Below are 115,343 nucleotides of genomic sequence, written 5' to 3'. Positions count from 1 at the left end.
TGCATTTTGACTTAATCCTTTTGAATCAATTTTAAACTCTGCCACTTCTAGTTTTACATCTGAGGCCTTACCACTTTCAGGGATATTCGCTTGAGTATGTATATATCGAATAGTTCTGCCGGATAAAGCGGCGTATTGAATTTCGTCGGCAGCTAATTTTTCAGTCGTTCCTTCCTTTTTTTCAGACATTAGGTTGGTGATTTCGGCAGTGTATTCCGTTGTCCCTTGCTGATATGCCATATTTCCAATTTTTCTGCTACCCAGCGGGCTGCTACCCCCTTTGGCCTCAACAATTATAATTTCACCTGGTGGCGGCTCTTCCACCTCGTAAACCATATCAAAATCGCCCGGCTTCGAAATTGAGGTTCCAATATCTTTGGGATGAAGCAGCTTAGCATTAGGACGTTTACTCCGGACAAAGTCATCCGCGGCTAACTCACCAATTTTTGCAGACTGTTGGTTAATATTGCCAATTTGAGCATTATATCCCTCTTCGCCAGTTCGAGCGTCCATTGCCTCTTGACGCTCTTTCAAGCATTCATCAATTTTTGCTTTGTTTTTTTCTGTTAGCTCATAATCACTCATATTGAGTTCTGAGTTTTCTTTATACTCTGCTTTATTCAGCACAAGATCTTCAGTGAAGATCGTGCAACCTTCTTCCTCGCCAACTTTCTCTGAGTCAAAAACATGCGCATTTACAAATTCCTCAATCCCAACAACATACTGCACTTCGTGTCTGCTGCCATCTGAATGATTGATATGACGATAAAAAGTAATCTCGTTTCTCTCACAATGAATATGGTCTAAATCGTATTCATATCGAATATTGTTTTTACCTTTGGGTTTTCGGATTTTGACTTGCGAACGAACGCCATCTTCTCCGACAGATGACTCTTTTGCTGCTTCTAAAATCTGATCGCAAACCTCTTGGGGAACGTTGTTTTGCGCCTGATACTCAGCCAGCATTTTCTGCAAGCGTTTTAGCCCTTCTTCACAAAGAAAACCTGTTGGGTCAATCCACTGGATGGGGTTGATTGAATATCGGTAAACATATAAGCCACCTCGTGAAAGGTGGCTTATATACTGAATTTCTATATAAATGATAATTTATCGTGTGATCTTCCCTACTTTTACATCTTCTAGCCAACGCCCTTCAACGAGATAAGGAGGAAGCCAACCGGTTTCAACAGATAAACAGTTACCTTTGTCGTACCACATACAAGCCATGCCAAGCAGAGGGAAAGAGATGAAGGTTTCGATTGAAATCAATTTTTTAGGAGCATCCAAGCGCATTTGATATTGCTCCTGGAACTGCAGGTTCTTAATGAGTACCTCTTCAAAGTCATAATCAATATCGGTTGTCAGGGCGGCAAAGGTTTCTAAAATGCCCATGGCGATTTCTAATGCCCAGTCATCACCCTGAGCAACTGCAGCGTCCATTGCTGCGACTAGCTTATCGGGGTAATCCGATGTGCGGTTGTGGAATGACTGAATCACATCCACCAGCATGTAAGAAAGCTCACCAGCCTTCGTAGAACTTTGTTTCATCAGAGAAATCGGAAAGCTCGCCAATACGTCCATACTTGGCCTGTCACGCACGATCACCGAAGTGAAATAAGCATCAAGCCATCGGTTAGGGTGTAAACACCCCGTTTTTAAAATACCTTCACCTTTCCAGGTTACTTCCGGGTATCCAGGTAATTGAATACTTTGAGGCTCGTCAGGTCTCATGGCGAGCTGATGATAAAATGCACGCATTAATGATGCTTCATATAGACATAGTGTGCCGGTTCTCTCATCATCATTTAATGGAGGTAGCCATGTATACAGGCGAATTTGCTCAGACACATCATCACTCAAATAAACCAAGTTTTCTCTTTTTATCGCAATGCGCCTTTTTCGTTTATCTAAGTTCTCTTTTACTTCTTCTCTGTAAGCATCTATTGCCGCTTGAGTTAGACTAATATGAGCCAATCGCTCAATCTTTTTTAATTCCTTGGCATCAAACATTTCCAAATTCTCCCATGTCTATATCAAATTCTTTCGCTTTAATTTTCGAGACTTTACCATCTGAAGATATTTCTGCTTGTGTATGAATATAACGAATCGGAATATCATCTTTGATAGCGGATTTGATGTGATTTGCAGCAATCTTTTCCGTTGTACCTTGTTCTTGCTTAGACATCTCACCAATAATTGCTGCTGTATATTCAGTTGTCCCTTGCTGATATGCCATATTTCCAATTTTACGACTGCCGAGCGGGCTACTGCCACCCTTAGCCTCGACGATGATGATTTCTTCAGGATCATCTGAGAGGTACACCATATCGAAATCACCTGGTTTCGATCCCGAAGTTGCAAGGTCTTTGGGATGGATCAACTTAGCATTAGGGCGTATATTCCGAACAAAGTCATCCGCGACCAACTCACCAATTTTTGCTGACTGCTGGTTAATTTTAGCAATTTGGGCGTTATGCCCTTCTTCGCCGCTACGCGCATCCATTGCCTTTTGACGTTCTGCTAAACACTCATCAACCTTTTGTTTGCATTCTTCAGAAAGTTTGTATTTCTCATCCTCATCCTTATTATTGAATTCGAATTCTGAGTTATCCTTGTAATCCGCTTTATTCAGCACTAGGTCCTCGGTGAAGATGGTGCAGGTCTTATCGCCACCGACCTTCTCTGAATCAAACACGTGAGCATTAACAAACTCTTCTATCCCGACTACGTACTGCACTTCATGTTTGCTTCCGTCAGAATGATTAATGTGGCGATAAAAAGTAATCTCGTTCTTCTCGCAATCAATATGGTCTAAATCGTATTCATATCGAATATGATTTTTACCTTTGGGTTTTCGGATTTTGACTTGCGAGCGAACGCCATCTTCTCCGACGGATGACTCTTTTGCTGCTTCTAAAATCTGATCGCAAACCTCTTGGGGGACATCGCTTTGCGCCTGATACTCTGCCAACATTTGACCCAAGCGTTTTAGCCCTTCTTCACATAGGAAACCTGTTGGGTCAATCCATTGAATTGGGTTGACTGCATATTGGTAATGGTTAATGCCACCAGCAATAGATATCGGATCTTGTTGGATAAAGCGTCCTAGCTTAGGATCGTAATACCGAGCGAGGTTGTAATGTAAGTTGGTTTCTTGATCGAAGTACTGTCCTTGAAAACGCAGTGGATTTGCTACATTTTCAATATGTACATGAGCAAAGCCGTTAGCATCGTAGCTGGCACTCCATACAACATTCCCTTCGCAATCGATTAGTCGCTCTGGTTTACCAACTTGATCGCACTGGTACCAATAAATAACGTCATTTTCTAGCAGTGCCACTGGCGTGTAAGTTTCGGGTTGATATAGGTACCAACGGAAAGCACCTGAAGAGCGTTCACCAATTAAACGTTCACCTTCCCACAGGAACTCCTTAACGCCTTTTTGTGTAATTTTTTTCGTTCTGCGCCCTAATGCATCATATTCATATTGACTGATACCATCGTCGGTGTGAACTTCAATGAGCTGATTTAACGCATCAAATACGCGAGTCTGAACGTGTCCTTGCCCCTCACGTTTTGTCTGGTTTCCTTGCGCGTCATATTTGAACCGTACATCATCGTGTACTTCAATACGATCAGCGAATACCTCTGAAGTTGGCAAAGTAGGATTGCCAAAACTATCGTATTCAAATTTAGTCACATCTCCGGAAGCATTGACTCGTTTAAGTTGCCCTAAGGTATCGTACTGATAGTGCGTTGCTCCTGCCGTATTATCAATGATTGATGAAATACGGTTTTGTGCGTTGTAAACGTACTTTTTCTCTCTATCTGGCCAATGCTGTTCAACCAAACGACCAACACCATCATAAATGATGCGCTCATTAAAATATGCCGTTTCAATTTGGGAAACGCGTCCCATTTCATCGTAATGAAATTTGATTTGAGGTAAATCTAGGTTTCCAAACCGAATCGCTGAAAAACGCCCATATCGATCGTAAGAGAAGTTCAGTTCCGTATTATCTGGCAGTACCTGAGATACGCGTTGGCCAACTCTGTTAAACTCCTGCGCTATCTCAAACTGGCCTTGAATGCGCTTTGTTAAATGCCCAAATGAAGAGTATTGGTATTGCAATGTTTGATGGCGATTGGATGCTAAAGTAAGTCGCCCACCAAGCGTATAATTGAAGTGGTTCTCTACAATACTGCTACCATTTCCTGCTTTGACGTGCATGAGATAACCCGCAGCGTCATAGCGATACAGCACCGTTCTATCGGCGACTTGCTTACGATGGAGCCGCCCCATATGATCATAATCAAATTGGCTTTGTAGATTATCAAACCCAATAGTTCCTGATAGCTGGCCTTCATCGTCATACAGGAATTCGAACTCTAAGCCGTCACTCCGAACTAATTTAGTCAGGTTACGTTGTTGATCGTATTCGTAAGAAATATGGCTGCCATCGGGAAAGATGACTGCTTCTTGTTGCGCGAGTGCTCCCCATTGATACGAGGTAATGCCTGCTGGCGTCCGAATCTGAGCAACACGACTGTGCTCATCGTAAGAATATTCTTCGCTATAACCGACTTTGTCTTCGTCGTTAAAATAACGAACTGATGTACGCCTGCCAAATTGATCATAAGCGAGTTGAGCAATACACCCATCGGGATAAGCAACGCCATTCACTAAATCTTCTTCATTGTAGCTGTAACGAAGTAATGTACCGTCTATTTCATTCGCGATAAGTCTTTGTTGTTCATCCCACCACCATTGACTTTTCTTACCATCTTCAGACTCTTTTTTGACGACTTGCCCGTGTTTATCGTAATCATATTCCGTGACACAGCCAAACTGGTCGGTATCCCAAACTCTTTGACCGAGGCTATTGTAGTAAGCCTTCTCGATATCCCCATCTGGCGAAACCGTTTTAACTAACTTACCTAAGCCGTCATAGCCATATTGAATTTCTTTGCCAGAGGAATGAAACTTAGAAACCAATTGACCATGCTGATTATATTGATAATTGACCGTTGACTGATCAGGATAGATAGCTTGTGCTTTTCTTCCTAATTCATCATATTGCCATCGCCAAGTTTTACCTGTGGGGCTTATTTTCTCGAGTAAGTTACCCTGCTCGTCATGCAAGAAAGACCATTGATGATCTAACGAGTCAGAATAAGAAGAGTGATTTCCCTGATAATGGAAGCGATAGTCATAAATTCCTGCGTCCCCAACGTTCCTGATGCATTTCGCGTTAGCACCTTCGCCATCCCATTCAAAATAATGAGTAAAGCCAGTTGGTCGTACACGCTTGACAATTAAATGGCCGCGGTATTGATACTGTTCCTTTAAGCCTAAATGATTAGTTGCACTGACCAAATCATCGTGCTCATCATAGGTATAAGTTGTCAGAACTTTTTGGGACTTTGCATTAAGCAGTTCTACAAGGCGGCCTTGCTTATCATATTGACATTCAAGAACCGGACGCTTGTTATATGCGATCTCGATCAATCGATGGTTTCGAGAATACTGCAATTGAAACGTTGAAAACGTGCCATTTCTAACTTGTTTAACAAGCCAGCGATCATCTTTTTGCTCAAACCGATATTGATGCCCATTAGCGAGCGTTACAATCCGAGTTGTTGAGCTCAGGAAATAACAGCTCGCACCAGCGTATATTTGATAACTTGTTGCTCCAATATCTACTGGCTCAAATTCTGTGATATCGGCCTTATCGTCAACAAACTCCCAAGCGATAACATTGTCTTTCTCGTTCGTCTTTTCGCGTAATTCAAACTGAAATGCATGTCGCCAACCAAAGCCCATTCCATGATTTACATCCGACTGCGAAGAGCGGTAAGTACGCTGCCAAGTAGTACCTTGTTGTAGCTCGATATCATAGAGTTCGAGAATTTCTTCACCCGTCACAAGTGATACAGGATCACCGGCTTTCTCATGTTTTTCGCTGCTTTGTTGCTGAGGCTTGGCGGATGCGGCACTTCTGCCACTCTTTTTATTCGACTTCCCCTTTCCCTTCGATGGTTTTGCATTGACGGTATTTTGAGTCGGTGGAGGCGTAACCGCCGACGAGAGTGCGTAGTTTTCGCCGGTAGGTACAATTCGAGCGACATGCAAGTCACCGTTCACCAAAGCATTGGCAAACGTTGAATTATAGTGTTGGGAAGTAAGCTCACCGTCAGGTATGTTTGGCTTGAATTGACCAATCGCATAGAACAAATCCTCGACATAGCGAAGGTCAAGCTCACCAAAGCTCTCAAGAAACTCTATTGCCTCTTGTTTGGTCACGAATGTTTTAGGTTCGCCGCTAGTAAGTAACTGACCAGAGAAGTGATAACTTTCGCCAAAGCGATTCGTGATAGGAATGACGAATTGAGGGATCATAGCCGTAACGTGTTTGTCCTTTTCTTACCTTGCCGCATCATTTAATGCTCGTTTCGCTCTTTTTATTTGTGAGAGCAAGATGCCTTAATCAAACATCCTCCGATAGAGATTCCTCTGTATGCGTAGACTGAATGTATTGATGGCAATTTTCACGTATGCAACTCTTTGAATTTCTGAGCGCAGCGTACTTTAACGGGACGATGAATCCTGAGTAAATGAACAATAGCGTGAGTGAGACTAATGTCTCATCGTGACGCGATTTTTTTACATGTTTCTTACTTAACTATGATTTTCTGCCCAGTTACGTAAATTCACTCAATAAGTTGCATCAAGTATCACCACTGCGACTCAACGCTTCATATTTGAGACAAAACAGCAACAAAAAAACCGCCTATTACGGCGGTTTTGCTTAAAGAATACTGATTAAAGGTTTGGACCTGTCGATGGTCTGTGTGGTTGGTTATTCCGCAGTTGCTGCATCCCTTGAAACATTCGCATAAACCACACCAAGATGGCTAATGCAGCAAACACCATCCCTACCCAAGGAATAAAGTAAGCGATGGTTTCAAGCAAAGTACTATGCAACCAATAATCACTCACGCCAACGAGTACACCGTTAGAAGTCGCGACGGTGACGATCAACACAACAAAAAACGTCAGGTAGAGAAAGAAGGTGCGAATTAAACCGTAGTAATGAGAAATCACTACGTCGCTGTCTTCTCCCTTATCTAATCGGTAACCCGCATAGATAATTGCGATAACGCCTGAGATCAGAAACGTAAACGGGGTCAGACAGCTCAGGATGTACGCAACCCAAATCCCGTTATGAGGTTTGTTCATTCGCTTTCGCTCCTTTTACTTCCGTTTGTGCCGTATCTGTTTCACCCATCGCTTCTTTGGACTTCACTTCCTCATACCAAAGATCGTGATGCTCTTTCGCCCATGTCTCGTCAACTTCACCAGTCACCATGCCTTCTAGCGCACCTTCCATACCGAATAGACCAATATAGATGTGGAAGATAAAGCCACAGATTAGAATCAGCGCCGAAATCGCATGAACTAAGTTAGAAAGCTCCATGTCACGGCGAGTTTGGCCAAAGATAGGAAAGTCCAGAACTAAGCCACTCACTGCCGCGATAGCACCAAAGAAGATTAACAACCAATAGATTGCCTTCTCACCACCGTTTGAGAAACCAGCTGACGGATGTGTGCCTTTGTATTTACCAACCATGCCGCCCATTTTCATAAACCAACGAACATCTGTCATGTTTGGAATCGACTTGCGCCACCATTTAAAGAGCACGAGCATCAGTAAAATGAAGAACAATGGTCCCATGTAATTGTGGTACTGCTTCGCCAACATGACGATAAAGCCCCAGAACTCAGTAGGAACGTACGGTTTTAAGAAGTGCTTACCGTAAACCAGCATCAAACCACTGAATGCCAGCGTTAAGAATGTAAACGCCATACTCCAGTGAAGCGCGCGGTCTAAACGAGACCAACGCTTCATTTTTTTACCAGTACGCGGCTTGCTAAGCATCAAAGGACCAACGAATACGTAAGCCATGATTACCATTGCAATACTGCCGAAAATCGCGACAGCACCCGCTGGAGACATCCATTTCTCTTTTAGAATGTACCAAGTCTCACCAGGTTTACTGATCAATACGCCATGTTCTGGCGATTGAGACGTGGTGTAGCCTTCTTGCCCCTCTCTGACTTCGCGCCAATAGTCTGCCCCGGCGAGTTGCGTGATCTCCTGTTGAATAACTTTAGAAGATTGTTCCTCTGCTGAAGCAGGCATTGCGAAAGTCAGCAGCAATGCTGTCATCATTGACAGCATTGCTAAAGATGCACGTTTAAGCGTGTTTAACATGTGCCTCTCCTTACTTAGCTTTTCGTCGCATCGTAAGAAAGATCGTTTCCGTCTGTCCAACCTGCGTTTTTCGCGCCGCGTTCTACCACACGTTGACGGAAAATGTCAGATACTTTCTCTGCGTCACCCGCAAGCAGCGCTTTAGTTGAACAAAGCGATGCACACATCGGTAACTTGCCTTCTGCGATACGGTTCGCACCGTATTTTTGACGTTCTTCCTCAGAGCCAGGCTCTGTTTCTGGGCCGCCCGCGCAGAAAGTACATTTATCCATTTTGCCACGTTCACCAAACGCTTCTTGTTTAGGAAATTGAGGTGCGCCAAACGGACAAGCAAACAAACAGTAACCACAACCGATACACAGATCTTTATTGTGAAGAACGATGCCGTCTTCGGTATGTTCGAAACAGTCTGCTGGACAAACTGCCATACAAGGTGCATCGGTACAGTGCATACAAGCAACAGAGATAGAGTTTTCACCAGCTTCACCGTCGTTTAGTGTTACCACGCGGCGACGTTGAATGCCCCATTCAAGCGCATCGTCGTTTTCGTTCTTACATGCAGTAACACAGCCGTTACACTCGATACAGCGTTTGGTGTCACATAGAAATTTCATTCGTGCCATTGTCAGACTCCTTACGCTTTACGAATGTTACATAGGGTTACTTTGGTTTCCTGCATCAAGGTAACCGGGTCGTAACCGTAAGTGGTTGCCGTGTTAGCCGATTCGCCAACAACGTAAGGTTGTGTACCTTCTGGGTATTTAGGGCGTAGGTCTTCACCTTCGAACTTACCGCCAAAGTGGAACGGAATGAACGCCAAACCAGGTTTCACACGACGTGTTACCATCGCTTTCACCTTGATTCGTCCTTTCTCTGCACCTTCAACCCAAACATCATCACCATCTCTAAAGCCAAGATCGTTCGCGTCTTTCGGGTTCACTTCAACAAACATTTCTTGTTGAAGCTCGGCAAGCCAAGGGTTTGAACGCGTCTCTTCACCACCACCTTCGTATTCAACCAGACGGCCAGAAGTCAGAACGATTGGGTACTCGCCCGATTTGTCTTGCTCTTGAATGGATTTATACAACGTAGGAACACGGAAGATTGCATCTTTGTCTTCCCAAGTTGGGTAATCCGTTACAAGGTCACGACGTGGTGTGTAAAGTGGTTCACGATGCAGTGGCACACGGTCTGGGAACGTCCAAACAATCGCACGCGCTTTCGCGTTACCAAATGGAATACAACCGTGCTTGATCGCGACACGCTGAATACCGCCAGAAAGGTCAGTCTTCCAGTTTTTACCCTCTGCTGCCACTTTCTCTTCAGCAGTTAAGTCGTCCCACCAACCAAGTTGTTTCAACAACTTGTCAGTGAACTCTGGGTAACCGTCTTTGATTTCACAGCCTTTCGAATAACTGTCTTCTGCAAGAAGGCTCTTGCCTTCAAATTCCACACCAAAGCGCGTACGGAAGTTACCGCCACCTTCTGCAACCGTCTTAGACGTATCGTACAGAATGTGTGTACCTGGGTGTTTCATTTCTGGTGTGCCCCAACATGGCCAAGGTAGACCGTAGGTTTCACCGTTGACAGGGCCACCTTCCGCTTCCAATGTGGTTTTGTGGAACGTATGCCAGTTTTGTTGGTGCGCTTTCAAACGCTCTGGGCTTTGGCCTGTGTACCCAATCGTCCACATGCCTTTGTTGAATTCACGCGTTAGGTCTTCAATCACCGGCTGGTTGTTTTCAACACGGATGTTTTTGAACAGAAGATCGGAATAGCCCAGTTTCTTCGAAAGCAGGTACATGATTTCGTGGTCTGGTTTTGATTCAAACAAAGGTTCAATCACCTGATCACGCCATTGTAGAGAACGGTTAGATGCGGTAACGCTGCCGTGTGTTTCAAACTGTGTTGTTGCAGGAAGCAGGTAAACGCCGTCGGTACGGTCGTTCATTACCGCAGCAACCGTTGGGTATGGGTCCACAATCACCATCATGTCCAACTTCTGCATCGCTTTTTTCATCTCAACACCACGTGTTTGAGAGTTCACTGCGTGTCCCCAGTAGAACATTGCACGGATGTTTTCGCGTTGACGAATGTTGTCTTTGTTTTCCAGTACACCATCAACCCAACGAGATACAGGAATACCTGCACTGTGCATTGGTTTCTGACCGCTGTAAGCGTTGTCATCGAAACGACCTTTGATCCATTCGTAATCGATTTCCCACACTTTTGACCAATGACGCCAAGCGCCTTCAGAAAGGCCGTAGTAGCCAGGTAGCGTGTCAGAAAGTACGCCAAGGTCGGTTGCGCCTTGTACGTTATCGTGACCACGGAAGATGTTTGCACCGCCGCCTGATTTACCAATGTTACCAAGCGCTAGCTCAAGCACACAGTAAGCACGTGTGTTGTTGTTACCAGTAGTATGCTGAGTACCACCCATACACCAAACAATGCAGCCTGGGCGATTTTCAGAAAGCAGTTTTGCTGTTTGGTAAACGTCTTCTTCGCTTACGCCTGTTACGCGCTCAACTTCTGCTGGCGTCCATTTCGCCACTTCAGCACGGATCTCATCCATACCGAATACACGTTGACGGATGAACTCTTTATCTTCCCATTGGTTTTCGAAGATGTGCCACAACACACCCCAAATGAATGCTACGTCAGAACCAGGACGAAGTGATACATAGTGATCCGATTTTGCTGCCGTACGTGTACGACGAGGATCCGCTACGACGATCTTACAGTTGTTCTTCTCTTTCGCGATCAGAATGTGCTGCATCGCTACTGGGTGTGCTTCAGCTGGATTTGAACCAATGAATAGCATCGACTTACAGTTGTGCATGTCATTGAAAGAGTTGGTCATCGCACCGTACCCCCAAGTGTTCGCTACACCCGCCACGGTTGTTGAGTGACAAATACGCGCTTGGTGGTCAACGTTGTTCGTACCCCAAAGTGATGCCATTTTGCGGAACAAGTACGCTTGTTCGTTGCTGTGCTTTGCGCTTCCCAAGAAGTAAACCGAATCAGGGCCGGACTCTTTACGGATGTCCATCACCTTGTTACCGATTTCTTCGATCGCTTGATTCCAACAAAGCTTTTTCCACTTCCCGTTTTCAAGCTTCATTGGGTATTTTAGACGACGCTCACCGTGACCATGTTCACGCAGTGCTGCGCCTTTTGCACAGTGACCACCGGCGTTAAATGGGTGGTCGAATGCAGGCTCTTGACCCGTCCAAACACCATTTTGAACTTCTGCGTAAATACCACAACCCACTGAGCAGTGAGAACAGATAGTACGTTTTATTTCTGTTTTCGCTTCTGGATCGACTGATTTTGCTTGCGCTTTTTTCATCATTCCCGGTGCGAATAGACTAGCACCAACCACTGCGCCACCAGCGGCAAGCGAAGTGTTTTTCATGAATGCACGACGAGATACGCCAAGCTGATTCGTTTCTTTGCTCACACTGTCGGAGCGTTTGACAAGTTTCATCCGTTATCTCCTAAAGTGTGTCGTAGTAATCGCGAATGTGTTGAGTTTCACGATACCCTTTCTTCTTCACGTCATTTTCAGAAGGCTCAACCGTTTCTGAAGCAACGGCCACTTTCGTGGTTCCCGCAACAACAGCACCGGCAACGGCAGCGGTTGTGAAGCCTTTTAGGAGATCCCTACGGCTTGTGTTTATTTCTTTATTATCTTTCATCATTGCTTCCTTACCTTACGGTAGATCTTTGGAGACTCATGCCTCTCTATCGATATGACCAAGTACTGCTCGATTACTCGTAATCAGTGACGTTTTTCACATCAATTTTTAATTTGTTCTTACTGCTTTTGGTGTTCACGCTAAAGCGCACTTGCTCTAACGTTAAAAACGCATCGCAAAGCTGTGCAGCTGGCTTGTAGAAGTTCACGCTTTCTGCGCTCTCTAGTTGGCGCGTAAAAGATTGGAACCAAGGGGCGATGTGTTTGTTAAACACCGCTTGTTGAAGTTCTTCCTCTTCACCTGTCAGCATTGCCATCACTTCGCACAGTGCAGAAATATGGTCTTCAGGCTCTTTCACGTTCTCTTCTCGTTCGATGCCTAAAAGATCCAAATCGCGACGAATTTCCGCTAACGGTTTTTCCATCATCGAGCCAGTGCGATGCCAAGATCCGAATGGCACAACTTCACCACGTCCAATGCCAATAAACAGATCTTGATATTCTTCTTCTAACGCTTCTCGCTGCGTTTCGTTCGCGGCTTGTTGCAGTGCGAGCCAAGCTTTTTGCATCGCGCTCTCAGACGGTTCAATTTCTAGCGACTTCAGGAACGCCAGCATTTCATCACTAGGCGCACTACGAAAAAGTGCAGATAGTACGAGATAAATGTCTGTTCTCAGTGTTTGTTCTTGTTGTGTGTCCACTGCGAGCTCCTAGTATTTCAGTTGTTTCATTGGGTCTTCTGCCATCGACTCAAACATGTCGATCACACGGCAGTCTTCACACATCGCGATACGATTGATCGCCGCTTCATCAGAGAAATGAGAGTGACCGCGTAACTTGTTTTGTAGCATGTCGATCATCGATTGCGGAGCAAAAGGCTTGTGACAACGAATGCACTCGGCTGCCTTTTCTTCATGAATCACAACCGCTTTCTGGCGTTCTTCTTTCACCCAGTTCATACGAGGAGTAAGCGTCAGCACTTTCTCTGGACACGCTTTCTCGCACAGCCCACATTGAATGCAGTCTTGCTCGACGAATTTAAGCGACGGAGATCGACCGTCCGTATGCAATGCACGTGTTGGACACACCGCCACACAGCTCATACACAACGTACAACCTTTACTTTCACAAGAGACTGTGCCGTAAGGTGCGTTCGCTGGAAGTTCAACAATGTTCTCAACTGGAATACGTGATGCGGACAACGCATCCAACGCCGTAAATAGACGCTGACGTTTGTTGCCTTGCAAGTCTCCTAATGCCAAATCAAAAGACTCGGTACAAAGTGTCGGAGCACCTTCACGTAGTGACTCTAGATACAGAATGTCGATGGTTTCTTTGGCGATACCAAGCTGACCGAGCAGCTCTTGAGCAATACCTACTTCGCTATTAAGCACACGAATAATGGTTTGAGGCATAAAACGTGAAGCCGCAAACAGCACCTGAGTAGCACCATTCACAAGCGCGGCGAACCAAGTATCAATACCAACCGAAGGCAGTTCTTCCACCACAATTGGAATCACATTATCTGGCAGTGCTTTTAGTGCCATCACGTTGTAGCTCTCGTGGCGAGAACTGCAAATCAATACGATAGGATCTAAACCACCCGCTTGCTCATAGTTGGCGAGCGTACGTTCAATAAACTTTTGCGTATCTTCAGGGTTTGGCAGTGCGTAATGAATCGCTTCTGTCGGACACGCTGTAGCACAAGTACCCACGCCTTGACATAGGTATGGGTTGATCTCGATGCGATGGCCCGTTTTGTCGCTGCCTTCACTCGATAGTGCCCCTGCCGGACAAGCATCCACACACCGTTCGCAACCTTTTACGCCACGAGAGCTGTGTGCACATAAATCGGTATCTAAACGGAAGAATTTCGGTTTATCGAACGTCCCCATTAAGGTTGGAATCTCTTCCAACGCTTCAGCCAGTTTCGGATAGCCACGACCTACTGGGTAGTAGCCCGGTACTGGGACTTCTTCCGACATGCAGCTGTTAAGGCAAAGATCGAGTACGATATCGAAACAATCGCTATTGATCGCGACCTTGGCAAGATTGTTGGTCGAACCATGATTTTCAATCAGAACTTCAAACGTACCTAAGAACCCTGAAACCTGAACCGAATTGGCGTAATAAAGCTCGGGATTTGTGCCCTTTTCGCCATCGGTAGAAAGCAGCGTTAGGCTGTTCATTTGCGACAATTGCGCTGCCGCACTTTCGATGATTGCTGTTGGGCCCACAATCAAAGTATTACCGCCGCTTTCATAGCTTACGGTTGGTGGAATAAGATTGGTCAACTCTACGGTATTTTCGAAAGCGTACAGCCTCGCTTTACCGTTATTGGAAGTTGCTTGTTCTAATAATTGTTTCAGCATTGCTCAATTCCATTTATGAACATGGATAGTCTTTTCCATCTCTTAGTGTAGTTAGCGCCGGAGATTCTGCTGATTAACTTATCAATGGGCATTCTTATTCCGCCTTCTACAGGCGATGAATACTACGCAGTGCGTCCGTACTAACTTCAACCAGATTGGTATTGATCAACAAATAGCAAGTGTCATGCCAACAAAATATCAACTAAAAATCAATAGGTTATCAATTTTACTGACAAATAGTAGGGATAAAAAAACCGGTTGAGACATTTTGTCTCAGCCGGTTCATTGAGTGTTTAGTCAAAATGTACCTATTCTTTGTGTGGTATATTTTGTCTCACCTCGTTAGGCTGTGATTCTTCAGCAAAAGTATCACTTTCACTAGGCACTGTATTTATATACGGTTCATTTTCATCTTGAGTAATTTGGGCATTTTTGTCGGTGTTTGACTCTGCGTCTTCAACTACCTCAGATGCGATATCGTTAGCGTTAATCTCAGACCCTTGCGCAGTTTCAGCATCTGGTTCGTCTTCCACTTTGTCTTTAACCCAATCACGCAGCGTCTCAGCGACGTCTTGAGAAAGTGACTTTAAGTTACTGTAATCATCATCGTAATCGTCTAGGCCGTCACGCACGTTAAATTCTTCGGACAAGAACATTTTGCGCAGCGCAGCTTTCTTGACACTTTCTGAAGCTTCAGAAACCAGCAGTTGCGCCACAGACATTTCTTCAGTCTTTTCAGTCCCTACACTCGCGGTAATGTCTGGAGCCTGACTATCCTCATTGACGTTCAAAGCATTTGAGCTTTCGTCAGCGTTTGAAAGCGCTGTGACACTATCTTCGGATTGCGCCATCTCTGCTATCGGCGTGATCTCTTCAGCATGTTGGGAAGATTCTTCTAGTTTACGTTTCGACCAACGGCTTAAAAAACTAGTTGCCATTTGCTCTGCCTGCTCCTTTGCGTTTCTTGCGTCTTACTTCTAACAACTCACCGTGACGACCAATAAAGGCTTCCATCCAAGCCTGAACGGCTAACGGCATATCGTTAGATAGTACAAGGTTATCACCATCCATATATTGCGCCGCAACAGATTGTGAAGCCGTCAGTAACTGTATCGCTGGTTTTTCACCAGACTCGACGTTATCCATCACTAAAAAGAGTTTAGGTTGCTGAGAGCTTAAGTTAAAGCGGTAGTCTGTACGTTCATCTTTATGTAATTGCAACGGACAAACATCTGGAGTCTCTTCCGTCGGATTCAGCGCAAATCCTGTCAACTGCCATTGCGTTGTCACCCAAATCCCTGTACTGATCTCATGCTCAACAAGCTCTACGCCGATTGGCCATGTATCCTCAGTCTTTTCGTAATTTTTTTCGAAATCTTTCTTATCCGACATAACTCACCCAGTCTTTCTATTTTTGGTCTGAAAACACACAGGATATTTTGCCCCCGTTTTCGACCATTTTTATTGTCTTCGAAGCAATAAACGCGCCAAGCTGATATAACTTAGTCTATATACTCCCTCAGGCTATAAGTACCAAACTAGACGAAACTCAAATGTACTGATGTGTCATTACTGCGAACTCGCAGTTTTAATGCATTGTTGACATAAAACCTCGCAATTTCTGTGGGAACCGCTATTTTGGAATGAGATTTGCTAGCCACTTAAAAAGCTAAAATGCGTAGCAACCTAACGCTCTTAATCACTAGGACACGACTGTGCTGAAACCAAATATTATTAAAACCAGTGAAAATCCCCTGCAAACCATTGAAGTCGATGTGTACGACGAGTACGGCGAAAAGCTCACGAAGCAAATCGCTTGCGAGCGTCCTCTTACGGTCATGCTGAACTGGAAAGAAGTGGTCACGCTCATGACGCTAGGTTCGCGTCCAGAAGCACTAGTACTCGGTTATTTAAAAAACCAAAGCTTCCTGTCCGATCCAGCCGCGATCGAATCCGTTATTATTGACTGGGAAACGCATTCCGCAGCGGTGATTACTAAAGAAAACACTGAGCACTTAGAAGGCGCCCTGAAAAAGAAAACCGTCACCTCAGGTTGTGGTCAAGGCACTATGTATGGCAACGTGATGAAGCAGCTTGAAAATTATCAAGTGCCTCAAGTTCCTCTTAAGCAGTCAGAGATTTATTCTGCGCTGGAAGCGTTAACTCATTACAACGACACCTACAAAAAAGCGGGCGCAGTACACGGCTGTGCGGTTTGCAAAGGTAATGAAGTGTTGTCATTTGTGGAAGATGTCGGCCGTCACAACGCAGTGGATACACTTGCAGGTGAGATGTGGCTCAAAGAAGAAACAGGTGAAGATAAAATTTTCTACACAACTGGTCGCCTTACATCAGAGATGGTGATTAAAGTGGCTCAAATGGGCATTCCTGTTCTGCTTTCTCGCTCTGGCGTTACTCAAATGGGGTTAGATCTAGCGAAGCAATTTGGTATTACGACCATTGCGCGTGCGAAAGGTTTGCGCTTCCAAGTGTTTACAGGAGCCGACAAGGTTGAATTTGATGTAAAAGGCAACCAATAACACCTTTTCAGTGTAAACTAAAACCAATAATGCGGATTCACAGAGGATGTGGACTATGAATAATGACCAATTGTGGAATTTTCTGCTTACGCCCAGCGGTATCATGCTTTCTATGATTATTACCTTTGGCGTGGTCGGGCTCTATGCGTATATAACCGGTCAGTTTAAGGATTAAGGCCAAATATCAAAAAAGCCTCGCTAAATAGCGAGGCTTTTGCTTTTTAAACGCTTTGCGAGTAATTACGCGTCAACGCCACGAGATTTTAGGAACTCAGAGTAAGTGCCTTTAAAGTCTGTGATTTTACCATCGCGGATTTCGATAATACGCGTTGCTAACGAGTCTACGAATACACGGTCGTGAGAGACGAAGAACAACGTGCCTTTGTATTGCTCAAGCGCGGTGTTCAAAGATTCAATTGATTCCATGTCCATGTGGTTGGTTGGTTCGTCCATTAGCAGCATGTTTGGCTTGTGCATCATTAGCTTACCAAGCAGCATACGACCTTGCTCACCACCAGACAGTACTTTTACTGACTTCTTAATGTCATCTTGACCAAACAGCATACGACCAAGGAAACCACGAACGACTTGCTCATCATCACCTTCTTGACGCCATTGACCCATCCAATCCGTTAGATTCATATCTTCTGCAAAGTCATGCGCGTGGTCTTGCGCGTAGTAACCGATGTTTGCATTTTCAGACCATTTGAACTCACCAGCACGCGGTTCAAGTACACCAGCAAGCGTGTTTAGAAGTGTTGTTTTACCCACACCATTTTCACCGATGATCGCAACGCGCTCTCCCACTTCAAAAATTGCATTGAAGTCTGAGAACAAGTCCTCTTCAAAACCTTGGCTCAGGTTTTCTACAATCAGAGCGTTACGGAACAGCTCTTTAGACTGTTCAAAACGAATGAATGGGTTTTGACGACTAGACGCTTTCACTTCGTCCAATTTGATCTTGTCGATTTGCTTCGCACGAGATGTCGCTTGTTTTGCTTTCGATGCGTTTGCAGAGAAACGCGCAACGAAAGTTTGTAGCTCAGCGATTTGTGCTTTCTTCTTAGCGTTGTCGTTTAGTAGACGTTCGCGAGCTTGAGAAGCCGCCGTCATGTACTCGTCGTAGTTACCTGGGTAAACACGTAGTTCACCGTAGTCCAAGTCAGCCATGTGTGTACATACTGAGTTTAGGAAGTGACGGTCGTGCGAAATGATGATCATTGTGCAGTTACGCGCGTTTAGCGTGTCTTCCAACCAACGGATTGTGTCCATGTCCAAGTTGTTGGTAGGTTCGTCAAGAAGCATCACATCTGGGTCTGCGAATAGAACCTGCGCTAGAAGCACACGGAGTTTCCAACCTGGTGCTACTTCACTCATTAGACCGAAGTGTTGCTCCATTGGGATACCTACAGCAAGAAGAAGCTCGCCCGCTTTGGCTTCTGCCATGTAGCCGTCCATTTCAGCAAACTGAACTTCTAAGTCAGCCACTTTCATGCCGTCTTCTTCGCTCATTTCAGCAAGTGAGTAGATGCGGTCACGCTCTTTCTTCACTTCCCATAGCTCTTTATGACCCATGATAACGGTATCGATTACAGTAAATTCTTCGTAAGCGAACTGGTCCTGGTTCAGTTTTGCAACGCGCTCGTTTGGATCGTAGCTTACGTTACCACTGGTTTGCTCAAGCTCGCCGCTGAGGATCTTCATAAAGGTTGATTTACCACAACCGTTAGCTCCAATTAAGCCATAGCGATTGCCTTCGCCGAACTTAACTGAAATGTTTTCGAATAGCGGCTTAGCGCCGAATTGTTGAGTAATATTCGCTGTGGAGATCAAAACCTTTACCTTAGCAATTGGGGTGTATTTAGAAAAACCGGGCAACGGTACTTGTTCATGCTACATACTGCAAGTGTTGTTTTTATTAATTCATCGCTAGTGAAACCATCGCAGTGCTTCTTCAAAGCAAAAAGCTCAAGCACAAATGCGTCATTGAATACAAAAAAGAGCCAGTATTATAACTGGCTCTTTCTTCCGTAATGCTTACAACAAGTGACTAAGCGATATTCGTCACCTCTAGGATCAGTTCGGCTTTTTTAGGTAAATAAATACTGAATTTACTGCCTTTTCCCCATTCAGACTCTGCTTTTAACTCACCACCCGTTTGGCTGAGAATACTTTGGGAGACCGATAGCCCTAACCCTGTGCCTTCTCGTTTCGTTGTGTAAAATGGCGAGAAGATTCGACTCAAGTTTTCTGGTTTAATACCGCAGCCCTCATCGATAACATGAATCGCAGCTCCTTTCACTTCGCCCTCTTCAATCCAGTCTTCACTGACTACTGTTAAAGTTCCTTTACCGCTCATTGCGTGAATGGCGTTCATTTGCAAATTAACTAAGATTTGTAGCAAGTGGTGACGGTTTATCTCAACGGACGTATGCGCTTGTAGGTCAGTCACAAACTCAACGTCGCGTTTCTTGGTGCCAGTTTTAACCAAGGTGATGCTTTCATCAATGATAGGATTGACATGTTGCCAAGTGATTTCATCTTGAACACCGCCTTGGCGACTGTATTGCAATAAACTGCGTGTGATATTGCGGATACGATCAATTTGCGCGTGAATCGCATCAATCTCTTCTTGTACTCGACTTGCATCGTCACCCAATTCAAAATGGATCAATTCTACGTTGCCAAGAATCACGGCGGTTGGGTTATTAATTTCGTGAGCAATCCCCGCGGTGAGTTCTCCCAGTGCTGCAAGTTTTTCATGAACAACGAGTTTGTCGCGGGTTTGGTTGAGCAATTGAATATGCAGTTCAAGATCTTGGGTTTTTTCTCTCAGGCTTGCCGTACGCTCTTGAACTTTGCATTCAAGTTGAGCTGCGGAGTTTTTCAGTTCAATTTTGCGCTCTTCTAGCGCGTCTAACATATCATCAAACTGTCTGGCTAACTGCGCAAGTTCATGATCGGCATCTAATCCTAACGGGCCAATCCGTTTTTCTTTACCTTGTTGGACCTGCTTCACCACTTTATGAATGCGTTCGATCGGTCGAAACAGATCATAAGAACCGCGATATACCATCACGCCGGAAACCAGCAATAACATAACCGTAATCAAGCTGATTTCGGCAATGTTCGTCATGTAGGCTTTAACGAATGGCCACATGAGGTAACCCGTATAAAGCATACCAATAACATTGTCGTATTGGTCTTTGATTGGTTGATACGCCGTAATATACCAAGCGTCATACACATAAGCGCGATCAACCCACTGTTCACCCTTCGAAAGTACTTGGTTATACACTTCTGCGCTCACGCGAGTGCCTATGGCGCGCCCTAGCCTATGATCGCTGTCTAAAGGAACGTTGGTGCTCACACGCAAATCATCGAGAAATACCGTCAACGTACCCACAGGGCGAAGGCGGTCATTATCACTTAAGTATATGAGATCGCGGATTTGATCCACCAGCACTGTACTATTGTTAAGGAGCAAACCACCATCCAGAAAGCCGATCAAATCGTTCGCTTGGCTGTATACCGGAATCACGGTCCGACTGACTAACCCACGCACCTCCCTGTCACCATCAGCAAGAATAGGCACTTCTGCTCGTTTGGCGAGTTCAGGATCGAGGCGTTCGAGTTCTTCTTTATTGAGCACATCAAAAAACGATTCGCGCTTGGTGAGATCCATAAAGCGGAATTTGTTTTCCATGGAATTAACGCGTTGGAAAGAGAGAAAATCTAAAGCATATCTTTTCTTCTGCTCTGTGACCCACTTTTGCAGGTCACCTTGTGGCGTTCCTTGATTAATACGAATACGGAAATCGTACGAATCGGCAAACGCCCGCACGTAATTGGCTTGCTTTTGCTGTAACAACGTTACACTGTTATTTGCAACACCAAGACGTTCCGAGACATCAAGCAGCGCATTTTGCCACGTGTAATGAATAGACCAATAAATGGTAATGCCGATCAGAGCTAACAATGTTAGGAAAATCGGCGCAGAGGTTAAGAATAACAAGCGATAACGCACCATGGTTTTAAAACGGTGCGTCCATTTTGACAATCCTTTGTGCTGTGGGCCGTTAGTCGGCATATTCCTCACCCTCAGAATCCCATTCTTTGTACTTACGTTCTAAGGTCTTGCGAGCTACGCCCAAGTCACGAGCAGCAGCAGACTTATTACCTTCATGCAAGTTAACGACTTGTTTAATATGTGCTTTCTCGACTTCTTTTAACGTCCAGCTGTTTGGATAGCCTTCGCCAGTAAATTCTTTGCCTTCTCTAAAGGTTGGTAACTCAGCAGAGTGAGAAACAGTAATCGATACATTAGGCAGTGAATGCCCGCCATTCAGCTCTCGCCAATAGTGTGCAGGTGGTTTGCCAAGCAAGATACAACGCTCAATCAAGTTTTTCAGCTCACGAATGTTTCCCGGCCAATCGTACTCACTCATGGCTTCCATATCCTCGTGAGCCCATTTGGGCGCAGGCATACCGAGCTCGCGCGTCAGCATGTTGCTGAAAAATGGCACCAACTCAAATAAGTCGGTTTTGCGCTCTCGCAGCGGACACACTTCAATTTTCAGAACGTTTAAACGGTAATAGAGGTCACTGCGGAAATTACCTTGATTGACCTCTTCTTGCAGGTTTCGGTTGGTTGCCGCTACGATACGGACATCAATACTGATCTCTCTTTCTGAACCGACAGGGCGAATCGTACGCTGCTCTAACACACGTAATAATGATGCCTGCATTGCAAGTGGCATCTCCCCGATTTCGTCAAGAAATAAGGTGCCACCGTTCGCAACACGGAACAAACCTTCACGCGATTTTTTTGCACCGGTAAACGCGCCCGATGTATGACCAAACAACTCACTTTCTAAAAGCTCTGGTGCAATCGCACCGCAGTTGATTGGCACAAACGGGCCCGTTCTCCCACTCGCCTGGTGGATACCTCGTGCAACTAGCTCTTTACCCGTACCCGACTCACCTTCCACCAAAACAGAAGCACGTGATGGTGCAAATTGGTTAATAAGTTGCTTAAGCAGACGCGTTTTTTCTGAGCCGCCGATGATCTCTGAGGTATTGTGACGTTGGTAATCGCGTGTCATGGCGTACTGCATGCGTTCGTTCAAACGGCGATCCATACAGCGACTGACCGCTTTTAACATCTGCTCAAGGTTGAATGGTTTGAGGATAAAGTCGGAAGCACCGAGCTGTAGCGCTCGAATGGCAATTTCTAAATCCGCATAACCCGTCATAAAAATCACATCGGCACGTTTGTCATCATCTTCAAACGCTTCTTCCCACTCAATTCCAGAACGCCCTGGCAGATTAATATCCAGTAAGATCAGATCATAATGTCGAGAATTACGCAGTTGTTCTGCTTCTTCGATGCTACCAGCTGTATCGACATGTGAAAAAAGCTTACCCAATGCCTTTTTCAAGATGGCTTGCATGCCTAATTCATCATCGACGACCAGTACGGAAAAGGCGCTATATTGTTGGTTTGTACTAAGATGGGATTGAGTAGACATATTTACCCCAGATGGATTTCGATGGGACAGAGTGTACCAAGTTTAAACAGAGATACCCTACAAAAAGTGCGACATTTTGTACCAACGCAAACTTTTATGCAAATAACCCCATGATTTAGTGCATAAACCAAGCACTTTAAGCTTGTAAAAGGTTGGCATCTTGTTTGCTATAAGGTGGATACGGAGCGCATTTAAGTGATCTCAGGATGTTGATGTTTGCTTATTCCAACACCCTAAGACAACTTGCGTATTACGCTAATCGCTCTCGTCCAAAAAGGCTTCTCCCTAAAACCTGGAGAGATTCCAAAGAATCATTGGAAAGGAACACATAAAAATGAAAAAAATTGCGCTAACTCTGGCTGCAACGTCTATCACGCTTGTAAGTTACTCTGCGTTTTCTGCTCAAGACGGAGAACATGTTCGCCTTGCAACCACAACCAGTACTTACCATTCAGGTTTACTTGATTACCTGCTTCCACAATTTGAAAAAGACACGGGCTACAAAGTCGATGTTATTGCTGCAGGTACGGGTAAAGCCTTAAAAATGGGCGAAAACGGTGACGTAGATTTGGTGATGACACATGCACCAAAAGCTGAAGGCGCATTTGTTGAGAAAGGCTACGGCGTTTTACCTCGCAAGCTAATGTACAACGACTTTGTGATTGTAGGCCCGAAAGCTGACCCAGCAACAATCAAAAATGACGAAGGCGTGTTAGATGTATTCAAAGAGATCGCAAACAAAAACGCAACGTTCATCTCTCGCGGCGATGATTCTGGTACGCACAAAAAAGAAATGGGCTTCTGGGCTCAAACTAAAATCGAACCGAACTTTGGTGGCTACCGTAGCGTAGGTCAAGGTATGGGCCCAACTCTAAACATGGCGTCTGAAATGCAAGGCTACACCATGACGGATCGCGGCACATGGCTGGCTTACCAAAACAAATTGGATCTAGAAATTCTGTTCCAAGGCGATGAAAAACTGTTTAACCCGTACCAAGTTATTCTTGTTAACCCTGAGCGTTACCCAACGATTAACTACCAAGGTGCGAAGGCATTCAGTGATTGGTTGGTAAACCCTCGTGGACAGGAACTTATCAATGGTTTCCGCCTAAACGGTAAACAACTGTTTGTTGCGAATGCTGAGAGCAAATAACGCAATATGAATCTTGCTGATACAACACTGGAAGCGCTTCGCTTACTGGTGAATTTTGATGCAGACCTATGGGAGATCGTTGCGGTCTCCTTTAGTGTTTCTATCACGGCAATATCACTAGTGGTATTGCCGGCTATTTTGATGTCCTTTGTACTGGCGTATACCGACTTTCGCGGTAAATGGTTTTTGTTGTCGATCGTAAATACGCTGCAAGCGGTCCCTACCGTGGTGATTGGCCTGTTGCTGTACATGTTGCTGTCGCGTGCTGGCCCTTGGGGAGACTGGCAAATGCTGTTCACTCAGAAGGCAATGATCTTCGGCCAAATGGTGATCTGCTTCCCTGTTTTGGTATCGATGATGCATGGTGCATTACAATCTAGCGACCGTCGTGCAGTGGAAACTGCCATCACGCTGGGCGTCTCCATTCCGCGCTTGGCAGCTACGATGATTTGGGAAACCCGCTTTCCTCTACTTGCGGCTATCATTGCAGGGTTTTCACGTATCGTGACCGAGGTGGGCTGCTCAATGATGGTTGGTGGGAACATTATGGGCGTGACGCGAAATATTCCCACGGCTATCGCAATGGAAAGCAGTAAAGGTGCTTTTGCGCAAGGAGTTGCATTAGGAATTGTATTACTATCTTTAGCGTTGGCTCTAAACTTCTTCTTGTCAAGCATGAGAGGCAAAGGCTACCTCAGAACATAGAACATGAAGCAAACAAACGACTCACCATTAACCCCATGTCGAGGCGAATTATGACTATAAAAATCAACGCCGAACAGTTATCCATGCGCTTTAAAGAGCGTGTGCTTTTCCACATCCCTGAGTTAGCCATCGGCCCAAATGATGCCATTTATCTCAAGGGTGACAATGGTGTGGGCAAAACTACCCTACTCAAAATCCTTGCTGGCTTGCTCAAACCCTCTACTGGCGATGTTGTTGCGCCAAAAGATACGTGGCTGAAAAGACTGACGTGTCGCAATGGTCGTGTCGATGTGATTTATCTCCATCAATCCCCTTACCTTTTTGACGGCACTGTATATGAAAACGTAGTCTATGGAGTGAAATATCAACAAGACACGCAAAAAGATAAGCGAGCTCAAGTTATTCACGCGCTGCGCATGGTAGGTTTAGAAACCTTAGCGGACGAACATATTTCCGTGTTGTCCGGCGGTGAAAAACAGCGCGTTGCCATGGCAAGGGCTTGGATTTTAAAACCGTCGATTTTATTGATGGATGAGCCAAGTGCGTCTTTAGACCAAGAGTCCATTGAGCGATTGGTGGTGATGGCGAAAGATCTTTTGGATCGAGGTTCCAGTATCGTGGTGACAAGCCATCAAACCAACGCACTGACCGACTTATGTAAAAAACAGTGGTGGATTAAAGACAAGACTTTGATAGAGTCTCCTCTGTTGTATGTCATACCAAAAGAAACATCCCAAGAGAATGCATATGCTTCAACCAACACAAACTAGTTGGGTCATTTTGGCTGGTGGCCAAGCCAGCCGTATGGGTGGAAAAGATAAAGGTCTGATTGAATTAAATCAGAAGCCACTCATCGAACACGTTATTAAACGTTTATCTCCACAAACACCACGCATTTTAATTAATGCCAATCGAAACCAAGATGCGTACAGCAAATTTGGTTTCGTATTTAGTGATCAATTCAAAGATTTCCCTGGACCTATGGGCGGTATTCACGCGGGTTTGATGCATGCTGAAACTGACTGGGTCGGATTTGTACCTTGCGATAGCCCTCAAATTAACACCGACCTTGTCGAGCGTTTCTGCCAGGCCGTCAAAGAAGACAGTGATATTTTAGTCGCGCATGATGGTGACCATCAGCAACCTGTTTTCACGCTCTACCACAAACGCGTACTGCCAAAACTCACCGCATTTTTAGAACGTGGCGACCGCAAAATCATTCTGCTCTACAAAGAGTGCAACACCAGTTACGTTGACTTTAGCGACTCACCAAACTGTTTCGTCAACTTGAACACTCCGGAAGAACTGGCGCAATTTGGACAATTAGAATCATGAAACACACGCTAAACATTCCTATTCTTGGTTTTGCAGCTTATTCAGGCACAGGCAAAACCACGCTACTTGAAGCCCTATTGCCAAAGCTGACTGAAGCAGGTTTACGCATTGGCATGCTAAAACATGCACACCACAACTTCGATGTCGATAAGCCGGGTAAAGACAGCTACCGTTTACGCAAAGCTGGCGCGTCTCAAATGCTGATTGCTTCTCGCAACCGTTATGCGTTAATGACAGAAACGCCAGAGGCCGAAGCAAAGTTTGAATACCTATTAACACGTTTTGATGAAGACAAGCTCGATGTAGTTTTGGTCGAAGGCTGTAAAAACATCGCGTTTCCTAAAATTGAATTGCACCGTGAAGAAGTGGGTAAACCTTGGCTTTACCCTCACGATGACAACATCATTGCTATCGCTTCCGACAGTGCGGAGTTAGATTCTGAGCTCCCTCAAATGAACATCAATGATTTAGATGCCATCGCTCAATTTGTTCTTCAATACGTTCAAGATGCAAAAGCACCAAAATCTAAAGAGAAAGACGCCGCATGTTGCGACACTCTTTCTCCGGCTTTCCTTTCTGTGGTTCAAGGCCAAGAAAAAATCCTTTCTTTGGTGAACACGGTTTCGGAAATAGAAGCATGCAAGATTGAAAACGCTTACGGGCGCGTTCTCGCGGAACATATCATTTCACCAGTAAACGTGCCGCAATACACCAACTCCGCTATGGACGGTTACGCCATCCGCAGTGATGATGTTGACCGTGATAGCTACCAAGTGGTTGCTGAAGTGATGGCGGGCCATGCTTACGATCAGCCTCTTCAAGTTGGTCAAGCGGTGAAAATCATGACTGGCGCACCAACACCACGTAACGGCGATACAGTGGTCATGCGTGAGCAAGCCTCTCAAGAAGGTGACAAGGTCACCTTTGACGGTGCGAATATCAAAGCAGGCCAAAACGTTCGTCAAGCAGGTGAAGATCTCACTATCGGCAGTGACGTCTTTACCGCAGGCACTCGCCTAGCCTCTCCAGAAATGGGCATGATCGCTTCGCTTGGTTTTGGTGAAGCGAATGTGTTCCGCAAATTGAAAGTTGCCGTGTTCTCCACCGGTGACGAAGTACAAGCGCCGGGAACAGAGCAAAAAGCGAATTCTATCTACGATTCCAACCGTTTTACCATCATGGGCATGCTTGAAAAGCTCGGCTGCGAGATCTTGGACTTCGGTATTCTGGAAGACAACGAACAGTTAATGATTGAAGCATTGGAAAACGCATCGGCGCAAGCGGACGTGGTTATGACTTCTGGTGGCGTATCTGTTGGTGATGCGGATTACATCAAACTTGCCTTGGATAAACTTGGTCAAATAGATTTTTGGCGAATCAACATGCGTCCGGGACGTCCATTAGCGTTTGGTCAAATCAACAACAAGCCGTTCTTTGGTCTGCCGGGCAACCCTGTTGCCGTGATGGTTTCATTCATCAACTTTGTCGAGCCTGCACTGCGTAAGATGCAAGGCGAACAAGGCTGGAAGCCTCTGAAAGTGAATGCCATCGCGACTGAAAACCTTCGCTCTCGACAAGGTCGTACCGAGTTTAGCCGTGGCGTCTATGAACTGGATGCAACTGGCCGTTTAACCGTTCGTACAACAGGCAAGCAAGGATCTGGTATTTTGCGTTCAATGAGTGAGGCGAACTGTTTGATCGAAATCTCCCCAGCTATTGATACAGTTAAAGCGGGAGAAAGCGTGACAATTATCCCACTTCAAGGCAGAATCTAGCTCAAACTAGAAATTCAAAGGTCAGCGAGTCTGGCCTTTTTGTTTAATACCGAAACCTTTTCAGAGAGACAGCTATGGCTCGCACCATTCTTTACACTTACAAAGACCAAGACAAAGAACTGACGTTCTCATACCAGCAACACCGCAACATTCAAGAAGCAGTTGCAGAAGCCGAAGGTATCGATATCACTGAGTTCCTAAAGATGGAGCAACAAATCGAAGCAGTGTCTGACACTAAAGCAGTGCGAAACTACCGCGACAACTACTTCAGAAAATTAGGCTTTAGCAAAATCACCCTAGCTCAAAAAGAAAACCTGGGTGTAGGCAAAAAGAACAAATAAGCTTAGCTGCAAACAGAAAACTCACGATTCGTCGTGAGTTTTTTATGCATGCTACTTTTGTTCATGATCTATACCCGAGCATACCGAAATTACTTAGGTATATAAGTAAAAGCCCCGTTTAACCTTGAAAGTCTAAACGGGGCTTTAAATTTCTTCTTACTTTATATCGAGTAAGGTTTAAGTCATTACTTGATGTTTAAGAACGCAGCGCCGCGTACACCACCTGAATCACCGTGTTTTGCTTTGATGATCTTAGGACACTTAGCCACAGACAATAAGTGTTTAGGGATGCGTTTTGGCATCTCTTCGTAAATCAATTCGAAGTTAGATAAGCCACCACCAAGTACAACGGTGTGTGGGTCTGTTGCAGTAAACAGGTTTGCAAAGCAGATCGCTAGCAGCTCCATAAAGCGCTCGACGTGCTCTACTGCTTTCTCCTCACCCTCTGCGTGCGCTTTAATAATGTCGATCGCTTTCTTCTCTTCGCCGTAGTAATGCGCGTAAAGAAGCTCGAAACCACGACCAGATAGGTAACTATCTAAACAGCCTTTGTTGCCACAGCCACAACCCAGTAATGGTGCGTTTTCGCCTAGGTGGAACCATGCGTCGATAGGAAGACGTGTGTGACCCACCTCACCCGCTACGTGGTTGCGGCCAGAGAATACTTTGCCTTCGTAGATAAAGCCGCCACCAAAACCAGTACCAAGGATCAAACCTAGTACAGATGGTTCATCTTGAAGATCTTCGTCCCAGGCTTCAGAAAGCGCGAAACAGTTTGCATCGTTTTCAATTTTTACGCTGCGACCGATTTTAGCTTCTAGATCAGCACGAAGTGGTTTGCCTTTTGCCGCAGGAACGTTAACTGTTAGTACCGTTGCATCATCGGCGTCTTCCATACCTGGTAGGCCAAGACCAATCGTACCTTCACAGCCAAACTCTGTATCGTATTTATTCACCAATTCCGCAATGGTATCAACCAGCAGCTCGTAGTTGTCTGTTGGTGTAGGTACACGTTCCGTCGCTACACGCTCAAGCTTCTCGTTAAATGCACCAAATTCAATTTTAGTGCCACCGACATCAAAGCCGTAATACATGTATTTCTCTCCTAAAAAATGCTTCAAACGACTCTCAAAAATGGCTAGAGTCAAAAGTATAAACTGATGGCATTATCCATATCTGTACGCCTGCAAACCGTGACCGAATGCAGATTTATCCCCTCACCGAAGCCAGTTGAACAACATACCATCAACAAAAGCTCATTCCTTAGAGTCAGCTCTCGGTTTTCATCCACTCTTTGAAACGTTTCAAGTGTGGCTGGTTAGGGTCGCTTTTGACTCGAGTCTTGCTCAGCATGTAAGTTTCTCTGAAGGCTTCAAACCACAATTGAAGGCATTCCGCAGCTTTAGGCTCACCAGCTTGTTTTAAAACTAATGTCGCGACTTCGGCGGTTGAAAGATGCTGATCATTCTCGGAGCGGCGCATGATGTATTCAGACAGAGATTCCGGCTCAATGGAAAGCACAGGCAAAGATTTAAGAAAATCAGAACGACGGAATATCTTTCGTGCCTCACGCCAGCTACCATCAATAAAGATCAGCAACAATTTTTTGTTCTCGACATCTTCTTTTACCAATCGCCCTGGCTCTAGATCTTCAATTAAACGAGAGGGATCATCCACATAGTCTGCAGGAAATACAATCACCGGTTGATAACTGTCATCCTGTAGTAGCGCTAGCATCTCTTCAGACGGTTCTGTTCGGTTCCATTGATACACGTAAGTCTCTTGAATCGTATCAGCGATTAGACGACCGGTATTACTTGGCTTAAACACTTCGTTTTCAGAAACAATCAACATACATGCAATATTGGCCTTGATGTTTGGCTGAAGGTCGCACAAACAGTGTTGCTCAGAAACCTGGCAATATTGGCAACGAACCACTTTACATCCACGCGCGTTGAAAGGCTTGGTTGAGATAGATTGTCGGTACTGATATAAACGGTGGAAAGCGTGAATTCTCATGGTAAGTAATGCCAAGTAAAAAGTAGAGCGCGATTCTACTGATATTATGGTTTCGCCTCAAGATAAGCCCATCAGCAGTGTGTTGAAATAATTTCACACTTATCTCGGTCATAGATAAAGAAATAAATAAGGGAATGACAGTGACAGAAACGACATTTCAAGAACCCTCATGGCTCAGATTAGGCTTTTTCCTTGGCGTATTATTGCTTTGTGCCATTTGGGAGAACAAATTGCCTAGAAAAACACTGACCGCTTCGCGCAGGTTTCGCTGGGTCAATAACTTGTCATTGGTTGCTTTTAACAGCCTAGTTATTGCTTTAATCATGCCTATCGCCGCCTTTCAAGCTGCGGTCATAGCTCAGGAGCAACAATGGGGGCTGCTGAATATTCTGTCCCTCCCCGATTGGTTAAACATTTTCCTAACCGTCATTTTGCTTGATTTCGTCATTTACGCTCAGCATGTTGTCTTTCATCATGTAAAACCGCTGTGGAAGATTCACCGAATGCATCACGCCGATCTCGACATAGACGTCACTACAGGCGCACGCTTTCATCCCTTCGAAATAATCATTTCAATGGGAGTAAAAATTGCAGCCGTGTTTATCTTAGGTGTTTCACCTATCGGAATTGTGGTATTTGAAATTGTGCTTAATGCGAGCGCGATGTTTAATCACAGTAATGCAAAACTGGCTTTATCTATGGACCAAAAACTGCGAAACGTCATCGTTACACCAGACATGCATCGCGTGCACCATTCAGTGATAGTAAAAGAGACCCACTCAAACTTTGGTTTTTTCCTTTCAGTTTGGGACCGCTTTTTTGGGACATACCGAGCTCAGCCTAAGTTGGGTCATGAAGATGTTGTTATTGGTGTGCCGGAAATTAGAGACGAAGAAGAGCAAAGATTAGATAAGCTGTTAACGCAGCCCTTTCGCTACAATAAAGAGAAGAAGTAATGGTTGAAAAAATATTGTTGGATGAAGTATGTCAACAAAACGAATAGACCAAGCCTAAACCCCAGTTAAACACTACTTCATCCTCATGATGTGTAAGAACAGATTAGTTTTCTGCTAGCTGACGCTTTTTGTTTAGCTGAGTAATACCAACAAATAAACCAACAACACCAAGCACTGCACATGCCAAAGCATTGGTGTTCATTACTTGCTGTACCTCTATTGAGCTGTATAGAAAAGCAAGGCTGAAGAAAGTGGTGGCAAAGCTCAAACCTGTCAGTACGCTGAAACCAGCAAAACTGGCCAAGTCTTTAAAATCGTTCATAACGAGTCCCTGTTTACAATCCTTAATCGAGTGTTGTGAAAATAATAATTAACGAAATATTTGGCGCGATTGACTATGTTTTCGCGCATTCCATAACCAGATAGATACCCCAAATGAGAACCCTAAAAACAGTGTCTTCATTTGTAGGGCGACGTTGTTATCTAATATTTCTAATGTATAGTGAGCGTGGGAACTAAAGATAACATTGGTTATAAGAGTCAATAACATAACGACTATGCCAGAGCGGCGATGCTTGACCAATAGATACGCTGCTAATAAGTCCAATAGTCCCAAAGCGCTCCAATACATATTCAACCAGCGTGGCGCAAAATCGTAAGGTAAAAAGCCACCAACAATGTTGTCATAAAGATGAACCACTCCGCCAACTGTCATAAAAAGGCATAAGAGAAACAAGACGAATTTATCCATTACCGTTTCCTTATCTGAATGAATGAGCAAAGCATATAGAAGTCACTTAAACATTTGTAATCTCATCGCCATTTTTGAGATCGACAGTGCCATTATCAACACGATGAGAACAGTAACGGCTACTCTACCTTCTTTATTTGCTTCTAGTAGAAGCATAGTGTTTGCTTTGTCATTGTCCCAAATCCGCCAATGCAACGACAGAATCCTCCTTTAAATCACGCCTTGGTTTAGCAACTCTCGTACCTTTTCCAGCCCGTGCTGAAACACAGTATGTGCATTCGCGGGAAGGCCGCTCTCGACATCGTGCCAGAAGAACGCGAAATCATGTCCACCATCGTCTTGCGTATGAAACAGCCATGAATTAGCGAGATCAGCACACTCACACAAAACAAAATGCCATGCTTGATTTTGAAAACCACTGTCCCATGAGCATAAATATCGTGCGGAACGAACATGTGTGATACCAGACTCCTCAGCGAGCTCCCGCTTGGCTGCTATGATGTAACTTTCATCAAACACTTCAACAGTGCCCTTGACGAGCTGAACACCCGCCAACGGATGTTTAAAAAGTAGGATCTCTTGATTTTGATTACGTAGAACGACGGGGCAAACTTTATCGATCACAAAACCACTCCTTCTTATGGCTTTAGCTTTCTCTGGATATAAAGAAATCGCATGAAGCTGCATGATTCATTCCTTTGAATTCTGGCGACATTCTAGTCAACGAGTCCCTCGAACAAAGCATTAACATCACGTTGTGATAACTAAACCCTTTAGAAATGAACGAGATGAGATGTAACTCACTTTTGCAATGCAAATAGGAGCCATTAAATGAGTAGCCGTAATAAAAAAGCAGAACCGAGGTTCTGCTTTTAGTCGGTGGAAACATCTCATTTACTTGGTCTGATGAAGCTCATACTTGTGCAGCATTGCCTGCTGGTGCCCAGCAATTTCCGCCACTTGCTCAGAACTCTCAACCATAGACTCAAGCTGCAGCTTTGTGCGTTCGCCAAGATCAGAAATATGTGTGATGGATTGAGATACATCTGCCGTCGCTCGTTCTTGTTCTTCTGTAGCAACTGAGATTTGCTCAACACGTTCTTGAATGTACTTAACCGCGAGGTTGATATCAGAGAATGTCGATTTCACTTCATTGCTGGACTTTAGCGCGTGGGTCATTTCTTCTCTTGAATCATTGACTGCTTGGCGCGAACGCTCTGCGGCAGTAATAAGCTCGCTCATCATTTCTCGGATGTTCGTAGTTTGTTGAGAGGTATCACTTGCAAGTTTGCGAACTTCATCAGCGACAACAGCAAATCCACGCCCTTGCTCACCAGCACGGGCAGCCTCTATTGCCGCGTTGAGAGCAAGCAAGTTGGTGTTGTCCGCGATCCCACTGATCATATCCACCATTTCACGAATCTGTTTAACACGCTGGTCTAGCTCTAACATTGACTGTTCATTTACATCCAAAGAGCTTTCTAATGACTCCAAACGTTCGCGGTTTTGTTCCACGACTTGAACCCCTTTTTCAGTGTGTTGGGTTGCAAGGAGCGAGTCCTGTGAAGATGCATTTGTCACCATTGCTATTTCACGAATAGAGGCTTCAAGCTCCGTTATGGTCGTGATCATACTCGACAACGCTTCATTTTGTGTTGCCAACCCATCACTTGTTTGTTCGGCTGCACTGTGACTTACTTCTGCCGTCTGATAAAGCGTTTCACAATTGCGCGTCACCGTTAGAATGGAGTCATGTGTGGAATCGATTACTTGATTCAACTTTCGTGCTACTTCTTTCAGCTCATAGGGGCCGACTTCTTCTGCCTTGTCACGAAAATCATGTTCGGTAAGTGCTGAAAGACGCGTTAGTACATTCCTTAACCCTCGGTTTGTCCATGACTTTAGGCTAAACCAAGTAACCAGAATAATAAAAGAAATCACACACGCCGCAAACACGAGCACAACGCTAACCGATTCAATGGTCTCGTTGACCACCCGCTCCTTTTCATCGATCAACTGACCAGCGGTTTGGGAGATTTGATCAAGTAACCGCATGGTTTCATCCGCAAGCATCGAAGCCTGTTTAAACTCTGAACGTTGCAATTCCCCTTGTTCTAGTTTGGCGAGGATCAAACGCAGCACGCCCTTTTCACTAAAGCCTTGTTTCACCATCTCATATGGTGCGGTTAAGCTTGCATATTCACTTACTTCAGGATGGAAAGATTGGAAGTCTTCATAGGCGAGTTTAATACCTGCTATGCGATTTCGCATTTCTCGGTATTCTTTTTCGGCTTTGTTTAATTCTGAGTGCATCATCATGACTAAGAACGTACTTTCCATTGAGCTTGCAGAAGCAATGAAACGGTTAGCGGCATCGCTCGACTCAGGATTATCAGCACTAAGGAACGAACTGATTCGATTCATTTCCGGACCGATAGAGCTAAGCCCATAGCGAAAACCACCAACAGCGGCATCAATATCCATTTGAATTTGTATCACCGAAGATTGCTTCAACAAAATGGACTGCGTGATGTTATGTAAACGCGCTAGTTTGGTGTCTAACTCCTCCGAAAGTTGCTGAGCTACACCAGACGCTTCCACAACCAAAGTCGTGCTTTGAGTTGCAAGAGAGTCGATTTGCTCTTTTATGAGAGGCAACTCTTTCGGCTCAGTAATCTGCATACCATGGTTGAGTAGCTTAACCATCTCCAATACATTCCTGGTTAACTTTGCGTTTGCCATCGCGATTGGTAACGCTTTTTGCGACAAGTCTTCAAATTGTTCCCCTACCTGTTCCATTCCTTTGAAACTTGAGACAGAAAGGGCTATAACAAGAGCAATGATAGTTAAAAATGTTGCACTGACAGCCTGAATCAGTGAAAGTGATGTGCGTGAGCGTTTTCGCTTTGCCATAATCAATTTTTATTCTTTCTTAAGGTTGAATCGGTTCTGCAGTGATTCCGTCACATTTGTGAGACAAAACCGTGATTTGCAGCCCATACTATGGATTGGTTATGACACTAATATTTCAGTTGTGAGTCATAGAGATGACAGGTGGTGATTTGCGTCGAGTATATTTTCCTTTGATAATCAGTGTGCTACTAAGCGCCTGCTCTTCTGGGCCTGAGCCTAGTGAGCAAGCACAGGTGACAACACCTACAAATCAGCTATTGTCGGACAACCCTGACTTGTTCGACTTTTACTCAGAGTGGCACGGCACGCCTTATCGCTTAGGCGGGACACAGAAATCTGGAATTGATTGCTCAGCATTTGTACAAAAAGCGTTTGTTGAGGCTTATCAGCTCTCGTTACCAAGGACAACGAAGCAGCAATCAAAGCAAGGTGTGGAGTTAAGTTGGACGGATGCCAAGCAAGGGGATCTAGTGTTTTTTAAAACAAGACGTACAACTTATCATGTCGGAATTTACTTGGGTAACAAGCAGTTCATGCATGCATCGACGTCTAGAGGTGTGATTATTTCAAGAATCGACAACCCATACTGGGCATCTAAGTTTTGGCAAATAAGAAGAGTTACAATGTAACTCCTCTCACTCTTTAACCGGACATTGCTGTAAGTTAAAACAATATCAGTCGTAAGTCGCAACAGCATTATCGAACAGATTTTTGACCAGAGCGATGTATTCATCAAGGAACGTGATCTGTTCATTGGTCGCTTTTTTATGCCATACCCCAGCCAATATCTCACCAAGATCTTCAACAACTGCATCAGCCTCTTTCAACAATTTGAAGCGTACGCTCGAGTGAAGTTCTGGATTTTGCTCAAAAATCGCCATGATGTTTGAAGCCACCATATCGGTGACAACATCTTCGATGCTTTCGGATCCAGTGTCGCCAATTTCGGTCGTAAAAATATCTAGATTTAGAGATAAGTGCTCGATAAGAGCGAGATATCCATCGGTTTCTAAAACCACTGTTTTTCTCCGTTTATTGCAAGCCTTCGAAGCTGAAAGCAGAATAGTTTCAATAGTAAGACATGCCGAGAAAATTTCATTAACTTATTTCATATTAACAAACATTCACGAACCAACTGGATGATTTTCAAACAATTGAGCTTTGCTTCACTGAATTCGGATACTGGGTTTCTTCAAACCTTTTTATATTTCAGTCATTTTCATGCAAACAGGTTTGGTTACGACCATTTTCTTTTGCACGATACAGCGCAGCATCGGCACTCTTTAACCATTGAGTGTGAGTTTCAAAATAAGGCTTATACTCGCAAACACCAATACTTATCGTGTAATTAATCAAAAAATCTTCCACTTTCACGATCTCTTGCTCAATTCTTTTGCGCAAACGCTCTGCGAAATAGCAAGCTTGCTCCTGGTTTGTGTGAGGAAGTAGTACCGTAAACTCTTCACCACCAAAACGACCGCAGATGTCACTGCTCCTTGCTGTTTTTCTCAACAAGGCAGAGGTTCGACGAATGACTTCGTCCCCTGTCGGGTGACCATAAGTATCATTCACCTTCTTAAAGTGGTCGATATCGAATATTACTAATGAGCATGGTCCGTCGATAACTTTTAAGTGAGCAAACTCATCTTTCAATGATTGCTCCCAATAAGCGCGATTAAATAAACCTGTTAAACCATCTTTGCGACTGATTTCCGACAAATGTTGATTTGTTTCTTTCAAATGAATGCGATTTCTCGCAGTTTCAGAAACATCATTGACTTGAATAGCAATGTGGCTGACCTCTCCTGAAAGCCCAATTAACGGCGTGATCACGATATCTTGATACATAAAATCACTGCTGTTTGAAACCGGAGAAAAATTGTTGAACTTAAAAAGATACGGTCGGTTTTCCCAGCTAGAAAAAGAACGAGTTTCCAGATCGGCGGCAGCTTTTATCTTGGTTTCTAGCCAAGTTCTTGGCAGCTCTTCAAAATGCTCAAATAAACATTCACCAAGAATTTCTTGTGATAGAATGCCACTGTATGACTGCATAAAACTGTTCCACACACACACTTTATACTCTTGATCCAAAACAATAAGCCCTGAATCCATCGTATCGAGAATTTGTGTGACCCAATGAAAGTCTGCTATGTCCAGCGTGATATCGGACATTAGATTAGCTCCATGATTTCATAGATTATTTCTACGGATGGCTTATCAATTAAAAACAGTACCTCGCACTCGAAATCGAGCGCTTCTGCCATGTAGGTGTATTCGATAGTAAAGAGCTCACCCAACTCGCCTTGCTCTTCACAATAAGGTGTTAAGGTATCCACAATGCCTGGCTGACGAAGTGAGAACTGCTTGTCGAGTTGATCGCCCAATGATGTGAGAAATGACGAAACCAGTAGGTTAGAGATATTCAAGATGATTTCATTATGAGGCGTAAACTCAAGGAGGTAACCTAATTTTTCCCCAATCTGATTGATATCCCTACCACGTAAGCACACCAGTGCCTCTCCGTGAATACCACCACCGACAAACCTCTGCGCTACCGCAACGGAACTGTCACGCCCAACCACATCAACCAGTGTCATATGAAGCTCGCCGTAGGACAACGGTCCAACATGAGGAACAGGAAGTTGTATGAACTCATGTAAATGGTCGGCCATAATCGCAGCCCCTTTACCAAGGGCAATGTTCGCAATTTCACGGAATTTGGCTAGTAAGGAAAGCTCTTCGCAACCCTGGTTTTTAGAATCAACCGAATGACTAGGTTTGAACGCATAATGCAGTCCTAATTGTTCGTATAGTGGGAGCACCTGCTCTTCTGTCAGAGGCTTAGCGATAAAAGCTTGAGCACCAAGATCGAGACAGCGCTGTTTTGCCTCTTGTTGAACATCTCCAGAAATAATGACGATGTTGGTCGGGTACTGACTAACAGGTAATGATTCGAGGACCTCAAAACCATCCATTATGGGCATCGTTAAATCGAGAAACAAAATATCGATATTTTGCTCAGCAAGAATATTAAGCGCCTCATAACCATCTTGCGCTTCAATAAGATGCAATGATGTATCTTGTACGATAGAACGCGCAATAAGCTTTCTTGCAACAGCTGAGTCATCACATATCAGTATTTTCATGCCACCAATGGAACTAACGTCAAAAAAATCATAATACCTGTTGTAAACGTTCATCTCCATATGCTAAGCCAACAAATCAGAGGCTTATAAGCGATTTGATTCACATTTATACAAATTGACTACACTAAGAGGAAGGTTTCTTTACTAAGTATGCTCAACATAGCGCCAACTCCCTGCTATTTATCCTAAACTATTGGTGGTCAAATAGATTCGCGAGGTTTTGTATGTGGCAAGCAATATCGCAACAGCTTTCTGATACTTTATTGTTCGATTACCAGATCACGGAAAAAGTAAGGCTGTCTGGTGGGGATATCAGTGAAAGCTACATGATCAATGATGGCGAGCAACGTTATTTTGCGAAAATTAACGATCGCGAGTTTTTGTCTAAATTTGAGGTAGAGGCTGAAAGCCTGCATCTTTTGCGTGAAACATCAACCCTATTTGTACCTGAGGTGGTATTGGTTGGTAAAACCAAAAATGCCTCATTCCTAATTCTTAACTACCTTCCAACGAAACCATTAGAAGATGGTCCCAACAGCTTTAAATTTGGGCAGCAATTAGCTCACCTACACCAGTGGGGCGAGCAAAAAGAGTTTGGTTTTGATACCGACAACTATCTCGGTTCGACTCTACAGCCCAACAAATGGCACAAGAAATGGTGTGTATTCTTTGCTGAGCAACGCATAGGTTGGCAATTACAGCTCCTTAAAGAAAAAGGCGTCACCTTGGTTGATATCGATGACTTTATCGACGTCGTAAAACAGCGGCTAGCAAACCATGCTCCGAAACCTTCTTTGTTGCATGGCGATTTATGGAATGGAAATGCGGCACTCACTGCATTCGGTCCTATCTGTTACGATCCTGCGTGCTATTGGGGGGACAGGGAGTGTGATATTGCGATGACAGAGCTTTTTGGTGGATTTCAACCAGAATTTTATCAAGGCTACGAATCGGTTATGCCACTTTCTTCAAGCTATGAGGAACGTAAAGATATCTATAACCTTTACCATGTTCTCAACCATTGTAATTTGTTTGGCGGCCATTACTTGGAACAGGCTCAACTGGTTATTAATAAAATCATTTCTTATTAATTTGGAAGCCACTGCATATTTCAAGATGTAAAATCTCGAGGCACATCACTACAGAAAATCACCCTAAGCTCAAGGTTGAGTTTGGGGTCAAGTTTTGTACTTATTTCGACTCAATTAGCAACAACTCTGCCTAATATCAAAGGAGACTTAACTTTGGATTGTGCCTATTTTCCTTGTAGGCAAAGTAAGTAAAGGGCTGTACTTCATTGATGAATAGTGTGTTTAAAAGCCCTGCGAGATTAGGAGTTGTTGTATGAAAAATTATACCGAAAGGTATGTAAAGTGCCCGCATTGCGGACACTCTATCGGCATTACATTAGATGCAAGTAATGGTGACCAAGAGTTTTATGATGATTGCCCAGCTTGTTGCCACGCTATCCACCTAAATATGCGAGTGGATGAGTTACAAGATAAGGTCGAACTATTTATCGATGACAATTACGAATAACAGCTCGAGCATGTGAACATCAGAAATATAAAAACGCTTAAATGAAAAAGGAGCACTAGGCTCCTTTTTCTCATTCTAAAGCTGTTTTGCTGCAAGAACGCGCTCAACAGTATCAACAATTGCTTGAGTCTGAGGATCAAACTCAATATTAACACGCTCCCCTACTTGTCTCACTCCGAAAAGCGTTCGCTGCAAGGTTTCTGGAATTAGGTGTACCGAAAAACGACACGCTTCAACTTCACCAATAGTTAGCGAGCAGCCATCTAAACCAATGTAACCTTTCGCTAATACATATTTCATTGATTCTTGCGGCAGTTGGAACCAAATCGTGCGGTTATTGGGCGTATCGATGATATCGACAATATCTGCCGTTAAACTAATATGACCAGACATACTATGCCCGCCTATTTCGTCACCAAACTTAGCCGCGCGCTCAATGTTTACGCTATCCCCTTCCACCAGCCGACCTAAATTAGTAAGAGCCAATGTCGCTTGCATTAAATCAAAACTGATAAGGTTGCCTTCGATCTTAGTCACAGTTAGACAACATCCGTTGTGTGCAACGGATGCACCAATTTCTAACCCTTTACAAAGTTCATCGCTTAACTCGACAACGTGCGTTTGAAAGCGTTCTTTTTTATCAATTTTAACGACCTTCGCCGTACCCTGAACTATTCCTGTAAACATTTCTTTTTACCTATTGATTTAATACCAACTGTAGTCGAAGACTAAGCCCTAAACACTGCGCTACAGGTCGGAAATAAAGACCGCAGACGATAAAGCCATGGCTTAATGAACACTGGTTTGTTCTCATGCATGCTTCAACATTACCATGATTCGCTGCTGTTCTCAGTAAAAGCGTATCCTTAGCGTGGAGAGCGTCCAGTCAGTGTTATCGACTATTAGCTACCTAGCTATGGAATATAAACATACAATTGTTTATCATTTGCGCGGAGTTTCTCCGAGGCATTTTTTCACCTTATCGTGACTAAAATCAACCATCAGATCCGTTCACCACATCTTTTGCCCTCGAGTACTCTCATTCTTTCAACTTATTGTTCCGCTCTGGAGTATTTTTCGTGCATCGCTATAAAGAAGAAGCATCAAGTCTTATCAAATTGGCGACCCCGGTATTGATCGCATCTGTCGCTCAAACTGGTATGGGGTTTGTTGATACCGTAATGGCTGGCGGCGTTAGCGCCACCGACATGGCTGCGGTTTCTGTCGCTTCAAGTATTTGGCTACCATCCATTTTGTTTGGGGTGGGTTTATTAATGGCATTGGTCCCTGTTGTCGCACAGTTAAATGGCTCTGGTCGTCGAGTGAAAATACCGTTTGAAATTCAGCAAGGCGTCGTTTTGGCATTGCTGATCAGTGTGCCGATAATTGCAGTCCTGCTTCAAACCCAGTTTATTCTCGGACTGATGGATGTTGAAGCACTGATGGCTGAAAAAACGGTGGGATACATTCATGCCGTTATATTAGCAGTACCCGCTTTTTTACTTTTCCAAACGCTTAGAAGCTTTACGGATGGTATGTCATTGACGAAACCGGCAATGGTTATTGGCTTTATCGGTTTGCTGCTCAACATTCCTCTAAACTGGATTTTCGTGTACGGCAAGTTTGGTGCACCTGAATTAGGCGGTGTTGGCTGTGGTGTAGCAACCACGATTGTTTACTGGGTCATGTTTGCCATGCTATTGCTGTATGTGATGACATCAGAGCGATTGAAAAGCATCAACCTATTTGGAGAATGGCATCGCCCACAATGGAAAGCGCAAGTTCGTCTATTCAAGCTCGGCTTTCCTGTTGCAGCAGCGCTGTTTTTTGAAGTGACATTGTTTGCTGTTGTTGCACTGCTCGTTTCACCACTGGGTCCTATCATTGTGGCAGCGCATCAAGTCGCGATTAACTTCTCCTCGTTGGTATTTATGCTACCAATGAGTATTGGTGCAGCAGTAAGCATTCGTGTCGGCCATCGACTTGGTGAAGAAAACGTAGATGGCGCGCGCGTAGCGTCACGAGTCGGCATTATGGTTGGTCTAGCATTGTCCGTTCTCACAGCGATTTTAACCGTCTTGTCTCGTGAGTGGATCGCCGAGCTTTATACTAGCAACCCAGAGGTAATCACTCTAGCGATGCACCTGCTCGTGTTTGCCGCTGTTTATCAATGTACGGATGCGGTTCAAGTGATCGCAGCTGGTGCATTACGCGGCTATAAAGACATGCGAGCCATCTTCAACCGTACTTTTATTGCTTATTGGATTCTTGGGCTGCCAATTGGTTACGTCCTTGGCCGTACAGACTGGATTGTCGAGCCAATGGGAGCACAAGGCTTCTGGCTTGGTTTTATCATCGGCCTATCTTCTGCGGCCTTTATGTTAGGCGTCAGAATGCGTTGGATGCATCGCCAAGAGCCAGAAGTGCAATTGAACTTTTCAGTTCAATAAAAAGTAAAAAAAGCCAGCATCCGCTGGCTTTTTTGATCGAATAATCACACGGTTGAGTATACTTATAACAAGATTGCGAAGTGGTTGATTTTGCTCTCTAGACAACGGATACGAAGTTATAAAAAAGGATATTTGTGCGGTCTATTTTATTGTTCTTAATCTTGATTCTTAATGGTTGTGATAACTGGTTCAATCCAGAGAACGCCATGTTTGATAAGTATCATCAACGTGTAGCCAATGTATTGGACGTTCCTGCTATTCCAATAGAATTACAGTCTACGGTAACGATTCCTGCGAAACGCGTTTTGTTCGAGCCATTGCCAAGGCTATCTATTGGCCTGCTAGAGAGCTATCAATTACGACAATGCGGACTCTTTAATTTACTTGCCGAGAAAAACTCACAACTTGGAAAGGTGCAGGATGCCTTTCATGATTTTGATTATCAAACTGCCCTTTTAAGAATCATAAATCGATGTTTATCCGAATTTCCACTTAGCGATGAAGAACGCGCGACATTGACAGAGCTTTACTCAACCAAGTGGCAACATCTAGACATTCATCTCGACAACTTACTACTCGTAAGTGATGCCATGCAAAAGCAACTAACAGCCTCTGATTGGCTATCTCAAAATACGACGAATGATATTGCACGCATTAACGATGTCTATCGTATTTTCAGCGAAATGTATGATTTACCCCACCGCGCGGTCTCACGTCTACCCGATGTGGAAGTTACTCAATATCAAGAAGAGTTAGAGAAATCTCGTTTACTCGGACGACTTTACTACTCGATGGTAAACACATCCCTTTGGTTAAAAGCAACAACTCAGCTACTTGAGCAGAACCAGAGCAACGTATTGTGCGGGCCGAACAGAGACACCACCCAGTTCCGCTACTTAAGAAATGTCTTTCAATCCATTTACGTTGAAGAAGTGCAACCTTATTTGGCTTATTTAGACAGTACCTATCAACAACTTAATGATGGTGCCACTTTGGTGGAGAACCGTATGCAACTCCATGGTCACCAGTACGGCATCATTGAGGCACATAGGACATTTAGGCAAGAAACCCTAAACCACGTTCAGTTTTGGCAGGGTCTCTTCAAACGATGTGGCGTAACCGTTGGCAACTAGTAAGTGCAGAGCGTTCTATTCCTTCAACCTTTCACGCAAGAATCGAGCAAAACGTGGTTTACCAGTATGTGTAAAACCGTTATATCTAAATGTAATGGTTGAACCAATTTTCGGAGGCTGGCGACGCACTTCATCGGTAAATCCGCTACCGATGTAAAACTCAATGCCATTTGGTAAGCGAACTAACATTGCTCCCATCATACCTAATAAGCGCCCTGTTCCTGGCTTATAACCCACAACTAACGCTTCATCATCTGCGTATCGTTTAAGTTTAAGCAAATCACTACCGCGTCCAGCCTGATAGCGGCTTGATACCTTCCGCAACATCACCCCTTCACCGTCGGATATTGAAATTTTATCCAACTGTGTAAACAGATGAGCTTCATTTTGAATGGCTCGGTGCTCGACATATTTGATATGAGGCTGGTCGACTTCAAGCACTAAATCTTTGATGTTGTAATAACGCTTCCGATAATCACCAGCGGAATATGGCATATCAAAGATCATAAAGTCGATGTGTCGCCAAGCAGACTCTACAGGAGTTTTATCTAATACCGTTTGCTGAACAAGATGGAAGTTACCTCTCCCAGCCCAAAGTTCACCGTCCAACGGATAATCAGGCAAAGGTCCTGTAAACCAATCTGGGGCGTAGATTCGATTACCATTTCTCGTCACGAGATGTTGCCCAGTCCAATAAGCGCGAACACCATCAAGTTTTTCGCTATACCAATATTCAGACACATCAATGCCATCCTGATAGCTTTGTGCAAGAGAAACTGGTGGTGCGAAAGACGTATCCGCTTGAGGCTGTGAAGACGCTGCCATAACAGCCAGCGCAATTAATGTCATTTTTAATGGCATAAGAAGACCTTGTACAAAAAATCGCCTTTATTGAAACGTAAGTCCTCTCGATGACCTATTTATTACTAGTTATTCTTCGACTCATAACAATCAACATTAGTAATAATTTGCAAAGATAATCATAAACTTTAGACAGGTTTTGCATTTAGTCGTTACACATTATTCTCGTATGGCGGATGGTTCGTCAATCGAGTTGGAATCTAATCATGACGTGCCTCCCCCGGTCTAACGACTTCTTTCGGCTCAAAACCTCTTATAAGCAAACCATTTCTCTGTGCGTTTTTGATTCTCAATTTGAGAATCAGTCCTTTCTCAAATTGAACAATATAATTAACAATATTTAACTGTTTGATTTTTCATTAATTTCAAATTGGCACGTTACCTGCTCTATATCCAATTAGAAAAACAAACGGAGACAGAGTCATGGAATTACGCAAACTAGAAATCAATCAAGACAAGTTAGCCATTGAGTTTTTTGGTGACTTAGACGCAAGTGGCTGTCGACAAGCACAACATCACATTGATGAAGTAATTCACAACAATCATCACAAAGAAGTCGAAATTAACCTACAGCACGTCCAATTTCTTGATTCTTCAGGGATTGGTGCCATTGTTTACTTATATAAGCGTCTAGTTGAACGTGAAAGAAGCATGAGTATTGAAAACGTATCAGGCCAACCTTTAGAAATCATGAGCTTGCTTCGTATCAACCATGCCATTCCCGTTAACTCAAAAGGACACTAAAAATACCGGTTTAAACGGAGGTTGGCATGGTAAATCTTTTACGACGATATGCAGTAAGCGGTCTTGTTGTCGGCATGTTTGGTTGTTCGTCGTTTGACTACCCAGAACACGGGAAAGGTGGCTTGGCGGAAAGCTATCAAGATATCTCGATCGAGAATTATCAGTTTTCCCCAGTAATGCCTGACGAGCCTTTAGGTCCAGAACATGGGTTAAGGTTTGATTGGCAATTGACCAAGTTACATCTAGACGCACTAATCCAAGAGGGCGCGCGCTGGTGTTTTCCTGCGGCAGTTGTTCAGGCCCTTGAAAAACAAAATAGAATTGCGCGCGAGTTAGAAGGTGGGCTTTTACTCGACGCTGCCAACGACCTTGTGATTCAGCGTCGACGCTTAAACCAGCTCGAACAACAACTCGACTACGTACTGAGCCAAACAACTTGCACACCGCCCGATGATATTGAAGCACTACGTAGCGACCTAAACATAGTCTCGGATATCTATGCACTACTTAATATCGACAACCAGTTTGCTGTCGATTCAGCAGAAATCAACCCGAAGTACATGGGACATTTGGCAGAAGCAGCCTACATTTTACGTGACCACCCCAACCTATCTCTTGTAGTAACGGGGCATGCGGATGCAACTGGAACACCCGATTACAACCAGAAACTTGCTCAAGCGCGTGCGGAACAAGTAAAGCGTTACCTAACCGTATTTGGTATCACTTCAGAGAGAGTCACTACCAAATCTGTCGGAGATAACCTGCCACTCTATGAAGGTGAAACATCCGCCGTGCGTTTAACTAATCGTCGAGTAAGCATCGAGGTTATTAGCCCTAATTCAGATAGCGATACCTCAATAAACCGCAACCCAACGGCAGGAGGCGCGCTATGAACACGATGAAACCATTTATCCTCTTAATGTTGTTGTGCCTGGTCGCGTGGGTACCTTCTTCCATAGCGGATGAGAGCAATACTGTTAAGGTCGGTGATTTAATACAGATTAACTTACCTGGAGAGGCGTCGTTAAACCAAGGGTTTCAGGTTGATCGTCGTGGACGAATTAATTTACCAGAAGTCGGCCCTGTATTAGTGGCCGGCTACAATGAACAACAACTCCAAGACGTGATTATCGACAGGCTAAAGACCGTGTATCGTGACGTTAACAACGCTCGAGTTTTTATTAAACAGCAACAGTTGTTAGTGTCCGTTCAAGGCTACGTGGTCAAACCCGGTGAATATACCTTACCTTCTGGGTCCAACATTCAAATGTTTGTGTACGAAGCTGGAGGCCTGCGCGCAGGGGCTCAGCTTGATAAAATGATCGTGAAACGTGGAAATAAAAACATTGAATTTGACTACAAACGCTTCCTTGATACGGGGGACAATAGCCAGCTGCCAAAACTAGAATCACTGGATGTCTTATTTGTCCCCGCTTCCCCACTCGTAGGGAATATTGAGCAAGAGTTTGATGCAGCAAAACTCGCGAATTCAGGTGACAGCGCAGATTCCGCTCGTGCAATCAAAGTCTTTGGTGAAGTCAACGCACCTGGCTCGTTCTCATACAAGCCAAACACCACGCTAGTTGATGTCGTAATGCGAGCTGGCGGCGTGACACGATATGCCAGTGTTGAGCAAATTCGCGTGATAACAAACAATAACCCAACCATGTTTAACCTGAAAAAGTACCTTGATACTGGAGACCAAAGCCTACTGCCGGAGATCCTGCCAGGTGCCACCATCTTTGTCCCAAAACAGGAAGAAGAAATCAAAGCAGGTGCAAATGTGGTTTACGTGATGGGTGAAGTCGCCCATCCTGGGGCATACGAAGGCAAGCAAGGCGCTAGCTTCATGGATATCCTCGCCAACGCTGGCGGGCCCACTCGCTACGCAGAATCTCGCCAAATTCGCGTTATAAAAGCCGATGGCAAAGTCATCAAATTCGATCTTACCGCGCATACAGAAGGACTATCTTCAGCCAGACCACCAAATGTTGGACCAGGAGATGCGATTTTCGTGCCGGAGAAAACCGATTTCAATGAGAAGTCTTGGTTAAAAGTAGCACCTAGTAGAGCGGTCGCAGTGATGGGAGAAGTTGTTCGCCCTGGACGCATCGAGTGGTCAGACGAAATGGATTTGATTGATCTGCTTGCACACGTTGGTGGCCCAACTCGACGAGCTGATACCACCAAAATTGAAGTCGCCAATAACGGTCAAATGACACAATTTGACTTAGACCAATACATTCTGGATGGCTCACCAACATCAAGCCTACCTCGAGTTTCCGCTGGTACAGTCGTAAGGGTACATGCATTGCCTGACGACCCATCCGATAATAAATCGCAATGGGTAAGCCAAAGCTCTGACGCATCGATATACGTTTTCGGGCAAATCAATGCACCTGGGCGCTATCGTTTCACTGAAGATATGCATTTTCTGGATATTTTGTCTGCCGCCGATGGACCGACAATGGATGCAGATATTCACAACATCCGTGTCACACACCGAGGCCTAGGTTATGCCAAAGTGAGTAAATTGAATTTATCGATGTACTTTGAAACAGGTGATGAATCAATTCTGCCCCACGTTCGTCCTGGTGATACCATTTACATTCCAGAAAAAAACAAAAACTGGTTAGATCGTTCAAAAGAGTCCACGGTACGCGTATTAGGTGAAGTAAGAGACCCAGGGCGATACGTATTCAATGACAACATGACTGTGCTTGATCTGTTAGCGGAAGCAGGAGGACCAACTGACAATGCCTACCTTGAAAAGATCAGTGTGGTCAATATGTCTTGCTGCCAGGGCCAAGCCCGAACATTTGATTTGGTGAACTTTAGTAAAACAGCCAACATTTATGAGCTGCCAGTCATTCGCGCAGGCGACACGATTTACATTCCCCATAAAGACGAGAGCTTTGTTGAAAAAGCGAGGGCCGGATTAAGAGATATTTTACAAATCACCACAACCATCGTGTTAATAGGAGCGTTGTAATGACTATTCCTGCAACTCACGCTGAGATTGAGCAAATTTATCTTCAGAGTGAACAGAAGGGCCACAAAACGATTTGTGTTGTGGGTTGTAAATCTGAAGATGGTGTCACTTCCGTGGCTTCATCTCTTGCAGAGCGCTTGGTTTTAGCAGGCCACAATACTTTGTATGTAGACCTTAACTTATTCAAACCCGCTTATCACACTGTTCACGAATTTGATGATGACGAGAAGGTTGGCCATTTGATCACACGAGAGAATACACACCAAACTTTAGTCGGCCTCCCTGCTCCATCTCTCGCCAGCACTCAGTTAGCGTACCGAGACCCAACAATGCTGAAACGAAACATTGCACAATGGTTAACGCAGTACGAGCGCGTCGTGATAGATACATCACCACTTCTCAGTGTCAACCGAAGCAATATAGCGCCTCAAGTGATTGCTGGCGTATGTGATGCTACTTTGTTAGTAGCGCATTATGGTTCTACGACTGCAATCCAGCTCGAGCAAGCCAAAAAGCTACTCGATGCTAGCGATGCGAACTTGATTGGTTCTGTCTTGAACATGAAGCATACACCAAGCCTGAAAGATGAGTTAATCCGCCAAGTTTCCAAGCTGCGTTTCTTACCAAAAAAGTGGAAAGAAAAACTGTCTCAGCAAATTAAAAAAAGCGAACTGTTTATGTTATAGGGAGCGCTATTATGACGATAAATAATACATTGACTATCGAGCAAGAATTAGTGGATGAGCATATTCTTCAGCAAATGATCAAAGATACGTGCGCCGAAATCATCCCTACCTTGATTGATCACTATGTCGAAGAGTCACGCGATCGCATGGAGAAAATAGAGCAAGCATTAAGCACAAAAGACCTTCAAACATTAGAGTTCGAGGTTCACACACTGGGCAGTTCTGCTCTCGCTTTAGGCAATCGAACGCTTTCAAGACAAGCAAGAATGATTGAGAAGTACTGTGTCGAAGGAAAAGTACCAAAAGCATTGGAGCTTTGTGAAACACTTCCGCAACTCGCCAATGAATCGTTTGATGCGTTAGAAAAGCGAAAAGCTCAAGGGTTTGAGTAGTATCAGTGTCTTACTCCCTAGCGAAGCATCGCGTTTGATAAAGCGCGATGCCGACATCATCTCAGAAATTTAGGCTCCAAATTCAATCACCCTCGCCAAGCCACACACCTTGAAATTATTTGGGCATAACTTAATCAATTAAAAAGTATGGATTTTTCGCAAATTTCCTACCTTGTGCTAATACTTAAATAACGCTTTTCTCAAATTGAGAATTTTCAGCACTAGAGAGCTATAAACCACTCATAATGCCAAATAGTAGTGCTGACAAAAATCATAAAAAATGAAACAAACTACGTTGGGATGGGACTATGAGACCAAGGGTGTTACTGGTAGAGGACTCTACTTCACTAGCCATACTTTATAAGCAGTATGTGAAAGACGAACCTTATGACATTTTTCATGTCGAGACAGGTCGCGAAGCGATTCAATTTATTGAAAGAAGCAAACCTCAGCTCATCATTCTCGATTTGAAACTGCCCGACATGTCTGGCGAAGACGTGTTGGATTGGATCAACCAGAATGACATTCCTACGTCCGTTATTATTGCTACGGCACACGGCAGCGTCGACTTAGCCGTTAATCTAATTCAAAAAGGTGCGGAAGATTTCTTAGAAAAGCCCATAAACGCTGATCGCCTAAAAACATCAGTCGCATTGCACCTCAAACGCGCCAAATTGGAAGATTTGGTGGAAAATATTCAGTCCAAGTTTGATCGCCACAACTATCACGGATTCATCGGTTCAAGCCTCCCGATGCAGGCGGTATACAAGACCATTGATGCTGTTGCGCCAACTTCTGCCAGTGTGTTTATTGTGGGAGAAAGCGGCACAGGTAAAGAAGTTTGTGCTGAAGCCGTCCACCGCCAGAGCGACCGTAAAGACAAACCTTTTATTGCAATTAACTGTGGGGCTATTCCACGAGATTTGATGGAAAGTGAGATTTTTGGTCACGTTAAAGGGGCCTTTACTGGAGCAACAACAGATCGAAAAGGTGCGGCGACGCTGGCACATGGTGGTACGCTTTTTCTTGATGAGCTGTGTGAAATGGAACTTGAGATGCAAAAGAAGTTGCTCCGCTTTCTACAAACGGGCACTTACACCCCTCTTGGTGGCACTCGAGAAATGAAAGTGGATGTGAGAATCATTTGTGCCACTAACCGAGATCCATTAACAGAAGTAGAAGAAGGTCGTTTTCGTGAAGACTTATACTACCGTGTGCACGTTATACCTATTGATATGCCCCCATTACGTGAACGAGGAAGTGACATCGTCACGCTTGCCAAGCACTTCTTGACCACTTACGCCAAACAGGACAAAAAGAAATTCTCAACAATCGACAGCGAAGCTCAACATATCATCAAGCATTACGAATGGCCGGGTAATGTAAGGCAACTACAAAACATCATACGTAACATTGTGGTGCTTAATAACGACGAAAAAGTCACGGTGAGCCACCTACCCGCTCAACTTACTAAAAAGTCTAAAGTGACGAAAACAACGACGCCTGCGCATGTTGCTCAAGAGTCAGCAAACATTGCACCAATCACACCACCACCTGGTTATACTGAGGAACCTTCACCTTCTGCGGTCGAACCGTCGATTAACGCAGCGGAGCAGCCTGGTACACCGTCCTCTGCTGCTACCTCACCGTACTTTAACTCTGATGGAACCATTCGCCCTATGTGGCAAGTAGAGCGTGAAGCAATTCAAAACGCAATTGCGTACTGTGATGGCAACGTCCTCAACGCCGCTGTCATGCTGGAGTTAAGCCCATCTACGGTTTACCGAAAAAAACAAGCGTGGGAAGCGGATGAAATTAATCTCGAACAATCTTGATAAACCTGCCATTGGTGAAATTTGGATCTTGCTTGATAGCCGTCTATTCGGTGGCATTGAAAGTCACGTTATCGAGCTAGCTCGGGGATTAATCGCCTTTGGACACAAAGCTCGAGTTGTGCTAACCACTGAGTATTCGCCAGCCGCTCAAATTGTACAGAAGGCAAAAGAAGCCGCGATCCCTGTGAGTTACTTAAACTATTTGTCTGGCGAGCCCAATAAAGCTTTAAAAATTAAACACCTAACAAGCGCCGTCGCCAATCACCAACCCTCAGTGGTTCACTCCCATGGTTATAAAGCGTCGATTTTGTCGCGCTGCGCCAAACTGCTCACCCGTACGTTTCCTCGTTTGATTTCAACTTATCATGCTGGTGAATCGTCCTCAGGGAAGCTATGGCTATACGATTGGCTTGATAGAAGCTCAGGCTGCCTATCTGACCATTGCTTTGCTGTCAGTCCAAGTATTCAGCGCAAAGTTTTTTGTTCTTCAGAACTGCTGAATAACTTTGTTTCGATTCCCAACAGTCAACTCAACTATCAGGAGATCGCTTTTGTCGGCCGATTGAGTCAGGAAAAAGGCGCCGATCAATTTATTGAGGTAGCGAGGCTCTGTCCAACATTACAGTTTAGTGTGTACGGTGATGGCCCAGAAAAAGAGTCGCTTAATCAAACTGCCCCTTCAAATGTGACTTTCTTCGGCCATCAAACCGATATGAAAGGTGTTTGGGAAAATATCAGTGTACTTATCATTTCTTCTCGTTATGAGGGTCTTCCAATGGCGGCGCTTGAAGCCATGTCGAGAGGCATTGCCGTGATGAGCTTACGTGTAGGTCGTCTTCCAGATATTATCCAAACGGGTAAAAATGGTTTTATCGTCGAAGACATTCCCTCTCTTGCTAAATGTCTTCATGACTGGATGTCGATTGGTGAAGCGCAACAATCACTCATTCGCCAAAATGCTCGACAAACCATCATTGATGATTTCTCAGCGCAAAGTGTGATTCCCGTATTGCTACAAAAATATCAAATTGAAACGGATCACTAATCCATATTGGTTCTCAATATGAGAATGATGAGGTCTAAATATAAATATCATATAAGATTCAATCACATAAACTAATGGCATATTTTGGCATCTCTATTGCAGCTCAGCAGTTAACGCAGATTAATGATGAGACAGAGGTGACTTATGACTATGCCAAAACGCATTCTATATGTTCATTATGGTGATAATTGGATTCGCGGCAGTGAAGTGGTGCTTCTGGATCTCATTTCAGGAATCGACCGCAATAAGTTTGAGCCATTCGTATGGTCAAACTGCCAACCATTAATCGATAAGTGCCAATCGCTCGGAATTGAAGCGGAACATTCAGCCTTCAATTTGGTGGGTGGTTGGAGCGCTCCACGCTGGGATATTAGCGGGTGGAATAGCCTTATCAAACAAGGCTCAGCTTTGGTCGAAAAGCACAGCATCGACTTGGTACACGTCAATAGCGGCGGCCCTTGTCAATGGATGTGTTTGGCTGCTCGCATGAATCATATACCACTTGTCACGCAACTTCATTGCCATTATACATTGCGCGATCGCTTCTCTCTCGGACTTCACCTCTCTCCAAAATTGATTTGCGTTAGCAAAGATGTTGGACGCGAAATTCTTCAGGACGGCTACCCACAAAACCAACTTCATGTCGTACACAACGGCGTGTCACTTCAAGGCGTGGATACACCCATCGACATTAAAGATAGCCTCGGAATCCCATCACAGGCCTTTACCTTTCTGTCGGTGGGTTCGCTGATTAAGCGCAAAGGGTTCGACCGCCTTATTCGCGCAATACGCATGCACAACTACCACCACAACAACCCTCACCTTGTTATTGTTGGTGACGGCGAAGAAAGAGAAGCATTGCAACAGCTTGCATCGGATTTTGGTATCCAAGAACGAGTGCACTTTGTCGGAGAACAACACAATGCCGGAGCGTGGATGTGTGGTAATGCAGACGCTTTTATTAGCGGCGCCTATGAAGAGGCCTTTGGTCTCGTGCTCGGGGAAGCGGCTTTAGCTCAACTGCCTATCGTGGCTCCTAAAACAGGAGGCATTCCCGAGTTGTTCGAGCATAATCACTCTGCATTGCTGTACCAGAACAGTGGAATGGCGAGCCTGTTAAACGCGATTCAACAAGTCATGCAAGACGCGGCATTAAGAAACAAGCTGGCGGAAAACGCTTACCTACATGCTAGCCAGCACTTAACGACGACTGCATCTATCAACGCTATTGAACGTATTTACGAAGGTGAACTTAATAACAACGCCATTACACCAATGCCAATGACTCACTGCATGAAGCCTCTTTCACGCTGGTTGAGCATCAATTGAGGAGCCCGGTCATGAAACGTGTATTGATGTTCGACGCCATCCCAATGCAAGGTGGATCCAAAATCGCGAATGCAGAGCTCCTTAAGCAGTGCGATAAGCTGAACGTGATTGGTTATCTACTCACTACAAATCCAGAGCATTGGGCGTCACTGCTTAGTGATACACCGCGTGTGCAAGTTATAAAAATAAAACCATCACCATTTAACTCGACTCATGGACTGACCTACTGGTTGATGAACGCTTACTACTTTCTCCAACTTCTCTACGCGTGCATGAAGCTGCCAAAAATAGATAGCTTTTTGGGCCTATCTTGCCCAAGTAATGATATGCCTTTGTACTTACTACGATTAATTAGCAAAAAGCCTGTGGTACAGATGGTTCATGGCCCTATTGGACGATCGAGATCTGCTGGCTACTGCTTAGTAAAAGCATCGGCAATTTACTACTTGGCAAACACCCGCGAATCAATGGTAGAAGCATTACAGGCCTACCTCAAAACAGAGAAGCCAGCCACCGAACGCTATTGGTGTGGTTTGAATACATCTACATTTGTTAATGGATTATCGAAAGATCGCTGGCCAAAACAAGCGAATCCGATTTCAAGCCGCGTTTTCTGGGCAGCTAGCTTACTAAAATGGAAGAACATCGATCTTTTGCTTGATGCTTTAACACTTGATGAGTCGAAAAAGATCAAATCCACCGTGTGTTACATCAAACCTAACGTGGCAGGTGTGGAATATTCAACACCGGACTTCAACACACAAGGTGTTGAATGGCATGAGTGCCCAAACAACTTAGATGAATTGCGTTCACAGTGTGGTGTGTTTGTTTCCACCAGTCTCAACGAACCTTTTGGGTTATCTATTTTGGAAGCGCTCGCTGCAGGTATGTGTGTCGTCATTCCACATGATGATAGTTATTGGGACCGCGTGTTAACTCACGGCCGAAATTGTATTAAATACACGCCTAACAATGTGGCTTCGTTACACAACGCAATTCGCCTTTTGAATGAATCGCCGTGGATGAAAGTAACGATGGGTATCGAAGCACTCAATGTTTCTCAACTATACACAGCCGAACGTTGTTATTTGCCAATCGCCCAGCACCTTGCTGCCGAAATTGCTACCAACAATGATTGCACACTCAAGACACCGCGAGACATCAAAGGATATGACCATGTCTAAAGCAATGACCAACATGACGCTATTTGCTATCGCCTTATTGATCAATAAAAGCATCAGCCTAATCATGCTGCCTGTATTGCCCCACTTTCTCTCACCAGAACAAATGGGCAAGCTTGAGCTTCTAACAACCTTTGGTGTTGTTACGACCTTGTTTGTCAGTTTCGCTTTGCATGAAGCGCTTTATCGATTCGTCGGCGTTGAAAAGGATAAAAATACGCGCACAAGCCTACTAAACCAGCTGTACTCACTTGCTTTACTCATCGCTGGCGTCGTTGCTCTTAGCTTGCTCACTATCATTTTAATCGCCCCCATTCCCGCGCCTTTTACGCGAGTCGAATTTGCTATTGTTATGTTTGCCATCGTTCTAGAAGGCAGTATTGCAATCGGCACTGCCTGGTTAAGAACACAAGACGACAAAGCAAGAACACTGCTTAACGTCATGGTCACTACCACCATTTTTCAGGTCATTTTTATCGTCGCGGCGCTGTCTGTTCATCCCCATGTTATTTCTGTTTTGTGGGGGGGCTTGTTGGCTGCTATTACTCAATTTGTTTGGCTGCACATCGTTAACAGTTACAATATCACCCTTCCTAAACTGACATTGGCAAAACAATACCTAAACTACTGCCTACCAATGATGATGGCCGGTTTAGTAGCATTTTGTCTCAATGGCGCTGAACGCTGGTTCATTGGTGCCAACACTTCTCTTGCGACGTTAGGGATTTACGCGATAGCGGTAAAATTTGCAGTGGGCATGTGTATTTTAGTGCAGCCATTTGGCATGTGGTGGATGCCACGTCGATTTAACTACTTAGAAGGGCGCAAGAACACTGAAGCAGTGCGCATCACACACTTAGGTATGATTTACATTACAGGTTTGAGTGTAGTGGTCGGCACATTAGCAATGGTGATGATCACCCACTTACTGCCAGAAACCTATCATGAGGCGGTACTATTCAGCTTATTCTTGCTGCCTATCGCTATGTTAAAAGAATGGAGCGAGCTGATTAACATCTCCATTTTGTACAAGCGTCGTACTCGCTGGCTACTGGGTATAAATGTCGTCTCTGCGTGCGTTGCGATTGCTTTGCTGTTTGGCTTATCTTCTCTGGGTATTTATGGTGTGTTCATTGCGCTTTATTACGCACAACTGTGTAAGCTGGGCCTGACTTATGTAGTAGGCCAACAATGTATGACGTTGCCTTTTCACCTAAGTCTGATGGTTTTATTACAGATTATATCCGGTGTGGCACTGTTCCTGCTTCACTCTTCACAATCAATAGGAATCGCCATCGCAATTTGCATTTTGACATGCAGTTTGCTGGCAGGGATAGCCACTCGCTACATGAGTAAAGAGACGCTAAATGCTCTCACTCGATACATAGTGAAAAGGCGTGGACAGGTGAAGAGATACTCGTTATGAATGAAACCAAGGTGAGAACAAAACAGTCCATCGCAGCACTGACGATCACTGTCTGTATCGGCCTGCTTTGGATTGTTATGCCTCATCCCATTTTGATTGTCGCGTTGTGTTTCGCACCACTCGCGTTACTGTTTGTTCTCAATCAAACGTTTTGGCTTGTCACACTGTTCGTTATTTTTTCATTCTTTCGTATTCACGAAGCCTTTCCTGTTATCTATAACTTCAAGATCCCATTACTGTTATCACTGGGGGCACTCGCCGCACTCGCTTTTCACCTTCTTATAAGCCGCCAGATTACAGCTTTTTGGCACCCTTCATTAAAGTGGCTGTGTATATTTTGGGGTCTGGTGATCATCGGAATCATATTCGCTTCTAGTCGTGATATCGCAATAACGGTGTTCAAAAATACCTATTGGAAAATCATCATTATGACGTTGGCCATCACCTGGCTTATTACTAAACCTTCACAGCTCGCACAGATGTCAAAAGCAATTATTTTCGCCGGATTATTGATTGGCTTAGTGGCATTACAAAACGCAGCGAATGGCATTGATTTAGTCGAAGGAACGCGCGTGTCAATAGGACGCTCCATAGGTTCTGTACTTGGCGATCCTAACGATTTGGCACTAGTACTGATGTTTCCCCTTGCCTTTACCGTTAGTCAATTGATGGAAAAACATTCCCCCAAACATCTCAGACTCTTTGCCCTTATCACCTGTTTGGTTTTGTTCTTTGCGATCATTGAAACGCAGAGCCGCGGTGGGTTACTAGGTTCACTGTCTGTATTTGCCTACTTTGCTTTTAAACACATCAAAAGCAAAACATTAGTCTTGGTATTAGGCGCTATCGCAGCGATCGTACTCTACGCATTCGCTGGTATTTCAGGACGAGAATCGGGGGGAGCCGCTGAGGATGGTATAGATGCCTCAGCGATGGGGCGACTTTATGCGTGGGAAGCGGCATTTAAAATGGCGCTGCATCACCCGTTGACTGGCGTAGGTCTAGATAACTTCTACTTTAATTACTATTTCTACAGCCCACACTGGGATGGTATCAACCACGCCGTCCATAGTACTTGGTTTGGCGTGTTAGCAGAAACGGGTTTTGTCGGGCTCGCGGTGTTCATTACTTTAATTGTGTCATTGATCCGCACCTCTTTGCATTCCATCTCATTGCTAACACCAAAATCAGATTACACCCTCTCTGTAGGAGCAAACGCCGTGTTAAGTGGGCTTATCGGTACCATCGTATCAGGCACGTTTCTGACTCAAGGTTTCACTTGGCCAATTTACATTCTAGCGGCGTTAACGGTTGTCGTTAGCCGAATCGTTCAAAGTGATTGTCAAAATGAGAAATCCTAGTTTCAAACATAAACAAAACCCATAACTCACTGTTTTAAAATGGCTAATTCCTTGGCACGCATTGTGATTACTCACTTAATTAGTAATCAAATAACCAAGACTCAAGGAGAGCCACATGACAGACATCGTAGTATTTGGAGAAGATTTTGGTGGGTTACCCTCTTCCACTCAGCATATTGTCAAGCAACTAGCAGCGAACCATCGAATCCTTTGGGTGAACTCCATTGGCCTTCGTCAACCTAAGCTGGATTCTAAAGACATACAGCGTGCGTTAAACAAACTCACTCGTGTATTTCATAACGTAGGCTCACACAAGCCAACATTGGACTCTGAAACAAACCCAAACATTCACATCATCAACTTGCTCACCATTCCTGCCCCTAGTTCTGCATTAGCAAGAAAAGTGGCCGCTAAGATGATGAAACACCAACTCAATAAACAATTACAAGCTCTTGGTTTTGATAAGCCTGTATTTTGGACGTCGCTCCCGACTGCTGCCGATCTTTGTGCAGAAATGAACCCACGTGGACTGATTTACTATTGTGGCGATGACTTTAGCGCTTTAGCTGGTGTTGACCACGACACGGTGGCCAAGCACGAACGTACTCTTGTTAATGCGGCCAGCGTTATCTTTACGGCAAGCGAAACACTCTCCACCAAATTTCCATCTGGTAAAACCGTCACTTTGCCTCACGGTGTCGACTTTAGTCTGTTTTCTGAGCCAGCACCTAAGGCTGAAGATTTTCCTAATAATGGTCGCAAAGTGCTGGGCTTTTATGGCAGTTTGTCTGAATGGTTAGACTACGACTTAATTGCCCAAGTCGCAGACCAAGCGCCTGACTGGGATCTCGTGTTCATCGGCCCTAACGAGTTCAGTGACAATCCGCTACCTCAAAGAAGTAACGTTTACTATCTCGGCCCAAGAGCTCATCACACTTTGCCAAGCTACTCTCAACACTGGGACGCAAGCTGGTTGCCCTTTGTTAATAACGCTCAAATCAAAGCGTGTAACCCCCTCAAGCTTCTTGAGTATTTGGCAACGGGAACCCCCGTTATTAGCACGTCGTTTCCTGCATTAATGCCGTACAAGCATATGCTCCATGTAGTTCAAAATTTAGAAGACGTATGTGCCAGTCTCGATCACTTGATCCCACCCCCAGCAAACTCAAAGCAATACGTTCAACAGCAAAGCTGGGAAGCAAGAGCCAACCAAGTTGAGAAATTAGTGAGGACGCTATGAACGATTTGAGAGAGAACCTTAGTGTATTACTACATGGCGCTTGGCGACGTCGTTACATGATCGTTATCCCTATGCTTGTCTTGCCGGTGCTGGGTTTCATCGTAAGTAAGCTGGTTCCGACGACTTATGTTGCTCACACCAGCATGCTTATTCAAGAGACAGCGAAAATGAACCCGTTCCTTCAAGACCTTGCCGTCTCAACAATGCTTAAAGACCGATTGAGCGCACTCAGTACTCTGCTAAAAAGCCGACACGTTTTGTATTCTGTCGCAAAAGAACAATCGCTGATCAATGACGAGATGAGTGCAAAAGAGCAAGAGTTCATCATAAAAGATCTTGCGTCGCGCCTGTCTGTTCAGCCACTCGGTAAAGACTTCATTCAAATTCAATTGCAAAGTGGTAAATCAGAAGGAATGGAGTCGATGCTGCTCTCTGTCAGAGAGCATTTTGTCGAACAGCTTTTGGCTCCTGAGCGTTCTTCGATTAAAGATTCGAGTCATTTTTTGACTATCCATATCAACAAACGCAGGGAAGAACTAGACAAGGCTGAACAAGCTTTTGCAGAGTATAAAAATACTTACTCAGACGCGACGCCCGAAATGCAAGCTCAAAGCCTTACTCGCCTTGCTAGCCTCAAACAAACGCTAGCCGAAAAGGAGGCGGAGCTTGCTGGTGTTTCACGAAGTCTAGGCAGTTTGGATCAACAACTATCCAAAACGAACCCGGTTATCGGTAAACTGGAAGAGCAAATCATCGACATTCGTAGTGAACTTACCCTGCTTCGCGCTAAATACACAGAGGCGCATAGTTTGGTGCAAGGTAAGTTGCGAGAATTAAACCGGTTGGAGCAGGAACGCTCGGTACTCTTGAACTCTAAACAACCAGAACTAAACAGTGCTCAACTATGGGATATCGCGAGCAATACCACAGTAAACAGTCTTGGCGAAGCACAGCCTCTACTTGTCTCCCAACTACATCAATTACAAATGATGCGCGGACGTTTTGAAGCACTTACGGAAGAAACCAACAGCTTGCGAGATATGATCCAAGAATTAGAGCGAAATGCGCACCAATTTGGGAGCACAGCAACAGAAATCAACCGCTTAGCTCGTGACGTCGCAGTGAAGAGAGAAATGTATGATGAACTCGTCGAACGCTATGAGATGGCCCAACTAACGGGTTCTTTGGGAGAGTTTGAAGAGAATAAGCGCGTAAAAATCATTGATGAACCGTTCACGCCAACGATTCCAACTAACTTACCTAGTTTTGTATTTGTCATTTTAGGATTTATTGGTGGCGCTGGTTTAGGCATTGGATTAGCGACGATACTTGAGTTAGCCGATAACTCTATCCGCTCAAAAAGAGCATTAGAAAAACACCTTGGTGTTCCTGTCATCACCACTTTACCTAACGTAGTGTACGGAAACTAACCGCCATAAGAACTCATTTACAAGCTCTCGGTCGGCGAGTGCTTTTCTTTTACTACTGCCTTATACAGCCTCATAGCATGTCCACTAATATGAATCTCAAATTGAGAATAAACATAGAACCTCACACGAACTGAAGCTAACTTATTGTTTTTAAATGCTTAATTTCTTGGCACGTTGTCTGCAATTCCTAAATAAACAAAGAACTCAACGAGGGTTTGAAAATGGAAGTCAGACAAAAGCACAATAACACTAAGCACAGCAAAAAAGTGATATTACACGTCGTGCAGCACTTAGCTCCTGGCGGCTTAGAAACGCTCGTACTAGAAATGCTTCGTTTTGCGCAGCCAAACCATTCCGTTTTTGTCGTAAGTTTAGAGGGAAGCAAAGCGCAAGCACTGCAATGCTGGCAAAAACTATTGCCCTACCAAGGCCAACTGCACTTTCTTAATAAAAGACCTGGATTCAGCGGGAAGACCATCGCTACACTGACTTCAATGATAAAAAGAATGCGACCAGACGTGGTCCACACTCACCATATCGGACCACTCTTATATGGTGGGATTGCGGCACGTTTAGCGCACGTACCTGTAGTTATTCATACCGAACACGACGCATGGCACCTTAATAACAAAAAATCAGCTCGACTGCAGTCCCTACTGCTAAAAATGATTCGTCCACATGTGGTTGCCGATGCGAACTTTGTCGCCGAACAAATCCAGACAAAACTGAATTACCGCAAAGTCTGCACCATTCACAATGGAATCGATTGCCAGAAGTTTAAAAGCGGTGACCAAACGGCAACAAGACACTTGTTTGAACTTCCAACCGACAAAATCGTGATTGGCGTTGCCGGGCGTCTAGAAGCAGTTAAAGGCCATAAAGTGCTTATCGAAGCCTTCTCTCATCTTACGCCAAACACACACCTAGCAATAGCCGGTGATGGTTCTCAGCGAACTCAATTGGAAGCACAAGTTAGAACGTTAAAACTTGAAGATCGAGTAACCTTTTTAGGTTTGGTGGACGATATGCCCAGCTTTTACCAAAGCCTAGACTTGTTTTGCTTACCATCACTTCAAGAGGGCTTTCCTCTCTCAACCCTCGAGGCTCAAGCATGTGACATTCCTTGCGTCGCGACGGATGTTGGCGGCGTGAAAGAGACGCTCTGTCCGAACAACAGCACACTGGTTGAAGCAAATCGCGTGTTTTTGTTGGCCGAAGCGTTATCACAACAACTGGAATCATCACACCATTCTCCTCGAACTTTTATTCTCAAACACTTTGATATCAGAGACATGGTGAGTCGCTACTCACGTTTGGCCAAGGAGACTAGCTATGAATGATTTACTTTGGATTATAGGGTTTGGTTTATCCGCATTTTTGATTGTCTATCATCACGTTGGGTACCCACTGCTCCTTAAATGGCTTCCTTTAAAACAGCAAGACGAAACCAAAGCACCATTTGTAGAGCGAGCTTACAAAGCCTCCAAAGCAGATAACCAGCTACCCTCTATTACTGTCATCGTGCCCGCCTACAATGAAGAACAATGGATAGCAGAGAAGATCCGTAACCTTGCGAGCCTAGATTACCCGAGGGATAAATTAAGGGTAGTGATCGCATGTGATGGCTGCACAGATAACACAGCCGAGATTGCTCAAGCGACAATTCAAGAAGCAATCTGCTCTGATACTCTGTTCATTATTAATGATCACCAAGTCAATCGTGGTAAAGTTGCCCTACTCAACGAAGAAATGCGTCATGTTAGCTCGGACATTACCGCACTGAGTGACACGTCGGCATTGATTTCTTGCGATTCTCTGTTGCTAGCTAGTCAGCATTATCAAAATGAGAACGTTGGAGTGGTTAACGCAACATATCAAATAATGAGCACTGATAACCAAGGTGAAGCGGCGTATTGGCAATACCAGTCTCGAGTAAAGCACCAAGAATCCTTGTTAGGTTCAACGATTGGTTCCCACGGTGCGTTTTACACTTTCAGAACTCACTTATTTGAACCACTGGAAGTCAGCACCATTAATGACGACTTTATTCTCCCTATGAGAATCGTTTTGCGAGGCTATAGCGCTATTTACGAGCCAAACATGCTGGCTCTTGAGCTCGAACAAAGCTCAGACGACGCAGATTTCAAACGACGCCTAAGAATTTCAGCGGGTAACATGCAGCAGCTCATGCAATTAAAGAAATTACTGCTACCTCGTTATCGTGGCACTGCCTTTGCTTTTCTATCGGGAAAGGTTCTGCGCTTAGCAACACCCTATTTGATGATTGTTTGCTTTATTTGCTCACTACTACTGGCACACAATCCGCTGTTTCAAGTAATGCTGTTCGCACAAGTTGGTATTTATAGCATCGCGCTTATCACTTACTTGATGCCAGCACTTAACACAATTAAACCTTTTAAGCTGATTAGTTACATCGTCATTGGTCATCTCGCCAACTTTATCGGCGGTATGAAATATTTACTCGGAATGGAAAATGGACGTTGGAAACGCGTCAACCAATAAGGAAAGCATCATGAAAAACTCACGCTACGATTCAAATGTATGCCACGCGAAAAGAACGTTTGATGTACTGGTTGCAATGCTTATTTTGGTCGTCACTGCACCACTTTTCCCATTTATCGCGCTAGCGATCAAAACCACATCGAAAGGCCCTGTGATTTATCGCCAATTGCGAGTAGGACGCTGCACACCAGAAAAAATGGATCTTTTTCAAATCATGAAGTTTCGCACCATGTATATTGATGCAGAGCAACGCTCTGGCGCAGTATGGGCAACTGAAAATGATCCCCGCATCACGCCAGTAGGACGCTTTTTACGCAAAACACGTTTAGATGAACTACCTCAACTGTTTAATGTGTTGAGAGGTGAAATGTCGATGATTGGGCCGCGCCCAGAACGCCCAGCTTTCTACCAGAAATTGGAAGATGAAATCCCCTATTTTGTAGAGCGCACATATGGCGTGTTACCAGGTATCACAGGCTTAGCTCAGGTTAACCAAGGCTATGATGCATGCATTGAGGATGTAAGACGCAAAGTTGGGTTTGACCACAGTTACGCACTAAGCTTAGGTTCGTTTTACTCTTGGATTTCAATGGACCTTTCAATCATGAGCAAAACATTCGTTGTGATGATTGACGGACGAGGTCAATAACTTCCGGTTCTGGTAACGGTCACTCTTGCCACTGGCGGCGCATCTTTTCTATCGTCGCTGGTGGCACATCATGAATGCTTTGATACGCTCCGTGGCACACTTTAATTTCCACCTCGATGCGCTTCTTCATGCAGTAGTCCATGTAACGCTTCATCTCCCAATGTCGAACAAACGTATTGCTCACAATCACAACTTTCCCTCTGTTCAACCACTTTCTAGTTTGCTGAAAACACCACTCATGCGCTTGAGGTAATTGAACTGGTTCAAAGTGATAATCACCTTCATCATTTTCAAAATACATGTCAGCTTCAAAATGCTTAGCACCAAGATCTATTGCCAATTGTTTTGCTAAGGTTGTTTTACCTGAACCCGGAAGTCCACGAATAAGAATGAGTTTAGCCAGTGACATAATACAGTTTAATGAGGTGGGAATAAGCCTAAACTGTAACGAAATTATTGGAAAAGAAAAGTAGAAATAAAAAATGCCGAGCACATTAGGCTCGGCATTTAAACTCAATCATGGATCGTGTTGTATTTATTTGTAAGCTGGCAGTTCTGTTCTTAACCCTTTCACCAAACTTACGCACATCAACAGCAGAACAAAAGTAAACGGTAACCCTGTTGCAACAACGCCTGATTGCAATGCTTGCAAGGCTTCTTTACCACCAACCCACAGCATTACGGCTGCAATTGCGCCTTCAATACACGCCCAGAAAATGCGTTGCGGTACTGGTGCATCAATCTTACCACCGGCGGTAATACTATCGATAACCAGCGAGCCAGAGTCTGACGATGTAATAAAGAATACCAGAATCAGCACGATAGAAAGCATTGAAATCACTGAGCTATACGGAAGCGCATCGTAAACATGGAACAGAGTCAATGAAATATCAGTTAGGCCATTTGCACCTAGCTCACCAACTTTATTCACCACTTGGTCAAGCGCGATACCACCAAACACAGACATCCAAATCAAAGTAACAACTGTAGGAATAACGATGACTGCGAATAAGAATTCTCGAACCGTACGACCTTTAGACACACGCGCGATAAACATACCAACAAACGGTGACCAAGATACCCACCAAGCCCAGTAGAATACCGTCCAGCCGTGCATCCAAGTTTCATCTTCACGACCGTGAGGGTTACTCAATGGAATAATATTTTCAATGTAAGCCATTGTTGTGTCGCGTAGCGAGCTCCACGCCGTATCAAACGTGATGAAGGTAATGAAAATAAGCAGCGCAAACGCAACCACCATATTGACGTTACTCAGTAGCTTAACACCACCATCAATACCACGAATCACTGATAGCACCGCGATAAAGGTAACGAAGGTGATCACAATCATTTGTGTACCAATGCCGCCTTCTAGACCAAAGACATGGTTAATACCACTGGTCGCCTGCTGAGCACCTAGACCTAGCGACGTTGCAAGACCAAATAGCGTCGACAAAACGGCAAGGATATCAATAACGTGACCTAACCAACCCCATGCACGGTCACCAAAAATTGGATAGAACGCCGCGCGCAATGAAAGTGGTAAACCTTTGTTAAAGGCAAAAAACGCTAATGCTAGTGCAACGAGTGCGTAAATACTCCAACCATGTACACCCCAGTGGAACATAGTGGCACCCATCGCGAGGGATTTTGCTTCTTCGGTGTATGGTACTGCGTTAAGTGGCATTCCCCACCAATCAGTGAAATACGCGGTCGGCTCAGCCACACTCCAGAACAGAAGACCAATACCCATACCCGCGGCGAAAAGCATCGACAACCAAGAAACGGTTGAGTGATCCGGCGTTGCTTCTTTGCCTCCTAAGCGGATTTTACCTAGCGGAGAAAAAAGAAGAGCAACGGCGAACAATAAGAAGAAGTTTGTCGACCACATAAAGAACGCATCAAACTGTTCGATAATTCCGTTTTTTAGACCGTTTAATACGTCACGAGCAGTGGTTGGCTCAACAAGAAGAAGTGAAATCAGGCAGAAAACAACGAGCCCCGCACTAATGCCAAAAACCGGGTTATGTATATCGAATCCCCACTTTTGAACGTTATCCTGTCCAACCTGATAATCGGTTGTATCAATACTATATTTTTTAAATGCATTATCCATAAATACAAATTTAACGTGAATTTGAAACGCCCCTCAGGTGAGAAGAACTCCAATACCGCCCTCCATTAATTTGAACTCTAAAGTTTTAAAGCGGGACGAATTTTAGCAGCAATCACATATTTTTGCAAAAAGTCGTGATTTATTGCATTTTAAGCTCAATTCAAGACAGATGAAGGGGAAATAATATCAACACAAAAATTATGAGGTCTAACGATTGATTTTGTCGTAGGTTGTAGACTAGAAAAGACACAAGAAATACTTAAGTTCATAGCCAGTCACTGCGCAAATAGAGAAGACCTGCGCTGATTTGGTTTCACAATTAACGACGAAACCAAATCAGCAAACCTTTCATCCAGCGAGCGTTATAAGAAATGGAAGGTGATGTTCCCTGTTACGCTGCTAACGGTATCGCTATCGCCTTCAATATCCACGCCAAACGCTTGATAACTCGCGCCCACAGACACATTGTCAAGCAAGAAGTATTCGGCACCAACACCATACATATAAGAGACGCCATCATCTTTGTCTAAGTTTCTCAGTCCGCCGTCATAATCAACGTTGAATGCATTGATGCCGCCTTTTGCGTAAACGTGTAACGGGCCGAAGTCGATACTAGGTTTCGCCGCTAAATAGAATGAATCAAAATCAGCACTACCCCTGCTGCCACTCAAAGATAAATCCACTTTGCCGTGGTTAAAGTAGCCTGCTTCAATGCCAATGAATGGCAAAATACCAGTACCGACATGAATACCATAAGTTGTATCATTTTCGCTGTCGATATCGGACTGACCAATTTGACCACCAGCGTAAATCCAAGAGTCAGCCATTGCTGACGTTGAGCACAACGTTAGAGCGAATAACGAGAGTGTTTTTTTCATACTATCCCTTCCTGATCGATTCCTAAGCGAAACATTACGCAAATATGCGCATTTAATCGCCACTATATATTGGAAAGCATAGGCATTTTAAGACTCTAAAAGTGAATAATTTATGTTCAACTTTTGTTTTGTGACTTCCAGACAAAAAAACACCGACATAAAGCCGGTGTGTTTCATATGGTGTTAGAAAGCTTGACGCTTATAGGAAATGTAGTGTTGCGTTAACAGAGAACGTGCTGATATCGTCTTTACCAGCAGTGTAGTTCATGTAGCTAGCACCAACGGACATTGGGCCAAAAATGAAGTACTCAGCACCCACACCGTACATTAGGTCCAAATCGTCATCGTCTTTGCCGCCTTTCACTTTTTTGTCCCACTGATGGAAACCACCTTTTGCGTACACGTGTAACGGACCGAAGTCGATGCTTGGCTTAAGTGCTGCGTAGTAAGAAGTTAGCTTAGTGTCTTGACCATTTACGTTGAACTCACCGTGTTGTGTTACACCAGCTTCAACACCAATGATAGGTAGAATGCCTGTACCAACGTGAACAGAGTATGATGTGTCCGTCTCACCTTTGTAGTCAGACTGACCTACTGTTGCACCACCGTAAATCCAAGAATCCGCCATTGCCGCAGAAGATGCGCCAAGTAGCGCCACTGCTAATAGAGTTTTTTTCATCATCTACCTTTACTCTTTATTATTCCCACGTCTGCATAACTCAGTCGTTGGTACTACAAATAAAGGGAGGCGAACTATTGCCTCCCAGAACTAAAAAATAATGCTTATTGAGTTACTAGCAATTAGTGTACCAGCAACTTCTTAAGCGATAATTACAAATCTGACACTATTTTACTGGTTGATTAGCAAGCATCAATCGCGTTTTTGACTCGTTTATCAGAAACAGGATAAGGAGTGCCTAATTGTTGAGCAAAGTAACTCACGCGAAGCTCTTCAATCATCCAACGCACTTCTTTTACATTTTCAGGAATGGCCACACCTTTCGGGATCTTGTTCAGCAACTCTTTATAGTCTTGAGTCACAGATTCAATCTTCAGCATATGTAAACGATCTTTGTTTGGATCGATTGGCAACTTCTCCATACGACGCTCTATCGCGCGCATGTAGCGAAGAATATCCGGCAAGCGTTTCCAGCCACATTCCGTTGCAAAGCCTTTGAAGATCAAGCCTTCAATTTGTGCTTTGATATCGGACAGAGCAAACGCCATTGTGAAGTCGATCTTGCCTTTTAGCTTCTTATTGATGCTAAACGCCGTGGTCAGAATAGTCTCAACCTGTTGAGCGATCTCTACAACGGTGTCACCCAATTCAGCACGAACGTGTTCTTTCAACGCTTCGAACTTCTCTGGCTCCCAAACTAAACCACCCTGCTCTTCAATAAGCTTATCGACACCACAGGCAATGCAGTCATCTATCAGATCAAGCACTTTGCCGTATGGATTAAAGTACAGACCCAGCTTCGATTTGTTCGGTAAGTTGGCGTGCAAATATTTAATTGGCGATGGTACGTTCAATAAAATTAAGCGACGCTGACCAGCACGCATTGCCGTTATCTGCTCGTACTCCGTTTCGTAGAGTTTGATTTCAACGCTGTCTTTGGTATCAACAAGCGCCGGATACGCTTTTACATCGTAGCCGCCACGTTTTTGTTGATACACTTTCGGCAATTCGCCAAAACTCCACGTATGCAGACCTTGCTGTTCGATATCGTCATCCGCAACTTTGGAAAGCGTTTCTTGAACTTTGTCTTTCAAACTTTCTTTCAGTTCATGAAGGTCTTTGTTTTCCTTCAGTTTACGATTTCGGTGATCAACCGCACGAAACGTGACTTTCAAGTGCTCAGGTACTTGTTCCAAGTTCCAGTCTTCACGCAACACTTCTACGCCCGTCATGCGTCGCAACTCTTTCTCCAATGAATCTAACAGCGGCGCTTCCATTGGCGTAACGCGCGCTAAGAATGCATCGGCATAGTTCGGCGCAGGCACAAAGTTCTTACGAATTGTCTTTGGCAACGATTTAATCAAGCTAACCACAAGCTCATGGCGTAAACCTGGGATCTGCCAGTCAAAGCCCGCTGGTTCAACTTGGTTTAAAATCGGCAACGGCAAATGCACTGTGACACCGTCACTATCATCGCCTGGTTCAAATTGGTAACTCAATTTGAGCTTCAAACCATTTTGATGCCAGAAGTTCGGGTAATCCAAATCGGTCACATGGCTAGCATCACCCTTGAACAGCATCTCTTTTTCAAAGTTCAGCAGTTCCGGATTTTCTTTAGATGCCTTTTTCCACCACGTATCGAAATGCTTACCAGACACCACTTCGGTGCCAACGCGTTGATCATAGAAATCAAACAGCTCATCATCATCCACCAAGATGTCACGACGACGAGATTTATGCTCAAGCTCTTCCACTTCTTGCAGAAGCTTACGGTTTTGCTTAAAGAACGCGTGTTTGGTTTCCCATTCACCCTCAACCAATGCACTACGAATGAAGATTTCGCGACTTACGGTCGAATCGATACTGCCGTAGTTGACCAAGCGTTTCGATACAATTGGTACGCCGTAAAGCATGACTTTCTCGTGCGCCATCACCGCCGCACGTTTCTTCGACCAATGTGGTTCGCTGTAACTGCGTTTAATAAGGTGTTTAGCTAACGGCTCAATCCATTCTGGTTGAATCTTTGCGATGATACGGCCCCAAAGTTTCGAGGTTTCCACCAACTCGGCTGACATTATCCACTTAGGTTGTTTCTTAAATAGACCCGATGCAGGGAAGATATGGAAACGAGCATTGCGCGCGCCTTGATATTCATTCTTTTCTTGGTCTTTCATACCGATGTGCGACAGCAAACCAACCAAGATCGCACTGTGTACACCATGGTAAGAAGCAGGCTCATCGTTAAGTTTGAATTCCATTTCACGCATCGACTGATGAATTTGGAAGTAAACGTCTTGCCACTCGCGAACGCGCAAGTAGTTCAAATAGTCTTGCTTACACTGTTTGCGGAACTGATTGCTAGACAGGGCTTTTTGCTGCTTTTGGATGTATTCCCACAAATTCACAAATGTCAGGAAGTCCGATTCTTCATGGAAGAAACGACGATGCTTATCGTCTGACGATTGTTGTTTATCTGAAGGACGTTCGCGTGGATCTTGAATCGACAAGGCCGCTGCGATGATCATCACTTCTTTAAGCGCACCATATTTTGGCGCTTCCAATACCATACGCGCCAAGCGCGGATCGATTGGCAAACGCGCTAATTGGCGACCAATGGAAGTCAGGCGTTTTTTCGGGTCTTTTACCTCAGAGTTAATAGCACCAAGCTCTTCCAGCAAACGCACGCCGTCTTGGATGTTACGTTTATCCGGTGCTTCCACAAACGGAAACGCTTGAATATCACCCAAACCAAGTGCCGTCATTTGCAAGATAACCGACGCTAGATTGGTACGCAGGATTTCAGGATCAGTAAACTCTGGGCGTGACTCAAAATCTTCCTCTGAGTACAGACGAATACAGATACCCTCTTCCACACGACCACAACGACCTTTACGCTGGTTCGCACTCGCCTGAGAAACTGGCTCGATTGGAAGACGCTGAACCTTAGTACGGTAACTGTATCGACTGATACGCGCCGTACCCGGGTCGATAACGTACTTAATGCCCGGAACAGTTAGCGAGGTTTCTGCCACGTTGGTTGCCAGTACAATTCGGCGACCAGTGTGAGGTTGGAAAATCTTATTCTGCTCACCTGCCGACAAACGCGCGTAAAGCGGCACAATTTCCGTGCTCTTCAGATTACGTTTGGACAATGCATCTGCGGTATCACGGATTTCACGTTCACCGTTCATGAAAATCAGGATGTCACCTAAACCTTCATCGCACAGTTCATCTACCGCTTCGAAGATGCCTTCAAGCTGGTCACGATCATTGTCGTCATCACCGCTTAGTGGGCGGTAACGTGTTTCTACTGGGTAAGTACGACCCGATACTTCAATGATTGGTGCATTGTTGAAGTGTTTTGAAAAAAGCTCAGGGTCGATGGTTGCCGACGTGATGATCACTTTCAAGTCAGGACGACGTGGTAGCAACTCTTTCAAGTAACCCAAGATGAAATCGATGTTCAGGCTGCGCTCGTGCGCTTCATCGATAATGATGGTGTCGTATTGATTCAAGAAACGGTCATGCTGAATTTCAGCCAACAAGATACCGTCCGTCATCAATTTGATTTGGGTATTTTCAGAGATCTGATCGTTGAATCGAACCTTGTAACCAACAAACTCACCAAGCTTGGTTTCCATCTCTTCGGCAATACGGTTAGCAACCGAACGCGCTGCAAGACGACGAGGCTGAGTATGACCAATCAGACCAAATTTACCGCGACCAAGCTCAGCACAGATTTTTGGTAGCTGAGTGGTTTTACCAGAACCAGTTTCACCCGCGACGATAACCACTTGGTTTTCTTCGATCGCTTTCGCAATATCGTCGCGTTTTTGGCTTACAGGCAGGATTTCTGGGTATTCAATCGTTGGTTTGTAGTTGCTGCGCTGCTCTGCAACCATCATGGATTTGGCGATGTCTAATGCGATTTCGTCGAACACAGCATTACGCGCTGCGTCCTTCTTAATTTTGCTTGCACCAGAAATACGTTTACTCAAGCGGAAACGGTCGCGCATCATGCACTGATTCAGCGCTTTACGCAGAGATGCCGCGCTATTCACTTGAGCCTGAGGTGTTTGAGCTTGTTTCGCTGTCGCTTTTTGCGCACCATTTGACGGTGTCGCTTGCTCTTCAGCTAGATTCTTTTTTGGGGGCTGTGACGAAGTCAAAGCGTTTCCTATTCTTTTCATTACAAAAACTGCGCGGATTGTATCACACAAGATCTGTAACAAGATAACCGAAAGCTCATTCAATTTTTTCGAACATGTTCAGCGAATCGCTAGGCTTTTGAACTCACTTACGTTGCTTATAATGGCTCCCATAGTCGAAAGCACTTATTTAAGGAATAACCATTATGTCTCGTGTACTAGCTCTAAAATCAAGCATCCTTGGCGATTACTCTCAATCAAACAAATTGGTTGAAGACTTCATCAAAAATGTAGACCAAGACAAGCTTACTGTTCGTGATTTGGCTGCAAACCCGCTACCTGTTTTGGACTTCGCCGTTGCGACTGCACTGCGCGCTACGGAAGATCTTTCACAAGAACAGCAAGCGGTGGTCGACTTGTCTGACACCCTTATTGAAGAAGTAAAGGCCGCAGACACTTTGGTTATTGCCGCTCCAATGTACAACTTTACCATCCCGACTCAGCTTAAAAACTGGATTGATTTGATTGCTCGTGCAGGCGTGACATTCAAATACACAGAAAACGGCGTTCAAGGTTTGATTGAAGGTAAAAAGGCGATTGTAATAACGACTCGTGGTGGTATTCATAAAGATTCACCAACTGACAACGTTACGCCATACCTACGCACTGTGCTGGGTTTTGTAGGAATCACTGATGTGGAATTTGTTTACGCAGAAGCGCTAAACATGGGTGAAGATGCGGCTGCAAAAGGCATTTCAGAAGCGCAAAGCCAACTTGCAACAATGGCGTAAGTTAGAATAAACCAGAATACAAAAGGGATCGGTTCGCGCCAATCCCTTTTTGGATCCTGATGCCTTGATCGTATTTATAGGGTCTCTTACATCGTCAAAAACGATTCACTTTCTCCAAGTTGCGTATTGCATCGAGGTAGACTTTTTCTAAAGACCGCTCAGCTTCGCTTATCATATTCTCGATCATCGCATTAAACGCGGCATCGCTACGGATTTCTATATTGTCTCCCGCCTTAACGTCAAGGGAGTTGACGTACAACACCAACCATTCATCGCCCTCCAAGTGCCCTTCTCCGTGAATGGCAAAAAAGCGTTTGGCAAATTCAGCGTTGGTACAATTTATCGCTTCAATTTGAAGATTGAATGAGGAGTCGATACTCATGGTGCTTATGCCATCCGATTCATCAGATGCATCACAAACAGCCTTAACTCTGGCACGATATACGAAATTTCTCGTTGAAAGCAGCATAGTATTATTCATCATCACTCATAATGGGCGATAAATAAGTCAGTTGCAAATCCGACATATGCATCTCGCGATGCGCTAAAACTCGAACTGGAAATAAATAGTATTGTAGTTGCTCCCACCTTTAATTCGTCCAAACTGGGAAGCGCTTTCAAAAATCGCCGAGCGGTGATGCAATGAATAGCCCACCCACATATTGTTCCAGCTCTTTTGGTTGAAGAGATCGCCTACATTGACATCAAACGAGAAATCTAGGTAGTTGAGCAACTTGCTTGGTGTATAACCCTTGTCTTCCATTTCTGTGCCTTCAATATAGGTAATGCTATCAATGTATGACACACCTTCCGCTACACCAAATCGCCAAGTCGTAGGCCAATTAACCGTATAATAAGCCTTAATCGCCATGACGTATTCTGTGCTCGCAGACTGAACACTGGACGACCAGTGATGAACCAACCCTGGCGTTAAATAAATATCAAGAGGAAAACCAAACAGCTCATCCGTTAATGGATGCCCATAAAACAATGAAGTAAGTTGATTGTCGTATGGGTCTTTTTCTCTCTCAAAGCTAAATATTTCACCGATGTTCGAAGGCGTCGCCCAACCATGCGCAATACGTAGATATGCTTTATTGCTCAGTGTCGGTTTCGGAGCTTTGCTTTTATCGTTGAAAAAGCCAAAACCGACAAACACTTCTCCCTGATATCGATCTTCTACAAGCTGACTGTTGTAGGCGTTATCATCTAAGCGAGTAACACTCGTCTCACCCAATAAATACAAATTTGAAGTTACATGGTAACGCGCTTTAATACCAAGATTGGTGTCAAGCCCAGCTCCAATTCTCTCGCCAGTAATATCCTTAAAGGAATAATATTCACTATTGAAATCAGCGTCTTTGTATCGAATCGTAATCGATGGCTCTAATTCCCAATCACCAAATACATAATTGGCAGCAAGGCGGTAATTAGAGTGAAACTGGAGTTCGTCGTCCGTCATCAACTCTACTTCTGCGCGCCAAGTGTCGTTAATGCTATAACGCACTTGCCCACCGAAATCGACTCTGTCCCCTTCATTAGCATTTTGTAGCGACATGGGAATATCGACAAATCTCAATCGCATGAGTGCGCTCGCGCGCCAGTCGGAATCACTCTCGTTATGCAAAAAAGCGCCACCTTCAATGCCATTGATATACACATGTTCGTTTTCAAAGAACATCATTGGTACAAATGTACTCACCGTAGAGTCATTATCGGCGGTATAAAACGGAATCGATGCTGTGCGATACATCGCAGCAATCCCCCACGTTTGTTCTTCTGCACCATGCGCAGAAGAAACTGCCGCAGCTAAAGGTAAAGCGAGTGTTGTTAGAATTAATCTCTTCATGAGTTCGAAAAATGTTGGTTGAGAAGCAGGCAAACATCAATGATTTGCCATTAAAAGCTTATGTTCTGCTGATGATAGCCGTTACAATGGAAAATGTTGTCATCCTCGTGACAGTTTGAGTCCCAAGATCATATTAATATTGCACGACTAGGTGAGCTTGTTTGCGAATATTTTACCATTACAACAAGCGCTTAAACTCTAGCTTAGTTCTAAATCAAACATAATGAAGTAAAAAGTGAAAGCATCAGAACTCATCTCTACCTTGAATCATTTACCCGCAGACACAGACATTGTGATGGGAGAAGCATGGCTGCCAGAGAGGTTGATAGGGACTCAACTCGATGGTGACATGTTGTTTTTGCACTTTGATAATGCACCAGAAGATGGTCAAGGTGACGAAGAAGGGCGTGGCTTCGTCGAACACGAAATCGACCTAATTAGAACTCGGCTTCAGCAAATTTTGGATGAAGACAGTGATAACGCGTCAAAAGCCGATGCGATGCTTGGTTTGTTCCTTATGGGACATGAACTTAGTAGCTCGCAAGTTATCGAAATATTAGAAGAAGAAGCTGACACATAAGGAGCCGTTTTGCCAGCATTGATGAACACGACTGAAATTTCTTCACTTCCTCTTGTCGTTGCAGGTCCGATCCTACGTAAAGTGACCGCAACTGAAATCAATATTTGGCTAGTCACCACCCAACGCTTGGAGGGTATGGTGCAAATTACGGATGAAAATGCCTCCATCCTTTATCAAGCCCCTTTAAGTGAACAAAAAGAACAGCTTCAAATCGGCCTCAATGCGTGGTGTTGCTTACTTAAATTAGAAGGCGAGTTTCCAACCCATCAAGCGTTACGCTATCAAATAAAAACGCAATATGGCTTAGTGACGGAACTGCTCCCTCACCTGACTTATGAGCGAGATAATACGCCAAACTTGGGTATTGAGTTCCTCGTTAGTGAAAAAGCGGATTATCTCTTACATGGCTCTTGCCGTAATCCCCATCAGTTCAGTGATGATACATTGGTCGCTGCGGATCATAAAATCGCGTCTCAATCCATTGAAGAGAGACCAGATATGCTCATCATGAGTGGTGATCAAATCTATGCAGACCATGTTGCAGGCCCCACTCTCGATGCCATTGAGCAAGTCATAGCTTTATTGGGTTTGCCAGGCGAAGAATTCGATCAAGCTCCGATAAAAAATACCAATGACCTCTACCAACACCCTGCTTGCTATTATGGTCGAGATAAATTGTTGCCTCATTATGTGAGTGATGACAGTTTACTAAGTAAGTTTTTTCCACACCGAGGGACACCAATATTCAGCGCCAAAGAGTGTGAGAATCACCTAATAAGCTTTGCTGAGTGCTTTGCAATGTACTTATTGGTTTGGTCTCCGACCTTGTGGAAGTTTGTTCGAACGGATCGTTTATTAGAAAACGAATTTACTGTCGGCGGAGAAGTTCTTGAACCGAAATGGCAGCAGCAATGGCGCGAAGAAAAAAAACAAATTGATAAATTCGTCGCAGGTCTGGACAAGGTTCAACGCTTACTCGCTCACATTCCAGCCTATATGATCTTTGATGATCACGATGTCACCGACGATTGGAATCTCACCATAGGCTGGGAACAAGCCGCATACAGCAACACGTTTGCAAAACGCATTATCGGTAATAGCTTGATTGCTTACTGGCTTTGCCAAGGTTGGGGAAATGCGCCAGAAAAATTCAATGATGAATTTATGAGCCTCGCTCAACGCTTTATCGATGAGCGAACCTCGCAAACCCAAGATGCATTTATTCAATATTTGTATCGCTTTGAGAATTGGCACTACACCATTCCTACGACACCAAAAGTTGTCGTGCTAGATACACGAACCAGACGCTGGCGTTCTGAGTCTAAAATGAACAAACCTTCTGGCTTAATGGACTGGGAAGCGATGATTGAGTTCCATCAGGAGCTCGTGCATCAAGACAAGGTTGTTATTGTTTCTGCCGCGCCAATGTTTGGTGTGAAATTTATCGAAGCACTACAACGTGTGGTGACCATGCTTGGTAAACCATTGATGGTTGATGCTGAAAACTGGATGGCTCACCCCGGAAGTGCGAATACTCTTATTAGTATTTTCACACACACAAAGACACCAACTAACTTTGTTATTCTCTCTGGCGACGTGCACTACTCTTTTGCATACGATATTAAGCTCCGCTATCGAAAAAACAGTCCGAATATCTATCAAATCACCTGTAGTGGAATTAAAAATCAGTTCCCTACACAACTGCTCAATATTTGTGATGGCCTAGATAGACTGCTATACAGCCCTCGCTCACCTTTAAACTGGTTCACAAAACGTAAACGGCTCAAGATTTACAAACGCGCACCAAGTACACACAACTTTTATCGCTTGGTTAACCATAGTGCCATTGGTGAGCTACGCCTTGATGATGAAGGCAAACCAAGTCAAATTAGTATTCTGACGAGTGATGGTGACGAAGTTCATTTTCCACCCACACGTGCTGAAAGCTGAGTATCAATCCCCAAATGACTTGCCCTTTGTAAGAGGCAAGTCACCGTGAACTAACTCAGGCGTTTAGGTTTTTTGGGGAGAAAGTGGCCGTGCTTAAATGTCAACGGCGTGCTAAATTTGGTATCGCACCTTGAGATCTTCCGTATTTATTACCATGTTAACCAAATAAACAATAGCTCGGTGTTCATTATGTTTAATTCTCTCACATCATTATTTAAACAACTCATTGATGGCTCTGATTTAAGCCAAACCAACACACTTTCCCCTAACATGGCTATCGCGTGTTTGCTTTGTGAAGTTTCTGGCGCAGACCATAGTGTCGATGATAGAGAACAAGAAACAAAGCGCTCTTTATTGATGAAACTGCTTTCGTTAAATGAAGAAGAATCAAATACTTTGTTAGAGCAAGCGCAACAGAAAATAAAAGATTCCGCTTCGCTGTACGACTTTACCTCTCAACTAAGAGAACTGACTCAAGAAACTCGTTACAACTTAATCAAAAGCATGTGGGAAGTCGCTTACGCAGACGGCGAAATTGACCCGCTAGAAGACGCGGTGATCCGTAAAACAGCAGAGCTACTCTATGTTGATCACAGCGAGTTCATTCGAGCGAAGTTACAGTCTCAGTAAAGTGACGAGATGAGTATATAAGTCGCTGGCTAACTCTAAGCTACCCCTAGAATGACAACAGATATCGCTTCTGTAGCCATAAAAAAACGCGCACTCTGTGCGTTTTTCAATAAGCCAACGACATTGTTATTAAAATACTGGTCAAGGTATGTGTTTAGCTCTTTCCACACTAAACAGACTGCATGACAAAACAACAATGGTTGGATGATTATTTAATTACAAGCTAGCTAGGTTCGAATAACTAAAACATGGTCAAAGCAAGCTTAGCTAAGTTGTATGCATCTACATAGCCAGAGTGTTGACGCCCTTCCCAGTCTATTCCTTTTGCTTCTTGAGCGGCTCGATGGCCTATACGTTTATCTTTAAGACGATTTTGAATACGGTAGAGTGTCGCTAAGTTGATGAACTCTGTGAACGGTGCTTCAATACCTTTGTGCTTACACTCTTCTAGAAGAATGAGGTCATCTCGCCCCCAAGATGCAAAGATTTTGTTGCGACCACCGAAGTTCTTAACCATGGATTTAAGCACTTCTTCTAGTGGGCGTCCTTGTTTTTCAATCTTACGTGGTGTGATGCCCGTTAACTCAGCGCAAAACAGAGACACTTCATCGTGTTCTGGTTTCACGTAGTATTGAGCACGCTTGACTATCTCACCTTTAGACAAATCTATTTCAGCTAACCCCACTTCGATAATTTCACCCGTGCTGCCGACGCCATTTTCGTTCCAGCAACACATTTCTAAATCGAAGCATACAATACGGTTATGGTTCATAGTTTGCCTTGGTTCCTAACATAAAAATTTAAAGCGTGCGATTCTATCGTAACACGGCGTAAAACTCGAATTTGTGCGCCCATTTAATCGCCGATCGACACATTATTACGGCCGTTTTTTTTACTCAAATAGAGTTGACTGTCCATTTTGTGATACAAGCTCTCAGGATCTTCTTCTTTATGGATAACCGCACCGATACTCAACGTACAGATGATTGACGCATCACCATAATCAAAAGCCGTACTTGCCACAACACTCCGTAACTTTTCTAGGTAAGCTTCTAGCACCGCTCTATCAATGACTTTAGAAATAATACAAAACTCGTCACCACCAGCGCGGTAAAACTTATCTCCCGGTTTTAAATTAGCACTGACCAGCTTAGTGACATGTTGCAACGCTTCATCTCCACCTAAATGGCCGTGTTTGTCATTAATCACTTTGAAGTGGTCGATATCAAAACCAACCAAGGCGAAGTTAACACCTTTGTTTATCTGATTAAGCAAGTGATCGTTGAATGCTCGGCGATTCAGTAGTTGAGTTAGAGGGTCTCGCTCTGCCATTCTTTTTAATTCAACGGTTTTGAGCTCCAACATGACCGCTAAGCGCTCTTTTTCTCGAGACTGTAAATTTACAATCCAACTGATCAAAAAGGCGATTACCAATCCGGCTAGCGTCGTGCCCGCTAAAATAGAACGCTCCCAAGCTGAGACTGCGTCAGAAAGTTTAAAGTCAATACGCCATTCACGGTTAGGCAGTTGAATGGTTCGGCTTATAACGGTTCCTCGAATGTTATCCCAGCTAGCACTTTGAAAGAGAACAGGGTCATCTGCTGCGTCGAATCCCAAGTCTTCTACGCGCACCGACATATCGAGCTCCGTCGCGGTTTTCGTAATCAAATCCTCAAAGTAAACCGTACTTCGAATAACACCGGTCACTACTCCTAATAAATATTTGTTCTCGAAGTCGAACACTGGATGGAACACCAGCAACCCAGTCTTAGGTATGGACTTGTCATAACCATCTTGCAGTAAGCGAACTTTATCCGAGACATTCGCTCGCCCATTTTCGGAAATGTCATCCAAGATTAAATCGAAGCGTTTGCGCGAAAAATAGAAACCCAATAGAGAAAGGTTTTCCGGTGTTCTTGGGTAGATATCCGACGCGATGAAAATTGGCTCATTGTGTTCAAAAATGTACCCGTAGGTTTTGGGACCATCTTTAGGAACGGTAAACGGTTGGAAGTTTGGAAATTTTTGACGGGTCTTTAAAATATGTTCATCAAGATCTTCGAATTCGACCTTTTGCATCCATTGAAGTCCAATGAGACTTCGCGAGCTGTTAATCACTTGTTCCGCATACATCGGAAACGATGGCCAATAGCTTCGCTCAATCGAATGGAAAAAGTTTGCGCCCGCACCAATGAACTTTAGATCATTCTCGACGTTTGCTTTAAGTGATTCTGCTTGTCGGTCGGCTAAAGTATCAAACGTAGTCTGTGTATACCGTTGCTGCATTGTATAAGCAGCACCAACTACACCAGCAGTGACACATAAAGTCGCCAAAAAAGCTAAAATAGAGTCTGAATGTCGTTTTATAAAGCTCTTATGAGCGGTGCTTTGTGTCATATCGTAATTTTTGATACTTCCGTAAGTTAAACTTCGGGATCTATTGAAATACTGCGTTAGCAATGCACAAACATCAAGCAACAACCTATATTGGGGAGTCTGATCGTCGATTTTTCACGCTGTTCGTACGGTATAGTCACGAATTATTACAGCCTTAAGCCTTGAATATGCTACCATCCGTCATCATTTTAATGTCTAAACTTGGTGCAAGATCGCAAAGACGATCGTTTTAGTGAACAAATATGAGCCAATACTGAGCACCAATAAATCAATAGAAAGAGAAAAAACGTCATGAACATTGATTTGAACCTAATTCCTCAAACGTTCGATATGCTTCACGCTGGCCTAACCGCATCGAGCGTTTTGCTTCTTCTAGTTGCAGTGTCGCGCAAATCAAAAGTGGTCGAGAAAGTGGTAGAAAAACCAGTCGAGAAAATCGTCGAGGTTGAGAAACCAGTTGAGAAGATCGTTGAAGTAGAAAAAGTAGTGGAAGTAGAGAAAGTCGTTGAAAAAGTGGTGGAAGTTGAATCAAAACTTGCAACCGCGTCAACGGACTCTGCAATGCAGCTGCTTTCTATCATGCAACAAGAAGCTCGCCTGATTGACTTCCTAAAAGAAGACCTAACGTCATTCTCTGATGAAGAAGTAGGCGCAGCCGCTCGCGTAATCCACACTGGCGGTCAGAAAGTACTGAACGACTACGTGACGCTAGCGCATGTTCGTAACGAAGACGAAGAAACTCGCATTACGGTTGAAGAAGGCTTCAACCCACAAGAAATCCGCCTAACTGGCAACGTAACAGGCAGCGCGCCATTCAACGGCACGCTAGTTCACAAAGGCTGGAAAGCAACATCAATGACGTTGCCTAAACTTGCAGAGAACTACGATGCTTCTGTGATCGCTCCAGCTGAGGTTGAGCTGTAATGGAACACATGAACCAAGAAAACCATTCTCAAGAAGCGTCTGTTGAAACTCAACAGACACCTAAATTCAGTGTTGGTATCGACTTAGGTACAACACACTGTGTCATGTCTTTTGTTGATACACACAACGAAGACGCTCGCGTTGAAGTGATGCCAATCCCGCAGTTGACTGCACCGGGTACGGTAGAGACTCGCAACCAATTAGGCTCTTTCCTTTACCAGCCGCACGAGCACGAAATGAACCCGCAATCACGCGTTCTTCCGTGGTCGAGCGAGCCAAAAGCTCTAGTTGGTGCAATTGCACGTAACCTAGGTTCAAAAACACCGATTCGCCTTGTTGCAAGTGCGAAATCTTGGCTTTGCCACGCTGGTGTAAACCGTCGTGATGCATTCCTACCAGCGGGTAGCCCAGAAGAAGTGGAAAAAGTATCCCCTCTTCGTGCGACAGAGCTTTACCTAGAGCATCTAAAAGACGCTTGGAATCACACCAATCCAAATCACAATCTTGCCGATCAAGACGTGACTATTACGGTTCCTGCTTCTTTTGATCCTGCTGCTCGCGATCTAACTGCAGAAGCTGCACGCAACGTTGGTTTTGTGCACCTAACGCTTCTAGAAGAGCCACAAGCTGCGCTTTACAACTGGATTGATAACAGCAACGACAAATGGCGCGACGAAGTTGAAGTTGGCGACATCGTACTTGTGGTCGATATCGGTGGTGGTACAACCGACCTTTCTTTGGTTGAAGTAACTGAAGACGACGGCAACCTAACTCTGAACCGTATCGCGGTAGGTGAACACATCCTACTTGGCGGTGACAACATGGATCTTGCACTTGCGTACCGCTTGAAGATGAAGCTAGCGCAAGAAGGCAAAGAGCTACAACCATGGCAAGTTCAGGCAATGACACACGCATGTCGTGACGCGAAAGAAGCGCTCTTGAACGACAGCGAACTTCAGTCAGTGCCAATCGTGGTACCAAGCCGCGGTTCTAAGCTGCTTGGCGCAACGCTGAAAACAGAACTGACTCAAGAAGAAGTACAACAAACACTGGTTGACGGCTTCTTCCCTCAAGTTACGATTACGGACCACCCTGTTCAACGTAACCGTGGTGCACTAACGCAAATGGGTCTGCCTTACGCACAAGATGCGGGTATTACTCGTCACATTGCAGCGTTCTTGTCTAAGCAAGCCAATGCTCTTTCTGCTTCAGGAAATGGCGCAGAAGCAGCAGCTCAAGATTTCAACCCATTCGCTAACATGCCTGGTATGCCAGGTGCGGATGCAGCGCAATCGGCTGACTTCATCAAGCCAACGGCAATCCTATTCAACGGTGGTGTTCTGAAATCGAAGCTTCTAGCAACTCGTCTAGAAGACACGATCAACGAATGGTTAATTGAAGCAGATGCTGAAATGGCAAAACGCCTAACAGGTGTGGATCTAGACCTTGCGGTTGCTAGCGGTGCGGCTTACTACGGCTCTGTGCGTCGTGGACAAGGCGTTCGTATCCGTGGTGGTATTGCTTCAGCGTACTACGTGGGTATCGAAAGTGCGATGCCAGCGATTCCGGGCATGGCGCCTCCAATGGAAGCACTTTGTGTTGCACCATTTGGTATGGAAGAAGGTTCCAGCGTTGACGTACCAAGCCAAGAGTTTGGTTTGATCATCGGTCAGCCGGTTAACTTCCAATTCTTCGGCTCAACGGTTCGTCGTGATGACCTAGCAGGTACTCACCTAGACTACTGGGCACCAGAAGAGCTCGAAGAGCTACCAGAAATTCAAGTAACGCTGCCTGTATCTGAAGGTCGTCGTGAAGGTGAAGTGGTTCCTGTAACCCTATCCTCTCGCGTCACAGAACTTGGTACGCTTTACTTAGAAGCCATTGCCGCTGATAACGGTCAAAAATGGCATGTTGAGTTCGATGTGCGCGAAGACGCGAAAAGCAACTCAAACGAAGAAGAATAAATAGAAATCAAACGGCATCCAATCGGGTGCCGTTTTTAAATACACGAAGGTTTGTATGGCATCTCCTCGTTTTCTTGTTGGTATTGACCTTGGCACCACAAACACTGTGGTGGCGTATTGTGAAATCACCGACAACCTTGAACAATCCGAAGTATCCCTATTCGACATCGACCAATTGATTGGTCCGGGTGAAGTGGTTCGTAAACCATTGCTGCCCTCTTTCCGCTATCACCCTGCAGTTGGTCAAATCTCCCCTTCTGACCTAACACTTCCTTGGGAAAACGAACCTGTATCTGGCGACATTAGTAATGTGATCGTGGGTGAATGGGCTCGTGAATTAGGCGCAAAGGTGGAAGGACGTCAGGTATCCAGTGCAAAAAGCTGGCTATCGCACCAAGCAGTGGATCGTAGCTCAGACATTCTTCCTTGGGCTGGTGCGCAAGACGTAGATAAAGTTTCTCCCGTCATTGCCAGCGCAAGCTACCTCAACCATATTCGTCAAGCATGGAACTACCGTCATCCTAGCAATAAGTTAGAAGACCAAGATGTGGTTGTGACCGTTCCAGCTTCGTTCGATGAAACCGCTCGTAAGCTCACGCTTGAAGCCGCACAGCTGGCAGGTTTAAAGAAAATCGTACTGCTCGAAGAGCCACAAGCCGTATGTTACGACTGGTACGCACGCCACCAGCAAACCGCAGCTGATGAACTTAAAGAATTACCGCTGATTCTGGTTTGTGATGTGGGCGGTGGTACTACCGACTTGAGCTTGATTGAAGCAAGTTTCTCTTCTCAAGATGAACTAGCCCTTGATCGTATTGGTGTTGGCGAGCACTTGATGCTTGGTGGTGATAACCTCGACTTAGCATTAGCGCACCTTGCAGAGAGCCGCTTCAACCAAAGTAAGAAGCTCACTGCAGCAAGCCTGACTAAGCTGATTCAGCAAACTCGCAAGGCGAAAGAAAACCTACTTTCAGCGAGTGCACCTGAAGAAGTAAAAATCACCATGCTGGGCAGCGGCTCGAAACTTCTTGGCGGAACAAAGAGTATTGGGCTGAGCAAACAAGAAGTGCACCAAATCGCTTTGGATGGCTTCTTCCCGATTTCTGATTTCAGTGAAGTACCAGACAAACGCCGCAGCGCCGTTGTCGAGTTTGGTCTTCCATACGTTGCTGACCCAGCAGTGAGCAAACACGTTGCCGAGTTCTTAACTCAGCACCAACAAGTTGCTCGTGCCGCTCTTGGCATTGAAGACGATAAACAAAATGCCATTCCAGTCGGTTTGCTACTCAACGGTGGTGTGTTCAATAGTGAACTTGTGACTGAGCGTGTCACTACCCTACTGTCCGATTGGCGCGGCGCTCCGGTTACGGTATTAGATAACCCACATCCAGATTGGTCTGTTGCACTAGGTGCTGTTGCGTTTGGTAAAGCACGTCGTGGGGCACAGCTAAAAATTGGTGGTGGTGCAGCGCGTTCTTACTTCTTGCACCTTCAAGAGAAGAACAAGATGGGCAAAGCGCTCTGTTTGCTTGCAAAAGGTACAGAAGAAGGTCACGAGATCCGCTTAAGTGGTCGTCGTTTCTCGCTTACTCTAGGTGAACCTGTTCGCTTTAACCTGCTGACTTCTACCCACGACACCTTAACCAATAACACCGCTATTCAAAACGGCGTCATGGTTGACGTTGACCCCGACTTGTTTGCTCCTTTGCCGCCTTATATCACCACCCTTGAAGGTGAAGGTGCCGAACTGCAAGCCAACCAGAAAGAGCGTGTAGAAGTACAACTAGCATGTCAGTTGACTGAAGTCGGTACGCTAAAGATGGAATGTGTCAGCGCAGAAGATGACAGTAAACGTTGGGAGCTGGAGTTCGAAGTTCGTAACAAGCAAACTGATGACAGCGAGCAAGTTAGACTTCACCCTAAACTGAACGAATGTAAGGAGCTAATCGCTCGCCTTTACAGCGGTAACAAGAAAAGCGCAGAAAGCAAAGAGATCAAAACCTTAGCCAAAGATCTTGAGAAGAAACTGGGCAAACGTGACGAGTGGGATTTCACTACCCTACGTCAACTTTTTGATACCTTTGCACAAGGTCGTAAGCGTCGCCGTCGTTCTGAACAACACGAGAAAAACTGGCTTCGTTTGGCTGGCTTTGCACTGCGTCCAGGCTTTGGCGATCCAACCGACTCATGGCGCATTGAACAAGTTTGGGGTCTCTACCAGCAAAACATTCAGTTTAAGAACCATCAAGGTTGGACCGACTGGTGGGTATTCTGGCGTCGTATCGCAGGTGGCTTGAGCCAAGAGCAGCAAGAGACTATCTTGGCGGACATCGCGAAATATCTGCACCCTGGCGCGATGAAAAACCCGCAATCAGCCAAAGCGGCACAAGATATGGGTTACGAGTCGATGGTACGTTTGTCAGCCTCTCTGGAGCATCTAGAAGTCGAAGACAAAGTTCTATTGGCAACGTGGTTCTTGAGCAAAGCCATCAACCATAACCAGTTCGAGCAAGCACACTGGTGGGCAATGGGGCGCTTGGCATCACGTACGCCTTTGTATGGCAGTCAGCATAACGTCGTTCCTCGTGAACAAGCGGAACAGTGGTTGCCTAAGCTGTTAGAGCAGAACTGGCAGAAAGAGCCAATGATCGCTTTCGCAGCCGTAATGATTTGTCGTAAGACGGGCGACCGCCTATTCGATATCTCAGACGACTACCGTGAGCAAGTGCTGGCTAAGTTGAAGCAAAGCAAGGTGCCTGAATCTTGGATATCACTGGTTGAAGAAGTCAAAGAGTTATCTGAGAGCGAATCGAAGCGTATCTTCGGTGATGCACTACCAAGCGGTCTGACGCTGGTAAATAACTAAGCTCCCAAACTTATAAACGCAACAAAGCCCTTCTCGTGAAGGGCTTTGTTTTATATGATTCTAATAGCTGACGAAAGACGACTCGTTAGTTCATTTCCGTATTGATCACCACATCACGCGTTTCATTATCCATATCACTGATGCCGACCACTGAGATTTCACGGTCAGATAAATTCTCAATCATGCTGTCTTCTAACCCACCGTCCGTCATCCACGCATAGAATTTTTCCGCAATACGATCCGAACCTTCTCCGACAAACGTTAATGTGACCTTCTTCATTTGTGACACTCCATCAATTTACGATTCAGCCACTTAAGCGTAGTATGTTTCGCAAATATCGACATAAACTAGGACTAACTTCTTTTATGAGTATCGAAAAATTTGACGCGATTTATCAGCGCGCTGCCGAGCGTAAAGGTGGTGAAGATCAACTTGAAGCGCTTTTGTCTCATCCACTAAGCAAAGAAGAGCTGGCAGCGATTCCCGACGACCGTTGGCTGGCCGCTTTTTCGATGAAAGTATTCCAAAGTGGGATTTCGTGGAGCGTGGTTCGCAACAAGTGGCCAAACTTCGAAGAAGTGTTCTTCGGATTTAAGATTGAGCCGCTGTTGATGCTGTCAGACGAGCAATGGGAAACCAAAGCAACAGATAAACGCATCATTCGCCACCTCACTAAAGTCATGTCGATTCCAGCCAACGCTCGTATGATCCACGAAGCAAAAATCGAATATGGCTCGTTTGGCAAAATGGTTGCCGATTGGCCGCAAGAGAAAATCACCGACCTGTGGGCGTATTTGAAGAAACGCGGTAATCGCCTAGGCGGAAATACAGGCCCTTACACTCTGCGTCAAATGGGCGTAGACACCTTCATCTTGTCTAGCGACGTTGAAGCTTACCTGCGTAATTGCAAGATCATTGAAGGTGGCAAAGACACTAAAAAGTCGCTCGATGCCACCAACAAAGCGTTTGTTCAATGGCAGCAAGAAAGTGGCAGAAGCCTGTCTGAGATCAGCCAAATCATTGCGTTCAGCACCGGTGATAATCGCATTTAATCCAGACTGAACCCAAAATACAAACGGCGCACTGATCATTGGATTTAGTGCGCCGTTTTTATGTTCATTGGTTAATGTACACACTTACTTGGAAGCCAGTGATTCCCACTCCGTCAGTAGCTGCATAATACGGTGAGAATCGTCCCATGTTGCACAAGGGTTTTCTAGCGAGGTACGCCCCTCTTCAACCGCTTGGCGAATATTGCGCACTTGATAGAAGAAAGCATCCCCTGCCGCGGGAACAGACACTTCACGCTTCGACGTCTCGTAAATTTCCACACTAAACTGGTTATCTTGCGTTGGTAGCCATGGGTTTGAATCTAATGTGATACAGCCTTTGCTACCCAGAATAGTGAATTGGTGTTTCAATCCGTGATCTTCGGCAGTGTGTACGCTCGCCGTTTGTTGCTCACCGAATTGCATCATCAAACTCGATTCACAGATATTCCCATCGTTACCTCGTCGACCGATCGCCGTCATTGAACGATTCTCAAAGGTTTGTTCACCCAACATGGTTTTCACCACCAAATGCACCAATGACATTGGGTAACAACCTAAGTTATACAAAGCACCTTTACTGTCTGGATTCACAAACTGCGCAATCGATGCAATGTAAGAAGTATGCATCGAGCGAAGTTCACCAATCTCTCCCGATTTAAGCACCGAAACCAACTCGCTGATCAACGGGTGATGTAAATACATTAAGCCTTCAGCAAAGAATACCTTGTGCTTTTCGACTGCTTTTAGTGCCAACTCGGTTTTTTCAATATCTACCGAGAGTGACTTTTCACACAGGATCGCTTTCCCCTGCTCTGCCGCTTTAACGATAAAGTCATGATGAAGGTGATTTGGCAATGCGATGTAAATAATGTCGACTTGCTCATCGGCAATCAACGCATCGTAATCGTTGAACGTATTCTCGATGCCATATTGCTCAGCGAATGTCTTTAAGTTCTGCTCCGAACGCCCAGCAACCGCGTACAGTTCACTCTTGTCATCGCCTTGGATTGCCTCAGCCATGACACCTGAGATAAAGCTTGTGCCTAAAATACCCCATTTCATGTTCACGTCTCCTATTGAGCTTGGGTTTCGAATGCTTGAACTAACTCCGCCATTTCAGCCGCAATAAACGCTTGTGTATGCGGCATAGCAAAATGCGCTTCAATCGCGGCGCGGTTTTCATATCGCTCCCAAAGAATCACACGTTGTGGATCTTTAGAATCGTAGGTCGCATTCGCTTGCAAGCACCCCGCTTCGCTTTGCATATCAAGGCAAAATTGTTCAATGGCTTCAACCACTTGTTGTCTTGGCTTATCGGCATTCATTTTCAGTTCGGCGGTAACAAAAATCGTCTCGCTCATGATGGCTCTCTTTCTCCATTCTTAATCATACGCCCACTGTAATTAACCTCATTTGATTGATAAACTCTGCTTTAGTTATTTCTTTATCAACTCTGGGTGTGCAATGGATAAATTAACAAGCATGAAAGTTTTCGCTTACGTGGTCGAACACGGCAGCTTTCGTAATGCAGCACACCACTTTGATATTTCACCGACCATGGTTGGCAAGCACGTGAGCTTTCTTGAGCAAAGCTTAGGTACACAGCTGATTCATCGCACCACGCGCAAACAGTCCCTGACCGAAGCCGGTAGACTCTACTACCAAGAGTGCCACCGCATTATTGAAGACATCACCAACGCAGAAAACCTGATCCAGACGCTGATCAACCGTCCAACCGGAACAGTAAAAGTTAACTGCCCTGTCACGTATGGCAAAAAGGTCATTGCTCCTATCGTGGCTGACTTCTTAGCTGAATTTCCCGATTTGAACGTTGAGCTGATGTTGGATAACAATTTGATTGACCCATATCGAAGCGAAGCTGACGTGATTATTCGAATCGGTGAATTGGTCGATTCGTCGTTAGTCGCGAGAAAATTGGGTGAATACCACATGACTTACTGCGCCTCACCCTCTTACCTTGAGCAACATGCCCCTATCCAATCGCTTGATGACCTTGAACATCATCATTGTTTGGGGTTTCAGTATCACCAAGGAGAAAGCCAACAAGTGGTGAACATGCCATCTAATACCTTTGGAAACAGCAACACCCGATTAACGTCTAATAATGGCGATGTACTTAAGTTTGCCGCGTTAAAAGGCTCTGGTCTTCTTCTGCAACCAAAAATCTTAGTTGAACAGGAAATCCAATCTGGTGCCTTGGTAGAAATTCTCCAGCAACATGCTCCCAAGCCAAAATCGATCCACCTGCTTTACCGTTCAAAACAGCTTTCCCTTAAAAACCGTACCTTGGTCGATTTTATTCTTTCTCATGTGAATCCATAACGTCACCCCATAAATCGGCGACAATTTAACCATTTAATTAACTTTTATTGTCGATATGACAAATATTATTGCTTGTTAATTGTCTTTATTTTTCATGTTGTTAGTCAGAGACACCCATTAACTAGGCATAATTTATTGATTCACACCAATTGCATTGCTCTGACAAAGTGACTAGGATTGCCGCCTTTCCTGAGTGAACTATCAAAAAATATCGAGAAATTTAATCTAATTTCTCTTCCTGTTCGTGTGCAATCACAACATTTACACTCATTTCAAATTGCATAAGCACATTCCTTTGCTTATGAAAACGACATTGATTTCTCAACGCTTTTAGTCACGTATGTGGCTTTTTGGCTTGAGAGAGATTTTTATTCAAGGTAGGTCACAAGGACGCTACCCCTTGACTGCATTTACTGGAGGATAAGATGCCTAAAGGTCTAATGCTGACTGACTTAGCCATCGCTGGCTTACTATTGATTTTGGCAAAAGTCATTCGCGTTCACGCGCCATTACTACAGCGTATGTACATTCCATCGGCGGTTCTCGCAGGATTATTCGGTCTAATTTTTGGACCAGCCCTGTTAGACGTACTGCCTTGGACCGATACGTTTACCGCTAACGCAAGCCTATTAACTGCTGCACTTTTTTCTGCGTTAGGTCTGGCAACGGATGTTCCATCACCTAAAACCGTCGCACAGCGCGCTGGCTCATTGTGGGCATTCAACCAAATCGCTTCTGTTTCACAGTGGTTATTTGCAGCAATGTTTGGTCTCGCGATCACTACCTTCTTCTGGCCAGAGATTAATCCAGCCTTTGGCGTAACAATGTCTGCAGGCTTTATGGGCGGTCACGGTTCAGCTTCTGTTGTTGGCGAAATATTCACGGGGCTTGGTTGGGAAGATGGCTTTACACTAGGTTTAACCTTCGCAACCGTGGGTATCTTCATTTCGATTTCTGTCGGCATGCTCATGCTGCAATTCGCATTGAAGATGGGTTGGATTCGTAGCTTTACGACATTCGACAGCATGGACGAACACGAACGCAAAGGCCTTGTTAAACCTGATGATCAAGAACCGGTAATGAAAGACACTATGTCTTCCCTGTCGGTTGATTCTTTTGCGATTCACGCCGCATTGGTGGTTGTAGTAACGGCGTTCTCCTATGTTGCTGCTAACTATTTATCTTCGTTCCACGATAAGGTGCAGATCCCAACGTTTGTAACCGGGTTCCTTGGCGGTATGTTGGTTCGAATTATCGCAAAGCAGACCAAAGCGTCACGTTACCTTTGTGATGGCGCGTTCAAACATGCAGCGGGCGTCAGCACCGACTATTTGATTATCTTCGGTATCTCTGCAATCAAGATTACCGTCTTGGCCCAATACTTAATGCCTATGGTAGTACTAGCTCTTGGCGGCGTATGTTTCACACTTTGGTTAATCTTTTGGGTGGCTCCACGCATCATGGGAGACGATTGGTTTGAAAAAGGCATCTTCTCTTGGGGTTGGCTGACGGGTACGGTTGCAATGGGTATTGCCCTACTGCGTATTGTCGATCCAAAGATGCGTAGCAAGGTACTTGATGATTACGCCATCGCTTATGTCCCAGGCTCAATCACTGACATCTTCATCATCTCTTTGATGCCAATTGCAATGTACAACGGCATGCACTGGCAAGCTCTTGGTGTAGGATTAGGTTACATCGCAATTGTCTTATTTATTTGGCGATTCATTTTTAAACGTAACAGCAGTGCTCTGACACACGAATCATAGTCGCTTTACTCGGGAGGATTTTGTCCTCTCGAGTTCATTCCTTGGTTTTTCTCAAAATCACTCCCTACCTCAAAAATAAGCAACTTGTTTTATATTTGAGATTTGCAATCCCGATCTCTTACTATCATTCTTTTTTAATACTTGACCTGAAAGTTTCTATATCAGAATAGCCGCCTATTCGTTTCTAAAACATGGAGAAAGGCTGTGCGTCGCTCTCAAGGATTTACTCTTATTGAACTCATTGTGTGCATCATCATTCTTGGTATTGTAAGCGTCGTTGCATTTCCTAAATTTCTTGGCTTACAAAAAGATGCCAGGGTGTCGGTTCTATATGGAGCCAGAGAAGCACTCATGACAGCCAACAACTTTGTCTACACCAAAGCAGTGATTCAATCTCAAGAGACAGTAGATGGCGGCATACAATATAACATTGATCTAGATAATGACGGCCATAACGACCTAATTGGTTACTTTGGATTTATCAAAAATGTTATTCCAGCAAAAGAGCTAGCAGGCTTTGATCCGCAACTCACTATCAACACTTGGTATGGGGTAGACAGCCCAGACGAGCCCTACTTCCTTATTGGTTTTGCAAACAAGCCTGTTGGTCCAGAACATATGTGTTATGTCGAAGTTTACTACCCAGAAACTCCTGGTGGCCAAGTGAAATACAAAATACAAACTGACGATTGCTAATTCCCATAGAGAGTGGCAGTAACACTTTTACTTTTGGTGTCTTCATCGTTATTGCAAGGTAATGGCTCCAAAACCATCATTAACAACTATTTCACATAATGTCGTCGCACAATGAGCTCATAGAGATAAACCCAGTAATTTGCGCCGACACATGGCTATAATTGAAACAATCTATCGTTTTTAAACCCGCCTATAAGTTGTGCTTGTAAACTCATCATTTCGCTCAATAATAGTTCTATAACAAATTCAATAATTTAAAGCGGGAGGCGTAATGAGAATATTCTGGCAGCTACGTTGGTATTTCCAACAAAAGTGGAGGCACTATGTCGGATCCATTCTGCTTTTCGCTGTGATATCAGCACTACAGCTTGTTCCGCCCAAAGCAGTTGGCATCATAGTTGATGGCGTCGTAGACAACACTTTAGATACAAATACGCTGATTCTATGGCTCTCAGGGTTAACTGTACTGATCTTTACTATTTATGGGTGTCGCATCTTATGGCGAATTTGGCTTTTCGGCGCAAGCTGGGAGCTCGGGACCATTCTACGTAACCGTCTATATAGGCATTTATCGACACAGCCACCTCGTTTTTTTGAACGTTACAAGACGGGGGATCTGATGGCTCGTGGCACTAATGATGTGCGTAATATCGTTATGACAGCCGGCGAAGGGGTTTTAACCGCCGCAGACTCTTTGATCACTGGTATTGCGGTTTTAATCATTATGGTAACGCAAGTAAGCTGGAAGCTCACCGTAATGGCGCTTCTTCCAATGCCATTTCTTGCCATCATCATCTTCTTTATTGTGCGTATCCTACATCAACGCTTTCGTGTCGCTCAGGAAGCCTTTTCTACCATGTCAGACATGACACAAGAGTCACTTAATGGCGTGCGAATGCTGCGTGCTTTCGGATTAGAAAACCAAGAGCAGCAACGTTTTGAAGAGGTTGTGGATGATACTGGCGAAAAGAACATCGCTGTCGCAAGAGTCGATGCTAGATTTGACCCGGCAATTCAGTTAACCATCGGTCTTTCTTTCCTTCTTAGTGTCGCTGCTGGTGCTTACCTTGTTGATAAAGGTGAGATCACGCTTGGTGATCTGACCGCATTTACGATGTATTTAGGGTTGATGATATGGCCGATGCTGGCATTCGCATTCCTATTTAACATTTTAGAAAGAGGCTCAGCTGCATGGAACCGACTACAAGAGATCTTTGATGAAAAGCCAGAAATTATCAGTGGTAATAAGCCAATAGAAAATAAACCACTTCCGTTAAAAATTGATATCGACGATTTCCACTGGTCTAGTGATTTACCGCCCGCTTTGACGGAAGTAAACATCGAACTTGAACCCGGAAAAATGTTGGGAGTTGCAGGGCCTGTAGGAAGCGGAAAATCGACCCTGTTAACACTACTTTTGCGTCAACATGATTTAGAAAACGGCTCAATTAAATTCGGTGATGTCGAGATCAAGGATGCCCTACTTCCACAGTGGCGAAACCGCTTTGCTGTCGTTAACCAAAGTCCGTTTCTATTCTCCAAATCTATCTTCGACAATATTGCCTTAGGCAACCCTAATGCAGAGAAAGAAGAAGTCTATAGAGCAGCAAAGTTAGCCTGTATACATGACGATATTGAGAAGTTTCCTGAAGGCTACCAAACAGAAGTTGGTGAAAAAGGCATTACACTCTCCGGCGGGCAAAAACAACGTATTGCGATAGCACGCGCTATGCTGCTGAATGCCCAAGTGTTGGTTTTGGACGATGCACTTTCCGCTGTTGATGGACGGACCGAACATCAAATCCTTAAGAATTTGGAAACACACTACCGTGATCAAGCCCTAATCGTTATTGCACACCGCCTCACCGCATTGGAAGCAGCAGACGAGATCATTGTCTTGAATCACGGCCACATTACTGAACGTGGGCAACATAGCGCTTTATTAGCGCATCAGGGATGGTACGCCGAAATGTTCGAGTACCAAAAACTAGAACAGGCGATGGAGGAATAATGAATGAACCAGACCAGCACGTTTAAACGGTTAATGTCTTACCCATTATCTCAACCAAAGCCAATGATTAAAGGACTCGCCTTGCTGTTTATTGCAGCGTTAGCTAGCGCCGGCGGCCCTTGGTTGATTCAATATTTCATTGATGAGCACATCGCTAAAGGTGACTATTCACAAAATGTTCTGATTTCGCTAGCAGTAGGTTATATCGCTCTTCAGATCGTATCGGCAACATTCCAGTATTTTCAGTCATTGCAATTTAGCATTGTCGCGGCTAACACGATCAAAGCGATTCGTAAGCAAGTATTTTCTGGCGTGATTAAGCAGCCGTTATCTGCGTTTGATTACACTCCTGCTGGAAAATTGGTGTCGCGAATCACCAACGATACGGAATCTTTACAGCAATTTTATGAGCTTTTGATCGCGACCGTGGTGAAAAACGTGGTCATGATTGTCGTAATGCTTGGCGTTATGTTTTTCATGAGTTGGAAGCTCACACTCGTTGTGCTTGTATTGCTGCCGATCGTCATCGGCTTTATGTACTTGTTTAAGCAGCTAAGTACAGAAAGCTACCGAAAGATGCGTGACCTATTGACCGATATAAATGCGAATCTGAGTGAATCCATTCAAGGGATGAGTGTCATCCAATTAATGCAACAAGAAGAGCGTTTTAATAAACAGTTCAACGAGCTAACCGCAGAGCATCTGGTGGCATCTAAACGAGTGATTCGGCTAAACGGCTATCTGCTAAGACCATTAATGGACTTACTCGCTGGTCTTGCGTTGCTTTGCTTGGTTGCGATCTTTGGTTTTAATGGTATTGAGTTGATTGGTGTGGGGGTACTGTATGCATTTATCAGTTATCTTGCGCGAGTTATTGAACCACTAATTGAGATGACTCAGCAACTTGCTCTACTTCAGCAAGCGTTAGTATCAAGCGAACGTGTTTTTGAATTAATTGACGCGAAAGAACAAACTTACGGGGACAATCATCAACCATTAAGGTCAGGTGCTATCGAACTTAGAGATCTCACATTTAGCTACGATGGTAAACAGGACGTCCTAAAAGACATTTCGTTGAAGGCCAACCACCAAGACTTTATCGCGCTTGTCGGGCATACAGGAAGCGGTAAAAGCACATTAGCGTCACTGTTAATGGGCTTTTATCCAACGCAATGTGGTGAACTGCTCATAGATGGTCGTCCACTTAAAACATTAGGGAAAGACGTACTTCGCAAAGATGTGGCAATGGTTCAACAAGATCCACATATTCTCCCTGCTTCAGTCAGAGAAAACATCTCTCTCAGTCGGGCGGTTGATGACAATCAAATATGGGATGCGTTAGACAAGGTAGGTTTGGCAGAACAAATTCATCGTTACCCTAACGGGCTAGACACGCAGTTAGGTCAAGGCGAAACTAATTTATCTGCAGGTCAGAAACAGCTTTTGGCGTTAGCACGTGTGCTTGTGGTAAAACCTAAGGTATTGATATTAGATGAAGCAACCGCAAATATTGACTCAGGAACAGAGGCTTTAATCCAAAAGAGCTTGGCGGTACTCAGACAAGACATGACGCTCGTTGTTATTGCTCATCGGCTTTCAACTATCCTAGATGCAGACCAAATCATTGTTCTTCATCATGGGGAGTTAGTCGAGAAAGGCACACACAAAGCACTCTTAACGCAAAATGGTCGTTATGCTCAAATGTATCAGTTACAGCAAGCAAACCGACATCTACAACAGATTGAAGAAGACACCAAGCAACTCGAAGAAGCGGTGTGATTTTATGCCCGTGCCTTCTTTTTATTTAGTCGGCATGGGCATAATTGGTGTAACTTCAAAATTTAACCTTGTTAGCTTCCAATTTCTTCATAATGTGAACTAATTTTCTATTTCTTACCTATTATTGACATAACCCCTCGCTATATCACGCAAGGTCGTTGTAAAATCGTACGGTACTTAAGTCTACTGCCTGTGGCATTGGGCTGAATTCCGCTTTCTAATTATGCACATTAATCTCATGACACAAGTCCATGGACAAAGATAAGTTTACTAACATCTATCGCTTGCCTGGTTCGATTCAAATTCGTATCGGTAAATGGCAAAAGACGTTCCGCGGCACCTCTGATTTAGTTTTACATCAGGCGCTAATGGAGCGTAATAAGCAATTTAAGAAGCCAGACTTTTTACCTAAAGGCTGGTGTGTCACTCCTGTTGATGAAAACGACATTACCATTACGCATCACGGTAAATATATCCAAACCGTTATGCGCACAATGCTGGACAGAAAGGTCTCATACAAGCGACTGTTCCTATCTCGAATGAGTCTCGAAGATGGTGAAAAAGTGCTCCACAATTACAAGCTGGAGTGGGTAAGAAAACATAACCAGATCGCCAAAAAGTACAATCAAATTAAAAAGAAACAATATATGAACTTTGCAAGAGAAGAAGAGGAAACCCTCTACCCTTCGATTCCAAAGGGTGAGTTTGACAAAACATTATGGAACAAACTTGTCGTATCATCTTTTGGCCCGCAGAAAAAGTACAAAAACCCGCACTTTGTCCGTAAAGCCGATTTCTAAATAAACACCCCTAAAGTGAGGGGTGTTTATTTATACGTTAACTCACCAGTCGTAAGTTAAACTTGCAATAACATTTTGTCGGTCGCCATACCAACAAAAGCCATCACATGTCGCTATGTACTTTTTATCCGCGATGTTTTTAGCTGCGACTTGTAGCTTGTAATCGCCGATTCGATAACTGACCGTCGCATCCATTAAGAAATAACTTGGTACTTTTAGTCTCTCTTCGTTGTCTCCGTATGACTCACCTGTATAGCGCGCGCCTAAGCCAACAGCAAAGCCATCAAGAGCTCCATCAAAGAAACGATAATGTGCCCAAGCTGATGATACGGTATTCGCCACTTGGGAAGGTGTTTTGCCAACCCATGCCTTATTGATGTCTTCTTTTATCTCTGCATCAACGTACGCAATGTTCCCGATCAATGTTAAGGATGGTGTCACATTAGCTACAGCTTCAAACTCAACGCCGTTATTTTCTATTTTTCCTATTTGCGTTAATTCACTCAAGTAGATACGAGCCAAGTTTTCTTTTGTTGCCCGATACGTTGCAATATTGAAATAACCATCAAATGAATCCGGTTGGTATTTCATACCGATTTCAAATTGATCACCGCTTTCAGGCTTCGCTGGCTTACCATTGCTGTCTTCTTGAATAATTGGATCAAAGTACTGAGAGTAACTAAAGTATGGCGTGAAGCCAGAATTAGAAATATAAGCCGTTCCCACGCTAAACGTCCACTCTCCATGATCGACTTTCGTGCGAGCACCCGTGGTAACATTATGTACTTCATTACTTGTATCGTCGTAACGTGCGCCCAATAACATCGCCCATTTATCGTTGATCAGCATATGATCTTGAAAGTAGACGCCGAGCTGCTGATTATCGATTTTCGTTCTTTGCTTATCGGTTTCGCTCAATGGTTGTAGCGTATTCGGATCGAGTAACATTATGTTATCCGAATAAGTAGGATTAAATACATTAAACCTAGGATCGGGCAAAGCTCCCATTGGTGTGTTTAATAATGCATTACCATTAGCAACTATAGGGTCATTGGCAAAATCTTTACCATCGATACTGATCATTTGAAAATCTATGCCCAACATCAAGTTATGCTCAACACTTCCCCAATTTACTTGGTGCATCAAACGATTATCGATATTAAAAGCATCAGATGACCCATCTTCTGTTGAAGCACCCCGAAGTATGGTTTTGCGTTCATTTGATGGGTCCAAAGCCGGCCCCAACGCAGGCACGTCAGCCGAGTAAACGTACGAATACATTTGTCTTAGCTTAACATCCATTTCGCTGTAACGAGCTGCTTGAACAAATGAAGTGGTATCATTAAATGCATGAGAAAACTCATAGCCTAAAGACACCTGCTCACGCTCAAACGTCTCCCAGTTAGGGTTGCCTATCGCTAAACTATCACTGATCTTTCCATTTTTGTTTGGCGTTAACGTTCCTTCAACTGGCAAAAATTGCAGATAAGGATCTGAGTCGTCTTTTTGATAGCTCGTTAGAAAGGTAATTTCAGACGTCTCATTAAATTTGTACGTCATCGATGGAGAGAGAAGAATGCGCTCTGCTTCTACCCCACTAATTCTCGTCCCATTTTTTCTCGCTAACCCTTGAAAGCGGAAAGCTAGCTGCTCACTCACCTCAGAGTTTACGTCAAGAGAAAGTTGTTTACGGTCTTCAGAACCGTACTCCAAAGATACAAGTCCTGACCCCCATCAAATTGAGGTCGCTTACTGACAACATTGATAACCCCACCTGGAGGGTTTTGCCCATAAAGAACAGACGCTGCACCACGTAAAACTTCAACCCTCTCTAACGCAAACGGATCTATTTGCCAACTATAGAAGCCAGAAGAATATAAACGGGTACCATCTTGATACAACCCGCTGTTCGCCTGTTTAAAACCACGAATAATAAACCAATCTTGCTTGTTATCTTCGCCAAAATAGTTAGTTTGAATGCTTGGTGTGTACTGTAGCGCGTCAGAAATGCTAATAGAGGCACGATCATCCATTTGCTCTCGCGTAACAACAGACACCGCTCTTGGAGTCTCATTGATGGCAATATCAGTTTTCGTCGCTGCCCGACTCTTCGCTCCAAGATAACTAAAATCAGGACCAACTGCACTGTCTTGCTGCTGTCCAATCACAACTATATTTTCATCTTCCTGAGCCAAGACATTTGGCGTTGATAAAGCTAATACAACCGCCATCGACGTTGGTGTCAGCATAAACTGCCGAGTCATATTCTCTCCTTTTTGTCGGCAGCCAAACCAACCCTTCATGACTTCAGCGACCGCTGAAAGAAAAGCGAGTTACGGCATCGCCAGTTGTTTCCGTAAAAGACAAACCAGAGGTTTTGCATAAAGCACTCGCATAGGTTACGAATGCCACTACGAGTGCTTATTTGTATAAGTACTTTCTTGGTTGAGGCTTAGCTCATCTCTATAAACGGCGTAAACCCCACATTAAATACAAACCGCCAATGAGAGACGCCATAAGTCCTGTTGGTATTTCTTGCGGGTAAAGGACCTGTCGTCCCAACCAATCAGCCAACAACATCACCCCTGCCCCCAGTATCGCGGCGCATAACATGTGTTGTGACGCTTTGTTAAAACCAAATAAGCGAGCTAAATGCGGAGCCAACAACCCAACAAAGCTAATCGGGCCAACAACCAATGTCGCACTGACCGTGAGACAAGCAACTAAAAGAAGCAGTATTGCGCGTGAACGATCAACTCGAATTCCAAGTGCTTTAGAGGAAGCGGCACCGACAGGAAGAATATCTAGCCATCTTACGCAGAGAAAACTCAACCCTATAAAGACAAGCGCAGATAAAGACAATGGGAGTAACGTTTCAACCGAGACATAGTAGGTAGACCCAGACAACCAAGCCAATGCTTGATAACTTCTTGGGTCACCAGTGGCTAGAATAAAGCTCTGTATTGCATTCATCAGTGCGGTTATCGCAATACCAGTCAACAAAATACGCTCCGGCTGAAAGCCTGACTTACGGTTTAGCAGCACAATGACTAATACCGTCGCTAATGCGCCTACGAGCCCGCCTAGAGAAAGAGTGAAAATTGACGAACCAAACCCAGTAAACATCGCGATGATCAATCCCATCGCTGTCCCTGAACTGATACCGATCACTTCAGGACTTGCCATTGGGTTTCCACTTAGGCGTTGAATCATGGTTCCAGCAATCGCTAACATTGCCCCCGCAATTGCTGCTGCAAATAATCTAGGTGCGCGCCACTCCAAAAAAATCCAATTTTGGCTAGCAAATAAGTTTGCCCACCCTTCATTTTGCACAGCAACCGTGGCAAAAAGAACAACAGAAATTAACGTGCCGATCAACGCCAATGAGATCGCTTTAGGGTTTAGCTTGTAAACATGTTCACGATGTCGAGTTAACACTGTTTGAGTATGGCCCTGCGTCTTTTGTGATAAGCGAGGTAACAGCCATAACAGTAGCGGAGCGCCCAGTGCAGCGGTTGCTGCTCCCGTTGGTATAAAACTCGCCATTAGCCCCGGCAGTTGCTGAATAACCAAATCGGTTAAAGTCAATAACATGGCACCAATCAGCATTGATACCCAAAGCTTATGCTGGATTTTATTGATACCTATCAATCGAGTAATCGCTGGCGCCGCTAACCCGATGAAACCGATGATTCCTACGGCAGAAACCACCCAAGAAGTGATTAACACCGCAAGCCCAAGACAGACAAAACGCAACTTAGCTAGCGAGACACCTAAACTCTTGGCACCTTGCTCGGAGAGTTCCAACAGACTTAACGGCTTTGCAATCACAAATGCAACGACCGTAGCAAGTGCGATTCGAGGGGCAAGATACGAGAAATCTCCCCATCCACTCTGAACAAGCGAACCGGCTCCCCATATCATTAACCCATTCAGCTTTTCGGTATTCATCATCAGAATAACCGTACTTAATGATGCAAAGTACAGGTTTATCACTAACCCAGAAACGACGACAACCGTTGGAGATAACGCTCGTCGCCATGACAACAGCATCACCAACCCCATCGATATCACACCGCCGATGAGAGCAACCAAATTAGGCGCGATATCCAACATCCAAGGTGCGAATAGCGTAGCTAACATCAAAGCAAAACTTGAACCGCTCGCCACACCAAGTGTCGTGGGTGAAGCGAGAGGGTTACGCAGCACTTGCTGCATCAATACCCCAGCAACCGCTAATCCAGCACCAGATATAATCGTGGTGAAGACTCGAGGCCACCAGCTAAAGTGAAGTAAAACAGAATCGATAGATTGAAAGTTAGGCTCCCATAAACTGCTTAGAGCCAACGAAAATGAGCTTACTTGGTACAATTGGAAAGCACCAATAGAAAAGGTAAATGCCGAAAGTAACACCACAAAGCTTAAAGGCATCGTTTTCATTGTGTTAACTCCTCGACCTTACTCGCCGTAACTAACTCTGCGAAACGGAGGGCTGAAGGCATAGAACCAAAACTCCAAACGGGCGCGACTTGCATGACCTTTTCACCAGATTGTTGAACAACATATTGCCAAAATGGGTCTTGAGAGAGCTGCTCCGCTCCACCATAAGGTAATGGCTCTACGATAACGATTTGAGCTTTTATGCCAGCTAACTTGTCGATGCCAACTAGGCTGAAGCCCCAGCTATTCGTCTTTTCATTCCATGCATTACTCAGCCCAATCTTTTCGATAGCCTGGGAGTAAAGACTATTTTGACCAAAAACACGTACGTGCTTTGTATCCATAAACTGAATCATTAGAAGTGGCGGCTGGCCTTTATTTATACGCTGTTTTAATAAAGACAAACGTTTTTCATATTGTTGGATAAGCGCCTCTGCTTCCGCCTCTCTTCCCAGCTCTTCACCAAACCTCCGAGTGAAACTGGTAAGTACCGACCAATCCGTAATCCCGCTTTCATATAAGTCAATCGTGGTAACGGGGGCAATATCGACTAAGCGATGCTTCATTGAGGAGAAGTACGGGGCAATAAAAATACGGTCAGGTCTGAGCTCGTAAATACGCTCTATATTGGGTTGAGTTCTTAACCCTACATCCTTAGTTTGAGGTGGTAACGGTGGCGATTTTACCCAAGCATCGTAATCTTGCCCTTGAGCAACGCCTACAGGTACGACCCCTAAAGCCAACATCGTTTCAGTTTGTGTCCAATCAACCGACATCACCCGAGGTGATGCGTCAGCTAGTGCTTGAAAAGAACTGACCAAAAGCGCACTAAGTGAGAGAGCGAAAGAGAAATGTTTAAGTCGAGTGTTTGTACTGCTCATTATTCCAACCTTTAGCTTGGCATCGCCACCGGATAACCCGCGGGGTGGTCAGAGATCATCATCTCTATCCCATATATGTCCCTCAACTTAGGTTCAGTAAACACCTGTTCAACATTGCCTTGTGCAATCAAATCACCTTGATGTAATGCAACGATGTAGTCGCAAAATCGTGCAGCCAAGTTGATATCGTGTAATACGATAATAACGCCCAAACCCAGTTCTTGACTGAGTTTAGAGATAAGCTTCAACATATCGACTTGATGGCTGATATCTAGCGCAGACAAAGGCTCATCAAGAAGCAAATACTCGGTTTTTTGGGCTAACAGCATAGCTAGCCACACACGTTGACGCTCTCCTCCAGATAACGTGTCCACTAAGCGATCTGCGTATTTTAGTGTGCCTGTCATCGCCATTGCTTCTTCAACAATGTCGTGATCTTTCTTACTCAAACGTCCAAGTAAACCATGCCATGGATAACGACCAAAACCGACTAAATCTCGACCTAAAATACTGTCGGTCACTGGAAGATGCTGAGGCAAGTAGGCAATGTGTTGGGCAAACTTTTTCGCTGAGAGATCGTTAATGCTCGTTCCATGCAGAACCACGTCACCAGCGGTGTATGGCTGTTGCTGTGCCAGCAACTTTAACAATGTGGATTTTCCTGAACCATTGTGTCCAACAAGAGCGTATGTTTTTCCGGGTTCAAATGTCACATCAAACGCTTTTAGCAATGACTTGCCTTCAATCTCAAACTGGAGTGCTTTAGCTTCCAACATCCCTACTTCACCTAATAGCCATTTACGAATAACAGTTATTCAGAGCTCTCATTCGTTGATCACGTTTGCCGTTCTTATTCAACAGAACGATTAATAAGGGAGGTTTTATATAACAACAAAGATACAAATGCAAACCGTTGTCATTATCATTACATCAACAAGATCATTGAGAGAATTGCTAAGTGTTAGTGATAATTTGCTCTGCTGAACTTCATTAGTAAATTATAGGCAGGTCAACGAGAGCAGCGGTCTCCCACTGCTCTCGCATAAATTTGAACGAATACTGCAGCGTATGAAGAAATGAAAAATGCCGCAGTGAATACATTAATGACGAGCGTCAGCGCCAAACTCTACTTCTTTATAGATATCGGCCAGCGACTTTTTACCTTGTTTGTCTTTGGCTGAACGCTTTTTCTTAGTTTGATAATGGTATTCTTGCTCCTGAAGTGCTTGTTCGTGCTCTTTTGCTGACTCAACAAACTCAGGATTTGCAAGTGCTTGTTGGCGTAAGCGGTTTACTCTTTCAAGGGTTTCCCACAACATACTTCACCTCCAAACTTATTACTGTATATAAAAACAGTATTGTTTAAATATTCCTCCTCGTCAACATTTCAACTTTGTTACTGCTCTTCACATTAACCCCAAGCCTGTATAGTGCTCGGGATATTTGTGGATGATTTGCTTTATATAACCTTGATGCTCTCGCAGAGCATCAACACATTCTCGAGATAACCATCCCTGATATACCCATTTTTCAAGTTCTAACAATGCCTATGGGATGGACCACGCTTGTCTGTACGGATGGTGCGTCGTCATAAAATCAAAGGCATTCGCGACAGCCGTAATTTGCGCGGCGATTGGTATATCATCATTGGTTAAACCATAAGGATAACCAGTGCCATTTAAGTTTTCGTACTGATAAGTAACCATCTGCAAAAACAAAGTCACACTCGGGTGAACCGGATTTCCGATACGGGCAACTATGTCATCCGCTGAATCGATACAACGCTCAATATGTTGAATCAATATCGCCTCTTGTTCTTGAGAGTAATTTGTTCGGCGGCTAGCAATTTCAACTGGCAGCTGACTATCACCGAGCGCATGGAACTGAGCAAAAATACCAATATCTTCGACCATTTCGTCATTCAGGTGATAACGATCCGCTAACTGCGTTGCGATAATTTGACTGTAGTACTTCATGCGTTTGGTATGCGCGTAATACTCAGGTGAATATCCTGGCATCATACATTGCATTCGGTTCGCTAGCGTTTCTATCGCATTGACTACTTGAGTTTCTGATTCAACCGCAAATCGAATCATTTCGAAATAAGGTTTAAGACCATTCAGCGCTTCTAAACTAAACGCATCACGTTGAGTGGAGTTCAAAAATACAAAACCAGTAAAAGCTTTATTGTCATAACAAGGAATAGCAGCCGACGACTGATATCCGTGTTTGAGTAAAATTTGAACCCGAGGACAGTGCTTAATATCATGAAGGTCTTCGACGATACGAGGAACCGCGTTTTTAGAGGCAATATTGAGGTGGTGGAGTTTACGGAATGCTGATTCGTGATGGGCTAAACACCAAGTGTCGAACTCACTTTCTGCAAATGATTTGAGCACATCTTGGTCTGGGTGATATTTTGCAAATGACACCCTATCAATACATGGCAAGTGCGCCTGCATCCTGCCTTTTAGCGTTTGCAGTTGCTCGTTAAGCGGTTTTGCAAACGGGTAAAAACTCCGGTGCGCCATGCTTCACCTCCACACCAAAGCAAAGAAACAAGAAAAGCTCATTGTGTTGCAAATTCAATGGTATTTTGAGCGGTTTTCTCCACTTAAATTATCGATATACCACAACTTAAGTGTACGAAATAAAAGCACATTTCTACCAATTTTTTCACCGGATATCTTACGGTAATTTGATCCAGATTAAAAAAGCCAACGAGCGAAACTCGTTGGCCTAACAATACTGATTGATTACGATGGATTCAGTAACTAGAAGTTATTCAAAGAACGTTCTAAACAACTAGCCTAGAGCAGGAAGAACACCCAGCGTAATTAACACCTGAGCGAATACGATGCCAGTGCCAGCGATGCCCGTTATCACTAACGCACCTTGACCACCTGCGACGCGGTACTCCCCAGTAAAATCATCCGATTTACGAACCTTGATCACCATAACCAAAGGCAAAAAGATGGCTAAAATCGCTAAGGCAATCGCTGCATAGCCCAAAGCCATAATAAAGCCTTGAGGATAGAAAAGTGCGAAGCCTAGCGGTGGAGTAAACGTCACTAGTGCCGCAATCAAACGATTAGGCTTATCGTTACTTCCTTTGATGGTATCACCCAAAAATTCGAATAGACCCAAACTCACGCCAAGGAACGATGTCAACAATGCCAAGTCAGCAAACACACCAACAATGCTACCCAAATTTGATTGGTGTACTGTCTGAGATAGTTGACCAATCAGTGCGCTCAACCCTCCGTTCTCAACAAGCGTACTTTGGCTAACCACACCCAACGTCACGATTTGCCAAAAGATATAAATAACGAGTGGAATCGTCGAACCAATAATAACGGCTTTGCGTAAAGAAGAAGTGTCACCGTCTAAGTAATTCACAATTGCAGGTATACTTCCGTGGAAACCAAACGAAGTAAAGATCACCGGAATCGCCGCTACAACAAGGCCTTGTTCGATTGGCATACTTAACAAGTAAGATTCCGTAACGTTTGGAGCAAGAAAAGAAAGCACCGCAACCATCGCAATGAGCTTCATCGCGAACAGAACTCGGTTTACTTTATCGACCGTACCGGTACCCACTGTCACAACTAAAGTCACAATCAAGGTAAAGATTATCGTTGATGTAGGCCCTGAAATATCGAGGTCAAACCATTGTGCAAGGCGGTCTCCGAACTGAGCACCACCGCCAGCGATATACGCTGCACATAATGAGTAGAAAAGAAACAACATCGCAAAACTTGCCACCCACTTGCCTTTTTGACCTAGGATCTGTTTCGCCAAAGTATGAAGTGTAGCACTACTCTCCGCATGTTGATGAAGCTCAAGCATAAGCAAGGCAGTGAAAGCCATCAGAGCCCATAAGCCTAGCATGATGATAATAGAAGTTGAAAAACCAATGCCGGCAGAGGCAAGTGGAAGCGCTAGCATACCAGCGCCTATTGTAGTGCCCGCAATAATTAGCGTACTACCGAATACTTTAGAACGACTCATTGTATATTAATCTTTACACTTTATTAGAAATTATCAGTATTAGATCGGGCAACGGCGGACCGAAACCAACACCATATTTGTATTGCCGTCGATATTGTAGGATCTTTAGCAGAAGATCAAGCAAAGTGTAAGGATAAAAAACCACACATGTAAACTATAATTTACACCTTACTGATATTTAACAATAACTGTGTGCATTCTTCCCTGTTCATGAACTTGGGAACAGGGTAATTCCAGTGCGCCTCTTTCAGAATTAAATCAACAAGCGCATCAGCATCTTCACGTTGAATGAGCGCACTGGTTTGCTCAATATCAATAGTTGAAAACAAGGACTCCAGATTCGCCAAAAAATGCTGAGCACTTGCGTTACCTAACTGCCCCTCGGCCGTCAACTCATCGAGCTTTCTTAGTTGAGGCTCAATCTCTGATAATGAAAAGCGCAGCACAGGCAACAAGGCTAATCCGTTTGCCATACCATGAGGTATTCCATATCTCGCACCGAATGTGTGAGCAAAGGCATGAACATAACCCAAACTCGCTTTGGTAAATGCTAAACCCGCGTAATAGGATGCCATAGCCATTTTATGACGAGCTTCGACATCATCCCCTTGCATCACAGCCCTAGGAAGATATTTAAAAATGAGTTTAATAGCGGCAACCGAATAAGCCATCGTTTCTTGAGTAGCGTTTTTCGATACATAGGCCTCAATAGCATGGGTTAATGCATCAACGCCAGTATCAGCCGTGATCTTAGGAGGTAAACCAATCATTAAATTCGCATCTAAAGCTGCCATTAGTGGCACCAACTTTGGATCCATTAAAGGGGTTTTAATGTGTGAGGAGGGATCTGACACGACCGCAGCGATAGTAACTTCACTTCCGGTTCCAGCCGTTGTTGGAATAGCAAAAAGCGGCGCTGGCATTCGCCATACCTTCAATAGTCCAGCTAATTTTTTTATTGGCCGTTTATTGGTAACTTTCGCAGCGATGACTTTTGCACAATCCATTGCAGAGCCGCCACCCAAAGCTAATATGCCCTCACAATGAAAACGATGATAAGCCTCTAGACCGCTCTCTACCTGATCATAGGTAGGATCGGGCTTAACTTGCGAGAAAACATCTAACTGTAAATCGAGTTTTGCTGCAGCCTCAAGCACCTTATCTACAATACCGACTTGGACTAACCCTTCGTCGGTAACTAACAAAACGCGTTTAAATCCCAGCTCGGTCATCGATTCTAATAGCTCATTCATCGAACCAGGGCCGGAAAACAAGGTTGGTCTCGGCATAGGAAGGATAAGGGCTGCTATTTTTAACCCTGCGGTGTAAGTCCGATATAAACGATGCTTCAACATACGAAATCCTTTTCATTTAGAGCTATCATTCTAGCTACTTTTACCACCTATGCTTACTTTGCAATCACACATTTTCAATAAACTTATCTCACCCAAAAGGCTAACATCGCTGGGAAGCCGTACCATTTTATTATCTTTCCTCAACAACATGAGCTACAGAGAAAATATTTTCAACGACGCTCTATTGTCATGTTGTTAACAAGCTGCTTTACCTAATACTCTGTTAGTTACAGAGCAAGCCTCGAAGAGGTCTTCTTATTTTTTGCCTTCAAGAACAACAATATAAATTCTGTTAATCACACATCAATACCGTGTGTCTCTGGTTGAGCCCGAACACGATTTACAAAAATAAAAATAAGAATGCGTTACATCATGATTTATTGTCGTTTTCAAATAAGTCAACAAGAGCAACAATAATCTTTCAAAACTTATACTTAGTTCAAATATCTGACTCTTAACCATGAGCTTCAGGTGATATTATTATGCAACTAGGATTATTATCCCGCCCATAATCAAAACTATGTCTAAACGCCCACCTTTTTGGGGTCTATTCGCTGTCGTACCCAATTTTTCCTATCACCTTCTGATTTGGGTTTAGCGTGGGCTAATTAGCAATGTCGGTATAAACCATGAATCATTCTTGCCATTCCCATACGGACATGGGCTTTGAAGTCGATCTGAAACAAGCACTTATCTGGGTTGCTCGAGCACTCGACTATGTAGGTGTTGATGATACGCACCATAGCCACCGTGTCGCTTACATCGCTTACCAATGTGCTCGGGTCATGAACTGGGAACCAGAAAAAGCGGAGTTTTGCTACTTCGCAGGGATGATCCACGATTGTGGGGTCTCCGAAACACAAGAACATAAAATGTTACTTGAGGAGTTGGTGCCACAAGATGTAAAAACACATTGCTTAAGAGGATACCGAAGCCTCAAGCAGTGTCGTTTGTTGCGTCAGTTTGCGACACCTGTTCTTTACCACCATACACATTGGAGTGAACTAAAATATCTTGATTTACCGCCTTTTGAAAAAGAGGTCGCTGCCCTACTCTATTTAGCCGATCGTCTCGATTTTATGCGTTCCAAATACGTCATGAACTGCCACTGTGACATTGTCACACTTCATGAAGAACTAATTGCAGAATGCATCATGGCAAACGCTGGAACTTTGTTTAATCCAGACATGGCTAAGGCAATGGTTAAGCTCGTTATGACCGACGCATTTTGGTTCGCGATGGAGTCTGAAAATATAGAAACCATCGGATTAAACTTTAAAAGCATTGATTGGCTTCAAAAACAGCTCACCATCCAAGATATGAATAGTTTGGGCATGTTTATCGCTCGAATTGTTGACGCAAAAAGCCCATTTACTTATCAACATTCGCAAAAAGTGGCGGAGTTATCTCGGTATCTAGCCATCAAGCTTGGGTTCTGTGAGCACGACCAAGAGATGTTATTTATTGCTGGGTTGGTGCATGATATCGGAAAGTTAAAAACACCAGATGAGATTCTTCATAAAGAAGGCTCTCTTAATAAACAAGAGTATACGCGTATTAAACGCCATACAATTGATACTCAGCTCGCATTACACAAAGTGTTTCCCAACGCTAAAATAGCGGAGTGGGCCTCTAATCATCACGAGCGTTTGGACGGTTCTGGCTATCCTTATCATAAAACAGGAGACGAACTCGATGTACCATCACGTATTGTCGCGGTTGCCGATGTTTTTCAAGCTCTGTCTCAGGACCGTCCCTACCGAGGACGAATGGCTCAAGCACAAATCGCCGCGATTATGGGCGAGCAAGTCGCTAAACAAGAACTTTGTTCTGACGTCTATGCAGTGCTAGAGCGAAACATGACCGAGTGTTACGAGCTATCAACTAATGTTTAATCGATAAAGGGCGTATCTACGCCCTTTGCTGATTTTGTGCAGGTTGCAAACCAATCATTTTGCAATATCAAGTACATTGTCTCGCACACCATTGATTCTGAACCAACCTGCAATACTGAAACGCTCAGCATTGGTCGGTAAAACCTCATGCGGGAATTGCTCAGATAAGAATAAAAGTAAGCGTCCCGATTGAGGAGGGATGGTTGCTATCTTATTATCATTTAGATCGTAAACCACCAATTCACCTGCATCCTTTTCCGTCCAAGATTCGTTCATGTAAAAAACGGTTGTCAATCGACGGTTTTCATTGCCCTTAAAACAATCTAGATGCTTTTGGTAGAAATCCCCTTCCTCGTACTTGGCAAAGTGAGCTTCATACTCAAAAAGTCCTAGAAACAAGTGACGGTTCACTTCTTGGCGTATTTCTTCCATCTTATCTAAGTAAGAAGTAACCGCGTGCCCCATATTGGGCGATAACCATTGAATTTTGTCACTTCGAATTGACTCAATACGAGTCACATCGTCATTACGACCAATACGCGCTTTTTTCCAGTTACTTGGAATGCAGTCTCGTAATTGAGCCACTTCTTGTTCAGAAAGAAAATCATCCCAGATATAGTAGCCATGGGTTGCTAACGCATCGATCATTTTATCCATTATTGTCGTTCACTCATATTAGTTGGGCGGTCTATATAAAAAATCTTCAACCTCACAACAAATGCGATTTTTTGTCGAAACGACAACAAAATAAAAAGAGAGCAAAAATAGGTGATGACGAATATAAAAATGCCGCTCATATGAGCGGCAATATCTTTTATTATTGACGAGCTTCTAATCTCGTTGGATGAACTCGCAACGGACTAAGACGTTTAATAGTCGGGCGTTGTTTGTTTTTTAACTGGATATGACAAAGTTCCAGAATTAAGCCGAATGCCATCGCAAAGTACACATAACCTTTGTTGATATGAATTTCGAAGCCTTCTGCCATCAATAAACCACCTAACAAAACGAGGAATAACAAAGCAAGTGTCTTAAAACCAGGGTAACACGACACCAGGTTATTGATTTTTTCTGCTGTCATGACCATCACGATAGCAGAAGAAACAATCGCTGCGACCATAAGTGGGACATCACTTGTCAAACCAACGGCGGTTATCACCGAGTCCATCGAGAATACAGCATCCACGGCAACAATCTGCAACAGAACTACCGCTAAACCAGTACGGGCGTGAGTTGAGTGAGCAGACTCGTTGTGATTTAACCAACTCCACAACTCTTTCAGGCTTTTAGCCAAGAGGAATGCACCACCCGCAATCATGATGACGTCTCTTCCGGTAAACGCTTGGTTCGCCAAAGAAAATAGCGGTTGAGTCAATTGCATGATCCAAGAGATTGAAAACACTAAACCAATACGAGCAATAACAGCAAGACCAATACCAAGGTTTCTTGCCAGCTTACGTTGGTGCAGCGGCAGTCTTTCACATAAGACAGAGATAAAAACGACGTTATCAACGCCTAAGACAACTTCAAGCGCAAACAAAGTGGCGAAAATAGCCCAAGCTTCTGGTTGCATAAAAAGTTCTAGCATGAGCATGTCTCCAATAATAAGAAGACATATGGTGAAGGGTTTTGTCGACTAAAGGGGTCGTCCATTAATTATTTATACCTTTGTTACTGAGGGATCATGAGTAAATCACCAAACAATCAACAAAACAATATCTATTTTAATTAACAAGGAACAAGTTTAATTCGTGTACAAATCAATCAACTCCTCCAAACTGATTAAAATTACATAGAAGCTTTAGAATTGAATAAATGAAAGCATTAAAGTCCAACAAAACTAAGATAAATTTCTAGACTTATAAGCACCATCAATCCTTATGCAACCCATTAAATGCATTGAGCTCAAAGAGAAACAGGCGTATTTCCGAGATAAACAATAGTAAAAATTTGTTTCATGCTGATATACTGCCAAAAATCATAAGAAACCATGCTATTTATGGACTACATTGCTCTTTCGCGTATAAGCCTTAAACATCTAACTGTTTTACATATGTTGTTAACCACTCACAGCGTCACACTTGCGGCAGAACGCTTGTGTGTAACACCATCGAGCGTCAGTAAAACGCTCGGACAGTTGCGCGAAACGCTAAAGGATGACCTTTTTTACCGTGATGGCACTCGCTTAGTGCCGACAGCATTTGCGCTGCATATAGGCCCATCAATCCATGGCATACTCTCCAGTATGAATGGGTTATTACATCAAGGCTCTTTTAACCCGGCTTACTATCAAGGTAGTTTTTCATTAGCAATGCGTGAAAGTTCGTTTGAGCTCTTTGCGCCAGTTCTACAGCACTTGTCCCAACAACTGAGTAACCACGCGCACTTGAATGTCCATGCGAAAGAGGAAATGAGCTTCGATGCATTAGCAAGAGGTCAAGTGGATTTTTTGTTGCTTCCTCACGATCTCAGCCAACCACCCACACAAAATAAAGACTTGGTCTGGAAAACCATTTTGAAAGACGAAATGGTTTGCTTAATGAGAGCATCGAACCCACTCGCTGAGCAACCCTTATCTGTTGAAAGTTACCTTTGTGCAAGACACATCGGTATTCATGATAAAGATCTGTCACAACCTTATTTTGAGCAAAATCTCACCCAAAGGCATTCAAAGCGAAACTTGGCCATGCGTGTAGCCGACTTTGGTTCAGCTGCGGTGATGTGTCAGCACTCGGATTACTTGTTCACATGCTCCAAGCTTTGGGCAAGAGCGGCAATGCAAGCAAAAGGTTTGGTTGAACAAGCTCTTCCATTCGATTACGGGCAAGTAGCCTACAGCCTCGTTTGGAACAAAGCGAGCTTAAACGATCCCGCTTTAAAATGGTTACAGCAACAATTACTCGACGCTTGCGCCATGTTAGATGCCTGTGATGCGTAAGCATAGATAAACAACAGTACTACGTGAGTACTGTCGGCACGGTGATAGGGTTACTCACGTAGCATCGAAGCTCTGACTTTAAGCGTTCGATATCATGATGAGAGCACGTATCCCAAGTTAACGCCTCCCCCACAACTCCGTGATGTTGAAAGGCATTTAAACGGATAAGCACCGATTTAGGAAGAGTACTCAAGTAACGTCCAATTGCTACGATTTCTATATCTAAATCACTTTTTTGGGGAATATGCAGTAAGCGGACCTCGTACAATTTTTCGTGTTCAGCTAGGTATTGAAGGGTTTTAAATACACGATGATTATCACGCCCAGTTAGCCACTGATGCGTCTCCGTCTGCCACGCTTTCAAATCGATCATTGCGCCATCCAGAAAAGGTAGAATACGCTGCCAACCAGCAACCGCTAAAGAACCGTTACTGTCGATGAAACAAGAGAGGTGCCGTAATTCAGGATCTTGTTTTATCCCTTTAAACAGCTCAATAATGAAAGGAAGTTGTAAGGTAGATTCCCCACCGGATACTGTAACACCACTGATGAAAAAGCGATGCTTGCGTATCAAATCGAGCATTGTTACTACAGAGTAGTCAGTAATTTTTGGATTAGATTGGTTCTGACATATCTCTATACAATGATCGCAGTGGGTGCACTCCTCTTTAAGCCAAACAACGTTGTTGTTTTCGTCGAACTTCAATGCGCCTGCTGAACATTCACTCACACACTCACCACAATGATTACAATGGTTTATCGTGTGAGGATTGTGGCAGTTCAAACACTGATAGTTACAACCCTGTAGAAAGATGACTAGACGATTTCCTGGCCCATCAACACAAGAGAAAGGAAGGATACGAGTGACTTTTGCCAAAAGGCTTCCACTTCGTCTAGACATCTTGTTCTTTCCTAAACCGAACTTATGCCTGCGTGTAAGTCGGTGTTACTTCATGACTCACCACACGTGGTGAGCGTTCTAAAATTTTGGTATTTTTTGCTGCTTCTGCACCTAGAAACGTCGTGTTGGTTCTCGAACCTTCTTCATCATATTTCGCGACGTCTGAAAGTTTGATCATGTAGCCTGTCACGCGAATTAAGTCATTTGAACTGACATTCGCGGTAAACTCACGATAACCAGCATTTAGTGCCCCTTTACATAAATTGAACATCGCTTCTGGGTTAGATTTCACCGTTTCATCAATCGTCAAAATATCGCTGATACCCGCACGATAATACTGATGATGCTTCGCCGTTGCTTGTACATAAGTGACTGGGTCTGGCTCTGCACCATAAGGCAGACGTACACCTGGCGTAACATCATGATCTAAGCTAATGCCGCCTTGTGCATGTAAGAGCGCTTTGCCATCTAAACCATATTTCACCGGGGTTGAGTCCACCAGTTTAGCCAGTGTTGCTGAAACATCATGAGCAAAAGTATTTGCTCGATCATTTTTTCCGTATCGCCCTATTTGCCCTTCTTTTTCAAATAGAAGGTTTACCGCTTCGGCCATGCCGTAAACGCCATACATTGGCGCGAAATAGGACTCTTTTATCAACCCTTCTTGCGTCAAAAAGCCTTGAAAGAAGTTCGATTTTTCATGCAAGTGCGTGCTTCTTGCGTTTATGAGCTCGACCATTAATCGATGGTAAGAAGGCAACGCACTGTTTAAGAAGTCGTTACAGTCTGATGCTCGTTTTGCAACTTCTTTTAAATTCATTCGCACCAATGTGTTCGAGCCACCTGCTAATGGAAGCGAGTTGTAGCAACTTACAATACCAAAGCGTGAGCCGTTGTAGGCTTTCGCGTGCATTGGGTAATTGGCGATATGCGGTTTACTGCATTCACAAATGTTCTGTGTCGCTTGACGAAGTAAATCATCAGGTGTAACTGTCTCGTCGTACATAAAGGTGAGATTCGGTGCGATCTGCTTGAGCTCCGCATCTACTTTTAAAACAGTGCGACAAATAATGTTGTCTGTCGGTCCGACATTCACATGCATAAACGCATCTGGCAATGTGCGATCCAGCATGATCCAAAAATGTTTTAACTTTTTGTAAATCTGGCTCTCTGTTAGGTCGCCTATGTAAGGCAACAAGACATCATCTAACTGGCCTAAGTAAACCGGAATGTTCGTTACCGAAGGAACATGATGGTAAATGATGGTCAGCATGTTCAACGCATCATCGAAATCATCAGCCGGAGACAACTCTAAATAGTCTGAGCCTTGCGATAGAAATTTAGCGTAATCAGGCAACACATAGCGAGGTTTAAACGGTGCATGACCTTCAAACATATCGCAGATGATGCCTTCATCCATTGCTTGTCTCAGTGATGGAGATACGGTCATGTAAGGAATGCACGCTTCCGCCTCTAAAGCTAAAAAACTCGACTTCTGTTTTGGAGAAAGACGGACGTCGGTCGCGATATCTAGAAAACGTTGTTGTAGTTTAGAAAGGCTTGTCATCTAAGATATTCCTACAAAGTAACCACAAGCCCACAAGACAAAATACGAGCTCTACCCCTAAAGAGTAACGTGATTTTACTCCTGCTTGGCTGTTGCCACTAATGAAAATAAACAAAACGTCTATTTCCATTCTGGAAATAAGACAAAGCTAAATTAGCGCATTCCAACTTACTATATGGAAAAAACCCAGCTGCGTACCGAAGTCTGTCTTATTTATCGGTTTGCCGTCGACAACATCACGCCTGCACCAATAAATACTCCACCAGTCAAACGATTGAACAACTTCGCTCTTCCAGCGACAAACAACCAATCGGAGGCTTTTACCCCTAACAATGCATAAAATGTTAGCCAGCTAAGCTCAAAAACCACAAATGTAGACGCGAAAATCGCGTATTGAGACAGTAGCGGTGCGGAAGGTTCTATGAATTGAGGAAACAAAGCGGTGAAAAAGACTATCGCTTTGGGATTACTAGCGCCAACAATGAAACCACTAGTGAACGCGCTAAACGCTGTCGCGGAACTTTGAGTCGTTGCCGTTTTATTAAAATCTGTCTGAGATGAGCGCAACGCTTGAATACCTAACCAGATTAAATAAGCGGCGCCACACCATTTGATAATATTAAAAACTAACTCAGATGAAGCAATGACAACTCCCAACCCGGTAAATGAGAGCGTAAGGATGATCGTAATCGCAGACAAACTGCCAAGCGCAGTCATGAAAGCAATACGAAACCCACTACTCACTCCTTTACTTAAACACAACAGTGAGCTTGGTCCTGGTGAAGCTGTGAGCACGAGAATAGCAAGAGTGTAAAAAATCCATGTATCTATTTGCATTGGCATCCCTTCCAGCAAAATGAGGTTTATAGCCCATTGTGTATAGAACTATTTTATCGCCCGGTTTCTATCCATGAAGCCGAGGTCTTAATAACCATCTTGCATCTAAATAACTTAGAAAAAATTAATAGATAGTTATGCAAATAAAATACGATCTACATGCAAGGATGTAAAGCCTGTTGTATAAGCTTATCTATTTCTCTTAATCATAAAAAGGCTTAGGATCGATCTCTAACGATGAAGGCGCGATCGCTCTTTCAATTTTGTACGCACTCGTTTTTAAATCCACCATCGTGACATCAATGTATCGTTTATACTTGCGGGAGTAGAAACATTTCACTTCTGGCTTTAATGCTTGAGATTCATTTGAAGACCAAACAATACCAACACGCCCATCGTTCAACTCGACAATGGAGCCGACGGGGTACATCCCAATGCAATTAATGAATTTGTAAACTAAGTCGGCGTCTAAATGAAATGGCGTTAGACTCAACAAGATTTTAAACGCTTCCGCAGAACTCATGCCTTTTTTGTAACAGCGATCAGCCGTTAGCGCATCGTAGATATCTACAATACAGCTCATACGGCCGTGAATTGGAATCTCCTCCCCCTTCAAGCCTCTAGGATAACCATTGCCATCTAACTTCTCGTGGTGCATCAAACAAACATCACGGCTTACGTCACTAAGTCCTTTTACGTGAAGGATTATCTCACCTGCGAACACTTGATGTAGCTTCATATGTTCAAATTCTTCAGGCGTTAGCTTCGCTGGCTTGTGCAAGATCTTATCATCGACTTTAATTTTACCTACATCATGAATAATGCCACCTACAGCAAGCTGTTTTAGCGTTGGCTTATCCAAGCCCAAGTACTTACCGAATGACACTAAAAGACAAGCGACATTGACGGAGTGTTCCAATAAGTAAGAGTCTTTTTTTCGGAGTGCAGAGACACACTGCAACGCATCTGAGTCAATCAAAACACTTTCAATGACATCGTCAGCCCAAGCTTCTACTTCATCAACTTCAATGATTTTTCCTTCAAAAGTTTGATTCAATAGTTTTTGCGCCAAATCTTTTGCTTCGGCGATCAGCTTTTTGGCTCGCTTGTGTTGGATGTCTCTCGAACGATAAGTTCGTTGACCCCTCTTAAAATCTGAGTGTTTCTGCTCTCTCGTCTCTTTAGTGGCATCAGTTGATTCATCTACAGGCTTGAAGACACACTGCTGCGAAGATAATGTTTGATCTACCCAAACATACTTTACGCCACTTGTAGCAAGCTTCTTAATGCCTTCAGGGCTAGATATTCGCCCCGCATTGGCTAAATTGACGCGCTTGTTGTGCTCTATCGCGGTGACAAACATACCAACGCCGATATCAGCGAGCGCAATTTTGATTGAATTTTTCGGATCGTACTGCATATAAAGAAGGCTTACTCGATATTAACGTCCGCATTATAAGAGATTTGATTACTTGGCGTGATAATAAATTTGAATTGATTACAATTAATGAGCATCCTGTCAATTAATAATCGGTCGCGCTCATTAAGTCCTTTTTGTTATTATGGTTTTATCCAAGATAGCATATATACAAATGACGTTAGAAAACAGCACATTGATACCGACACAACTGAAAATAACTTTAGGATAATTATTCATAAATATTTATAGATTGCGGACGGCATCAATAACTGTATTTTATAAATGATTTTTACTGTTGACTATTTTTTATAAATGTCGATGATTAGCCGCCTAATCTTAGTATGTTATTAACCTAGTAGCACATAAAATGATAGCCAAACAATTTGAACTGACACTTTTGTGATTGTAATGTACGCCAGCAGATCAACTCTATGTTATCAACCCCAACACTCATCTCTGATGCTAAAAGGGGCTTTGTTGCGTAATTCGGACAGAAAACCAAGTCGTCCGAAATTGAATAATTATTAAACAATATACTGAGTTTCA

At 44.2% G+C, this 115,343-nt stretch carries 95 protein-coding genes and 3 pseudogenes (2 of these 98 only partly in view); 45 read left to right on the top strand and 53 right to left on the bottom strand.

The genetic code is table 11. The features are described from left to right. Positions 1-5, bottom strand: the 5' portion of a protein-coding gene (locus tag R7Z77_RS07505) for an immunity 49 family protein (RefSeq protein ID WP_064353919.1). Its footprint begins 895 nt before the window's first position; only the first 5 of its 900 coding nucleotides appear in the window; the start codon lies at positions 3-5; its stop codon lies off the left edge, out of view. Beyond that, positions 1-1,041: pseudogene (locus R7Z77_RS07500) on the bottom strand (type IV secretion protein Rhs) (its annotated part extends 6 nt beyond the left edge of the window); the annotation flags it as partial. The pseudogene R7Z77_RS07500 and the gene R7Z77_RS07505, both read right to left, overlap by 11 nt. Positions 1,042-1,107: 66 nt before the next feature. Next, positions 1,108-2,010, bottom strand: coding sequence for an immunity 49 family protein (locus tag R7Z77_RS07495; RefSeq protein ID WP_053350543.1), 903 nt, complete (start codon positions 2,008-2,010; stop codon positions 1,108-1,110). Further along, positions 2,003-6,400, bottom strand: a complete 4,398-nt coding sequence (locus R7Z77_RS07490) for an RHS repeat-associated core domain-containing protein (protein ID WP_064353917.1) — start codon at positions 6,398-6,400, stop codon at positions 2,003-2,005. The genes R7Z77_RS07495 and R7Z77_RS07490 overlap by 8 nt, the downstream gene beginning before the upstream one ends. Positions 6,401-6,823: 423 nt before the next feature. Then, entirely contained in the window at positions 6,824-7,240 is a 417-nt protein-coding gene (locus R7Z77_RS07485; protein ID WP_012841836.1) for a membrane protein, read from the bottom strand. Next, entirely contained in the window at positions 7,224-8,276 is a 1,053-nt protein-coding gene (locus R7Z77_RS07480) for a formate dehydrogenase subunit gamma (protein ID WP_064353916.1), read from the bottom strand. The genes R7Z77_RS07485 and R7Z77_RS07480 overlap by 17 nt, the downstream gene beginning before the upstream one ends. 14 nt (positions 8,277-8,290) lie before the next feature. After that, positions 8,291-8,899, bottom strand: coding sequence for a formate dehydrogenase FDH3 subunit beta (gene fdh3B / locus R7Z77_RS07475; protein ID WP_005377536.1), 609 nt, complete (start codon positions 8,897-8,899; stop codon positions 8,291-8,293). Between the two features lie 11 nt (positions 8,900-8,910). Continuing rightward, complete coding sequence (locus tag R7Z77_RS07470; protein ID WP_213967706.1) at positions 8,911-11,766, bottom strand: formate dehydrogenase subunit alpha; 2,856 nt, start codon at positions 11,764-11,766, stop codon at positions 8,911-8,913. Between the two features lie 10 nt (positions 11,767-11,776). Continuing rightward, on the bottom strand, positions 11,777-11,977 hold the full coding sequence (locus R7Z77_RS07465; RefSeq protein WP_005377542.1) for a twin-arginine translocation signal domain-containing protein: 201 nt from the start codon (positions 11,975-11,977) through the stop codon (positions 11,777-11,779). A gap of 73 nt (positions 11,978-12,050) precedes the next feature. After that, positions 12,051-12,677, bottom strand: a complete 627-nt coding sequence (locus R7Z77_RS07460; protein ID WP_005377544.1) for a molecular chaperone — start codon at positions 12,675-12,677, stop codon at positions 12,051-12,053. A gap of 9 nt (positions 12,678-12,686) precedes the next feature. Continuing rightward, on the bottom strand, positions 12,687-14,348 hold the full coding sequence (locus R7Z77_RS07455; RefSeq protein ID WP_017634908.1) for a 4Fe-4S dicluster domain-containing protein: 1,662 nt from the start codon (positions 14,346-14,348) through the stop codon (positions 12,687-12,689). A gap of 308 nt (positions 14,349-14,656) precedes the next feature. After that, complete coding sequence (locus tag R7Z77_RS07450; protein WP_213895587.1) at positions 14,657-15,286, bottom strand: DUF3306 domain-containing protein; 630 nt, start codon at positions 15,284-15,286, stop codon at positions 14,657-14,659. Next, on the bottom strand, positions 15,276-15,740 hold the full coding sequence (locus tag R7Z77_RS07445; protein ID WP_005377550.1) for a DUF3305 domain-containing protein: 465 nt from the start codon (positions 15,738-15,740) through the stop codon (positions 15,276-15,278). The genes R7Z77_RS07450 and R7Z77_RS07445 overlap by 11 nt, the downstream gene beginning before the upstream one ends. Positions 15,741-16,063: 323 nt before the next feature. Between R7Z77_RS07445 and R7Z77_RS07440 the strand changes: the two genes are divergently transcribed. Continuing rightward, positions 16,064-16,888, top strand: coding sequence for a formate dehydrogenase accessory sulfurtransferase FdhD (locus R7Z77_RS07440; RefSeq protein WP_017820681.1), 825 nt, complete (start codon positions 16,064-16,066; stop codon positions 16,886-16,888). A gap of 240 nt (positions 16,889-17,128) precedes the next feature. Here the strand turns inward: R7Z77_RS07440 and R7Z77_RS07435 are convergent, their stop codons facing one another. The 3 genes from R7Z77_RS07435 to R7Z77_RS07425 form a co-directional block, all read right to left on the bottom strand. Beyond that, positions 17,129-18,721: an ABC-F family ATPase gene (locus tag R7Z77_RS07435; protein WP_025766654.1), complete on the bottom strand. Its 1,593-nt coding sequence runs from the start codon at positions 18,719-18,721 to the stop codon at positions 17,129-17,131. Positions 18,722-18,938: 217 nt separating this feature from the next. Then, positions 18,939-20,978: a cache domain-containing protein gene (locus R7Z77_RS07430; protein ID WP_017634912.1), complete on the bottom strand. Its 2,040-nt coding sequence runs from the start codon at positions 20,976-20,978 to the stop codon at positions 18,939-18,941. Then, positions 20,968-22,419: a sigma-54-dependent transcriptional regulator gene (locus R7Z77_RS07425; RefSeq protein WP_064353911.1), complete on the bottom strand. Its 1,452-nt coding sequence runs from the start codon at positions 22,417-22,419 to the stop codon at positions 20,968-20,970. Before R7Z77_RS07425 ends, R7Z77_RS07430 begins: the two co-directional genes overlap by 11 nt. Before the next feature lie 334 nt (positions 22,420-22,753). On the opposite strand from R7Z77_RS07425, the gene R7Z77_RS07420 reads away from it, so the two are divergent. The 6 genes from R7Z77_RS07420 to R7Z77_RS07395 all read left to right on the top strand — a co-directional run bounded on the left by R7Z77_RS07420 (position 22,754) and on the right by R7Z77_RS07395 (position 27,728). Then, positions 22,754-23,572 (top strand): substrate-binding domain-containing protein, encoded by an 819-nt coding sequence (locus R7Z77_RS07420; protein ID WP_005389522.1) that lies wholly within the window; start codon positions 22,754-22,756, stop codon positions 23,570-23,572. Positions 23,573-23,578: 6 nt separating this feature from the next. Then, positions 23,579-24,277: an ABC transporter permease gene (locus R7Z77_RS07415; protein WP_005389524.1), complete on the top strand. Its 699-nt coding sequence runs from the start codon at positions 23,579-23,581 to the stop codon at positions 24,275-24,277. A 50-nt stretch (positions 24,278-24,327) separates the two neighbouring features. After that, positions 24,328-25,047, top strand: coding sequence for an energy-coupling factor ABC transporter ATP-binding protein (locus R7Z77_RS07410; RefSeq protein WP_318136631.1), 720 nt, complete (start codon positions 24,328-24,330; stop codon positions 25,045-25,047). Further along, on the top strand, positions 25,025-25,612 hold the full coding sequence (gene mobA, locus R7Z77_RS07405) for a molybdenum cofactor guanylyltransferase MobA (protein ID WP_025441842.1): 588 nt from the start codon (positions 25,025-25,027) through the stop codon (positions 25,610-25,612). Before R7Z77_RS07410 ends, mobA begins: the two co-directional genes overlap by 23 nt. Then, positions 25,609-27,387 (top strand): bifunctional molybdopterin-guanine dinucleotide biosynthesis adaptor protein MobB/molybdopterin molybdotransferase MoeA, encoded by a 1,779-nt coding sequence (locus R7Z77_RS07400; protein ID WP_213967705.1) that lies wholly within the window; start codon positions 25,609-25,611, stop codon positions 27,385-27,387. The genes mobA and R7Z77_RS07400 overlap by 4 nt, the downstream gene beginning before the upstream one ends. A gap of 74 nt (positions 27,388-27,461) precedes the next feature. Next, the gene (locus R7Z77_RS07395; protein WP_005377584.1) at positions 27,462-27,728 is read left to right on the top strand and encodes a DUF2960 domain-containing protein; all 267 of its coding nucleotides are present in this window, start codon (positions 27,462-27,464) and stop codon (positions 27,726-27,728) included. Positions 27,729-27,913: 185 nt separating this feature from the next. Here R7Z77_RS07395 and nagK read toward each other — a convergent pair whose 3' ends face one another. Both nagK and R7Z77_RS07385 read right to left on the bottom strand, forming a co-directional pair. Beyond that, positions 27,914-28,822 (bottom strand): N-acetylglucosamine kinase, encoded by a 909-nt coding sequence (gene nagK / locus R7Z77_RS07390; protein ID WP_005377586.1) that lies wholly within the window; start codon positions 28,820-28,822, stop codon positions 27,914-27,916. A 175-nt stretch (positions 28,823-28,997) separates the two neighbouring features. Then, positions 28,998-29,747, bottom strand: a complete 750-nt coding sequence (locus tag R7Z77_RS07385) for a tRNA-uridine aminocarboxypropyltransferase (RefSeq protein WP_054730066.1) — start codon at positions 29,745-29,747, stop codon at positions 28,998-29,000. Between the two features lie 140 nt (positions 29,748-29,887). Between R7Z77_RS07385 and R7Z77_RS07380 the strand changes: the two genes are divergently transcribed. Further along, on the top strand, positions 29,888-30,703 hold the full coding sequence (locus R7Z77_RS07380) for a sterol desaturase family protein (protein ID WP_025766660.1): 816 nt from the start codon (positions 29,888-29,890) through the stop codon (positions 30,701-30,703). Positions 30,704-30,806: 103 nt separating this feature from the next. Here R7Z77_RS07380 and R7Z77_RS07375 read toward each other — a convergent pair whose 3' ends face one another. From R7Z77_RS07375 to R7Z77_RS07360, 4 genes are all read right to left on the bottom strand, one after another. Next, positions 30,807-31,025, bottom strand: a complete 219-nt coding sequence (locus R7Z77_RS07375) for a hypothetical protein (RefSeq protein ID WP_033905267.1) — start codon at positions 31,023-31,025, stop codon at positions 30,807-30,809. 48 nt (positions 31,026-31,073) lie between these two features. After that, on the bottom strand, positions 31,074-31,454 hold the full coding sequence (locus tag R7Z77_RS07370) for a hypothetical protein (protein ID WP_182016368.1): 381 nt from the start codon (positions 31,452-31,454) through the stop codon (positions 31,074-31,076). 210 nt (positions 31,455-31,664) lie between these two features. Further along, complete coding sequence (locus R7Z77_RS07365) at positions 31,665-32,078, bottom strand: NUDIX hydrolase (protein WP_318136632.1); 414 nt, start codon at positions 32,076-32,078, stop codon at positions 31,665-31,667. A gap of 270 nt (positions 32,079-32,348) precedes the next feature. Beyond that, entirely contained in the window at positions 32,349-34,367 is a 2,019-nt protein-coding gene (locus R7Z77_RS07360) for a methyl-accepting chemotaxis protein (protein ID WP_182016370.1), read from the bottom strand. A gap of 134 nt (positions 34,368-34,501) precedes the next feature. Here R7Z77_RS07360 and R7Z77_RS07355 point away from each other — a divergent pair, with 134 nt between their 5' ends. Continuing rightward, on the top strand, positions 34,502-34,996 hold the full coding sequence (locus R7Z77_RS07355; RefSeq protein WP_171342971.1) for an NlpC/P60 family protein: 495 nt from the start codon (positions 34,502-34,504) through the stop codon (positions 34,994-34,996). A 45-nt stretch (positions 34,997-35,041) separates the two neighbouring features. On the opposite strand, the gene R7Z77_RS07350 is transcribed toward R7Z77_RS07355, so the two are convergent. The 3 genes from R7Z77_RS07350 to R7Z77_RS07340 all read right to left on the bottom strand — a co-directional run bounded on the left by R7Z77_RS07350 (position 35,042) and on the right by R7Z77_RS07340 (position 37,513). Continuing rightward, the gene (locus R7Z77_RS07350) at positions 35,042-35,386 is read right to left on the bottom strand and encodes a DUF3802 family protein (RefSeq protein WP_005377620.1); all 345 of its coding nucleotides are present in this window, start codon (positions 35,384-35,386) and stop codon (positions 35,042-35,044) included. Between the two features lie 190 nt (positions 35,387-35,576). Next, complete coding sequence (locus R7Z77_RS07345; protein ID WP_005389546.1) at positions 35,577-36,539, bottom strand: GGDEF domain-containing protein; 963 nt, start codon at positions 36,537-36,539, stop codon at positions 35,577-35,579. Continuing rightward, positions 36,539-37,513, bottom strand: a complete 975-nt coding sequence (locus R7Z77_RS07340) for a response regulator (RefSeq protein WP_042523017.1) — start codon at positions 37,511-37,513, stop codon at positions 36,539-36,541. The genes R7Z77_RS07345 and R7Z77_RS07340 overlap by 1 nt, the downstream gene beginning before the upstream one ends. A gap of 224 nt (positions 37,514-37,737) precedes the next feature. On the opposite strand from R7Z77_RS07340, the gene R7Z77_RS07335 reads away from it, so the two are divergent. Together R7Z77_RS07335 and R7Z77_RS07330 are read left to right on the top strand one after the other, a co-directional pair. Beyond that, positions 37,738-38,604 carry a fructosamine kinase family protein gene (locus tag R7Z77_RS07335; protein WP_318136630.1) on the top strand — a complete coding sequence of 289 codons (867 nt, stop codon included), beginning with the start codon at positions 37,738-37,740 and terminating at the stop codon, positions 38,602-38,604. 253 nt (positions 38,605-38,857) lie between these two features. Continuing rightward, positions 38,858-39,052: a CPXCG motif-containing cysteine-rich protein gene (locus R7Z77_RS07330; RefSeq protein WP_017634925.1), complete on the top strand. Its 195-nt coding sequence runs from the start codon at positions 38,858-38,860 to the stop codon at positions 39,050-39,052. Positions 39,053-39,127: 75 nt separating this feature from the next. On the opposite strand, the gene R7Z77_RS07325 is transcribed toward R7Z77_RS07330, so the two are convergent. Continuing rightward, positions 39,128-39,739: a riboflavin synthase gene (locus R7Z77_RS07325; RefSeq protein WP_005377625.1), complete on the bottom strand. Its 612-nt coding sequence runs from the start codon at positions 39,737-39,739 to the stop codon at positions 39,128-39,130. Positions 39,740-40,131: 392 nt separating this feature from the next. Between R7Z77_RS07325 and R7Z77_RS07320 the strand changes: the two genes are divergently transcribed. Next, a complete protein-coding gene (locus R7Z77_RS07320) occupies positions 40,132-41,502 on the top strand; it encodes an MATE family efflux transporter (RefSeq protein ID WP_005377626.1) in 1,371 nt (456 codons plus the stop codon). Positions 41,503-41,636: 134 nt separating this feature from the next. Beyond that, positions 41,637-42,635, top strand: a complete 999-nt coding sequence (locus R7Z77_RS07315) for a DUF3080 domain-containing protein (protein WP_171345400.1) — start codon at positions 41,637-41,639, stop codon at positions 42,633-42,635. A gap of 15 nt (positions 42,636-42,650) precedes the next feature. Here the strand turns inward: R7Z77_RS07315 and R7Z77_RS07310 are convergent, their stop codons facing one another. After that, positions 42,651-43,496 (bottom strand): DNA ligase, encoded by an 846-nt coding sequence (locus tag R7Z77_RS07310; RefSeq protein ID WP_053307085.1) that lies wholly within the window; start codon positions 43,494-43,496, stop codon positions 42,651-42,653. 423 nt (positions 43,497-43,919) lie between these two features. Here R7Z77_RS07310 and R7Z77_RS07305 point away from each other — a divergent pair, with 423 nt between their 5' ends. From R7Z77_RS07305 to R7Z77_RS07230, 16 genes are all read left to right on the top strand, one after another. After that, positions 43,920-44,240: an STAS domain-containing protein gene (locus tag R7Z77_RS07305; RefSeq protein WP_017634929.1), complete on the top strand. Its 321-nt coding sequence runs from the start codon at positions 43,920-43,922 to the stop codon at positions 44,238-44,240. A 26-nt stretch (positions 44,241-44,266) separates the two neighbouring features. After that, positions 44,267-45,133, top strand: a complete 867-nt coding sequence (locus R7Z77_RS07300; protein WP_017634930.1) for an OmpA family protein — start codon at positions 44,267-44,269, stop codon at positions 45,131-45,133. Continuing rightward, complete coding sequence (locus R7Z77_RS07295) at positions 45,130-47,232, top strand: SLBB domain-containing protein (protein ID WP_064353904.1); 2,103 nt, start codon at positions 45,130-45,132, stop codon at positions 47,230-47,232. The genes R7Z77_RS07300 and R7Z77_RS07295 overlap by 4 nt, the downstream gene beginning before the upstream one ends. Continuing rightward, positions 47,232-47,918, top strand: a complete 687-nt coding sequence (locus R7Z77_RS07290) for an AAA family ATPase (protein ID WP_213967701.1) — start codon at positions 47,232-47,234, stop codon at positions 47,916-47,918. The genes R7Z77_RS07295 and R7Z77_RS07290 overlap by 1 nt, the downstream gene beginning before the upstream one ends. Before the next feature lie 11 nt (positions 47,919-47,929). Next, positions 47,930-48,310: an Hpt domain-containing protein gene (locus tag R7Z77_RS07285; protein WP_213870161.1), complete on the top strand. Its 381-nt coding sequence runs from the start codon at positions 47,930-47,932 to the stop codon at positions 48,308-48,310. 308 nt (positions 48,311-48,618) lie between these two features. Beyond that, on the top strand, positions 48,619-50,145 hold the full coding sequence (locus R7Z77_RS07280; RefSeq protein ID WP_213967700.1) for a sigma-54-dependent transcriptional regulator: 1,527 nt from the start codon (positions 48,619-48,621) through the stop codon (positions 50,143-50,145). Then, positions 50,120-51,190: a glycosyltransferase family 4 protein gene (locus R7Z77_RS07275; RefSeq protein WP_213967699.1), complete on the top strand. Its 1,071-nt coding sequence runs from the start codon at positions 50,120-50,122 to the stop codon at positions 51,188-51,190. The genes R7Z77_RS07280 and R7Z77_RS07275 overlap by 26 nt, the downstream gene beginning before the upstream one ends. A gap of 144 nt (positions 51,191-51,334) precedes the next feature. Further along, positions 51,335-52,519 (top strand): glycosyltransferase, encoded by a 1,185-nt coding sequence (locus R7Z77_RS07270; RefSeq protein ID WP_213967698.1) that lies wholly within the window; start codon positions 51,335-51,337, stop codon positions 52,517-52,519. 11 nt (positions 52,520-52,530) lie between these two features. After that, positions 52,531-53,703, top strand: coding sequence for a glycosyltransferase (locus tag R7Z77_RS07265; protein ID WP_005377641.1), 1,173 nt, complete (start codon positions 52,531-52,533; stop codon positions 53,701-53,703). Then, entirely contained in the window at positions 53,696-55,126 is a 1,431-nt protein-coding gene (locus tag R7Z77_RS07260; protein ID WP_318136629.1) for a lipopolysaccharide biosynthesis protein, read from the top strand. The genes R7Z77_RS07265 and R7Z77_RS07260 overlap by 8 nt, the downstream gene beginning before the upstream one ends. Next, the gene (locus tag R7Z77_RS07255; protein ID WP_005377645.1) at positions 55,123-56,487 is read left to right on the top strand and encodes an O-antigen ligase family protein; all 1,365 of its coding nucleotides are present in this window, start codon (positions 55,123-55,125) and stop codon (positions 56,485-56,487) included. The genes R7Z77_RS07260 and R7Z77_RS07255 overlap by 4 nt, the downstream gene beginning before the upstream one ends. A gap of 115 nt (positions 56,488-56,602) precedes the next feature. After that, positions 56,603-57,727 (top strand): glycosyltransferase, encoded by a 1,125-nt coding sequence (locus tag R7Z77_RS07250; RefSeq protein ID WP_053307081.1) that lies wholly within the window; start codon positions 56,603-56,605, stop codon positions 57,725-57,727. Further along, positions 57,724-59,157, top strand: a complete 1,434-nt coding sequence (locus tag R7Z77_RS07245) for a GumC family protein (RefSeq protein ID WP_005377649.1) — start codon at positions 57,724-57,726, stop codon at positions 59,155-59,157. Before R7Z77_RS07250 ends, R7Z77_RS07245 begins: the two co-directional genes overlap by 4 nt. Positions 59,158-59,378: 221 nt before the next feature. Next, on the top strand, positions 59,379-60,497 hold the full coding sequence (locus tag R7Z77_RS07240; protein WP_213967696.1) for a glycosyltransferase: 1,119 nt from the start codon (positions 59,379-59,381) through the stop codon (positions 60,495-60,497). After that, positions 60,490-61,680 (top strand): glycosyltransferase family 2 protein, encoded by a 1,191-nt coding sequence (locus tag R7Z77_RS07235; protein WP_047102240.1) that lies wholly within the window; start codon positions 60,490-60,492, stop codon positions 61,678-61,680. Before R7Z77_RS07240 ends, R7Z77_RS07235 begins: the two co-directional genes overlap by 8 nt. Positions 61,681-61,690: 10 nt before the next feature. Continuing rightward, positions 61,691-62,329, top strand: a complete 639-nt coding sequence (locus R7Z77_RS07230) for a sugar transferase (protein WP_005377654.1) — start codon at positions 61,691-61,693, stop codon at positions 62,327-62,329. Between the two features lie 19 nt (positions 62,330-62,348). On the opposite strand, the gene R7Z77_RS07225 is transcribed toward R7Z77_RS07230, so the two are convergent. The 5 genes from R7Z77_RS07225 to hrpA form a co-directional block, all read right to left on the bottom strand. Beyond that, positions 62,349-62,738 (bottom strand): AAA family ATPase, encoded by a 390-nt coding sequence (locus tag R7Z77_RS07225; protein WP_053303090.1) that lies wholly within the window; start codon positions 62,736-62,738, stop codon positions 62,349-62,351. A gap of 126 nt (positions 62,739-62,864) precedes the next feature. Then, positions 62,865-64,445 (bottom strand): BCCT family transporter, encoded by a 1,581-nt coding sequence (locus R7Z77_RS07220; protein ID WP_005377659.1) that lies wholly within the window; start codon positions 64,443-64,445, stop codon positions 62,865-62,867. 362 nt (positions 64,446-64,807) lie between these two features. Next, positions 64,808-65,323, bottom strand: a complete 516-nt coding sequence (locus R7Z77_RS07215; protein WP_005377661.1) for an outer membrane beta-barrel protein — start codon at positions 65,321-65,323, stop codon at positions 64,808-64,810. Positions 65,324-65,522: 199 nt separating this feature from the next. Continuing rightward, complete coding sequence (locus tag R7Z77_RS07210; RefSeq protein ID WP_021033871.1) at positions 65,523-66,002, bottom strand: outer membrane beta-barrel protein; 480 nt, start codon at positions 66,000-66,002, stop codon at positions 65,523-65,525. A gap of 182 nt (positions 66,003-66,184) precedes the next feature. Then, a complete protein-coding gene (hrpA, locus tag R7Z77_RS07205; protein ID WP_318136628.1) occupies positions 66,185-70,171 on the bottom strand; it encodes an ATP-dependent RNA helicase HrpA in 3,987 nt (1,328 codons plus the stop codon). Between the two features lie 185 nt (positions 70,172-70,356). On the opposite strand from hrpA, the gene R7Z77_RS07200 reads away from it, so the two are divergent. Continuing rightward, entirely contained in the window at positions 70,357-70,941 is a 585-nt protein-coding gene (locus R7Z77_RS07200) for an FMN-dependent NADH-azoreductase (RefSeq protein WP_025766683.1), read from the top strand. A gap of 94 nt (positions 70,942-71,035) precedes the next feature. Here R7Z77_RS07200 and R7Z77_RS07195 read toward each other — a convergent pair whose 3' ends face one another. After that, positions 71,036-71,410, bottom strand: a complete 375-nt coding sequence (locus tag R7Z77_RS07195; protein WP_025766684.1) for a hypothetical protein — start codon at positions 71,408-71,410, stop codon at positions 71,036-71,038. Positions 71,411-71,485: 75 nt separating this feature from the next. After that, positions 71,486-72,790, bottom strand: a complete 1,305-nt coding sequence (locus R7Z77_RS07190) for a MipA/OmpV family protein (RefSeq protein WP_213967695.1) — start codon at positions 72,788-72,790, stop codon at positions 71,486-71,488. 235 nt (positions 72,791-73,025) lie between these two features. On the opposite strand from R7Z77_RS07190, the gene R7Z77_RS07185 reads away from it, so the two are divergent. The 3 genes from R7Z77_RS07185 (at position 73,026) to R7Z77_RS07175 (ending at position 75,950) form a co-directional block, all read left to right on the top strand. After that, positions 73,026-73,370, top strand: a complete 345-nt coding sequence (locus R7Z77_RS07185; RefSeq protein WP_017820645.1) for a hypothetical protein — start codon at positions 73,026-73,028, stop codon at positions 73,368-73,370. Between the two features lie 9 nt (positions 73,371-73,379). Further along, a complete protein-coding gene (locus R7Z77_RS07180) occupies positions 73,380-75,320 on the top strand; it encodes an alkaline phosphatase D family protein (RefSeq protein WP_318136627.1) in 1,941 nt (646 codons plus the stop codon). A gap of 189 nt (positions 75,321-75,509) precedes the next feature. Beyond that, positions 75,510-75,950, top strand: coding sequence for a TerB family tellurite resistance protein (locus tag R7Z77_RS07175; protein WP_017820644.1), 441 nt, complete (start codon positions 75,510-75,512; stop codon positions 75,948-75,950). Positions 75,951-76,191: 241 nt separating this feature from the next. Here R7Z77_RS07175 and R7Z77_RS07170 read toward each other — a convergent pair whose 3' ends face one another. Both R7Z77_RS07170 and R7Z77_RS07165 read right to left on the bottom strand, forming a co-directional pair. Further along, positions 76,192-76,722 carry a 3'-5' exonuclease gene (locus R7Z77_RS07170; protein ID WP_161445747.1) on the bottom strand — a complete coding sequence of 177 codons (531 nt, stop codon included), beginning with the start codon at positions 76,720-76,722 and terminating at the stop codon, positions 76,192-76,194. Positions 76,723-76,805: 83 nt separating this feature from the next. Then, positions 76,806-78,347 (bottom strand): sensor domain-containing diguanylate cyclase, encoded by a 1,542-nt coding sequence (locus R7Z77_RS07165; RefSeq protein ID WP_005377686.1) that lies wholly within the window; start codon positions 78,345-78,347, stop codon positions 76,806-76,808. Between the two features lie 291 nt (positions 78,348-78,638). Here R7Z77_RS07165 and R7Z77_RS07160 point away from each other — a divergent pair, with 291 nt between their 5' ends. The 3 genes from R7Z77_RS07160 to R7Z77_RS07150 are packed head-to-tail and all read left to right on the top strand — an operon-like array spanning position 78,639 to position 84,101. Next, a complete protein-coding gene (locus tag R7Z77_RS07160; RefSeq protein ID WP_005389474.1) occupies positions 78,639-79,271 on the top strand; it encodes a DUF2760 domain-containing protein in 633 nt (210 codons plus the stop codon). Then, on the top strand, positions 79,271-81,235 hold the full coding sequence (locus R7Z77_RS07155) for an Hsp70 family protein (RefSeq protein WP_213967692.1): 1,965 nt from the start codon (positions 79,271-79,273) through the stop codon (positions 81,233-81,235). The genes R7Z77_RS07160 and R7Z77_RS07155 overlap by 1 nt, the downstream gene beginning before the upstream one ends. A 55-nt stretch (positions 81,236-81,290) precedes the next feature. Next, positions 81,291-84,101, top strand: coding sequence for an Hsp70 family protein (locus R7Z77_RS07150; RefSeq protein ID WP_213967691.1), 2,811 nt, complete (start codon positions 81,291-81,293; stop codon positions 84,099-84,101). An 85-nt stretch (positions 84,102-84,186) separates the two neighbouring features. On the opposite strand, the gene R7Z77_RS07145 is transcribed toward R7Z77_RS07150, so the two are convergent. Continuing rightward, on the bottom strand, positions 84,187-84,381 hold the full coding sequence (locus R7Z77_RS07145) for a hypothetical protein (RefSeq protein ID WP_005377692.1): 195 nt from the start codon (positions 84,379-84,381) through the stop codon (positions 84,187-84,189). A gap of 86 nt (positions 84,382-84,467) precedes the next feature. Between R7Z77_RS07145 and R7Z77_RS07140 the strand changes: the two genes are divergently transcribed. After that, positions 84,468-85,154 carry a DNA-3-methyladenine glycosylase I gene (locus tag R7Z77_RS07140; protein ID WP_005377694.1) on the top strand — a complete coding sequence of 229 codons (687 nt, stop codon included), beginning with the start codon at positions 84,468-84,470 and terminating at the stop codon, positions 85,152-85,154. An 84-nt stretch (positions 85,155-85,238) separates the two neighbouring features. Here R7Z77_RS07140 and R7Z77_RS07135 read toward each other — a convergent pair whose 3' ends face one another. Both R7Z77_RS07135 and R7Z77_RS07130 read right to left on the bottom strand, forming a co-directional pair. Then, positions 85,239-86,216, bottom strand: a complete 978-nt coding sequence (locus R7Z77_RS07135; protein ID WP_213967690.1) for a Gfo/Idh/MocA family protein — start codon at positions 86,214-86,216, stop codon at positions 85,239-85,241. An 11-nt stretch (positions 86,217-86,227) separates the two neighbouring features. Further along, complete coding sequence (locus R7Z77_RS07130; RefSeq protein ID WP_005389066.1) at positions 86,228-86,515, bottom strand: putative quinol monooxygenase; 288 nt, start codon at positions 86,513-86,515, stop codon at positions 86,228-86,230. Positions 86,516-86,618: 103 nt separating this feature from the next. On the opposite strand from R7Z77_RS07130, the gene R7Z77_RS07125 reads away from it, so the two are divergent. From R7Z77_RS07125 to R7Z77_RS07100, 6 genes are all read left to right on the top strand, one after another. Further along, on the top strand, positions 86,619-87,497 hold the full coding sequence (locus R7Z77_RS07125; protein ID WP_213967689.1) for a LysR family transcriptional regulator: 879 nt from the start codon (positions 86,619-86,621) through the stop codon (positions 87,495-87,497). 425 nt (positions 87,498-87,922) lie between these two features. Beyond that, a complete protein-coding gene (locus tag R7Z77_RS07120; RefSeq protein WP_213967688.1) occupies positions 87,923-89,266 on the top strand; it encodes a sodium/glutamate symporter in 1,344 nt (447 codons plus the stop codon). A 204-nt stretch (positions 89,267-89,470) separates the two neighbouring features. After that, positions 89,471-89,962, top strand: a complete 492-nt coding sequence (locus R7Z77_RS07115; RefSeq protein WP_104979150.1) for a prepilin-type N-terminal cleavage/methylation domain-containing protein — start codon at positions 89,471-89,473, stop codon at positions 89,960-89,962. A gap of 271 nt (positions 89,963-90,233) precedes the next feature. Continuing rightward, entirely contained in the window at positions 90,234-91,973 is a 1,740-nt protein-coding gene (locus tag R7Z77_RS07110; RefSeq protein ID WP_065274505.1) for an ABC transporter transmembrane domain-containing protein, read from the top strand. Between the two features lie 3 nt (positions 91,974-91,976). After that, a complete protein-coding gene (locus tag R7Z77_RS07105) occupies positions 91,977-93,752 on the top strand; it encodes an ABC transporter transmembrane domain-containing protein (RefSeq protein ID WP_213967686.1) in 1,776 nt (591 codons plus the stop codon). A gap of 251 nt (positions 93,753-94,003) precedes the next feature. Continuing rightward, positions 94,004-94,552, top strand: a complete 549-nt coding sequence (locus tag R7Z77_RS07100) for a hypothetical protein (RefSeq protein WP_017820633.1) — start codon at positions 94,004-94,006, stop codon at positions 94,550-94,552. 42 nt (positions 94,553-94,594) lie between these two features. Here the strand turns inward: R7Z77_RS07100 and R7Z77_RS07095 are convergent. The 8 genes and pseudogenes from R7Z77_RS07095 to R7Z77_RS07060 form a co-directional block, all read right to left on the bottom strand. Next, positions 94,595-96,816, bottom strand: a pseudogene (locus R7Z77_RS07095) (TonB-dependent siderophore receptor). A gap of 199 nt (positions 96,817-97,015) precedes the next feature. Beyond that, positions 97,016-98,992: a Fe(3+)-hydroxamate ABC transporter permease FhuB gene (gene fhuB, locus R7Z77_RS07090; RefSeq protein ID WP_005377716.1), complete on the bottom strand. Its 1,977-nt coding sequence runs from the start codon at positions 98,990-98,992 to the stop codon at positions 97,016-97,018. Next, the gene (locus tag R7Z77_RS07085) at positions 98,989-99,873 is read right to left on the bottom strand and encodes an iron-siderophore ABC transporter substrate-binding protein (protein WP_005377718.1); all 885 of its coding nucleotides are present in this window, start codon (positions 99,871-99,873) and stop codon (positions 98,989-98,991) included. The genes fhuB and R7Z77_RS07085 overlap by 4 nt, the downstream gene beginning before the upstream one ends. 11 nt (positions 99,874-99,884) lie before the next feature. Then, positions 99,885-100,649, bottom strand: coding sequence for an ABC transporter ATP-binding protein (locus R7Z77_RS07080; RefSeq protein ID WP_005377721.1), 765 nt, complete (start codon positions 100,647-100,649; stop codon positions 99,885-99,887). Between the two features lie 324 nt (positions 100,650-100,973). Further along, the gene (locus R7Z77_RS07075; RefSeq protein WP_005377723.1) at positions 100,974-101,192 is read right to left on the bottom strand and encodes a hypothetical protein; all 219 of its coding nucleotides are present in this window, start codon (positions 101,190-101,192) and stop codon (positions 100,974-100,976) included. An 87-nt stretch (positions 101,193-101,279) separates the two neighbouring features. Continuing rightward, positions 101,280-102,404 (bottom strand): annotated as a pseudogene (locus tag R7Z77_RS07070) (HD-GYP domain-containing protein). A 274-nt stretch (positions 102,405-102,678) separates the two neighbouring features. Then, on the bottom strand, positions 102,679-103,884 hold the full coding sequence (locus R7Z77_RS07065) for an aromatic amino acid transport family protein (protein ID WP_033905238.1): 1,206 nt from the start codon (positions 103,882-103,884) through the stop codon (positions 102,679-102,681). Between the two features lie 161 nt (positions 103,885-104,045). Next, entirely contained in the window at positions 104,046-105,239 is a 1,194-nt protein-coding gene (locus R7Z77_RS07060) for an iron-containing alcohol dehydrogenase (protein ID WP_206959201.1), read from the bottom strand. A gap of 629 nt (positions 105,240-105,868) precedes the next feature. Here R7Z77_RS07060 and R7Z77_RS07055 point away from each other — a divergent pair. Then, complete coding sequence (locus R7Z77_RS07055) at positions 105,869-107,134, top strand: HD domain-containing phosphohydrolase (RefSeq protein WP_025766702.1); 1,266 nt, start codon at positions 105,869-105,871, stop codon at positions 107,132-107,134. 54 nt (positions 107,135-107,188) lie between these two features. Here the strand turns inward: R7Z77_RS07055 and R7Z77_RS07050 are convergent, their stop codons facing one another. Further along, a complete protein-coding gene (locus tag R7Z77_RS07050; RefSeq protein ID WP_005377733.1) occupies positions 107,189-107,791 on the bottom strand; it encodes a 2OG-Fe(II) oxygenase in 603 nt (200 codons plus the stop codon). A 160-nt stretch (positions 107,792-107,951) separates the two neighbouring features. Next, complete coding sequence (locus tag R7Z77_RS07045) at positions 107,952-108,722, bottom strand: TerC family protein (RefSeq protein ID WP_005377734.1); 771 nt, start codon at positions 108,720-108,722, stop codon at positions 107,952-107,954. A gap of 411 nt (positions 108,723-109,133) precedes the next feature. Between R7Z77_RS07045 and R7Z77_RS07040 the strand changes: the two genes are divergently transcribed. After that, positions 109,134-110,072, top strand: a complete 939-nt coding sequence (locus R7Z77_RS07040) for a LysR family transcriptional regulator (RefSeq protein WP_005377737.1) — start codon at positions 109,134-109,136, stop codon at positions 110,070-110,072. A gap of 19 nt (positions 110,073-110,091) precedes the next feature. Here R7Z77_RS07040 and R7Z77_RS07035 read toward each other — a convergent pair whose 3' ends face one another. The 4 genes from R7Z77_RS07035 to R7Z77_RS07020 all read right to left on the bottom strand — a co-directional run bounded on the left by R7Z77_RS07035 (position 110,092) and on the right by R7Z77_RS07020 (position 114,797). Further along, on the bottom strand, positions 110,092-110,973 hold the full coding sequence (locus tag R7Z77_RS07035; RefSeq protein WP_213967685.1) for a YjjW family glycine radical enzyme activase: 882 nt from the start codon (positions 110,971-110,973) through the stop codon (positions 110,092-110,094). Positions 110,974-110,995: 22 nt separating this feature from the next. Further along, positions 110,996-112,540: a YjjI family glycine radical enzyme gene (locus tag R7Z77_RS07030; RefSeq protein ID WP_213967684.1), complete on the bottom strand. Its 1,545-nt coding sequence runs from the start codon at positions 112,538-112,540 to the stop codon at positions 110,996-110,998. Between the two features lie 213 nt (positions 112,541-112,753). Next, on the bottom strand, positions 112,754-113,377 hold the full coding sequence (locus R7Z77_RS07025; RefSeq protein WP_025766704.1) for a LysE family translocator: 624 nt from the start codon (positions 113,375-113,377) through the stop codon (positions 112,754-112,756). 202 nt (positions 113,378-113,579) lie between these two features. After that, positions 113,580-114,797, bottom strand: a complete 1,218-nt coding sequence (locus R7Z77_RS07020; protein ID WP_025766705.1) for an HD-GYP domain-containing protein — start codon at positions 114,795-114,797, stop codon at positions 113,580-113,582. Positions 114,798-115,343 lie beyond the last annotated feature (546 nt).

This window comes from Vibrio sp. 1401, assembly GCF_033340295.1.
This window is presented reverse-complemented; position numbering and strand designations above follow the sequence as displayed.

Excerpts from the sequence above, each read along its gene's own strand:
- R7Z77_RS07085 (WP_005377718.1), bottom strand. The coding sequence starts at position 99,873 with ATGAGCAGTACAAACACTCGACTTAAACATTTCTCTTTCGCTCTCTCA.
- R7Z77_RS07265 (WP_005377641.1), top strand. The coding sequence starts at position 52,531 with ATGAAACGTGTATTGATGTTCGACGCCATCCCAATGCAAGGTGGATCC.
- fhuB (WP_005377716.1), bottom strand. The coding sequence starts at position 98,992 with ATGAAAACGATGCCTTTAAGCTTTGTGGTGTTACTTTCGGCATTTACC.
- R7Z77_RS07370 (WP_182016368.1), bottom strand. The coding sequence starts at position 31,454 with ATGGATAAATTCGTCTTGTTTCTCTTATGCCTTTTTATGACAGTTGGC.
- R7Z77_RS07470 (WP_213967706.1), bottom strand. The coding sequence starts at position 11,766 with ATGAAACTTGTCAAACGCTCCGACAGTGTGAGCAAAGAAACGAATCAG.
- R7Z77_RS07165 (WP_005377686.1), bottom strand. The coding sequence starts at position 78,347 with ATGACACAAAGCACCGCTCATAAGAGCTTTATAAAACGACATTCAGAC.
- R7Z77_RS07425 (WP_064353911.1), bottom strand. The coding sequence starts at position 22,419 with ATGTCTACTCAATCCCATCTTAGTACAAACCAACAATATAGCGCCTTT.
- R7Z77_RS07290 (WP_213967701.1), top strand. The coding sequence starts at position 47,232 with ATGACTATTCCTGCAACTCACGCTGAGATTGAGCAAATTTATCTTCAG.
- R7Z77_RS07030 (WP_213967684.1), bottom strand. The coding sequence starts at position 112,540 with ATGACAAGCCTTTCTAAACTACAACAACGTTTTCTAGATATCGCGACC.
- R7Z77_RS07455 (WP_017634908.1), bottom strand. The coding sequence starts at position 14,348 with ATGCTGAAACAATTATTAGAACAAGCAACTTCCAATAACGGTAAAGCG.
- R7Z77_RS07195 (WP_025766684.1), bottom strand. The coding sequence starts at position 71,410 with ATGCTGCTTTCAACGAGAAATTTCGTATATCGTGCCAGAGTTAAGGCT.
- R7Z77_RS07430 (WP_017634912.1), bottom strand. The coding sequence starts at position 20,978 with ATGCCGACTAACGGCCCACAGCACAAAGGATTGTCAAAATGGACGCAC.
- R7Z77_RS07040 (WP_005377737.1), top strand. The coding sequence starts at position 109,134 with ATGGACTACATTGCTCTTTCGCGTATAAGCCTTAAACATCTAACTGTT.
- R7Z77_RS07210 (WP_021033871.1), bottom strand. The coding sequence starts at position 66,002 with ATGAAAAAAACTCTATTAGCAGTGGCGCTACTTGGCGCATCTTCTGCG.
- R7Z77_RS07215 (WP_005377661.1), bottom strand. The coding sequence starts at position 65,323 with ATGAAAAAAACACTCTCGTTATTCGCTCTAACGTTGTGCTCAACGTCA.
- R7Z77_RS07125 (WP_213967689.1), top strand. The coding sequence starts at position 86,619 with ATGGATAAATTAACAAGCATGAAAGTTTTCGCTTACGTGGTCGAACAC.
- R7Z77_RS07400 (WP_213967705.1), top strand. The coding sequence starts at position 25,609 with ATGAAACACACGCTAAACATTCCTATTCTTGGTTTTGCAGCTTATTCA.
- R7Z77_RS07270 (WP_213967698.1), top strand. The coding sequence starts at position 51,335 with ATGACTATGCCAAAACGCATTCTATATGTTCATTATGGTGATAATTGG.
- R7Z77_RS07310 (WP_053307085.1), bottom strand. The coding sequence starts at position 43,496 with ATGCCATTAAAAATGACATTAATTGCGCTGGCTGTTATGGCAGCGTCT.
- R7Z77_RS07155 (WP_213967692.1), top strand. The coding sequence starts at position 79,271 with ATGGAACACATGAACCAAGAAAACCATTCTCAAGAAGCGTCTGTTGAA.
- R7Z77_RS07485 (WP_012841836.1), bottom strand. The coding sequence starts at position 7,240 with ATGAACAAACCTCATAACGGGATTTGGGTTGCGTACATCCTGAGCTGT.
- R7Z77_RS07225 (WP_053303090.1), bottom strand. The coding sequence starts at position 62,738 with ATGTCACTGGCTAAACTCATTCTTATTCGTGGACTTCCGGGTTCAGGT.
- R7Z77_RS07375 (WP_033905267.1), bottom strand. The coding sequence starts at position 31,025 with ATGAACGATTTTAAAGACTTGGCCAGTTTTGCTGGTTTCAGCGTACTG.
- R7Z77_RS07420 (WP_005389522.1), top strand. The coding sequence starts at position 22,754 with ATGAAAAAAATTGCGCTAACTCTGGCTGCAACGTCTATCACGCTTGTA.
- R7Z77_RS07235 (WP_047102240.1), top strand. The coding sequence starts at position 60,490 with ATGAATGATTTACTTTGGATTATAGGGTTTGGTTTATCCGCATTTTTG.
- R7Z77_RS07465 (WP_005377542.1), bottom strand. The coding sequence starts at position 11,977 with ATGAAAGATAATAAAGAAATAAACACAAGCCGTAGGGATCTCCTAAAA.
- R7Z77_RS07285 (WP_213870161.1), top strand. The coding sequence starts at position 47,930 with ATGACGATAAATAATACATTGACTATCGAGCAAGAATTAGTGGATGAG.
- R7Z77_RS07025 (WP_025766704.1), bottom strand. The coding sequence starts at position 113,377 with ATGCAAATAGATACATGGATTTTTTACACTCTTGCTATTCTCGTGCTC.
- R7Z77_RS07060 (WP_206959201.1), bottom strand. The coding sequence starts at position 105,239 with ATGTTGAAGCATCGTTTATATCGGACTTACACCGCAGGGTTAAAAATA.
- R7Z77_RS07170 (WP_161445747.1), bottom strand. The coding sequence starts at position 76,722 with ATGAACCATAACCGTATTGTATGCTTCGATTTAGAAATGTGTTGCTGG.
- R7Z77_RS07415 (WP_005389524.1), top strand. The coding sequence starts at position 23,579 with ATGAATCTTGCTGATACAACACTGGAAGCGCTTCGCTTACTGGTGAAT.
- nagK (WP_005377586.1), bottom strand. The coding sequence starts at position 28,822 with ATGTATTACGGCTTTGATGTCGGTGGCACTAAAATTGAATTTGGTGCA.
- R7Z77_RS07495 (WP_053350543.1), bottom strand. The coding sequence starts at position 2,010 with ATGTTTGATGCCAAGGAATTAAAAAAGATTGAGCGATTGGCTCATATT.
- R7Z77_RS07360 (WP_182016370.1), bottom strand. The coding sequence starts at position 34,367 with ATGGCAAAGCGAAAACGCTCACGCACATCACTTTCACTGATTCAGGCT.
- R7Z77_RS07255 (WP_005377645.1), top strand. The coding sequence starts at position 55,123 with ATGAATGAAACCAAGGTGAGAACAAAACAGTCCATCGCAGCACTGACG.
- R7Z77_RS07160 (WP_005389474.1), top strand. The coding sequence starts at position 78,639 with ATGAACATTGATTTGAACCTAATTCCTCAAACGTTCGATATGCTTCAC.
- R7Z77_RS07045 (WP_005377734.1), bottom strand. The coding sequence starts at position 108,722 with ATGCTAGAACTTTTTATGCAACCAGAAGCTTGGGCTATTTTCGCCACT.
- R7Z77_RS07245 (WP_005377649.1), top strand. The coding sequence starts at position 57,724 with ATGAACGATTTGAGAGAGAACCTTAGTGTATTACTACATGGCGCTTGG.
- R7Z77_RS07300 (WP_017634930.1), top strand. The coding sequence starts at position 44,267 with ATGGTAAATCTTTTACGACGATATGCAGTAAGCGGTCTTGTTGTCGGC.
- R7Z77_RS07450 (WP_213895587.1), bottom strand. The coding sequence starts at position 15,286 with ATGGCAACTAGTTTTTTAAGCCGTTGGTCGAAACGTAAACTAGAAGAA.
- R7Z77_RS07305 (WP_017634929.1), top strand. The coding sequence starts at position 43,920 with ATGGAATTACGCAAACTAGAAATCAATCAAGACAAGTTAGCCATTGAG.
- R7Z77_RS07240 (WP_213967696.1), top strand. The coding sequence starts at position 59,379 with ATGGAAGTCAGACAAAAGCACAATAACACTAAGCACAGCAAAAAAGTG.
- R7Z77_RS07330 (WP_017634925.1), top strand. The coding sequence starts at position 38,858 with ATGAAAAATTATACCGAAAGGTATGTAAAGTGCCCGCATTGCGGACAC.
- R7Z77_RS07140 (WP_005377694.1), top strand. The coding sequence starts at position 84,468 with ATGAGTATCGAAAAATTTGACGCGATTTATCAGCGCGCTGCCGAGCGT.
- R7Z77_RS07050 (WP_005377733.1), bottom strand. The coding sequence starts at position 107,791 with ATGGATAAAATGATCGATGCGTTAGCAACCCATGGCTACTATATCTGG.
- R7Z77_RS07080 (WP_005377721.1), bottom strand. The coding sequence starts at position 100,649 with ATGTTGGAAGCTAAAGCACTCCAGTTTGAGATTGAAGGCAAGTCATTG.
- R7Z77_RS07345 (WP_005389546.1), bottom strand. The coding sequence starts at position 36,539 with ATGTCCGATATCACGCTGGACATAGCAGACTTTCATTGGGTCACACAA.
- R7Z77_RS07145 (WP_005377692.1), bottom strand. The coding sequence starts at position 84,381 with ATGAAGAAGGTCACATTAACGTTTGTCGGAGAAGGTTCGGATCGTATT.
- R7Z77_RS07110 (WP_065274505.1), top strand. The coding sequence starts at position 90,234 with ATGAGAATATTCTGGCAGCTACGTTGGTATTTCCAACAAAAGTGGAGG.
- R7Z77_RS07385 (WP_054730066.1), bottom strand. The coding sequence starts at position 29,747 with ATGAGAATTCACGCTTTCCACCGTTTATATCAGTACCGACAATCTATC.
- mobA (WP_025441842.1), top strand. The coding sequence starts at position 25,025 with ATGCTTCAACCAACACAAACTAGTTGGGTCATTTTGGCTGGTGGCCAA.
- R7Z77_RS07260 (WP_318136629.1), top strand. The coding sequence starts at position 53,696 with ATGTCTAAAGCAATGACCAACATGACGCTATTTGCTATCGCCTTATTG.
- R7Z77_RS07250 (WP_053307081.1), top strand. The coding sequence starts at position 56,603 with ATGACAGACATCGTAGTATTTGGAGAAGATTTTGGTGGGTTACCCTCT.
- R7Z77_RS07410 (WP_318136631.1), top strand. The coding sequence starts at position 24,328 with ATGACTATAAAAATCAACGCCGAACAGTTATCCATGCGCTTTAAAGAG.
- R7Z77_RS07035 (WP_213967685.1), bottom strand. The coding sequence starts at position 110,973 with ATGTCTAGACGAAGTGGAAGCCTTTTGGCAAAAGTCACTCGTATCCTT.
- R7Z77_RS07445 (WP_005377550.1), bottom strand. The coding sequence starts at position 15,740 with ATGTCGGATAAGAAAGATTTCGAAAAAAATTACGAAAAGACTGAGGAT.
- R7Z77_RS07295 (WP_064353904.1), top strand. The coding sequence starts at position 45,130 with ATGAACACGATGAAACCATTTATCCTCTTAATGTTGTTGTGCCTGGTC.
- R7Z77_RS07490 (WP_064353917.1), bottom strand. The coding sequence starts at position 6,400 with ATGATCCCTCAATTCGTCATTCCTATCACGAATCGCTTTGGCGAAAGT.
- fdh3B (WP_005377536.1), bottom strand. The coding sequence starts at position 8,899 with ATGGCACGAATGAAATTTCTATGTGACACCAAACGCTGTATCGAGTGT.
- R7Z77_RS07105 (WP_213967686.1), top strand. The coding sequence starts at position 91,977 with ATGAACCAGACCAGCACGTTTAAACGGTTAATGTCTTACCCATTATCT.
- R7Z77_RS07230 (WP_005377654.1), top strand. The coding sequence starts at position 61,691 with ATGAAAAACTCACGCTACGATTCAAATGTATGCCACGCGAAAAGAACG.
- R7Z77_RS07150 (WP_213967691.1), top strand. The coding sequence starts at position 81,291 with ATGGCATCTCCTCGTTTTCTTGTTGGTATTGACCTTGGCACCACAAAC.
- R7Z77_RS07325 (WP_005377625.1), bottom strand. The coding sequence starts at position 39,739 with ATGTTTACAGGAATAGTTCAGGGTACGGCGAAGGTCGTTAAAATTGAT.
- R7Z77_RS07020 (WP_025766705.1), bottom strand. The coding sequence starts at position 114,797 with ATGCAGTACGATCCGAAAAATTCAATCAAAATTGCGCTCGCTGATATC.
- R7Z77_RS07335 (WP_318136630.1), top strand. The coding sequence starts at position 37,738 with ATGTGGCAAGCAATATCGCAACAGCTTTCTGATACTTTATTGTTCGAT.
- R7Z77_RS07275 (WP_213967699.1), top strand. The coding sequence starts at position 50,120 with ATGAAATTAATCTCGAACAATCTTGATAAACCTGCCATTGGTGAAATT.
- R7Z77_RS07055 (WP_025766702.1), top strand. The coding sequence starts at position 105,869 with ATGAATCATTCTTGCCATTCCCATACGGACATGGGCTTTGAAGTCGAT.
- R7Z77_RS07395 (WP_005377584.1), top strand. The coding sequence starts at position 27,462 with ATGGCTCGCACCATTCTTTACACTTACAAAGACCAAGACAAAGAACTG.
- R7Z77_RS07280 (WP_213967700.1), top strand. The coding sequence starts at position 48,619 with ATGAGACCAAGGGTGTTACTGGTAGAGGACTCTACTTCACTAGCCATA.
- R7Z77_RS07075 (WP_005377723.1), bottom strand. The coding sequence starts at position 101,192 with ATGTTGTGGGAAACCCTTGAAAGAGTAAACCGCTTACGCCAACAAGCA.
- R7Z77_RS07340 (WP_042523017.1), bottom strand. The coding sequence starts at position 37,513 with ATGAAAATACTGATATGTGATGACTCAGCTGTTGCAAGAAAGCTTATT.
- R7Z77_RS07200 (WP_025766683.1), top strand. The coding sequence starts at position 70,357 with ATGTCTCGTGTACTAGCTCTAAAATCAAGCATCCTTGGCGATTACTCT.
- R7Z77_RS07480 (WP_064353916.1), bottom strand. The coding sequence starts at position 8,276 with ATGTTAAACACGCTTAAACGTGCATCTTTAGCAATGCTGTCAATGATG.
- R7Z77_RS07175 (WP_017820644.1), top strand. The coding sequence starts at position 75,510 with ATGTTTAATTCTCTCACATCATTATTTAAACAACTCATTGATGGCTCT.
- R7Z77_RS07220 (WP_005377659.1), bottom strand. The coding sequence starts at position 64,445 with ATGGATAATGCATTTAAAAAATATAGTATTGATACAACCGATTATCAG.
- R7Z77_RS07100 (WP_017820633.1), top strand. The coding sequence starts at position 94,004 with ATGGACAAAGATAAGTTTACTAACATCTATCGCTTGCCTGGTTCGATT.
- R7Z77_RS07190 (WP_213967695.1), bottom strand. The coding sequence starts at position 72,790 with ATGAAGAGATTAATTCTAACAACACTCGCTTTACCTTTAGCTGCGGCA.
- R7Z77_RS07065 (WP_033905238.1), bottom strand. The coding sequence starts at position 103,884 with ATGAGTCGTTCTAAAGTATTCGGTAGTACGCTAATTATTGCGGGCACT.
- R7Z77_RS07135 (WP_213967690.1), bottom strand. The coding sequence starts at position 86,216 with ATGAAATGGGGTATTTTAGGCACAAGCTTTATCTCAGGTGTCATGGCT.
- R7Z77_RS07130 (WP_005389066.1), bottom strand. The coding sequence starts at position 86,515 with ATGAGCGAGACGATTTTTGTTACCGCCGAACTGAAAATGAATGCCGAT.
- R7Z77_RS07120 (WP_213967688.1), top strand. The coding sequence starts at position 87,923 with ATGCCTAAAGGTCTAATGCTGACTGACTTAGCCATCGCTGGCTTACTA.
- R7Z77_RS07355 (WP_171342971.1), top strand. The coding sequence starts at position 34,502 with ATGACAGGTGGTGATTTGCGTCGAGTATATTTTCCTTTGATAATCAGT.